Consider the following 111,191-nt stretch of genomic DNA (forward strand, 5'->3'; position numbering starts at 1 on the left):
GGGCCACACCCCCGGCTCGTCGGTGCTGCGGGTCGCCTCCGGCGGGGAGCGGGCGGTGTTCGTGGGCGACATGCTGCACTCGCCGGTGCAGATCGAGATGCCGAGGTGCAGCTCCTGCCTCTGCGCGGACCCGGTGGGGGCGGCGGAGACCCGGGTGCGGGTGTTCGGGCGGGCCGCCGAGGAGCGGGAGTTGGTGATCCCGGCGCACTTCGGTGGGGCGGGGGCCTTTGAGGTGCGGCGGGAGGGGGAGGGGTTCGCGGTGGTGCGGTGGGGGGTGGGCTAGAGGGCTGGGGCTCGGCGGCGTGCTGCGTCTCCGGGTCCCTGTCGTAGGGTGTGGCGACCGACGAACCACCACATCACCGTACGAATCCGGAGCAGCAAGCGTGTCCCCGTCCGTGCCTCCCCCGACCCTCTCGGCCTCCTCGCCCTCCTCCTTCCAGCCCGTACTGGAACGCATCGCCGCCGAGATCGAGGCCACGCCGGGCCGGGGCCGTCCGGCCGACTACATCCCCGCGCTGGCCTCGGTCGATCCGCGGCGCTTCGGGATGGCGGTCGCGGAGCTCGACGGGACGGTGTACGGGGTCGGGGACTGGCAGCGGCCCTTCTCCACGCAGTCCATCACCAAGGTGTTCACGCTCGCCCTGGGCCTGGCGCTGGAGGGCGACGAGCTGTGGGAGCACGTGGGCCGGGAGCCGTCCGGCAACCCCTTCAACTCCCTTGTGCAGCTGGAGTACGAGCACGGGATCCCGCGTAATCCGTTCATCAACGCGGGCGCGCTGGTGGTCACGGACCGCCTCCAGACGCTGACGGGCGACGCGGCCGGGGCCCTGCGCGACTTCCTGCGCGCGGAGTCCGGCAACCCGGAGCTCACCTTCGACGACGAGGTGGCCGCCTCGGAGGCCGAGCACGGCGACCGCAACGCCGCCCTCGCGCACTTCATGGCGTCGTACGGCAACATCTCCAACCCGGTGCCGGAGCTCCTGGACCAGTACGTCCGCCAGTGCTCCGTCGAGGCGTCCTGCGCGGACCTCGCGCGGGCGGCCGGGTTCCTGGCCCGGCACGGCATAAGGGCCGACGGGTCGACCTTGCTCACGCGCAGCCAGGCCAAGCAGGTCAACGCCGTGATGCTGACCTGTGGCACGTACGACGCGGCGGGGAACTTCGCGTACCGGGTGGGACTGCCCGGGAAGAGTGGTGTCGGGGGCGGCATCGTCGTGGTCGTCCCGGGGCGGTGCACGTTGTGTGTGTGGAGTCCGGGGCTCGACGAGCGGGGGAACTCGGTGGCGGGGGTTGCGGCGCTGGACCGGTTTACGACGTTGACGGGGCTTTCGGTGTTCTGAGGGCCCTCACCTACGTGAGTGACGTGAGGAAGGTGGTCCAGGTGGTGGGGGTTACCTGGAGGGTGGGGGCGGTTTCGGGGGCCTGCTTGGAGTCGCGGATGTGGATGGTGGCGGGGGTGGACCTGGTCCAGGCGAGGGCTACTTCCAGGCATTCGCCTTGGGTGCCGCTGTAGTGGGACTTGGTCCAGTCGAGGGCGACCTCGATGCACTCGCCCTCCCCGACGCTGTAGCTGCTCTTGAACCAAGTCATTCCGTTGTTCATAGTTCGCATGCCACCTTCTCGATGAGTTGCGCGGAATCCTCAGGGTTGAGCGCTTGGGTGCGGAGAATCCCGTACTTGCCTTGCAGGTTGCCCAAGTCAGGCTGTTCGGTGACGAAGTAGCCACCTTTGTGCCCTTCGATGTAGGCCATCTGTCGCCGCTTGGCTGTCTCAAGCAGGATCATGGGTCCCATGAGGCTGGCGTGGGTCTGCCGGTCGTGTGCCATGACTTGGATCGTGACGTTCCGAAGCTTCCCGAACTCGATCATGTTGCGCAATTGCCCCTTGAGTACCGGATTCCCGCCCAGCGGGCGGGTCAGGGCGCTCTGCTCCACGATGAAGTTGAGAACAGCGATGGGCTTGCGGGCAAAGAGCTGCTGCCGTGCCAGCCGATCCACTACCCGCTTGTCGATCTCGTCGTCGTCCAACGGCGGGTAGACGGCGTTGAACACGGCTCGTGCGTAATCCTTGGTCTGTAGCAGCCCCGGCATTACGTGATCCTGGTAGGAGTGAATGGACAGCGCCATCTTCTCGTGCTCCAGATAGTCCTCTGTCCACAGTTGGAGCCCGCCCTTCTCGAACTCCTTCTCTGCAAGCAGCAGTAGTGCACCTTGTGCACCAAGAACTTGGTCAGCGATCTCGACCAATTTCCCCTTGGGGGCACGTTCCCCCCGCTCCACCATCGCCACCTGCGACTTGGAGTAACCGACGTGCGCGCCCAGCGCCTCCTGTGTCATCCCGGCCCGCTCGCGGTAGAACCGCAACAGCGCTCCGAACGACTCCGACCCTCGTTCACCGGAGTGCACAACTGCCTCCCCAAGTGCACAGCCCTGCACGGCTCTTGCGTGGCCCTGGTCACAGTATGTGAGCGCCCGAAACCATTTGCTTCATGAACCGGAAAACTCCACCCGCCCCCGTCCATCCCTGGATCCCGGCCACTGGCCACACGCTCCGCCACGTCGGCGTGTACTTCGACGTGGTCCGCATCGGCGGCGTACTCGGCGAGCAAGTCGCCTACGAACTGATGGAGTTCACGGACTTCCAGGCAGGCCCGATCATTCGTGAGGGGACGGGCGGCCGGAACATGTACTTCGTCCTGGCGGTGGGGGAGGCCGGCCATCACGTATGGCGGGGCGGGGCCCGACCGCTGGGCCGGGACGCGTGCGGGGTCGCCTTCGTCGGCGTACCCGCCCTGGAGGGCAATACGTGGCCGCTCGACTGGCGATCGCTGCCGAGCGCTGAAGTCCCTTACGTGGAAGGGGATTTGCTGCATCAAATGGTGGAGAGGGTGTTGACTACGGTACGGTGACCGCGCAATCACGCTCCGTGTTCCGGTTGTGAGTTCCGGTTCCGGCGGGGCGCGGTCCTCGGAGGTGCTGACAACACCGCCCGAGGACCTTCACCACCGAGTGGATCTGGAGTCCATCGGGATGCTTCGGCATGCTATCGCGCCCACGCGGCGCTTCACGAAGGCTTCGCACGACGTCGTACGGCATCAGCGCCTGAACAGCGACGCGAAGGTCCTCCTCCTGTACGTGCAGGGGCTCCCGGGCGCGGACGCGTCGGCCAGGTCGTTGAGCGAGCACGCACTGCGGCTCGGGCTCAAGGGGCGTGCCTACCAGCGGGCCAAGCAACTCCTCGCCGAGAACGGCTACTTGTGGGAGTGGCGGTCGCAGGGGGAGCGGGGGCGCTGGGTCACGGAGCAGTTGCTCGCGAACGTCACCCTGACGGGGGAGGAGGCGGGGCGGGCCCGAGGTGGCCGGGACGAGGCGGCGCCTCCGGGTGAGCGGCTTCCGAGTGAGCGGCCTCCGGCGGTCGGTGGGCCGAGTGGGCGGCACGCCGGTGGCTCTTACCCAGAAGAAGAACAGGAGAAGAACCTTCCCCACCCCCCACCCGAAGAGGCCGGCGAACCTGCGGAGTCCGACGAGTCCGACGAGCCCGACGAGCCTGCCGACGTCGAAGTCGCCGAAGCTGAACGGGTGTTGCTGTCGCTGCGGCAGGAGAGCCGGGACTTGCTGCTCGGCGTACGAGAGGTGCGGGCCCTCGCCGACGTCGCGGCGGAGTGGCTGCGGCGCGGGGTGTCGGCGGGGGAGCTGCGGCGGGCGCTCACGGTTGGGCTGCCGGTGGGCGGCGTGCGGTCGGCGGTGGGGTTCGTGCGGCATCGGCTGGTGCAGAAGTTGCCGGGGGAGGGGCCAGCTGCTGTTCCGGGATTGGCAGTTGGGGCACTGGTGACGTGTGAGGGGCCCGGGGAGGAGCACGTGTTCCGACGGGTGGGGGAGGAGCGGGTGTGTGGGCGGTGCCGGGTGGGGAGGGCGGCTGAGGCGTCCGCATCTGCCGCTGCGGGGAGAGGGATTTCGTGGCGGGAACGGGTTGCGGGGGTGGCTGTGGGGTGAGAAGCCGGGGTGGGTCAGCTCCGGTGGGTCTCGCTCAACCAGAAGTCCGTACCGGGATGTGAGGAGCGGACCCCTTCGGTGAAGGTGGACGGGGTCACCGTCCACGGTCCGCCCCCCCGAGCCCCTGGCTCAGACCCGCTTCGCGCAGGTCAGCGGGACCTGGCCACCCCGCACGATGAACCAGTCGTGACCGGTCCTGCCGCACTTGTTGTACGACTGGGAGTAGCCGTTGGCGATGAGGCAGGACCTGAGCTTGTCGCCCTTGCGGACGTAGCGGGTGACCGGGTCGTCGGAGTCGGCCACGGTGTCGCCGTTGTCCGGCATGCGCACGGCGACCTTCTTGCCCGTGATCTTGATGGTCGTACAGGCGGCGGCCTTCTTCGGCGCGACCGCCTGCGCGGAGCCCGCCGTGGCGAGCCCGGTGCCGAGGACGGCGAGGCCGAACAGACCGGCCGTGGCGCACCGGAGAGTACGAGAACGCTTCACGTGTAGCCCTTTAGCCCTTCGTGGGGGAGGCGCCCGCCGGGTGGCGGACGGACGTGATCACGGTAGCCTCACGGGATTTCCGTCCAGGGGGAGGGGCGCCTGGTCGGCAGAGGGCTTCCGCTCCGTCGGATCACTCAACCAGCCCGACAGGAAAGAGAATTGAGAGCCGATCCCTGTCAACGGTCCGTGGCACGCGGGTGCGCCGTCCCAGTGGCCCTCGGGCGCGGGCGGTGCGGCTCGGTCGCCGCGGCCCGGCGTCACCCGGCGTTCCGCGGATCCGGTGCCGGACCGTAGTCCGCGTCGTGGTCCCGCGTTAGCGCCGCCAGCAGGTCCGGGTCGGAGTGGACCTCCGCCGTGTGCTGCCAGGCGATGAGGAGTTGGGCCACCGACGCACTGTTGGCGACGGAGTCCGCTGCGCGCATCGTGTCGACCAGTTCGACGGCGAAGGCGTGGACGTCTGCCTCCGGCAGGAAGCGGACCCAAGGGAACGCCTCCGGGAGGATGTCCAGGAGGAGCTCCATGCTGCCCGGCTCCCGGCGCGCCATCGCCACCAGCATGCGCGTCGCCGCCGACACCACCGTCTGGTCCTGTTCGGCCCGGGCCGCTGTGGTGAGGACCAGGTCCTCGCCGTCTCTGCGGTGCAGCACCAGGCGTGGGGAGTCCTTCAGCCTGGCGAGGGTCTGCTTGTTCTTGTTCACCAGCTCGGAGAAGTTCACGGCGGCCGCGTTGGCTGCGGCGTTCGCGTCCATGGCCGTCGCCGCGTTCTCAGCACTCATGACTTTGAAAGTACTTCGAAGGTCGAGTCACTGCCATCCCCCGTAAGGGGGGACGAGCAGAAAGGGTGGGCTACGCGCCGTACAGGCCGCCCAGCGCCCACGCCTCCCACATCGCCCCCGCGAACGCCCCGGCCAGCTTGCGTTCGCCGCTCTCGTTCGGGTGCGTGCCGTCGTAGGTGTCCGCGTGGATGTCGTACGACGGTGGCGGCGAGGCGAGCAGCAGGGGGGAGCGGCCCGCGTCCAGGTCCGCGACCGCCTTCGCCAGGAGCACGTTGAAGTGGGTCACCTCCGCCGCGAAGGGGGAGTCCGACTCCGCGCGGATGTTGGGGATGACCGGGAGGATCACCATCCGCACCTGTGGGTTCGCCGCCCGGGCCGACTCCACGAAGGCGCGGACGTTCGCCGCCGTCTGCTCCGCGTTCGTGTAGAAGCCGAGGTCGATCAGGCCCAGGGAGATCAGGAGGACGTCCGCGCGGGTGTCGCGCACCACGTTTCCGACGGCCGGGGCCATGTGCAGCCAGCCCTCTCCCCAGCCCGCCAAGTGGTGGCGGGGAAAGTCGGGTTGAGGGTCCGCGTAGTCGTGTGAGGTCGCCGTGCCCGCGCCCTTGTCGTACAGGGTCTTCCGTGGGCCCACGATCTCGAAGGGGGCGTCGAGTGTCGCGTGCAGGTGGTGCCACATCCAGTAGCGCCAGGTGTGTTCCCCGGCGCTTCCGATCGTCATCGAGTCGCCGACGAACATGAACCTGAGCATCCGCTTATCTTGGCGGATCATGCCGTCCGGTGGGGTGTGAGGCTGCGCACGCCCGGCGGATGGCAACCTTGGGCTCATGCGTTCGCCTCTGCCCCTGTTTGCCGGTGTCGGCGTCAGTGCCGCCCTGGTCGTCGCTCTGACCGCTCCCGTCGCCGCCGCCGATGACGGGGACGGTCATGACGGGTTCACCATCAAGGACCCCCGGATCGTGGAGTCCAGTGGGCTCGCCGCCTCCCGCGCGCACCCCGGCGTCTACTGGACCCACAACGACCAGGACAAGTGCGCCTGCCTGTACGCCGTCGACTCGAAGAGCGGTGAGACCGTCGCCACCGTCACCATGACGGGGGTCGGCAAGCCGCGGGATGTCGAGGCCATCTCCATCGGGCCGGACGGGAACCTGTACGTGGGGGACATCGGGGACAACCTCGGCGGCAAGTGGTCGTACGTCTGGGTCTACAAGCTGCCCGAGCCCAAGCAGCTCAAGGACCAGAGCGTCCGTGCCCAGCAGTACGTGGTGAAGTACGCGGACGGGGCCCGGGATGCCGAGGCGTTGATGGTTCATCCCAAGACCGGGCGTATTTACATTGCCGACAAGAAGGAGGACGAGGTCGGGGGGCTCTATGAAGGGCCCGAGCCCCAGCAGATGTCCACGAAGCACACGAATGTCTTCAAGCGCGTCGCCGACATCGACCAGTGGGTCACCGACGGGGCCTTCTCGCCCGACGGCAAGCACCTCGCCCTGCGCGGGTACTTCGGGGGCGAGCTGTTCTCCTGGAAGGACAGCGGAGGGAAGGTGTCCGTCAAGGAGCAGCAGCGGCTCAGCGTGCCCCTGCAGCGGCAGGGGGAGTCGATGACCTACACCCCGGACGGGACCACCCTCATGTACGGGTCCGAGGGGGCCGGGAGCGAGGTCGAGCCCGTGGAGGCGCCCGGCGGGAGCGGATCCGACTCGCCCTCGGGGAGCGGGGGTTCGGGCTTCGGCAGTGATGGCGGGGGCGGGTTCGGCGGAGACGTGAAGGTGGGGGCCCTTGCCCTGGCCGCCGTGCTCGCCGTCCTCTACGGGCTCCGGCGGTCGCGGCGGCGCAAGAGCAGCTGATGCCGGGCGGGTGGTCCGGTCACTCGTCCCGCAGCCGTACCTCGTAGTGCAGTGTCTTGTCCCGCTTCAGCCTGTGTGCGAGCGGGACCAGCACGCGGTGCGTCACCGGGTACTGGTGGCCGATCACCTCGCGCGCGTGTTTGTCCTCCTCGCTGCCCTGGTCGAGGAGGCGGGCGCGCGCCCTGATCGTCGGGCCGGTGGGGGCGCCGCGCACCGTGGAGGGGGCGAGTTCGACCTCCGGGTTGTTGCGCAGGCGCTTGGCCTTCCAGGCCGTGCCGTAGGTGCGGAAGTACGCGTGGTCGCCCTCGACCGCGACGTTCACGGGGGTGCCGACGCCGGTGCCGTCCTTCTTGTGCGTCGTGAGCAGCGCCGCGTACGGCTTCATGAGAGGGGCGAGCTCAGGGCTCGGGCTCGGGCTCGTCTTCCTGCGTCCAGTCATATGTCCATGGATGCACTCTTCCGCCCGGCTGTCACCTCTTGGCGCGCTGCGCCACCAGCGCGTCCAGGCCGTCCAGGATCCGCTGCAGGCCGAACGCGAAGTGGTCGAAGTCGGGGCTGAACGTGTCCTCGGAGAGGCCGGCGACCGTGGGGTAGTCGCCGCTCTGCATCGCCTTCTCCAGGAACGGCTGCTGGGCCGTCCAGAACGCCTCGTCCGTCAGGCCCGTGGTCCGCTGCGCCTCGATCTCCTGCGCCTGGGAGCGGGCCGCCCCGGTCACGTACGCCTCGACCATCACCATCACGCCGATCAGTTCGGGCCCGTCCAGGCCCATCGGCTCGATGCGGGAGACGACCTTCTCCAGGTTCCCGACCGCGCTCGGCCCGAGCACCGGGCGGGCCTGGTTGACCTGGAGCAGCCAGGGGTGCGCGCGGTACTGGGCGAGGGTCTCGTGGGCGTACGCCTCGACGGCGTCGCGCCAGGTGCCGGTGAAGGGTTCCGGGTCCTCGGTGGGGCGCTGCACACGGTCGAGCATCAGGGCGAGCAGCTCGGCCTTGCCGGGGACGTAGCGGTACAGCGACATCGTGCCGGTGCCGAGCTCCTGGGAGAGGCGGCGCATCGAGACCGCGGCGAGGCCCTCGGCGTCCGCGAGCGCCACGGCCGCCGTGGTGATCCGGTCCAGGGTCAGGGCCGGCTTCGGGCCGCGGGTGGGGCGCTCGCCGCCGCCCCAGAGCAGTTCCATGCTGCGCGTGACGTCGCCGCTGCTGTCGCTCCCGCTGGTCTCCGTGGTGCTCATGGACGCCAGCCTAAGCCCATTGCCAAAAACTGGGTACGGTGTACTCTCAATTGAGTACGACGTACCCAGTTATCGGATCGAGGGGTGACCGAGGCGGATGAACGACGAGCGATACGCCGTGTGGGCCGAGGGGCTGCGCAAGCGGTACGGGGAGAAGGCCGCCCTCGACGGGTTCGACCTGGCCGTCGGGTCCGGCACCGTGCACGGGCTGCTGGGGCCGAACGGCGCGGGCAAGACCACCGCCGTGCGCATCCTCGCCACGCTCGTGCGGCTCGACGGCGGCCGTGCCGTCGTCGCGGGCGCCGACGTGGCCGCCGAGCCGGGCGCGGTGCGCCGCCGCATCGGCCTGACCGGGCAGTACGCGGCCGTCGACGAGGTGCTCACCGGGCGGCAGAACCTGGAGATGTTCGGGCGCCTCTTCCATCTGGGCGGGGCGCGGGCCGCGCGTCGGGCCGGGGAGCTGCTGGAGCAGTTCGGGCTCGTCGACGCCGGTGACCGGGGCGTGAGCACGTACAGCGGGGGCATGCGGCGCAGGCTCGACCTCGCCGCCTCCATGATCCTCGCGCCCGCCGTCCTCTTCCTGGACGAGCCGACCACCGGGCTCGACCCCCGCAGCCGCCTCGAAGTCTGGGACAGCGTGCGGGAGTTGGTGGCGGGCGGCACGACCGTCCTGCTCACCACCCAGTACCTGGAGGAGGCCGACCGGCTCGCCTCCCGGATCACCGTCATCGACCGAGGGCGCGCCATCGCCGACGACACCCCTGACGGGCTCAAGTCCACGGTGGGCAGCAGTCAGTTGGAGGTCGTCGTGGGTGCCCAGGGCGATCTGCCCGCCGCCGTCAAGGCCGTCGCACGCGTCACCGAGGAGGAGCCGCGGACCCTGGACGGGGAGCGCCGCGTGCAGGCCCCGGTGACCGACCCGGTCGGCGCGCTCACGGAGGTCGCCCGCACGCTTCAGGACGAGGGGGTGGCCGTCGAGGACATCGGGCTGCGCAGGCCCAGTCTCGATGACGTGTTCCTGAGCCTCACCGGGCACCGCACGGAGGTTGCCGCATGAGCGCTGTCGGCACAGCGGGTCCCGTGCGCGGGCGGCTCTTCTGGGCCGTCGCCGACGCCCTCAACGTCACCCGGCGCCACCTCACCCACTACCAGCGCCAGCCCGTCGCCATCGCCTGGCAGCTGGGCTTCCCGATCATCAGCGTGCTGCTGTACGGGTTCGTGTTCGGCGAGGCCATGAAGGTGCCGGGTGACGGAGTCGGCGGCGGTGACTACAAGCAGTTCCTGATGCCGGGCATGTTCGTGATGACCATGGCCTTCGGCTTCATGAACACCGCCGTGGCCGTCGCGACCGACGCCCACAAGGGCGTCATCGACCGGTTCCGCTCCATGCCCATGGCGCCCTCCGCCGTCGCGTCCGGGCGCGGGCTCGCCGACCTCGTCGTGGCCTGCGCCGAACTCACCATCCTGGTGGGCACCGCGCTCGCCATCGGCTGGCGCTCCAGCGCGGGCGTCCTCGACACGCTCGCCGCGTTCGGACTGCTGCTGCTCCTGCGGTTCAGCCTGATCTGGGTCGGGGTCTTCCTCGGCCTGCTGGTGCCGAACCCGGAGGCCGCGGGCAGCCTCTACGCGGTCGCCTTCCCGCTCACGATGATCTCCAGCGTCTTCGTGGCGCCGTCCCTGATGCCGGACTGGCTGGCCCCGATCGCCGCCTGGAACCCGGTCTCGTCGACGGGCACGGCCACCCGCGAGCTGTTCGGCAACCCCGGTGCGGGCGGGGCGAGTTGGGTGGAGCAGCATGCCGTGCTCATGGCGGTGGTGTGGCCGGTGGTGGTGACGGCGGTGTTCCTGCCGCTGGCGGTCCGCAGGTTCCAGGGGCTGAGCAGGTAGACCTGGTAGGGCCGTCCGGCCTTGTTGTAGGGCGGACGGGCCGGACCGCTCGGCCCGTTGTGGGGCGATCGGGCCGGGTGCGAGACTCCCGGCTGCCGACCGGAGGGCTCCTCCGGACCGGAGGACTCCTCCTCGGCCTTCCGTGAGAAACCGGAGAAGCTTCATGTCCTTACGACGCAGCTTGTTCGCGCTCTTCACCGCGGTGCCGGCGATGCTGGCCCTCACCGTGACCAGCACACCCGCCCACGCCGCCGGCTTTACCCGTATCAACATCTGGAACTCGACCCACTGCCTCGACAACGCCACCGAGAACTACTCGAAGCTCCAGATGTGGTCGTGCGGCAGCGGTTCCGAGCAGAAGTGGCTCGAAGGGTTCAACACCCAGACCGGCCTGTTCACCTTCACCAACCAGCGCACCGGACGGTGCATCACCGCTCCGGCCTCGGGGACGGGGACCGCCACCGTGCAGTTCTGCAACGCGGCCGACCCCGCCCAGCAGTGGCGCGTCTACTTCGCCGACAACCCCAACGGGCCGCCGTCGGGCTGGTACGACGTCTGGCAGAACGCGTCGAGCGGGTACTGCCTGTCCACGCCCAGCGTGGGCAACGGCACCCTCGTGCGGACCATTTCCTGCGACTCCTCCGTCTTGTACGAGAGGTGGCATACGCAGTAGGGCCGTACGGAGAGACGGAGAGGGGGCGCCCACAAGCCGCTGTGGGCGCCCCCTCTCCGTACGGCTGACTGCTAGAGGTTCTCGATCACGTAGTCGATGCACTTCGTGAGCGCCTCGACGTCCGCCGGGTCGATCGCCGGGAACATCGCCACGCGCAGCTGGTTGCGGCCCAGCTTGCGGTACGGCTCGGTGTCCACGATGCCGTTGGCGCGCAGCGCCTTGGCGACCGCGGCCGCGTCGATGTCGTCGCTGAAGTCGACGGTGCCGATGACCTGCGAGCGCTTGGCCGGGTCGGACACGAACGGCGACGCGTGCTTGGAGTCCTCGGCCCAGGTGTACAGGCGCGTCGAGGAGTCCTTCGTGCGGGACGTCGTGAAGTCGAGGCCGCCCTGGCTGTTCATCCACTCCAGCTGCTCGCCGAGGAGGAAGAGCGTGGCGAGGGCCGGGGTGTTGTACGTCTGGTTCTTGCGGGAGTTGTCGATCGCCGTGGGCAGCGAGAAGAACTCCGGGACGTGGCGGCCGGACGCGTGGATCCGCTCGGCGCGCTCGATCGCGGCCGGAGAGAAGATCCCGATCCACAGGCCGCCGTCGGAGGCGAAGGACTTCTGCGGGGCGAAGTAGTACACGTCCGTTTCGGCGACGTCGACCGGCAGGCCGCCCGCGCCGGACGTGGCGTCCACCAGGACGAGGGACCCGGCGTCCGCGCCCTGGACGCGCTTGATCGGCGCCGCGACGCCCGTCGAGGTCTCGTTGTGCGTGAAGGCGTAGACGTCGACGCCGGCCTCGGCCTGCGGCTCCGGGTGCGTGCCCGGGTCCGAGCTGATGACGGTGGGTTCCGCGAGCCACGGCGCCAGCTTGGCGGCCTTCGCGAACTTGGAGGAGAACTCGCCGAACGTGAGGTGCTGCGACTTGTTCTCGATCAGGCCGTGCGTCGCGATGTCCCAGAACGCGGTCGAGCCGCCGTTGCCGAGGATCACCTCGTAGCCCTCGGGGAGCTGGAACAGGTCGCGTACGCCGTCACGGACCTTGCCCACGAGGTTCTTGACCGGGGCCTGGCGGTGGGACGTGCCCAGGAGGGAGGCGCCGGTGGCGGCCAGGGCGTCCAGCGCCTCGGTCCGCACCTTGGAGGGGCCCGCGCCGAAACGGCCGTCGGCGGGCTTGATGTCAGCGGGAATACGGATCTCAGCCACGGGACGCAGCGTAGCTGCTGCCGGAGCGGTTCTGTGTGGGGGTTCCATTCGGCGAGACGGTCTCACCTGGGCGCCCTTTTACAGACCGCCGCTTCGCGGCGGATTTTTCCCACCCATCCACCCGTTCCCCTGCGACGCACCGAGACCTAAAGCGCATCCTGGACCCATGACTCATGGGCTGGAGCGCGCCCTGCGGGGCGCCGGTATTCGGGGAGACGTTGAGTTCGGCGTGGGAGACCGGGCTCTCTACACCATGGACGCGTCCAACTACCGCAGAGTGCCCCTGGGGATCGTCGCCCCGAAGGACGCCGGGGACGTGGAGGCCGTGCTCGGGGTGTGCCGGGAGCAGGGAGTGCCCGTCGTGGCGCGCGGGGCCGGGACCTCCATCGCGGGGCAGGCCACCGGGACCGGCGTGGTCCTCGACTTCACCCGGTACATGAACCGGATCCTCGGGATCGACCCCGAATCCCGTACCGCCGCCGTCCAGCCCGGCGTCATTCTCGATCAACTGCGGGGCGCCGCCGCGGAGTTCGGGCTCACCTTCGGGCCCGATCCGTCCACGCACAGCCGCTGCACCCTCGGCGGGATGATCGGCAACAACTCCTGCGGCTCGCACTCCGTGGCCTGGGGGACCACCGCCGACAATGTGCGGGAGATCGAGATCCGGACCGCTGCCGGTGAGGCGGTGCGGCTCGGGCAGGGGTGGGACGGGCTGCCGGACGGGCGGTTGCGGGACGGACTGCGCGCCCTCGTGGACGAGCGGCTCGCGCTGCTGCGGACCGGGTTTCCCGAGCTGCCCCGGCGCATCTCCGGGTACGCGCTGGACGCCTTGCTGCCGGAGAACGGTGTTGATCTCGCTCGCGCCTTCTGCGGCTCGGAAGGGACGCTCGGCGTGCTCACCGAAGCCGTTGTCGGGCTCGTCGAGGCGCCCCGCGCGCGGGCCCTCGCCGTCCTCGGGTACGCCGACGAGAGCGCGGCGGCCCAGGCGGCCGCGGGGCTGCTTCCGCACGGGCCGCTCACGGTCGAAGGCATGGCCGCCGATCTCGTGAAGGGCGCGCGGGATCTGCCCGAGGGCGGGGCCTGGCTCTTCGTGGAGGTCGGGGGCGGGGACCCGGGGGAGGCGCGGGCGCGGGCCGAGGCGATCGTGCGGGCCGCCGACGCCGTGGACACCGTCGTCGTCACCGACCCGGCGGGGCAGCGCGCCCTGTGGCGGGTGCGCGAGGACGCGAGCGGGACCGCGACGCGCATGCCCGACGGGAGCGAGGCGTGGCCCGGCTGGGAGGACTGCGCCGTGCCGCCCGCCGAACTCGGCGCGTATCTGCGGGACTTCCGGGTGCTGTTGCGGGAGCACGGGCTGCGCGGCACCCCGTACGGGCACTTCGGGGACGGCTGCATCCATGTGCGGATCGACTTCGACCTGATGAGCCGGGAGGGCGTCGCGCGCTTTCGGCGGTTCTCCGAGGAGCTCGCCGACGTCGTCGTCGCGCACGGCGGCTCCCTCTCCGGTGAGCACGGGGACGGGCAGGCGCGGGCCGAGCTGCTGCCGAAGATGTACGGGGCGGAGATGGTGCGGCTCTTCGAGCAGGTCAAGGGGGTGTGGGACCCGGGTGACCTGCTCAACCCGGGGATGCTGGTGCGGCCCGCGCGCCTCGACGAGAACCTGCGCTTCGCGGTCCTGCCGCGCGAACCCGTTCCCGTCGCCTTCGGCTATCCGCATGACGGCGGGGACTTCGGGGCGGCCGTGCGGCGGTGCGTCGGGGTCGCCAAGTGCCGCAGCGACGCCGTCAGTTCCGGGAGCGGCTCCGTCATGTGTCCGTCCTTCCGGGCCACCGGCGCCGAGGAGCACTCCACGCGCGGGCGGGCCCGGCTGCTGCACGAGATGCTGGCCGGGGACGTGATCACGGACGGCTGGCGGTCGGAGGAGGTCCGGGGCGCCCTCGACCTGTGCCTGTCCTGCAAGGGGTGCAAGTCCGACTGTCCCGTGGGCGTCGACATGGCCACGTACAAGGCGGAGTTCCTGCACCACCACTACGAGGGGCGGCGCAGGCCCGCCGCGCACTACGCGATGGGCTGGCTGCCGCTGTGGCTGCGTCTCGCCTCCCGGACCCGCACCGCCCGGCTCGCCAACTCCCTCGCCCGGGTGGGGGTGTTGGCGCGGCTCGCCAAGCGGGCCGGGGGGATCGCGCGGGAGCGCAACATTCCGTGGATCGCGCCCGAGACCTTCCGGGAGTGGTTCGCGGGGCGGGAGCGGGAGAGGGCGCGCAAGTGGCGGGAACAGGACCAGGGTGCGGCGGTGGGAACCACCGTGGTCGTCTGGCCCGACACCTTCACCGACCACCTCGCGCCCTCCGTCGGGCAGGCCGCCGTGCGGGTCCTGGAGGCGGCGGGGCTGCGGCCCGTCGTGCCGCCGGGGGACGTCTGCTGCGGACTGACGTACGTCTCCACGGGCCAGCTCGACCGGGCCCGCGCCGTCCTGCGCCGCACCCTCGACCGGCTGGCCCCGCTCCTCGACTCGGATGCGCCCCTCGTCGTCCTGGAGCCGAGCTGCGGGGCCGCCCTCAAGTCCGATCTCGTCGAGCTGCTCGGCGCCGACGACCCGCGCGCCCATCAACTCGCGGCCCGGGTAAGGACGTTCGCGCAGACCCTGGAGGAGTACGCCCCCGACTGGCGGCCCCCGGCGGTGGGGCGGCCCGCCGTCGGCCAGACCCACTGCCACCAGCACGCGGTGCTGGGGGACGGGGCCGAGCGGCGGCTGCGTGAACGGGCCGGGATCGACGGGGAGTTGAGCGGCGGGTGCTGCGGGCTCGCGGGCAACTTCGGCTTCGAGGAAGGGCACTACGAGGTCTCGGTGGCCTGTGCGGAGGAGCAGCTGCTGCCCTCGGTGCGGGCGGCCGCCGACGGTGACGCCGTCGTCCTGGCGGACGGGTTCTCGTGCCGGACCCAGCTGGAACAGCTCGGCGGGGTGCGGGGGCGGCACCTCGCGGAGGTTATTGCCGAGCGGCTCGACGGGGGCGAGTCGTAAGCTCCAAAAAGGGTTAACAATCCTGTCGGGGTCCAGTACCTTGGATCGGTAAGTACAGGATCGTAGACCATGACGGCGCGGAAGGCTCAGAAGTGAACGTCTCGGGTATGGAGCAGGCCGGACCGGCCTCGGTCGAGGCCCCTGCCGTCGTGCAGCCCGACGTCGCGGGGCCGGTCGCCGCGGCGGGCGGGGGTCCTGCCCGCCGGGGCTCCCTCGGCCCCGTCGGCCTCGTCCTCGCGGGCTGCGTCTCCGTCCAGTTCGGCGGCGCCCTCGCGGTGAGCCTGATGCCGCGCGCCGGGGCCGTCGGCGTGGTCACGCTGCGGCTGGTGGTCGCGGCGGTCGTGCTGCTCGTGGTCTGCCGGCCGAAGCTGCGCGGGCACTCCCGCGCGGACTGGGGCACCGTCGTCGCCTTCGGCGTCGTCATGGGCGGGATGAACCTGATCTTCTACCAGGCCGCCGCCCGCATCCCGCTCGGCGTCGCCGTCACCCTGGAGGTCCTCGGCCCGCTCGCGCTCTCCGTGATCGCCTCCCGCCGCGCGGTCAACGCGCTGTGGGCCGGGCTCGCGCTCGGCGGAGTCTTCCTGCTCGGCGGGGGTGGCGGGGGCTTCGGCGACCTCGACATGGTGGGGGTCGCGTGCGCGCTCGGAGCGGGTGCGCTGTGGGCCGCGTACATCGTCTTCAGCGCCCGTACGGGACGGCGGTTCCCGCAGGCGGACGGGCTCGCGCTCGCCATGGCCGTGGCCGCCGTCCTCTGTCTGCCGCTCGGTATCGCCGAGGCGGGCGCCAAGCTGGCCGTGCCGTCCACCATCGGGCTCGGTGCGGCGGTCGCGGTGCTCTCCTCCGTCCTCCCGTACACCCTCGAACTCCTCGCGCTGCGACGCCTTCCCGCCTCCACCTTCGCGATCATGATGAGTCTGGAACCGGCCATCGCGGCACTCGCCGGCTTCCTGGTCCTCAGCCAGTCCCTCTCCCTCGTCGAGGCCCTCGCGATCGCGCTGGTCATCGCGGCGAGCATGGGGGCGGTGCGGACGCAGGTGGGGCGCGGGGCGCCCTAGGTCCTGTCCGGCGGATCTGGCCGCGGTCGCGGGCTGTGGCACGCACATCTGCGGCGTTGTCGTCGCTCGCCAACGCTCCGCGTTGACTCCCTTCTCCGCCTTGCAGCTGCACGCACCACAGCCCGCTCACCGGCGACGCAAGGGCCAGCTCGAAATCCTGCGGCCTGATCCGCCGGACAGGACCTAGCCGCTGTCCGAAAAATAATCCAAGCACGCTTGATTGTTTCTGTGAGCGCTGCCATGCTCCCCGGCATACCGCCGTGCCCCGAGGGGAGCGCTCCGTGTCCGACGTCCTGCCCGTCTTCGGTGATCTGTGCGACGAGAGCGAGGAACTCGACCAGCTTGTAGGGGAGTTGGCCGAGGAAGGGTGGGCGCGCGCGACGCCCGCCGAGGGGTGGACGGTCGCCCATCAGATCGCCCACCTCGCGTGGACCGACCGGGCCGCCCGGTACGCCCTCACTGACACCGACGCCTTCAAGGGCGAGGTCGAGAAGGCGCTCGCCCACCCCGATTCCTTCGTCGACGACGGAGCCGACGCGTTCGCGCGACTCGGGCCCGCCGCGCTGCTCGAGCAGTGGCGGACCGGGCGCGAGGAGCTGGGACGGGCGCTGCGCGAGGCACCCGCCGGGACGCGCTTCCCCTGGTTCGGGCCGCCCATGTCCGCCGCGTCCATGGCGACCGGACGGCTCATGGAGACCTGGGCGCACGGCCAGGACGTGGCGGACGCGCTCGGGGTCGAGCGCCGGCCCACCGACCGGCTCCGGCATGTGGCGCGGATCGCCGTACGGGCCCGGAACTTCGCCTTCGAGCTGCGGGGGCTCGAAGCTCCCGACGCCGACTTCCGCATCGAACTCACGGCCCCTTCCGGTGAGTTGTGGACCTTCGGGCCCGGCGACGCGGCCCAGCGGGTGACCGGGCCCGCGCTCGACTTCTGTCTGCTCGCCACTCAGCGGGCGCACCGCGACGACCTGGCGGTACGGGCCGAAGGCCCCGACGCCGACCGGTGGCTGGACATCGCGCAGGCGTTCGCGGGGCCCCCGGGGGCCGGGCGGCCCGCCCGGGGCGAGGGCGCCGCCCGGTGACCGGCTCCCCGACCGGCGCGGTCCTCCGCATCGGCAACGCCTCCGGCTTCTACGGCGACCGCTTCGACGCCATGCGCGAGATGCTGACCGGCGGCCCCCTCGACGTCCTCACCGGCGACTACCTCGCCGAGCTCACCATGCTGATCCTCGGGCGGGACCGGCTGCGCGACCCCTCGCTCGGGTACGCCAAGACCTTTCTGCGGCAGCTGGAGGAGTGCCTCGGGCTCGCCCAGGAACGCGGGGTGCGCATCGTCGCCAACGCGGGCGGCCTCCACCCCGCTGGACTGGCCGACGCCGTAAGGGAGTTGGCGGGGCGGCTCGGCCTCGACGTGCGGGTCGCGCACGTCGAGGGCGGGGACCTCGGCGCCCGCTTCCCCGGCGCGCTCACCGCGCACGCCTACCTCGGGGGCGAGGGCATCGCCGCCTGTCTGCGGGCCGGGGCGGACGTCGTGGTGACCGGGCGCGTCACCGACGCCGCGCTCGTGACCGGGCCCGCGTCCTGGCACTTCGGCTGGGCGCCCGACGACCTCGACCGGCTCGCGGGCGCCGTCGTCGCCGGGCACATCCTGGAGTGCGGCACCCAGGCCACCGGCGGCAACTACGCCCACTTCACCGGCCACGACGTGCGCCGCCCCGGCTTCCCCCTCGCCGAGATCCAGGACGACGGCTCCTGCGTCGTCACCAAGCACGACGGCACCGGCGGCCTCGTCGACATCGGCACCGTCACCGCGCAGCTCCTCTACGAGACGCAGGGGCCCCGCTACGCCGGTCCGGACGTCACCGCCCGCCTCGACACCGTGGTCCTCACCCAGGAGGGCCCCGACCGCGTACGGGTCTCCGGAGTGCGCGGCGAGGCCCCGCCCGCGACCCTCAAGGTCGGCCTCAACCGCATCGGCGGCCACCGCAACGAGGTCGTGTTCGTCCTCACCGGGCTCGACATCGACGCCAAGGCCGCGCTGGTGCGCGAGCAGATCGAGGACGCCCTCGACCGGGCCAAGTCCCGCCCGAGGGAGGTGCGTTGGGAGCTCGCACGCACCGACCGGGCCGACGCCCCCACGGAGGAGACCGCCAGCGCGCTGCTCCGCCTGGTCGTCCGCGACCCCGACCCGGACGCGGTGGGCCGCACCCTCAGCGGCGCCGCCATCGAGCTGGCCCTCGCCTCCTACCCGGGCTTCCACGTGACGGCGCCGCCGGGGAAGGGCGCGCCGTACGGGGTCTTCGAGGCCGCGTATGTGGAGCGGGAGGGCGTGGAGCACGTGGCGGTGCTGCCGGACGGGGAGCGGGTCGTGATCCCGGACGGCACCCCCGTCCTCGTACGGGATGAAGAAGACACCCTCGTACGGGATGAGGCACCCGAACCGGTGGAGCTGCCCCGCGAGTTGGCGCCAGGGCCCACCCGCCGCGCCCCGCTCGGCCGCGTCGCCGGAGCCCGCAGCGGTGACAAGGGCGGGGACGCCAACATCGGCGTGTGGGTCGGCTCCGACGAGGCGTGGCGCTGGCTCGCGCACGCGCTGACCGTCGAGCGGTTCCGTGAACTCCTGCCGGAGACCGCCGACTTGCCCGTCGAGCGGCACGTCCTGCCCAACCTCCGCGCCCTCAACTTCGTCGTGACGGGCCTGCTGGGCGAGGGCGTCGCGGCGCAGGCGCGGTTCGATCCGCAGGCGAAGGGGGTGGGGGAGTGGCTGCGCTCCCGCCACCTGGACATACCGGAGGTACTGCTGTGACCGTGCTCGCGTCCGCCCTCGACCCCGCCGACCCCGACTACACCGCCCACCGCGAGGCCATGCTCGCCAAGCTCGCCGAGCTGGCCGCCGAGCAGGACAAGGCGCTGGCGGGCGGGGGCGAGAAGTACGTCCAACGGCACCGCAAGCGCGGGAAGTTGCTCGCCCGGGAGCGGATCGAGCTGCTGCTCGACCCCGATACGCCGTTCCTGGAGCTGTCGCCGCTGGCCGCCTGGGGCAGCGACTACCCGGTGGGTGCCTCCATGGTCACCGGCATCGGGGTTGTCGAGGGCGTGGAGTGCCTGATCACCGCCAACGACCCGACCGTGCGCGGCGGGGCCAGCAACCCGTGGACGCTGAAGAAGGCGTTCCGCTCGCACGAGATCGGGCACGCCAACCGGCTGCCGTCGATCCACCTCGTGGAGTCCGGGGGCGCCGACCTGCCCTCGCAGAAGGAGATCTTCATCCCGGGCGGGGCGCTCTTCAAGCACCTCACGCAGTCCTCGGCCGCCGGGATCCCGACCGTCGCCGTGGTCTTCGGCAACTCCACCGCAGGCGGCGCGTACGTCCCGGGGATGTGCGACCACGTCATCATGGTCAAGGAGCGCGCCAAGGTCTTCCTCGGCGGTCCGCCGCTGGTGAAGATGGCCACCGGCGAGGAGAGCGACGACGAGTCGCTGGGCGGCGCCGAGATGCACGCCCGCACGTCCGGGCTCGCCGACCATCTGGCGGTTGACGAGCACGATGCGTTGCGGCAGGCCCGCCGCGTCGTCTCCCGCCTCAACTGGCGCAAGGCGTACGCCGATCCGGACCCGGCGGTCGTCGCCCCGCCCAAGTACGACGCCGACGAGCTCCTCGGCATCGTCCCGGGCGACCTGAAGATCCCCTTCGACCCGCGCGAGGTCGTCGCGCGCATCGTCGACGGCTCCGACTTCGACGAGTTCAAGCCGCTGTACGGGAGTTCGCTCGTCACGGGCTGGGCCGAGCTGCACGGCTACCCGATCGGCATCCTCGCCAACGCACAGGGCGTGCTGTTCAGCGAGGAGTCCCAGAAGGCCGCCCAGTTCATCCAGCTCGCCAATCAGCGGGACATTCCGCTGCTCTTCCTGCACAACACCACCGGCTACATGGTCGGCAAGGAGTACGAGCAGGGCGGCATCATCAAGCACGGCGCCATGATGATCAACGCGGTCTCGAACTCGCGGGTGCCGCACCTGTCCGTGCTCATGGGGGCCTCCTACGGGGCCGGGCACTACGGGATGTGCGGGCGGGCGTACGACCCGCGCTTCCTCTTCTCCTGGCCGAGTTCGAAGTCCGCCGTCATGGGGCCGCAGCAGCTCGCGGGCGTCCTGTCGATCGTCGCCCGCGCCTCCGCCGCCGCCAAGGGGCAGCCCTACGACGACGAGGCCGACGCGGGCCTTCGCGCCATGGTGGAGCAGCAGATCGAGGCCGAGTCCCTGCCGACGTTCCTGTCCGGGCGCCTCTACGACGACGGGGTCATCGACCCCCGAGACACCCGCACCGTCCTCGGCCTGTGCCTGTCCGCGATCCACACGGCCCCGTACGAGGGCGCCCGCGGCGGCTTCGGCGTCTTCCGCATGTGAGCCCCGCCCGACCTCCCATGACCACTTCGCTGAGGAACTCCCCATGATTGCTTCACTGTTGGTGGCCAACCGGGGCGAGATCGCCTGCCGCGTCTTCCGCACCTGCCGTGAGCTCGGCATCGCCACCGTCGCCGTGCACTCCGACGCCGACGCGGACGCGCTGCACGTGCGCGAGGCCGACACGGCGGTGCGGCTGCCCGGGGCGGCGCCCGCGGACACGTATCTGCGCGGCGAGCTGATCGTGAAGGCCGCCCAGGCCGCGGGCGCCGACGCGGTCCACCCCGGCTACGGCTTCCTCTCCGAGAACGCCGACTTCGCCCGGTCCGTCATCGACGCGGGCCTGACCTGGGTGGGTCCGCCGCCGGAGGCGATCGAGGCGATGGCGTCCAAGACGCGCGCCAAGGAGCTCATGGGCATCGCGCCCCTGGGGGAGGTGGGCGAGTCCGATCTGCCGGTGCTCGTGAAGGCGGCGGCGGGTGGCGGCGGGCGCGGCATGCGCGTCGTACGGGAACTCAAGCTCCTGGAGGAGGAGTTGGCGGCCGCGCGGGCCGAGGCCGCGAGTGCCTTCGGGGACGGGGAGGTCTTCGTCGAGCCGTACATCGAGGGCGGCCGCCACGTCGAGGTGCAGATCATGGCCGACGCGCACGGGACGGTGTGGGCGCTCGGCACCCGGGACTGCTCGCTGCAGCGCCGCCACCAGAAGGTGATCGAGGAGGCCCCTGCGCCGGGTCTGGCTCCTGAGCTTGCCGCCGAGCTCGACGAGTCGGCCGTACGGGCGGCCCGCGCCACCGGCTACCGGGGTGCGGGCACCGTGGAGTTCCTCGTCGCCGGCGGACGCGCGCACTTCCTGGAGATGAACACCCGGCTCCAGGTCGAACACCCCGTGACGGAGGCCGTGTTCGGGGTCGACCTGGTCGCGCTCCAGCTCCAGGTCGCCGAGGGCGAGCCGCTGCCCGCCGAGCGGCCCGAGCCCCGGGGGCACGCCGTGGAGGCCCGCCTGTACGCGGAGGACCCGGCCGCCGGGTGGGCGCCGCAGACCGGCACGCTGCACCGGCTCGCCGTCCCGGAAGGCGTGCGCCTCGACACCGGCTACGCGTCCGGCGACACCATCGGCGTCCACTACGACGCGATGCTCGCCAAGGTCGTCGCGCACGCCCCGACCCGCGCGGAGGCCGTCCGCAGACTCGCGGGCGCCCTGGAGCGGACCGTGGTGCACGGCCCCGTCACCAACCGCGACCTGCTCGTACGCTCGCTGCGGCACCCCGAGTTCACGGCGGGCGGCACCGACACCGGCTTCTACGACCGCAACCTGCCCGAGCTCACCGCCCGCGAGAGCGACCCCTGCGCGCCGCTGGCCGCCGCCCTCGCCGACGCCCACGGGCGCTCCCGCTTCGGCGGCTTCCGCAACCTGCCCTCGCAGGACCAGGTCAAGCGCTACCGCACCGAGCCCGACGGCACCGAGCACGAGGTCCGCTACCGGCACACCCGCGAGGGCCTGGCGGCCGACGGCGTCCGCGTGGTCAGCGCGACCCGCGAGCTCGTCGTGCTCGAAGTGGCAGGTGTGCAAAGGAAGTTCCCGGTCTCCGCGTACGGCGACGGCGACCGGGTGTACGTCGGGGGCGCGTCCGGGGGCGTGACCCTCACCGCCCTGCCCCGCTTCACCGACCCCAGCGAGCAGACCGCCCCCGGCTCCCTGCTCGCCCCCATGCCCGGCACCGTCGTCCGCGTCGCCGAGGGACTCACCGAAGGCTCCCCGGTCACCGCCGGGCAGCCGCTGCTCTGGCTGGAGGCCATGAAGATGGAGCACCGCGTCACCGCTCCCGCCTCCGGCACGCTCACCGCCCTGCACGCCGCCCCCGGCCGCCAGGTCGAGGTCGGCGCCCTGCTCGCCGTCGTAGATGTCGCGGATGCCGACGTCGCAGACGCTGTCACGGAGGAGAAGCCCGCATGAGCCCCGCCCTGAGCACCGTCCTCGAAACCGAGGAGCACCAGGCGCTGCGCGCCGCCGTCGCCGCCCTCGGCAAGCGCTACGGCCGCGACTACATGACCAGGGTCGTCCAGGCCGGGGCTCACCCCGACGAGCTGTGGGCGGAGGCGGCGAAGCTCGGCTACCTGGGCGTGAACCTGCCGGAGGAGTACGGCGGCGGGGGCGCGGGCATAGCCGAACTCTCCATCGTCCTGGAGGAGTTGGGGGCGGCGGGCAGCCCGCTGCTGATGATGGTCGTGTCGCCCGCGATCTGCGGGACGGTGATCTCCCGCTTCGGCACGGGCGAGCAGAAGCGGGAGTGGCTGCCGGGGCTGGCCGACGGCTCGCGCACGATGGCCTTCGGGATCACCGAGCCGGATGCCGGCTCCAACTCGCACCGCATCACCACCACCGCCCGCCGCGACGGCGCGGACTGGCTGCTGACCGGCCGCAAGGTCTTCGTGTCGGGCGTCGACATCGCGGACGCCACCCTGATCGTGGGCCGCACCGAGGACGCCCGCACCGGCAGCCTCAAGCCCTGCCTCTTCATCGTCCCGCGCGACGCGGAGGGCTTCCAGCGCAACCAGATCCCCATGGAACTCCAGGCCCCGGAGAAGCAGTTCGAGCTGGTGCTCGACGAGGTGCGTCTCCCGGCCTCGGCCCTGGTCGGCGACGAGGACGCGGGCCTGCTCCAGCTCTTCGCGGGCCTGAACCCCGAGCGCATCATGACGGCGGCGTTCTCGGTGGGCATGGGCCGGTACGCGGTGCAGCGCGCCGTCGAGTACGCGAAGGAGCGCACCGTCTGGAAGGCCCCCATCGGCGCCCACCAGGCGATCGCCCACCCCCTCGCCCAGGCCCACATCGACCTGGAGCTGGCCCGCCTGATGATGCACAAGGCGGCGCTCCTGTACGACGCCGGTGACGACATGGGCGCGGGGGAGGCGGCCAACATGGCGAAGCTGGCGGCGGCCGACGCCTGCGTGAAGGCCGTCGACCAGGCGGTGCACACGCTCGGCGGCAACGGCCTGACGAAGGAGTTCGGGCTCGCCTCGCTGATCGTGGCCTCGCGGGTGGCGCGGATCGCGCCGGTGAGCCGCGAGATGATCCTCAACTATGTCTCGCACCAGTCGCTGGGCCTGCCGAAGTCGTACTGAGCGAACGGTCAACGAAGGGGTGTGACATGCCAGTTGAGCTCTCGGGCCCCGACCGGGGCATCGCGACGCTGACGCTGTGCGCGCCGGAGCGCCGCAACGCGCTCTCGGCGGCGCTGGTGCGCAGGCTCGCGGACCTCCTCGGGGAGTGCGAGAAGGACGAGTCGGTGCGTGCGGTGGTGCTCACCCACACGGGCGGCACGTTCTGTGCGGGAGCGGACCTGAGGGAACCCCCGGACCCGGCGGCCTTCGTGGGGCTGCTGCGCGCCATCGTGGCGTCGGCGAAGCCGGTGGTGGCGCGGGTGTCGGGGCACGTCAGGGCGGGCGGCCTGGGCCTGGTCGGGGCGTGCGACATCGCGGTGGCGGGGCCCGGGGCGTCGTTCGCGCTCACGGAGGTGCGGATCGGGATGGCCCCCGCGGTGATCTCCATGCCGCTGCTGCCCCGCGTCGAGCCCCGCGCGCTGGACCGGTACGCCCTCACAGGGGAGCGGTTCGACGCGGTGGAGGCGGCGCGGACCGGCCTGGTCACGGCGGCGTCCGAGGACGTCGACGCGGCCCTTGAACCCGTGCTGGACGGTCTGCGCAGGTCCGCCCCGCGGGCCCTGGCCGAGACGAAGAAGCTGGTCACGGCTAAGGTTCTGGACGCATTCGACCACCATGCGGACGACCTCATCGCCCTCTCCGCCCGGCTCTTCGGCTCGGCGGAGGCCCAGGAGGGCATGACGGCGTTCCTCGAACGACGGGAGCCCCCATGGGTGCTGTGACCGCCGCCGACCGGGGCGCCGACCGGGGCCCGAAGCAGGACCGCAGCCGGGCCACGCGCCAGCGCCTGCTGGAGGCCGCGGTGGCGTGCCTGGCCGAGCACGGCTGGGCGGGGTCGACGGTGACGGTGGTGGCGGAGCGGGCGGGCGTCTCGCGGGGCGCGGCCCAGCACCACTTCCCCACGCGGGAGGACCTGTTCACGGCGGCGGTGGAGTACGTGGCCGAACAGCGGTCGGGCGCGCTGCGGGCGCTCCCGGCCCAGGACCGGGCCGCGGCGGTCGCGGGCCTGGTCGACCTGTTCACGGGCCCCCTGTTCCGGGCGGCCCTCCACCTGTGGGTGGCGGCGTCGAACGAACAGCAGCTCAGCGAGCGCGTACGGGAGTTGGAGACCCGGGTGGGCCGCGAGACGCACCGCATGGCGGTGGAGCTCCTCGGCGCGGACGAGTCGGTCCCCGGGGTCCGGGAGACCATTCAGGGCTTCCTGGACATGGCGCGGGGCCTCGGCCTCGCGAACCTCCTCACCGACGACGGGGCGCGGCGGGAGCGGGTGGTGGCGCAGTGGACGTCGATCCTCGACGGCGTTCTTGGCCGAAACCACCGTAATCCGTAGCGTTTACGGCGAGGGTTTACCCCGGCTCAACTCCTGGGTGGACGAAGTGACTTGTCCCCGCTGGCACTTTCTGAGGGCGCCGCGAAGGGCGGCGGCTTCAGCGGAGAACCGCGAAGATCCAGGGGGAAACACATGGCAGTCACCAAGGGCCGTGTCGCCGTCGCGACGGCAGGCGCGTTGCTGATGCTCGGCGCGGGCGTGGCCTCGGCCCAGGCGGGTCCCGCGGCCCCGGCCGCGTCGACCTTCGCCCGGCAGGCCGAGTCCGCGCACCTGACCAGTGCGCAGACCCGTGCGGTGCAGGCGAAGGTGGACGGCTACCTGAAGAAGACGGGCGGGACCCAGGTCGCGCTCAACAAGATCGACCTCAACGGCAAGGGGGAGATACTCGTCGCCCTGCCCGGGGAGCCCCGCCCGCGCAGCCTCGCGCCTGCGGGCACGAAGGGCGCGGCGGTCGACCACTGCCTCGACGGACCCGTCTACTCCGGCTATTTCTGCGCCTACGAGAAGGACTTCTACCAGGGCGACGAGACGCAGATGTACTACTGCCAGAGCTATCCCATGAACTACCGCAGGGGCGGCTCGTGGATCAACGACCAGACCCCCGGCCGCCGGGCACGGATGTACGGCCGCAACGGCAACCTCCTGTACACGACGCCCCCGCCCTACAGCTATGACAGGCAGGGCGACTGGTACCACGTCTTCACCGTACGGCCCTGCTAGCAAGCTCACGCCCCCGGTCCGCGAGGAGGACCGGGGGCGTCGCGCCGTACCCGCGTGGGTCAGCGGTCCGCGATGTCCGCGAACCCCTCGATGTCCTGCGGGTTCCGGGAGCCGGGGCCCACGTACCGCGCCGAGGGCCGCACCAGCCGCCCCGTGCGCTTCTGCTCAAGGATGTGCGCCGACCAGCCCGCGGTCCGCGCGCACGTGAACATCGACGTGAACATGTGCGCAGGCACCTCCGCGAAGTCGAGGACGATCGCCGCCCAGAACTCCACGTTGGTGGCGAGCACCCGGTCGGGGCGGCGTGCGTGCAGCTCGTCGAGGGCGGCCTTCTCCAGCGCCTCCGCCACCTCGAAGCGCGGCGCGCCCAGCTCCCGCGCCGTCCGCCGCAGCACCCGCGCCCGCGGGTCCTCCGCCCGGTACACCCGGTGCCCGAAGCCCATGAGCCGCTCGCCCTTGTCCAGGGCGCGCTTCACGTACGCCACCGCGTCCCCGGACCGCTCGATCTCCTCGATCATGCCGAGGACCCGGGACGGGGCGCCGCCGTGCAGCGGGCCGGACATCGCGCCCACCGCCCCGCTCAGCGCCGCCGCCACGTCCGCCCCCGTGGAGGCGATGACGCGGGCCGTGAACGTCGAGGCGTTCATGCCGTGTTCGGCGGCCGACGTCCAGTACGCGTCGACGGCCTGGACGTGTTTGGGGTCGGGCTCCCCGCGCCACCGCTTCATGAACCGCTCGACGACGGTCTCGGCCTTGTCGATCTCGCGCTGCGGCACCATCGGCAGGCCCTGGCCGCGCGCCGACTGGGCGACGTAGGACAGGGCCATGACGGCTGCGCGGGCCAGGTCGTCGCGGGCCTGCGCCTCGTCGATGTCCAGGAGCGGGCGCAGGCCCCACACGGGGGCGAGCATGGCCAGGGCCGACTGGACGTCGACGCGGATGTCGCCGGAGTGGACCGGGATCGGGAACGGTTCGGCGGGCGGCAGGCCGGGGTTGAAGGCGCCGTCGACGAGCAGGCCCCAGACGTTCCCGAAGGAGACGTGGCCCACCAGGTCCTCGATGTCGACGCCGCGATATCGGAGCGCACCGCCTTCCTTATCCGGTTCGGCGATCTCCGTCTCGAACGCGATGACTCCCTCAAGTCCGGGTACGAAGTCGGACATCAGGCGGCTCCTCATGATGTGTGCGACGGGGGCGGCTGTGGCAGCTGTGACCCTTGAGCTTTGACCATGTGTCAGCAGGGGGTGCTTCGCGGGCGGTTACGCGGTCTCGTCACTCTCGACTCGGGCGACTCGCGGTCCGTTCGCTCACCCCGGTGATGCCCCGCGCGGCTGGTGGTCACCCAACCGGAACGGAAGCTGGACGATATCTGCTGACGCCCGCGTTGGCGATGGTTCGCGGCACTCAGTGCCACATGTCACCTCTCCGAGGTGTTTCACACCCCGCCGACTGCCCGTGCGCATGCGGCAAGATGACGGCGTGACCGATCGCGCACCCGACTTCACCGTGCCCGCTGCCGACGTCGCCGCCATGCGCGAGCAGTACGCCGCCGAGGGCCTCGCCGAGGAGGATCTCCCCGGCGAGCCGATGACGCAGTTCACGCGCTGGTTCGAGGAGGCCGCGGCCGAGGCGGCGGGCCCGTCCGGGGCGCTGCGCGAGCCCAACGCGATGGTCGTCTCCACCGCCGACGCCGAGGGCCGCCCGAGCTCGCGCACGGTGCTCCTGAAGGGGTACGACCGCGAGGGCGCCGGCGGTTTCGTCTTCTACACCAACTACGAGTCCCGCAAGTCCCGCGAGCTCGCCGAGAATCCGTACGTCGCACTGCTCTTCCCGTGGCACCCGATGCAGCGCCAGGTCATCGTGACGGGCACGGCGGCCCGCATCGGCCGCGACGAGACGGTGCGCTACTTCCGCAGCCGCCCGCACGGCTCCCAGCTGGGTGCCTGGGCCAGCGCCCAGTCGACGGTCATCGCCTCCCGCGCCGAACTCGACGCCTCCTACGCCGAGTTGGCGGCCCGCTACCCCGAGGGCGAACAGGTCCCGGCGCCCCCGCACTGGGGCGGCTTCCGGGTGGTGCCGGAGACGGTGGAGTTCTGGCAGGGCAGGAGCAACCGGCTGCACGACCGCTTGCGGTACGTGCGGGAGGAGGGGGCGGCCGGGGGGACGGGCTGGCGGGTGGAGCGCCTGAGCCCGTGACTCGGGGACGTTCAGCCCGCGCCCGGGGGGATATTCAGCCCGTCCGGCGTTTGAGGACGAGCGCGAAGCGCGACAAGGGGGTCCGGGGGCAGAGCCCCCGGGAGGGCGCCCCACCCACAAGGGTGCGAGAACGGAGAGGGCGCCCCACTACCCCGTCAGGACCCCGTCCAGGAAAGGTTCGATCGCCGCGCGCCAGCCCTCCGGCTGGTCGTAGTGGACGAGGTGGCCGGCGTCCGCCACCTCCGCGTACTCGCCGCGGGGCAGCACCCGCACCATCTCCTGCGCCTCGGCCCGGCCCAGCTCACCGTCCAGGCCGCGGACGACGAGGGCGGGGCAGCGGACCTGGACGAGGTCGTCCCAGTGGGCGTCGTAGACCCAGGTCTCGCGGGACTTGAGCATGTGGTCGGGGTCGAAGACGGGGCGCCAGCCGTCCGCGCCCTCGGCCATGACCTCGGCGTAGAACGCGCCGCGCGAGGGGTTGGGGCGCTCCACCCAGGGGTCGTCCTCGCCGAACCACTTGCGGACGTCCGCGAGCGTCGCGAACGGCACCGGCCAGGCTTTGAACCAGTCCTCCCACTCCCGCTGGGACGCGGCGCCGAGAGCCGACGCGCGCATGTCGCAGATGATCACGCCCTGGACGAGGTCGGGGCGGCGGGCGGCGAGCTGCCAGGCGGTGAGGGCGCCCATGGAGTGGCCGATGAGGACGGCGGGGGCGAGGCCGAGCTGGACGAGGGCGGCCTCCGCGTCGTCCACGTACGCCTCACGGGTGTACGGGCCCTCGGGGGGCTTCTCGCTCTGGCCGTGGCCCCGCTGGTCGAGGGCGACCGCGCGGTGCCGCTCGGAGAGCCAGCGGGCGGTGCCCGCCCAGTGCGAGGCGCGGCCCATCAGGCCGTGCAATAAGAGCACGCCGCCCGGCGGGCCCTCCGCCTCCCGGGTCTTGGGAGGGTCCGCGAACTCCCAGGCAGCCAGGCGTACTCCGCCCGTGCCGGTCACGTCGATGCGCCGCACCATGGGTCCTGGCACCCCCCTTGAATCCGCTCGGGTTGATTCCGCCCCGGCTCCCCGGCCGGACCGGTCACGCACCCCCGCACGCTATCGAACTCTCTTTCGAAACAGCCTTTCCCGGCGCCAACACCCCTCGTTCGTGTGACTCCGCTCAAGGATTGACCGGCGCGGCCGAGGGGAGATCTTCAACGGGAGGCGGGCCGATCGGGGAAAACGGTCCGAGGGGAATGACCCTGAGAGCTCGGGGCTCCGGGTCAGCAAAGGGGAGGACAGGCCCCGGCGCCGCAAGGCGCCGGGGCCCTCTGCTTCTCCGGCACCCGGCACCGGCGTCCCGGCCCCGCGCACGCGCTCCCCGGGCGCATGCGGACGAGCCCCCGCGTATGCCGTGCGCGCCGCGTGTCCCGCACACCTCGCGCACTCCCCAGACGGGCACATCTCCCGCCCCCTCTCCGGCCCTGCGGCCAGACCCGGCGCCGACTCGGTCAAGAGCCCTCAGGTCATATGCCTCTCGCGACAGCCTCGCACGCGAAGCGTCCCGGCGCTGCGATTCCGCACACTGAATCTTGGCCGTTATGAAGCCGCCGGATCCGCGCAACTTCCCCTGCCGTCACGGCAGTTGACCGCGGGCGGGACTCGGTGTGCGCAGCGCGCGCCGGGGCGCCGTCAGCGCTTGGCGACGAAGACGTGCGACGCCACGTCCGACGCGAGCTCGGCGGCCTCGCCGCTGCTGCCCACGAGGACGCCGCCCGGCGACTCCGTCACGCTCACCACGGCCCCGGGCTGCACGCCCGCGCGCCGCAGCGTGTACATCAGCTGCGCGTCCGTCTGGATCGGCTCGCCGATGCGGCGCACCACGGCCGTCTTGCCCTCCGCGCCCGGGTCGAGATCGGCGAGGGACACCATGCCCTCGTCCAGGAACGGGTCCGCGCCGTCCTTCTCGCCCAGCTCCTCCAGGCCCGGGATCGGGTTGCCGTACGGCGACTCGGTGGGGTGGCGGAGCAGGTCGAGGACGCGGCGCTCGACCGCCTCGCTCATCACGTGCTCCCAGCGGCACGCCTCGGCGTGCACCTGCTCCCATTCGAGCCCGATCACATCGACCAGCAGGCACTCGGCGAGGCGGTGCTTGCGCATCACGCGGGTGGCGAGACGGCGGCCCTCCTCGGTGAGCTCCAGGTGACGGTCGCTGGCCACGGCCACCAGACCGTCGCGCTCCATGCGCGCGACCGTCTGGCTCACCGTGGGCCCGCTCTGGTCGAGCCGCTCGGCGATCCGGGCGCGCATGGGGACCACACCTTCCTCCTCGAGCTCGAGGATGGTGCGCAAATACATCTCAGTGGTGTCAATCAGCCCCGACATGGGTGCCCCTCAGAATTCGCTCGTGCGCTGGCCCTGCCCTCAATTCTGACGCATACCGCTGACAACCGGGTCGCGCCAGGGGCAAAAGCCGGTTCCGCCCTGGTGCGGGCGCCTCTGGCCGGGCCGTATTGACAGGGCACTGGTCCAGACCGCAACGTGATCCGCGGCACACACCGCGCCACACGACGTCCGTACCCGGGAAGGTTTCGCCGCCCATGAGCTCGACGAGCGAGAGCAAGCTGGCCGGTCAGTTCCTCGACGCCGCGATCGGTCTCCTCCGGCGGGTCCGGGACGAGGAGTCCGAGAGCGTCGCCGCGGCGGGCGAGCTGCTCGCCGACGCCGTGGAGTCCGGCGGGCGGCTCTTCGCCTTCGGCGCCGGGCACTCCTCGCTCGCCGCGCAGGACGTCGTCTACCGCGCGGGCGGCCTCGCCCTGATGAACCTCCTGGCCGTCCCCGGCGTCGTCGGCATCGACGTGATGCCCGCCACGCTCGGCTCCGCCCTGGAGCGGGTCGACGGGCTCGCGGGCGCCGTCCTGGACTCCAGCCCGGCCCGCCCCGGCGACGCCCTGGTGATCATCTCGCTCTCGGGGCGGAACTCGCTGCCGGTGGAGATGGCGATGAACGCCCGCGCCCTCGGCCTCAAGGTCATCGGCGTGACGTCGGTGGCGTACGCGGCGGAGACGAAGTCGCGGCACGTCTCCGGGACGTTCCTGAGGGACCACTGCGACGTGGTGATCGACTCGAAGATCGCAGTCGGCGACGCCGAGCTCTCCCTGGACACGGTGGACGCGCCCTTCGGCCCCGCGTCGAGCGTCGTCACCAACGCGCTGATGCAGGCCATGATGGCGGCCGCCGTCGAGCGCCTCGCCGCGCACGGCGTCCAGCCCCCGCTGCTGCGCTCCGGGAACGTCGACGGGGGCCACGAGTGGAACGGCCGCGTCTTCCAGGAGTACGCGGACCGGATCTTCTACCGCCACTGACGGGCCCGCCACCGCCCCTGGCGGATCCTCTACCGCCACTGAACCCGCACGGTGAGCCCGCCGCCCTCCCGGTTCGGCTCCGCCGCGACGGTCGCCCCGTGCGCCCGCGCGATCGCCGCCACGATCGACAGGCCGAGTCCGGCGCCCTCCCCGTGCGCGTGCGTGCGCTCGTGGAGACGGCGGAAGGGCTCGAAGAGGTGCGGGACCGTCTCGGCGGGGACGTCGGGGCCCGTGTTGCTCACCTCGACACCGGCCGCCGACGTGTGCACCCGGACCGTGCCGCCCTTCACGTTGTGCCGGACCCCGTTCGCCACCAGGTTGTGCAGGAGCCGGTCGAGCAGCACGCCGTCGCCCGCCACCGTCAGGGGCTCGGCCCGCACGGAGACCGTGACGTCGCGCTCGGCGGCCTCGTCGGCGAGGCCCTCCGCGACGGCGTGCGCCAGCTCGTCCAGGGCGATGGGCTCGCGCCGCTCCACGCCCTGCTCCGAGGTGGCGAGCAGCAGCAGCCCCTCGATGAGCCGCTCGCTCTCGTCGGCGACGGAGATGAGCTTCGTGCGGATGCGGTCGACCCTTCCCCAAGCACTCGAATCCGCTCGTGCAGGGGAGAACCCACTCGCGTCCAGCGCCCCGGCGAGGCCGATCTCCGCCGCCGCCCGCTGCACCGCCAGCGGGGTGCGCAGCTCGTGCGCCGCGTTGGCCGCGAACCGCTGCTGGGCGCCCACGAGTTGCTCTATCCGGTCGAGCATCTCGTCGAAGGTGTCGGCGAGCCGCTTCAGCTCGCCGGGCGGGGCGTCGAGGTCGATCCGCTCGTGCAGGTTCTCGCCGGAGAGGCGGCGCGCGGTGCCGGTGATCACGGCGACGGGGCGGAGCACCCGGCCCGCCATCCACCACGCGAGGGCGATGGACAGCACCGCGTACACGGTGAAGACGATCACGGAGACGGTCAGCAGCCGGCTCAGCGCGGCCTCCCCGGCGAGGTCGCTGACCCTGGCGATGGCGAGGCCCTCCCCGATGTCGTCCGCGCGGTAGGGCCCGGCCGACCCGGACGGGGCGGGCGAGGCGGGCGCGGCCGTCCGGATGGGGAGCATCGGGGTGCCGACCCACGGCGGATCCAGCTTGCGGGCGGGCACGGCCGTCGTCACCGCCGTGCTGATGGAGGAGTAGAGGCCCTGCTTGACCAGCAGGTACACCACGCCCGTCAGCAGCAGCCCGGCGAGCACCAGCAGCCCCCCGTACAGCGTGGTGAGCCGGGCCCGCTCGCTGCTCGCCCGGAAGCCGGCCGGCAGGCCCATCCGCAGCCCCGCCCTCACAGGGACGTCCCGGTGATCCGGTAGCCCGCGCCCGGCACGGTCTCCACCACCGGGGGCTCGCCCAGCTTGGCGCGGAGCTTGGAGAGGGTGACCCGGACCGCGTTGGTGCGGTAGCTGGTGTCCTCCTCCCAGACCTGTTCGATCAGGTCCTCGCCGCTGACCACGGCCCCGTCGGCCCGGAGCAGCGTCTCCAGGACCGCGAACTCCTTGCGGGAGAGCGACAGGTGGCGGCCGTCGCGGCTGGCCTGGCGGCGGGCCGTGTCCAGGGTGAGCCCGGCCCGCTCGATGACCGGGGGCAGCGCGGGCCGGGCGCGGCGGCCGAGGGCGAGGACGCGGGCGAGCAGCTCGTCGTAGGCGAAGGGCTTGGTCAGGTAGTCGTCGGCGCCGAGGCCGAGCCCGGCCACGCGGTCGCGGACCGTGCCGGAGGCCGTCAGCATCAGGACGCGGGTGAGGAGCCGCATGTGGACGATGCGGCGGCACACCTCGTCGCCGTGCACGCCCGGCAGGTCCCGGTCGAGGACCACGACGTCGTAGTCGCCGAGCTGGAGTTTGCGCAGCGCGGTGAGGCCGTCGGCGGCGACGTCGACGGCGAGCGCGTCGCGGCGCAGCCCGTCGGCGATCATCTCGGCCAGGAACTCCTCGTCCTCCACCAGCAGTACGCGCATGCGGCCAGGTGTACCCGAAGGGGACCTTTCGCCGATGTAAGCGCCTCCGTTGAAGGAAACGAAACCCCGCTTCCCGTGAGCCTGAGCGCGGCACAGAGCCCACTCATGCCGACTCACAGCCCACGCACCGCCCACTTCCGAGGGGAAGCACATGAGGACTCGTACGCGTTCGTCGGTCATCGCATCGGGGGTCGCCGCCCTCGCCCTGTTCACCGCGGCCTGCTCGGGCGGCGGATCCGGCTCCGACGACTCGGCGGCGGGCGGCAAGGACGGCGGCAAGGGGAACGCCGCCGACGCCGCCTTCAAGGAGCGCGAGTGCCTGCGCAAGGAGGGCCTCGACGTCAAGGAGCCGAAGCCCGGCGAGTCCATGGCGGGCATCGCCATCGGCGGCAATCTCAGCAAGGAGAAGATGCAGGCCGCGATGAAGAAGTGCACCGGCAAGAGCGGCGGTGCGGCCGGCGGCGAGATCCCGCAGGCCGAGAAGGACAAGATGCTCAAGTACGCGCAGTGCATGCGCAAGAACGGCTACAACATGCCCGACCCGGAGTTCGAGGGCGGCGGCATGAAGGCCATGCCCGTCCCGAAGGGCGCCGAGCAGAAGAAGATGGAGAAGGCCGCCGCCGCGTGCAAGGACATCGTCGCGTGAAGCGCCGTACCGCCATCGGCTCGGCCGTCGTCGCGCTCCTGGCGATCGCCGGGGGCGGCCTCGCGGTCAGCGGATTCGCCGACGCGGGCGGCGGCAAGGGCTCCTCCGACCGCCGTGACGCGGGCCTGCCGCCCGCCACCGCCGACGTCGAGCGCGGCGACCTCAGCAGCGCCTCGCAGGCCGACGGCACCCTCGGCTACAACAAGGAGCGCAAGGTCAACGCGGGCGGCGCGGGCATCCTCACCTGGTCCGCCGGGTCCGGCGACACCATCAGCCGCGACGGGCGCCTCTACGAGGTCAACGGCGTCCCGGTGCGCCTGATGTACGGCACCGAGCCCATGTACCGCAGCCTCAAGCCCGGCGACAAGGGCAAGGACGTGCGGCAGCTGGAGGAGAACCTGAGCGCGCTCGGATACGGGTCCGGGCTCGCCGTCGACGACACGTACACGGACGGGACGGCGGCCGCCGTGAAGCGGTGGCAGAAGGCCCACGACCGCAAGCAGACCGGCCGGGTCGGGCCCGAGCAGATCGCCTTCTCGCCGGGCTCCGTGCGCGTGAAGTCCGCCGACTCGGCGGTCGGCGACCAGGTGGCGCCGGGAAAGCCCGTGCTGTCCACGACGGGCTCCGAGCGCGTCGTGCGGTTCTCGCTGGAGGTCGCGGACGCGAAGCTGGCGAAGGCCGGCACGAAGGTGACGGTGGATCTGCCGGACGGCTCCACCGCCGAGGGCCGCGTCTCCTCCGTGGGGAGGACCGCGAAGCCCGGGGGCGACGACCCGTCCGACAAGACGCCCAAGATCCCGCTGACGGTCACCTTCGACGACCCGGGCAAGGTCGACGGCTTCGACCAGTCCCCGGTCACCGTCAACCTCACCGGCGAGACGAAGGAGAACGTCCTGTCCGTCCCCGTCAACGCGCTCCTCGCGCTGCCCGGCGGCGGCTACGGGGTCCAGGTCGTCGAGCACGGCAAGGCCCGCCAGGTCGAGGTGAGGCTCGGCATGTTCGGGCAGGGGCGCGTCGAGGTGAGCGGGGGCGGCCTGCGCGCGGGCATGAAGGTCGGGGTGCCCAAGGTATGAGCGCCGTACGGGAGTTGATATGAGCGCCGTAGTGGAACTGACCGGCGTCACCAAGGAGTACCCGGGCGGGGTCGCGGCGCTGCGCGGCGTGGACCTCACCGTCGACGAGGGCGAACTCCTCGCCCTCGTCGGCCCGTCCGGCTCCGGCAAGTCGACGCTCCTGCACATCGTGGGCACCCTCGACCGGCCCACGGCGGGACACGTGGCCATCGCGGGCCACGACGTGGCGGCCCTGTCCGACCGCAGCCTGTCCGCGCTGCGCTCGCGCCACATCGGCTTCGTCTTCCAGGCGTTCCACCTGGTGCCTGGCGTCAGCGCGCGGGAGAACGTCGCCGAGGGCCTGCTCTACTCGGGCCTGTCCCGGGCCCGGCGCCGCCAGGCCGCCGCCGAGGCCCTGGACCGCGTCGGCCTCGCCGACCGCATGCACCACCGCCCGCACGAGCTGTCCGGCGGCCAGAAGCAGCGCGTGGCGATCGCCCGCGCCGTCGTCGGCGAACCCGACCTGCTCCTCGCCGACGAGCCCACGGGCGCCCTCGACTCGGCGTCCGGCGACGCGGTCATGCAGCTCCTGCACGACCTCAACGCGGACGGCGCGACCATCGCCGTCATCACCCACGACACGGAGATCGCGGGCCGGCTGCCGCGCCAAGTGCGCATCAGGGACGGCGAGATCGTCACGGACACGCGGACCCCGCCCCCCACCGACCCCCGTACGCCCGAGGAGGTGGCCGCCCGATGAGGCTCCGCCCCCCGCGCCTGACCCCCCGGGACGTCCTCCACGTGGGCTCGTCGGGCCTGCGCACCCGCCCCCTGCGGGTGGCCCTGTCGGCGCTCGGCATCGCCATCGGCATCGCGACGATGATCGCGGTGGTCGGCATCTCGTCCTCGTCCAAGGCTCAACTCCTCGAAGAGCTCGACGAGTTGGGGACGAACATGCTGGTGGCCAAGCCCGGTGAGCCGATGTTCTCGGGCGAGAAGGTGAAGCTGCCCAAGGACGCGACGGGCCGCGCCTCCCGCATCGAGGGCGTGGAGCACGTGGGCAGCACCGGGGACATCGACAAGGCCGTGCGCCGCAGCGAGAAGATCCCCGAGGAGGAGACGGGCGGCCTCGCCGTCAAGGCCGCGACGGAGGGCCTGCTCGCCACCCTGCGCGGCTCGGTGGACCGGGGCACCTGGCTCAACAAGGCCACGGGCCGCTACCCGTCCGTGGTCCTCGGCCATGTCGCGGCCCAGCGACTCGGCATCACCTCGCCCGGACAGCAGGTGTGGATCGGCGACCGCTACTTCACGGTCATCGGCATCCTCGACCCGCTGCCCCTGGCCCCCGAGATCGAACGCTCGGCCCTGGTCGGCTGGGACGCCGCGCGGAGCACCCTGGGCTTCGACGGCCACCCCACGTCCGTGTACGAGCGCTCCACGGACGCGACCGTCTCCGGCGTACGGAAGCTCCTCGCGCCCTCGATCGACCCGGAGAACCCGCGCAACGTCCAGGTCACCGACCCTTCGGCGGCGCTCCAGGCGAAGGCGGCGACGGAGGGCGCGTTCTCCACGCTGCTGCTCGGACTCGGCGGGATCGCGCTGCTCGTGGGCGGCGTCGGCGTGGCCAACACCATGATCATCTCGGTGTTGGAGCGCCGCCACGAGATCGGCCTGCGCCGCTCGCTGGGCGCCACGCGCGGCCAGATCCGCATCCAGTTCGTGACGGAGTCCCTGCTGCTCTCGGGCCTCGGCGGCCTGGCGGGCATCGCGCTCGGCGCGGCGGCGACGGCGGCGTACGCGAGCTCGGGCGGCCTGCCGTGGGTGGTGCCGCTGTGGGCGGTGAGCGGGGGCTTCGGGGCGACGCTGGTGATCGGGACGGTGGCGGGCCTGTACCCGGCGATCCGGGCGGCCCGCCTGTCGCCGACGCTGGCGCTGCAGGCGGCGTGAACGGGCGGGGGTGCGCCGGTCACTCTGTGGGGGGTGTACCGGTCGCCCCCGCCTCTCAACCCCCTTGTTCCTCCTGCCCCTTCAGCAACTCGGCCAGGTCCAGCGCGGCAGCGACCCGCGCGCCCACGCTCTCCGCGTACGCCGCGTCCGCACGGTCGAAGGGCGAGCGGCTGGCCGTGCGCAGGAACGTCACGACACCGATGGTCCGCCCCCGGCTCCGCAGGGCGGAACAGAGCGCGTGCGCCGTGTCGTCCGGCCAGTGCCGGGCGCGGGCCCACTCCCGGGCCCGCTCCGGCGCCGCCGCCCCCGCACCGGCCCGCACCGAACCGGCCCGCTCGGCGGCCTGCGGCGCCGGGTGCCCCTCCAGATAGCGGACCGGTATGCCGGTGCGGCCCACGGAGTGGCAGGGCCCGGACGCACCGCCGGTGGGCGTCTCGGCGGCGCGGGCCAGCCGCAGAGGCCCCGGCCCCCCGGCCGCCCCGCCGACCACCACGTCGAGCAGGGCGTGGTCGGCGAACCCGGCCAGGGCGAAGTCCAGTTGGACGGTCGCCGCCTCCGCCGGGTCCTCGCACTCGGCGGCCGCCCGCGCGGCCCGATGCAACTGCTGGGAGCGGAACCGCAGTTGGGCGGCCTCCTGCTCGGTCTGCTTGGCCTCCGTGATGTCCTGGAAGAGCCAGCCGACGCCCAGCGGCACCGGTTCCTCCGCGAGCGGCGAGGCGAGCCGCACGAAGCCGCTGCGCCAGCACTTGCGCTCGAACTCGGGGGCGCCGCCCTCGGTGTCCCCGGAGGCGCGCACCGACACCCACATCTCCGCGGGCGCGGGCGGCGCACCCTCCGCGAGGACGTGCGCGAGGACGCTCTCCAGCTCCTCCACGCCCTGCCCGAGGAGCTCGCCCAGCGGGCGGCCCAGCAAGGCCGTCCGGCCCATGCCGAGGGCGCGGGCCGCCGACTCGTTGGCCACCGCGGGGCGCAGGTCCGCGTCGACGAGGACCACGCCCCACGACGCCGTCTCGAAGAGGGCCTCGCTCAGCGCGATGGACCGCTCCAGGTCGATCTGGGCGTGCACCTCGCTGAACGCGCAGTACACCCCGGCGGGCTTGTCGTCGTCGCCGCGCACCGCCGCCGACTGGGTGCGCACCAGGACCCGGCCGCCGTCCTTGGTCAGCAGCGCGAACTCGTGGACCTGCCGCCCCGGGGCGTGCATCGCGGACAGGAGCCGCTCCTCGACCTCGGCCGCGTCGGCGCTGCGCACCGCCCACCCGGCGAAGCCCCTGCGCCCGACAGCCTCGGCGGCGGACCAGCCGAGTATCCGCTCCGCCTCGCGGTTCCAGTGGGTCACCACACCGTCGGCGTCGAAGGCGCACAGCGCCGCGTCCATCCCGTCGAGCAGCGCCGCCAGCAGCTTGGCCCCACCCGGTTCCGGCTCTTCAGGCCCCAACTCGTCCGTGGTTCCGCTCTGTCGGGAAGCACTCACCCGGCACCCCCTCGCCTGGACCGCACTCCAGATCATTGAACTCGAACGTGAGCAAGGCCACAGGGTGTTCCCGGAAGTTGGGGCAATTCATTGCCCGGCCGGTCCCGGCCCACCGTGTCCTCAAGGTCTCCAAAAATAGGTTGTGCGTCTCCTGGGGCGGTTCTTAGGGTGCTGCGTACACGAGAAGGGAGGTGGTTCGGCAGATGTATGGAAACCGGACGCGTGAGGTGACTGCGGGCTAGCGGCCCGACGTCGCATCTCGAATTCGGCGCCGGACCAGCACGTGTGTTGTGCGTGCAGCCGGCCCTATTCCCAGCAGTCACCCGACCCGCGAGCCGCCGGTACGTCCGGCCGGCTTCCCGCAGAGTCCTCGCGACTCCGGCGGGAACCACGGCTCGCGGGTCGCCTGCGTTCCCCGACCCTTTACGGGTACGGGCCTCAGCCCTTGCTGACCGCCGCCAGGATCTCCGGCAGCCGCCCCGCCACCCGCGGCGCCGCGAGCCGCAGCCCGCCCGCCGTCACCGCCGCCCCATAGGCCGCGCCCAGCGGCAGCAGCACCCACGTCCACGACTGCGCCCCCGACGCGTGCAGCCAGATCGTGAAGGCGAGGACGGGCGCGCACAGCACGGACGCCGCGACCATGCCGCCGAAGATGGACATCCAGGCGAGCCCTGCCTGCCCCGGCGCCACGTTCTTGTAGCCGTCCTGCGGGATCGAGTACGGGAACCGCGCCGAGGACCAGGCGCCCGTCGCCAGCATCGCGCCGAGCAGCGCGAAGGAGAGCCCGAGGACCTCGGGCAGCGCCGCCCAGTCGCCGAGCAGCGCCGTGGTGAGGACGGTGACCAGAGTCGCGTACGGCAGGGTGATCACCAGCAGCGCGAGGGCGCGGCCGCGCAGTTCGACGTATGCGTCGCGCGTCGACCCGATCGTCATCGCGACCATCCAGAACGCCGAGGTGTCCTGCCCGAACTGGTTGTACATCTGGATGCCGAGCATCCCCGCCGCGAAGCAGGCGAAGTAGATCGAGCCGGTGTCCTGGAGGGCGTTGAAGAGCGGCACGATGAGGCCGATGGCGAGCGAAGTGACCCAGGCGGCCTTGGTCTTGGGGTCCCGCCACACATAGCGCAGGGTGCGCTCCATCACGGTGCCGGTGCGCCCGGAGGGCAGCAGACCGCGGCCGCGCCCGGTGCGCCGCGCCTTCTCCTTGGCGGGTTCGGCGGCGGCGAGCGTGGAGCTGTCGGGGGACGTCATCAGGCGGTCGAGGCTGCGCCGCCAGACCGTGAGCAGGGCGAACAGCGCGGCCACCGCGAGGGCGAGCCGGGCGAGCCCGGCGGCGTACGCGCCCTCGCTCACCGCCCGCACCGCCCCGAGCGCCGACGCGGGCGGGATCCAGCCGAGGACGTCGGCCGCCGGATCGAGCTTGGCCAGGCCGCCGTCGGTCGAACCGAGCTTCTGCGCCCCGAAGTTCACGACCTGCGCGCCGACGGCGATGACGAGGCCGCTGAGCACCGCGAGGTCGCGGCCCTTGCGGCTGGTGAGCAGCCGGATGTTGGCGGTCGCGACGGCGCGGGCGAGCGCCACGCAGATGAGGACGGCCAGCGGCACCGCCACCACGGAGACCACGGCGGCCGCGGACCCGTGCGCCACCGAGATCACCCCGCCGAGCGCCATGCAGAGCGTGAACAGCGGCCCGATCCCGACGAGCGACGCGGCGAGCAGCGCCCGCACCAGGGAGCGGGGGCGCAGCGGGAGCATCACCAGGCGCGTCGGGTCGAGGGTCTCGTCGCCGCCGGGGAAGAACAGCGGCATGACCGCCCAGCCGAGCGCGAGGACCGCGACGAGGAAGACGGCGACGGTGCCCGCGTGCGCGCTGCCGCGCAGCGCGATGAGCCCGAGGAGCTGCGCCGCCGCGAAGAGCAGCACGAGCACGACGGAGGCGATGTAGGCGGCCCGCCGCCCCGACGACTGCCGCAGGCCGTTGCGCAGGAGCGACAGCTTCAGCCGTACGAAGACGCCGGTCACCCCCGGAGCGGCGGAAGGGGAGGGGGCGGAGGCCGCGGGGGTGACGGGTGCGGTGCTCAACGCGGGCCCCCGCCCAGCCAGTCCAGGTCCGAGCCCGCGTCCCGGCCGCCCGCGCCCACGAGTTCGAGGAACGCCTCCTGCAGCGAGGGCGCGTCCCCGCGGACCTCCGCCAGCGTGCCGTGCGCGCGGATGCGGCCCGCCGCCATCACGGCGACCCAGTCGCACAGCGACTCCACGAGCTCCATCACGTGCGAGGAGAAGACGACGGTGGCGCCGGAGCCCGTGAACCGTTCGAGGACGCCGCGGATGGTCTGTGCGGAGACCGGGTCGACGCCCTCGAACGGCTCGTCCAGGAAGAGGACTTCGGGGTTGTGCAGCAGGGCGGCGGCGAGCCCGATCTTCTTGCGCATGCCCGTCGAGTAGTCGACGACGAGCTTGTGCTGCGCGCCCGCGAGGTCAAGGACGTCCAGGAGCTGGGTGGCGCGCTTGTCGACCTCGTCGCCGGGCAGGCCGCGCAGCCTGCCCGTATAGGCGAGGAGTTCACGCCCGGAGAGCCGCTCGAAGAGCCGCAGCCCCTCCGGCAGCACCCCGATGCGCGACTTGACGTCGACGGTCTCCTCGGGGGCCCGCCAGACGTCGCGCCCGACGACCTCGACCGTGCCCTGGTCGGGCCGGAGCAGGCCCGTGACCATGGACAGGGTGGTGGTCTTGCCCGCGCCGTTGGGGCCGACGAGCCCGATGAACTTGCCCGCGGGCAGGGCCAGATCGATCCCGGCGACGGCGATCTGCTGCCCGAACCGCTTCCAGAGTCCCTGCACGCGGACGGCGGGCACGACGGCGCCCTGGTCCGCTGTTGTTGTCTCGCTCACAAGGCGAGGCTAACCGCCGCCCCGCCCCGACCGGCGCTAGCGGCGGCGGCCCTCGCGCCCGCAGGCGTACGACAGCGGCGAGATGATCTCCTCCGCGTCGGGCAGCCAGCGGTTGGCGGCCGTCGGCCGGCAGGCCCACTGGACGGCGCCGGAGGCGCCGAAGCGGGTGGGCGGCGCCGCGACGTACGCGCCCTCGCCGAGAGCGATCAGGTCCAGCGCGGCGGGCGGCCAGCCGAGCTTGCGGACGAGGTCGGGGACCTTCACCGTCGCCCCGGGGAGCACGAAGAACTGCATGCGCCGGTCCGGGGTGCAGGTGACCGGACCGAGCGTCAGCTCCATCCGCTCCATGCGGGCGAGAGCCAGGAATCCCGCGGTCTCGGGCACGTCAATGGCGTCGAAGGTGCGCCCCGTGGGCAGCAGGATCGACGCCTTGGGCTGCTTCGACCACAGCCGCCGTGCGACGGTCGCGCTGCCGGTCGCCTGGGTCGCCCAGTCCTCGCGCGCGGGGTGGGCGCCGGGACGCGCGCACGCGGTGTCACCGCACGAGCACCGTTCGGCGCCTTCGACGGAGTCGAGCCAGGTGCCGGGGAACACGTCCCAGTGGCGCTCTTCCGCGTATCGCACGGCCGTGTCCAGCAAGGATTCTCCGCGCTGCTTCGGGATCTGCGCGGCTGACGTGACTCCGATGGTCTCTTCCACGAAGTTCTCAACTCCCCTCACCACAGAGGGTTACGGGCTCACGCGCGCGCGGGGGAGGAGCATCGTTTACCCACCTGGGGCGCATGGGTGCATGGGTGGGGGCGCAGACGGGGATCGGCTGCCGGGGGCGGGTAGCCACGTTCAGGGCGAACGGATGACTCGCTTAAGTTCACTTAGGGGTAATTCGCCCGCATCTTCCGTTTGTCCCCAGGGCATTGATCATCGAGGGACGGGCTCCTCGGCCCGGACCGCTCACGATGGTCCACGGTGCACACAGGGGGTACGCCATGGCCGCCAGGCCACTCGTAGCTCGACAGCCCAACGAACGACTGCAGGCACTGATCCAGGAAGCGGGCTGCTCGAACGCGGGCCTCGCCCGCAGGGTCAACATGTGCGGCGCGGAGCACGGACTCGATCTGCGGTACGACAAGACATCGGTGGCCCGCTGGCTGCGCGGACAGCAGCCGCGCGGGCGGGCGCCCGGCATCATCGCGGAGGCGCTCGGCCGCAAGCTGGGCCGCACCGTCACCATCGACGAGATCGGCATGGCGAACGGCAAGAACCTCGCCTCCGGTGTCGGCCTCCAGTTCTCGCCGACGGTCCTCGGCGCCATCGAGCAGGTCTGCGAGCTGTGGCGCAGCGACGTGGGCCGCAGGGACTTCCTCTCCGGCTCCTCCGTGGCGGCGTCCGCGCTCGTCGAGCCGAGCCGCGACTGGCTGATCTCCTCGCCGGACTCGCAGGTCGGCCGGATGGCGGGCCCGCGCGTCGGGCTCTCGGACGTGTCGGCGGTGCGCGCCATGACGGAGGCCCTGACGCAGCTGGACCACCAGTACGGCAGCGGGCACGTCCGCCCGGTGGTCGTGCACTACCTGAACTCGGTGGTGTCGGGGCTGCTCTCCGGCTCGTACCGGGAGGCGGTGGGGCGTGAACTGTTCGCGGCGGTCGCGCGGTTGACGGAGCTCGCCGGCTACATGGCCGTCGACACCGGGCAGCCGGGCCTCGCCCAGCGCTACTACATCCAGGCGCTGCGGCTCGCGCAGGCCGCCGGGGACCGGGGATACGGCGGGTATGTGCTGGCCGCGTCCATGAGCCACCTCGCCGCGCAGCTCGGCAACCCCCGGGAGATCGCACAGCTTGCCCGGGCCGCGCAGGAGGGGGCGCGGGGGCGCGTCACCCCGCGCGCGGAGTCCATGTTCTACGCGGCGGAGGCGCGCGGCCACGCCCTGCTCGGGGACGCGCGGTCGGCGCACGCCGTGTCAGGACGGGCCATCGAGGCGATGGACCGGGCGGCCGGGCAGACCCGCTCCGGCGACGACCCGGTCTGGATCCGCCACTTCGACCACGCCTACCTCGCGGACGAACTGGCGCACTGCCACCGCGACTTGGGCCAGGCCGACGCGGCGGCGCGCACCGCGCAGGAGTCCCTGGACGGGCACCCGGAGACCCGGGCGCGGCGGCGGGCGATCGGCATGGTCCTGCTGGCCACCGCGCAGGTGCAGCGGCGCGAGGTGGAGCAGGCGTGCCACACGGGCCTCAAGGCCGTCGAGCTCCTCGGCACGCTCCGCTCGAACCGGGGCGCGGAGTACCTGGAGGACTTCCGGGACCGCCTGGAGCCCTATCGGGACGAGCCGGTGGTGCGGGAGTTCGGAGCGCGCCTGGAGGTCCAGGCGGCGTGATGTACGTCTCGTGGGCGCGGCCTCGGGGGCCGCGCCCGGGAGGTGCGTGTACGAGGGGTGACCGGAGCCGGACCGCGCGTTGAACAGGACGTGTGCGCCCACGTGATGGAGCGAACGGACGTAATCAGCGTTCCCGCGCGCGCAATTGTTACTGCCTTCTTCGCCGTCCGGTCACCGGCTCGAGCTGCGTGGCCGAGCGCCACGGGGACCCGGTAGCGTGACCCGACGATTCCGAAGGTCCCCCATACGTAGGAGTCCCGGTGACGCAGCAGAGCGGACAGGGCGCTGCTTCCTCCGATCCGCAGCAGCCCGCGGCTCGGCCAGCGCACGAGGGCGTGATCCTGCCCGCGGACGGCGGCGAACCGCTGCTGCCCGGCACCGCGGGCCAGGCCGCCCCGGCGGGCGGCAGCCCCTGGGGCGAGCCGTGGGGCCCGCAGTCGGCACAGGCCGGGGGACTTCCGCCGCAGGACCTGCCGGGGGCCGGGCAGGCGTGGGGAGCGCCGCCCGCGCCGGACGCGCACCAGCCGGACCCGTACCAGGGGCAGCACCAGTACCAGTACCAGTCCCCCGAGCAAGGGCAGGGGCAGCCGCTGCCGCCGGAGGGCCAGAGTTACGGGCAGGGGCAGGCGCTGCCGCCGGAGGGTGCGCCGGGCCAGTTCCCGGGCCAGGGCCAGTTCCCGGGCCAGGGCCAGGGCCAGGTCCCCGGCCAGGGGCAGTACCAGGACCACGGGCAGTACCAGGGTCAGAGTCAGGGTCTGGGCCAGAGCCAGGGGCAGTACGGGACGCAGGGCCAGCCGCTCCCGCAGCCCGCCGAGCACGGCCATGGCCAGCAGCTCCCGCAGCAGTTCCCGCCCGCCGCGCACCCGGCCCAGGACGCGGGGCAGCTCCCGCCCGCCGTACAGCCGCAGCAGCTTCCCCCGGCCGCTCCCGCGCGCGGCGCGCACCGGGCGCCCGCCGCGCCCGCCGCCCCGGACTCCGCCGCGGAAGCCACCCAGCTCATACCCCCCACGCCCGCCGCGGGAGCCGCGCCCGCTCCCGGCGCCGACGAGGGCGCCACCCAGTACATACCGCCGGTCGCACCCGGCGCCCTGCCCCCCGAGGCACCCGCGTCCCCGTCCGCCTCCGGACCCGCCGCCGACGCCACCCAGTTCCTCGGCCGCGCCATGCCGCACGCGCAGCAGCCCGCGCCGCCCGTCCCCGGCGGGCCGGACAGCGAGGCCACCCAGTACATCGCCCCCGTGCCCGCGGAGCCCACCTCCGCCCCGTACGGGATCAGGCCCGGCGCCCCCGGCGACCGCAAGCCGCCGGCCGAGTTCGACAGCCTCTTCCGTACGGAGCCGGGCCCCGGCGACGAGGGCGGCGCGGCCTCCACGCAGCAGATGCCGCGCTTCGACCCGGCGATGGCGGCCGCGCCCTCCGTGGCGCCGCAGCCCGAGCCGGGCGGGCACGGGGCCGGGTCCGGCGGGCCCCGCCGCCGAACCGGCTCCAAACTCCCCCTGTTCGCGGCCCTCGGCGTCGGCATCGCCGTGCTCGGCATCGGCGCGGGCGCCCTGCTCAGCAGCGGCGGGGGCGACGACGACAAGGGCGACGACGGCGAGCCCGTGTCGGCCACGGCCCCCGAGAGCGGGGAGCCGTCCAAGGCCCCCGACCCGGCCAAGGCGCAGGCCGTCGCGCTCGACAAGCTCCTCGCGGACAGCAACAACAGCCGGGACGCGGTGATCGGCGCCGTGCGCGACGTGGGCCAGTGCAAGAACCTCGGCCAGGCGGCGAGCGACCTGCGCGGCGCCGCCAAGCAGCGCGGCGACCTGGTGACCCGCCTCTCCGGGCTCACCATCGACAAGCTGCCGAACAACGCGCAGTTGAAGGCGTCCCTCAACAACGCCTGGAAGGCGTCCGCTTCGGCCGACAACCACTACGCCGCGTGGGCCGACCAGGTCGCCGGCAAGAAGAAGGCGCTCTGCAAGAAGGGCGTCGCTCGCCACACCCCGCAGTACAACGCGGGCACGGCGGCCTCGGGCCGGGCGACCGCGCAGAAGCAGGCCGCCGCCGACCGCTGGAACCCGCTCGCCAAGAAGTACGGCCTGACGGTCCGCGACAAGTCGCAGCTGTAGCGGGCGGGTCGGCCTGCGGGGCGGCGCGCCCTGGAGCTATACCGAGCTACACCGAGCTACACCGAGCTACACCGAGCTACACCGAGCTACACCGAGCTACACCCGCTCCAGGGTCTTCGCCATGTTCACGAAGCCGCGCCGCACCGGCACCAGGCGTCCCTCCCGCACCACTTGGAAGGTGACGTCGGGGTTGATCAGGCGCGGATAGCCGCCGACGGCGATCGTGTCCTCGAAGCGCCAGCTCAGGGTGGGCGTGAGGCCGCCCGTGCTGACGCGCAGACCGTGGTCGAAGGCGCGGCGCAGCGTGCGCGCCGACACCTCGCCGCCGTCGAGCGACTCCACGGCCTGCTTCAGGACGGTGTAGGCGATCCATGTCGTCTGCACGCCCGCGTCCGTCGGGTCGATGCGGTTGTCGCCGAACGCCTGCTCGCGGACGGCCGAGCGCATCTGGTCCCAGCGCGGATCGCTCGCCGCCGGGTACCAGCCGGTGACGTAGGCGCCTTCGTACGGGCTGTCGCTGCCGCCCGTGCGGTCGATGAGGGACTGGTCGAGGCTGCCGAGCACGGAGGAGATGCGCGGCTTCGCGTACAGGTCCTCGGTGCGCCGGAACGAGTCGTAGAAGGTGTCGGTGCGGTCGCCGAGCGCCGCGGTGACACAGCCGCCGGAGCCCGCGTGCTTCAGCGCCTGCTCGGCCTGGAACGTGAAGTCGGTGCCGTCCTCGGGCGCCCTGATGTCCCGGGCCTTGCCCCGGCGGCCCTCGGCGAGGCCGGAGTCGAGGAGCTTGGGCAGGTCGTCGCCCGCGATGGTGTCGGGGCGGACCAGTGAGACGCGTGCACAACTGCGGGCCAGCTGGCGGCCGTTGCCCGCGAGCAGCGCCGCCTGGCCGCCGTTGACGGGGTAGGACAGGGCGCTGGTGAACTCCTCGTCCGTGATGCCGTAGCCGCCGATGTACGGGATGCCCGCGACCTCCAGCGGGGAGAGCGCCGAGCCCGCGTACTGGCTGTAGGAGCCGACGACCGCGGCGACCTTCTCGTCGACGGCCCTGCGGGCGCAGTCCGCCGCGGCCACCGAGTCGTTCTCGTCGTTGCAGGTGATGACCTTGAGTTCATGGCCGTCGAGGCCGCCGTGGGCGTTGGCCCAGCGCGCGAACGCCTGCGCCATCGCGGGGACGCCCGGCTTGTTGGTGGCCTTCGTCTTGTCCGGCGCCCAGGTCATGACCGTGATGGGGCTCTTGGCGCCGCCGGTTCCGGGGATCACGCCGCAGCCGGATATCAGGGACGCGCACACCGCCGCTGCACAGGCCGAGAGAGCCGCGGTCTTGAAGGGGTGACGGGGGAGGGCTGTGCGTCGCGAGACGGGCATGTGCACGCACGATTCCGGACGGGGCCCAATCTTTGAGTGACTCGTGTTCAACGGGCAGTGACAAGAAGGTGAAGGGAAGGGGCCGATTCGGCTGCGGCTCGGGGGAACGTACGATCGATGACCGTGCAACAAGGTTCGGAGAAGTCTTCCCGTCGCGGCCGTCGCTCCACCACCATGGGCGGCATGCCAACGAACGACATGCCGTGGTGGCGCTGGCGCACCAATGTGCGCTCGGCGCTGCACATGCTCTCCGACCCGCGCTTCCAGCAGGAGTGCTGGCTCGCGGGCCGCGAGGAGTACGGGGATGTGACCGACGCCGTGTACCGCCTCGTCGAGGACACCTGGCTGGACAACTGGTCGGCGGACAAGTACGTGGGGACGATCTTCCGCGACCCGCAGGAGGCGGCGCTCGTCGACGCCGCGGTGCTCCGGGTGCTGCGGATCATGCACGAGGTGGGCCCGGACGCGGCCGTCTCCGCGTATCTGGACCACCCGGGCTGGCCGGAGGCCGTGCACGCGGCGCGGGACGCGCACGTGCACCTGGCGGTGAGCGACGGGGAGGACCCGGACCAGCCGCCGCGGACGCTGGAGGTGCTGCGCATCCTGACGCGCTCGGCTTCCTGACGGGTTCGGCTTGCTTACGGGGTTCGGCTTCCTGAGGCGGTCGGTCCCCTGACCGCAGGGCGAGACGGGGACAACGGGCCCCGCGGGCTGTGCGACCCTTATTTCCATGAGCGAGAAGCCCGTGTCCCCGTCCGACGCTGACCAGTACGTCCTCACCCTCTCCTGCCCCGACAAGCAGGGCATCGTGCACGCCGTGTCGAGTTACCTCTTCATGACCGGCTGCAACATCGAGGACAGCCAGCAGTTCGGCGACCACGACACCGGTCTCTTCTTCATGCGGGTGCACTTCTCGGCCGAGGCCCCGGTGACCGTGGAGAAGCTGCGTGCGAGCTTCGCCGCCGTCGGCGACTCCTTCCACATGGACTGGCAGCTGCACCGGGCCGACGGGAAGATGCGCATCGCGCTGCTCGTCTCGAAGTTCGGCCACTGCCTGAACGACCTGCTGTTCCGCTCGCGCATCGGCGCGCTGCCGGTGGAGATCGCGGCGGTCGTCTCGAACCACACGGACTTCGCCGAGCTGGCCGCGTCGTACGACGTCCCGTTCCACCACATCCCGGTCACCAAGGACACCAAGGCGATGGCCGAGGCCCAGCTCCTGGAGCTGGTCCGCGAGCAGAACGTGGAACTGGTCGTCCTCGCCCGCTACATGCAGGTCCTCTCGGACGACCTGTGCAAGCAGCTCAGCGGCCGCATCATCAACATCCACCACTCGTTCCTGCCGAGCTTCAAGGGCGCGAAGCCGTACCACCAGGCGCACGCGCGCGGCGTGAAGCTGATCGGTGCCACGGCGCACTATGTGACCGCCGACCTCGACGAGGGCCCGATCATCGAGCAGGAGGTCGAGCGAGTCGGCCACGACGTCACGCCGGACCAGCTGGTGGCGATCGGCCGCGACGTCGAGTGCCGGGCGCTGGCGCGCGCGGTGAAGTGGCACGCGGAGCACCGGATTCTGCTGAACGGCACCCGGACGGTGGTGTTCGGCTAGGGGCTGCCGGGCCCGAGGGGGGCGCCCCGCCAGGGGCGCGGGGGACTGCGCGAGCGACCACGACGCATCCGCACCCGGCGACGAGGCAAGGCGCGGCAGCCCGGATGCCGCGCCTACATCCGGCTCAACGACGCGGCAGCGAACAGCACGTCCCGGATGGCCTCCCGGTCACCCACCTGCCCGGTCGCCGCCTCCTGAGGCGATACGTGGCCCGCGGCCAGCTTGCAGAACTCCACGCCGTCCAGGGCGACATGGGCCACCTCCTCCTCCGGTGACGGCACCGCCCCGGGGGAGTCGAGGGGGATGAGCCACTCGCCCCCGCCCGCCCCCTCGACCTCCAGGCGCAGGCTGCGCCCGGGCGCCCCCGCCGCGACCAGCTCGCGCGAGGGTGCCGCGAGCCCCGCGCGGCGCCGGCCCGCGAGGGTGTCGGGGAGCAGCCGCGCGGCCAGGTCGATCATCACGTGGAGGTGGCGCGGGGAGGGCGGCTCGTACGGGTAGTCGACGGCGTCCGCGATGTCGCCCGCGTGGATCCAGCACTCGAAGGCGCGGTCCACCATCGAGTCCCGCAGCGGCAGTTCGGCGCCGTGCGTCCCGTACGGCACGGTCAGGCGGCCCGAGCCCCCGCCCGCGAACGACACCGTGCGGATCAGCTCGTGGGTCTGCTCCCGCCAGGGCCCGCGCACCGCGCGCGTGGGCGGGTAGCCGGACGAGGACGCGGCCCGCCAGTAAGCCTCCGTGCGCTCCGCGGGGCCGCCGCCGCCCGAGGCGTGGGCCAGCGGGTCGGTCAGGCCGAGGGCGAGGCCGACCAGGCCGTCGACGGCGAGGAGGTGCGCGATGACCCCGGCGACCGTCGTCTTCCGGGAGACCGGGCCTTCCCCCTCGAACCATCTCAGCCGGACCGGCGCGTGCCACTCCGCGTCTCCGATGTCCTGGAGCAGGGCGTCGAGCCGGGCCGTCTCCGCGTCGTACGGGGCGGCCCACTCGGGCACCGGGATGCGGGGCGGGCGGCGCCCGAGGCAGCTCTCCAGGACGCGGCCCCGAAGACCCGGGTCGAGGTCGAGGCTCTCCTCGGGGTGCAGCAGGCCCACGGCGTCCCGCAGCCGCAGCGCCTCCTCCGCGCAGGGCCCGCACCCGCCCAGGTGCTCCTCCACGGCGGCGGCCTCCTCCGCGGAGCAGGCGGACAGCGCCCAGGCGCCGAGCAGGGATTTGAGGACCGGGTGGTCGAGGACGAGCGGGGTGGGCGGCAGGGGCCGGCCGGTGTCCTCTATGGAGGTGCGGGGAGCCGGTATGCGCGGGGCGGACTCGTCGTCGCCGGCCGCCCCGAAGCCGCCGTCGCCGCCACCGCCGTGGCCGTCCCCGTCGCCGTGACCGGCGTCACCGTGACCGTCGTCACCGCGCCCGCCGGCTCCGGTGCCGCCCGGCTCCTCGTACGGATCCGGCCGGTCGGCCCCGTCGGCCCGGCTCACAGCGCCCTCCCGTACCCCGGGGTGGTGTCGGGGCTCTCGGCCTGGCCGGTGTCGTGGGCCGTGGACAGGAGCTGGAGGCCGAGGCGGAGCCTGCGCCGGGCCTCGTCCTCGGTGACGCCGAGGTCGAGGGCGGCCTGGCGGTAGTCGCGCCGCTGGAAGTAGGCGAGCTCCAGGGCGGCCCGCAAGGGGGCGGGCATCGCGGTGACGATGTAGTCGGCGCGGGCGGCCGCGGAGGCGCGGCGGACCTTGCGCTCCAGCTCCTCCGTGCTGCCCCCGCCGCCGCGGGCGAGCGCCGCGGACTCGGTCTGGCGCAGCCGCTTCACGGCGAGCTGGTGGGCGAGCGTGGCGATCCAGGAGCGGAGGGGGCCCTGCTTGGGGTCGTACGCCTCCGGGTTCTCCCAGACGTGGGTGAAGACCTCGCGGGTGATGCGGTCGGCGCCCTGCTCCTCGCCGAGCACCCGGTGGGCCAGGCCGTGGACGAGCGAGGCGAACTTGTCGTAGAGCTCCCCGAGCGCCGCGGCCTCTCCGTGTGCGAGGCGCTGCTGCATCCGGCGGTCCCAGCGACGCGGCGCGTCCTTCGGCATGCGGCCCCCCTCTCTGCGCTCGCCGTGCCCTCACCGTTCTCTCGAATGTAGTCGCCATCACTGACAACGGGCCCTGGTTTACGGCAATGCACGCGTTCTGGAGGCGGCTCGTGGGCCCGGGATGATAGGGGGCGCACGGTACACAGCACACTGGTGTTTCATAGAACTTCACAGATGTGAGCATCGCGGGGCGTCGAACGGCGCGGCGTTTCGCGGGTCGGCGGCGGGGCAGCCGCGCAGTGGAAGCGTAAGGACGGCTTCCGGATCAGCGAGCGGGAGGCATGGCGTGACGCTCAAGGTGACGGTGGGCGAGCAGGACGGATGGTCCGTCCTGCGGGTGTCGGGCGAGATGGACCTGGTGACCTCCCCCCGGGTGCGTCAGCGCGTCCACGACGCCGTCGCCGACGGCCGCCGCAGCCTCGTCCTCGACCTGTCCGAAGTGCTCTTCTGCGACTCCAGCGGCGTCGGCGTCCTCATCGCGACCCGTCGCCTCATCCGCTCCTGCCGGGGCCGGCTGCGCCTGATCCTGCCCGCGCAGGGCGCCGTCGACGGCTCCCACGTCAACCGCGTCCTCGCGGCCCTGGGCGTGCGCCGCCTCTTCGAGGTCTACCCGGACGTGGCGGCGGCGCTGGACGAGGGCGCGGCCCCGCTGTCGGCGTGACGGGGTGTCTTCTCCGGCATAACCGGGCGTCCTCCTCGACGACTTGGCGCACACCGTGTCCCAGCCCTGACACAATCCCCGTTTTCGCGGCTGCGGCCGCCTGCGGCGACGTACGCTCCTTGCAGACAAAGTGCCAGCTGAGACAGGTCGGCTCGCACGGACCCAACCGCGGAAGTGAGGCGGCCCGAACACCATGGACAGTGCCGAGTACGAGCGAAAGATCGCAGCCCGTTTCGCCACCTTCGACCAGGACGGCAACGGCTACATCGACCGTGAGGACTTCAGCGCGGCGGCCAAAGCGGTACTCGCCGAGTTCGGCACCAAGGCGCGCTCCGAGCAAGGGCAGGCCCTCTACATCGGTGCCGAGGCCTTCTGGCAGGGCATGGCGGGCATCGCCGACCGCGACGGGGACCAGCGCATCACCCGCGAGGAGTTCGTCGGCGGCGCCGTGAAGCGGCTGCGCGACAACCCCGAGCGGTTCGCCGAGATCGCGCGCCCCTTCCTCGACGCCGTGATCGCGGTCGCCGACGCGGACGCGGACGGCGCGGCCAGCCCGCAGGAGGCCGCCCGCGCCCTCAAGGCCCTCGGCGTGCAGGCCGAGGTGGCCGACGCCGTCGCCGCGGGCCTGGACTCGGACGGGGACGGCCGGATCCTGGAGCCGGAGTTCGTGGCCGCGTTCGCCGCGTACTTCACGGTCCCCGAGTAGACCCGCCCGCCCGCGCCGGGGCCTGTCCGCCGGACAGGCCCCGCGCCCCCTACGCCGAATACCGCTCGCGCAGCTTGTACTTGAGCACCTTGCGCAGCGTCTCGTTGCGCGGCAGCGCGTCCGCCACCTCCAGCTGCTCCGGCAGCTTGTACGTGGACAGGCCCTGCCCGCGCAGGTAGTCCGTGACGGCGCCGAGGGTCAACTCCCCCGCGCCGTCACGCAGTTCGACGACGGCGCAGACGCGTTCGCCGCGCTCCGGGTCGGGCAGGCCGATGACCGCCGCGTCGCCCACCGCGGGGTGCTGGTGCAGCAGGTCCTCGATCTCCTTGGCGGAGATGTTCTCGCCCTTGCGGATGATGATGTCCTTGGCCCGGCCGGTCAGGACCAGATGGCCCGTCTCCTTGAGGTGCCCGAGGTCGCCGGTGATCAGGAAGCCGTCCGCGTCGAACACTTCGGCGCTCTGCACGGGGTCGAGATAGCCCTGGCAGACCGCCTCCCCGCGCAGCCGCACCTCGCCGTCCACGTCGAAGGGGAGCTGCTTGCCGTCCGCGTCCGTGATGCGGATCTCCATGGCTGCCGGGGGCCTGCCCTCGGTCGTCGCCAGGTTCTCCGGGGTGTCGTCGGGGGCGCCCATCGTGATCATGGGGACCTCGGACATGCCGTAGCCGTGGGTGAGTTGGACGCCCATCTCGCGTACGACGGCGTGGTAGACCTCGGGCGGCTTCGGGGCGCCGCCGCCCGCGAGGAGGCGGAGGGAGGGGATGACCTTCTCGCCCTCCGGGAGCTTGCGCTGCTCCGCGAGGAACATGGAGTAGAACGCCGTCGAGCCGCCCGCGACCGTGACCCCGTGGCGCCGGTAGCCGTCGAGCGCCGCGGGCAGCGCGAACTGCTCGAACATGACGGCGGGGAACCCGTACAGGAGGAGCATCACGGTGTAGTCGGGGCCCGCTATGTGGGCGAAGGGGAAGGCCATCGAGCCGACGTCGGACGGTTCCAGGTGCAGCGCGTGGGCGAGGCAGGAGCCGCCCGCGATCAGCGAACGGTCCGTGTGCAGCACGCCCTTGGGGTCGGACGTCGTCCCCGAGGTCCAGTAGATCCAGCGCACCGCCGTGCCGTCGGCGGGCGGGGGCGGCAGGACGGCCGGGTCGCCCTCCGGCAGCGAGTCGTACGCCTCGAAGACGCCGCGCGCGCCGAGGCGGTGCGCCATCTCCGTATGGTCGAAGCCGCGCCAGGTGCCCGGCGTCGCGAAGAACTCCGCCTTCGACTCCCGTAGCGCGAAGCCGACTTCGCGGTCCCGGTAGAAGGGGATGACCGGCGACTGGACCGCGCCGATGCGGGCGAGCGCGAAGGACAGGACGGCCGTCTCGATGCGTGTGGGCAGCTGCCAGGCGACCACCGTGCCGGGGCGCACGCCCCTGTCGTGGAGCCCTGCGGCGACCCGCTCGCAGCGGTCGCGCAGGCCGCCGAAGGTGAGCGTGCGGTCGTCCGCGGGGTCCGCGGCGGCCTGGATCAGGACGGGGGCGTCGGGGGTGAGTGCGGCCCGGCGCTCGATGAGCTCCCAGAGGGTGCGCGACGCACCCAGCGCGTGTGCGGTGTCGTTCACTGCGCCCCCTTCGCGTAAGCATCCGCGTTAGCTGACGGTCTGTCAGGTCGTGCCGAGAGAGTAGAGCTCCGCGCCTTGTCGGTCCAGGGGTGCGGGGCTAGCCTGCGTTCTGACGGGTCGTCAGAAGGGTGCGCATGGACCTCACATACACGGAAGAGGAAGAGGAGTTCAGGGCGCGCCTGCGCGAGTGGCTCGGCAAGGCGCTCCCCGGGCTCCCGCCCAAGCCGTCCCCCGCCGACTGGCCTGGCCGCCGCGCCTACGACCTGGGCTGGCAGCGCATGCTGTACGACGCCGGATACGCGGGCCTGCACTGGCCCGTCGACGCGGGCGGCCGGGGCGCGACACCGACGCAGCACCTCATCTACCTGGAGGAGACCGAACGCGCGGGCGCCCCCTACGTAGGCGCCAACTTCGTCGGACTGCTGCACGCCGGCCCGACCATCGCCTCCGAAGGCACCGCCGAACAGCGGGCGCGCTGGCTGCCGCCCGTGCTGCGCGGCGACGAGGTGTGGTGCCAGGGCTTCAGCGAACCGGACGCCGGCAGCGACCTCGCGTCGCTGCGCACGCGCGCGTGGCGGGACGGCGACGACTACGTGGTGAGCGGGTCCAAGATCTGGACCTCGCACGCCGAAGTGGCCGACTGGTGCGAGCTGTTGGTGCGCACGACACCGGTGAGCGAGACCACGCCCAAGCACAAGGGCATCACCTGGCTCGGCATGCCCATGGACGCCCCCGGCATCACGGTCCGCCCGCTGCGCACGCTCGCGGGCTCCACCGAGTTCGCGGAGGTCTTCCTCGACGAGGTGCGCGTGCCCGTCGCGAACCGCGTCGGCGCCGAGAACGACGGCTGGCGCGTGACGATGGTGACGCTGTCGTACGAGCGCGGCACGGCCTTCGTCGGCGAGGTCGTGGCCTGCCGCCGCGTCCTCGGTGAACTCGCCCGCGAGGCACGGCGCAACGGCCGCTGGGACGACCCGGTGCTGCGCCGCCGCCTCGGCCGCCTCAGCGCCGAGTTCGCCGCCCTGTGGCGGCTCACGCAGTGGAACGTGAGCGAGGCGCAGCGCACCGGAGGCGTCCCCGGCATCGGCGGCTCGGTCTTCAAGCTGCGCTACTCGCACGCCCGCCAGGAGCTGTACGAGGCGGCGGGCGAGGTCCTCGGCGCGGCCGGGCTCGACCTGGACCACGAGTGGGTCCTCGACCGGCTCTCCTCGCTCTCGTACACCATCGCCGCAGGGACCTCGCAGATCCAGCAGAACATCGTGGCCGAGCGCATCCTCGGCCTGCCGAAGGGGCGGTGAGGAGCCGCGTGGACTTCCAACTCACGCAGGACCAGCGGGACTTGAAGGCGGGTGTGCGCAACCTCCTGGAGGGCCGGTTCGGCCGCGAGGCGCTGCGGGCCGCCGTGGACACCACCGAGGCCCCCGCCCTGGACCGGGAGCTGTGGCGGGAGCTCGCGGACGCCGGGTTCTTCGCGCTGCGGCTCCCGGAGGCCGAGGGGGGCGTGGGGCTCGGGCTCCCGGAGGCGGTGCTCGCCTTCGAGGAGGCGGGCCGGGTCCTGCTGCCGGGACCTCTGGTGGCCACGCACCTCGCGGCGGGCGCCGTCGAGGGAGCGGCCACCGGCGACACGGTGGTGACCGCCGTCGAGGGCACGCTGGTGCCGTGGCTGGAGGCCGCCGATGTCGTACGGGGGGACGCAGGCGCCGCCACCGCCATCCGCTCCCTCGACCCGCTGACCCCCCTGCACCGGGTGCCGGAGCAGCAGGAGCGGCCGTCGCCCGAAGCCGCCCTGCTCACCGCCGCCGAACAGCTCGGCAGCGCGAGCCGCACCCAGGAGCTCGCGGTCCAATACGCCAAGGAGCGGGCGCAGTTCGGGCAGCCCATCGGCGGTTTCCAGGCGGTCAAGCACCTGTGCGCGCAGATGCTGGTGCGCGCCGAGGTGGCCCGCGCGGCCGTGTACGCGGCGGCCGTGACCGGGGACGCCCTGGAGGCGTCGGCCGCGAAGCTGCTCGCCGACGAGGCCGCGGTCCGCAATGCCCGCGACTGCCTCCAGGTGCACGGCGGCATGGGCTTCACATGGGAGGCGGACGTCCACCTCCACCTGAAGCGGGCCTGGGTCCGCGCCGAGCTGGGACGCACGGCCCGGGACGCGGAGGAGGAGCTGGCCGCGGCCCTGTGAACGCCGTGTCGTAGGGTCCCTGTCCATGTCACTCGGCCCCGACCTCGCGCCCTCGACGGGGCCCACCGTGGGCGGGCGTGCACTCGGCGTCGTCATGCTCCTGGTGACGCTGACCGTCTGCGGCCTCGGCGTGGCCAAGGCCGCGACCGCCGCCGGGTACGTGGGCACGCGCGGCACCATCGAGGTCGAGGAGTGCCGGCAGTCCTCGGGCGGCCGGGGCCACTCGGACACCCGCTGGTGCCGCGGCACCTTCCACGCAGCCGACAGCGGCGCGCGTGACGTGGACGCGCAGGTGAAGTCCCGTGACGCGCGGCCCGAGGACTCCGTCGACGTCAGCCGCAGCGGCAGCGAGTACGTCGAGGTCGGCCACGGGCACAGCTGGGGCTTCCTGGTCATGGCCTTCCTCGGGCTGCTGCTCGCGGCGCCCGCGTTCGCCGTCGCGGTGAGCGGCATCAGCCCGCGCCCGGCCGCACACGGCGCGGAGGCGATCCGCGCCGCGCTGAGCGGCACCTGGGCGGCCCGGGTCGTGAAGTGGACCGCGCTGACCTCGGTGGCCGGAATGGCGGTTTTCGGCTACCTTGCCTGGCTGTTCTGAGTGACGGTCGGTGGCGCGGGATGTGCGGACCGTGGCCGACTTGTGGAGTCGGTGAATTCGGTGAAGGCTACTGAGCGTCGATATCGGGTTGTGTCCTACGCGTGACTCGTCACGGCATGGAGTCGGCGCCCCGCTCGGGTACCTTGTGTGGGATGCGAGTGGTTCTGAGGCCGAGCCATGCCGGTGTTGCCCCTGAGGCGGCTCCGGACCCGGCAGTGCGCGTCATTCGCAGCGCAGGACAGGGCCTCGCGCCCGCCTGTTCGACCCCCTGCGGCGCGCGTCGCACAGTATGCCGCACGCGTACTCCTTCGCGCTGGAATATGCCCGAAGCGCTTGTTGGGGTGACTGAACGTCAACCATGCTGTCTCCCAAGGGGATCACGTTCCGTGACCCCGTGGAGTCGCGAGGCGATGTGTCCGCCGGTTCGGATGGTGTGAGCGGTGCAGGTGCTTCAAGTTCAGCTGGAGGTCAGGCCCGACCCCGCGGAGGTGGGTCGGGCCCGTAGATGGGCCCGTTCGCGGCTGGCCGTCTCGGGAATAGAGGCCGACGAGCCACTGGCGGAGACGCTGATCCTCCTGATCTCCGAGCTGGTCACCAACGCCGTTGTGCACACGGGCTGTCCGGCGGTGCTGCGCATGCGGCTGCCGGGCGTCCCGGAGGACTCCACGGGCACCGTGCGGGTCGAGGTCGCCGACACCAGCGCCCGGCCGCCCAGCCCCCGGCACGCGGACGACGAGGAGACCAACGGCCGCGGCCTGGAGCTGGTCGACGGCCTGGCGGACCGCTGGGGCTGGCAGCCCGAGGGCACCGGCAAGAGCATCTGGTGCGAGGTGGACCGGTGCGAGCCGGGCGCCGCCGCGATGGCGTTCGGCGGCGTGACGTACGAGGACGTCGCGTACGAGACCGTCTGACGGTTCCGGCGGCGTTGTCGGCCCCGTACGGGAGTTCTTCCCGTTTTGCCGTCCCCGCGCCGCGCATGCGCCCTGTCTGTGCCTCGATGCGCGGCCATGTGCGAGCCCCGCTGAATCGGACAAACAAGGGCGAACCCCCGGACGGGTGTTGACGTACCGTGTCCGATTGATCACGCTTGTGTGCAGCGATTCGCCGCGAGGGGATGTCGAGGGTGCTCGGTGACGGAGGTCCTTGGCGAGTGTGGATCGCCATTCGGCGTCAGCCTCTCTCTCCGGGGTCGGACAGAGGGGCAGGGCCTGTCGCCGGAGTCGGATGGCGGCGTGCGCGGCAGCGTGCTCGGGGCGGACGCCGGTGTGCCGCCACCCGAACTCCCTTCCAGGCAGGGCCTCCAGGACGTGCGGAGCCGCTAGAACACCGCCACCGGAGCCACCATCGTCCCCGTCCCGCCGACGAACGGCTCGGGCATCGCGGAGAGCAGGAAGTCGTGGCGGCCGATTTCCCCACAGGCTGTGGACAACTTTTCCAGATCCCAGTTCTGGCCCTGCAGCATCCCCATCTCGACCAGGTCGAGCGCGTGCACCGGCAGCCACAGGTTCTCGATCTCCGGCGGGAAGATCTCGAAGGTCAGGGTGTCGTTGGCGACGGCGGCGACGTCGCGCGCGTGGAACCACTCGGGCGTCCGCACGGACAGGCCGGGTGACGGGAAGCCGTACCCGTGCTTGTCGCCCGCCAGATAGACCTGCACCTGCCCCGTGCGGACCAGCACGATGTCGCCCGCGCGCACGCTCACTCGGCCGAACTCCGCCGCCTCGTCCAGGTCTTCGGGCGTGACCGCGTGGTCGCCGGGCAGCCGGTCGAGGCCCTTCGCGCGGGCCACGTCCAGCAGGACGCCGCGCGAGACGATGTGCGGGGCCTTGTCGATGCCGCTGAACTCGGCGCCCCGGTGGGCCGTGATGGTGTCGGCGGGGCGGCCGTTGTAGAGCTTGCCCGAGTGCGAGACATGGGTGAGCGCGTCCCAGTGGGTGGCCGCCTGGAGGCCCATGGTCACGGCGTCGTCGCTGGTGGCGACCGTGCCGGGGCCGAAGATCTCCTGGTTGATCTGGACCATGGTGTGCAGGGGGTTGATCCGGCCGGGGATCAGCCCGGACTGCACGCCGTCCTCCTTGAGGGGCAGCGCGAGCGGGACGCGGCGCCCGGTGCGCACGGTGGCCGCGGCCTCCCGTACGACCTCGTCGGTGATCAGGTTCAGGGTGCCGATCTCGTCGTCCGCCCCCCAACGCCCCCAGTTGTTCACGCGTTTGGCGATGTCGTGGAACTCGGGCGGTAGTGGCATATGAGTCCTCCCCGAGGGCTTGTCTTCGAGTATCTGACGGGTCATAGAATCTAACGGTCCGTCAGAAACCGCGGGAAGGGGCCGGACGTGGGGAACTTCTTGGCAGGCAAGGTCGTCGCCGTGACCGGTGCCGGTCGTGGCATCGGAAGGGCGGTGGCACTCGCCGCCGCCGCCGAGGGGGCGAAGGTCGTCGTGAACGACTACGGGGTCTCGATGGAGGGTGCCGAGCCCACCAGCGAGGTCGCCGAGGCCGTCGTCAAGGAGATCGAGGCGGCCGGTGGAGAGGCCGTCGCGGTCGCCGACGACATCTCCACGATGGCGGGCGGCCAGCGGGTCGTCGACACCGCGCTCGCGCAGTTCGGGCGCATCGACGGCGTCGTCTGCGTGGCCGGGATCCTGCGCGAGCGGATGCTGTTCAACATGTCCGAGGCGGAGTGGGACCCGGTCCTCGCGACGCACCTGAAGGGCACCTTCACCCTCTTCAGGGCCGCCTCCGCCGTCATGCGCAAGCAGGGCTCGGGCACCCTCATCGGCTTCACCAGCGGCAACCACCAGGGCTCCGTCGCGCAGGCCAACTACAGCGCCGCCAAGGGCGGGATCATCTCCCTGGTGCGCAGCGCCGCGCTCGGCCTCCACAAGTACGGGGTGACCGCCAACGCCGTCGCGCCCGTCGCCCGCACCCGCATGTCCGCCAACGTCCCGATGGAGCTCAAGGAGATCGGGGAGCCGGAGGACGTCGCGGCGCTCGTCACCTATCTGCTCAGCGACCGCGCCCGCGAGGAGAAGATCACCGGGCAGGTCTACACGATCGCCGGACCCAAGATCGCGGTGTGGGCGCAGCCGCGCGAGCTGCGCGCCGGATACGCGGACGGCTCCTGGACGCCCGAGAAGATCGCCGACTTCCTGCCCGGGACGGTGGGCACCGACCCGATGCCGATGCTGGCCCAGCTGGAGGCCATGGCGAAGGCGGCGGCCAACAAAGAACGACCGAACGCGTAGGCCCGGCCGTGGAGTTCAGCTTCGGAGCCGACGACGAGGCGTTCCGTACGCGCGCGCGTGCCTGGCTCGAAGAGCATCTGACGGACGAGTTCGCCGCCGTGCGCGGGCGCGGCGGTCCCGGCAGCGAGCACGAGGGCGGGGCCGGACGGCGCGCCTGGGAGCGGGAGTTGGGGCGCGGCGGCTGGATCGGCATCGGCTGGGACGCCCCCGAGGGCGCCTACGGCAACCGGCGGGCCACGCTCACCCAGCAGGTCGTCTGGGCCGAGGAGTACGCGCGCGTGCGGGCACCCGGCCGCTACGGTCACATCGGCGAGAACCTCCTGGCCCCCACCCTGCTCGCCCACGGCAGCGAGGAGCAGAAGGCCGAGTTCCTGCCGCCCATCGCGCGCGGGGACGCCCTGTGGTGCCAGGGCTACAGCGAGCCGGGCGCCGGCTCCGACCTCGCGGGGCTGCGCACGGCGGCGGTGCGGGACGGAGACACGTACCGGATCAGCGGCCAGAAGGTGTGGACGTCGCTCGCGCACGAGGCGGACTGGTGCTTCGTGCTCGCCCGCACCGAGGCGGGCTCGCGCGGCCACAAGGGGCTGTCCTTCCTGCTGGTGCCGATGGACCAGCCGGGCCGCATCGAGGTGCGCCCCATCCGGCAGTTGACGGGCACGAGCGAGTTCAACGAGGTCTTCTTCGACGGTGCACGCGCGCGTGCCGCTCATGTCGTGGGGGGCGACGGCAACGGCTGGCGCGTCGCGATGGGCCTGCTCGGCTTCGAGCGGGGCGTGTCCACGCTCGTGCAGCAGATCGGCTTCGCCGAGGAGCTGGCGGGCGTCGTGCGGGAGGCGGTCGGCTCGGGCGCGGCGGAGGACCCGGTGCTGCGCGACCGGCTGGTGCGGCAGTGGGCCGAGCTGCGCGTGATGCGCTGGAACGCCCTGCGCACGCTGGGTGGTTCGGGCGCCGGTGACGGCGGCGCGCCGAGCGTCGCCAAGCTGCTGTGGGGCGGCTGGCACCAGCGCCTGGGCGAGCTGGCGATGGCGGTACGGGGGGCGGGCGCGACGGTCGGCCCCGCGGACTGGTCCGCCGAGACCCCGTACGAACTCGACGCCCTGCAACGGCTCTTCCTGTTCACCCGGGCCGACACGATCTACGGCGGCTCGGACGAGATTCAGCGGAACATCATCGCCGAGCGGGTGCTCGGCCTACCGAGGGAGCCGAGATGAGGGGTGGCTGCGCATGAGGGGCGTGGTGTTCGACGGGAAGCAGGCGGAGGTCGTCGACGACCTGGAGATACGCGACCCGGGTCCCGGCGAGGTCCTCGTCGCCATCGCGGCGGCCGGGCTCTGCCACAGCGACCTCTCGGTGATCGACGGGACGATTCCGTTCCCGCCGCCCGTGGTGCTCGGGCACGAGGGCGCCGGGGTCGTGGAGGCGGTCGGCTCCGGGGTGACGCATGTGGCGGCCGGGGACCATGTGGCACTGTCCACGATCGCCAACTGCGGGGCGTGCGCGGAGTGCAGCAAGGGCCGCCCCACCATGTGCCGCAAGGCCATCGGCATGCCCGACCAGCCGTTCACACGGGGCGGGAAGCCGGTCTACCAGTTCGCGGCGAACTCGGCGTTCGCGGAGCGGACGGTGGTGAAGGCCGTGCAGGCGGTGAAGATCTCCCCGGACATCCCGCTGACGTCCGCCGCGCTCATCGGCTGCGGCGTCGTCACGGGCGTGGGCGCCGCGCTCAACCGCGCGCGGGTGGGCCGCGGCGACTCCGTGGTCGTCATCGGCACCGGCGGCATCGGCCTCAACGTCCTTCAGGGCGCCCGGATCGCGGGCGCCTCGACGATCGTCGCGGTCGACGCCAACCCCGACAAGGAGGCGGCCGCCCGCCAGTTCGGCGCCACGCACTTCCTCACCTCCACGGAGGGCGTACGGGAGATCCTGCCGACCGGCGCCGACCACGCCTTCGAGTGCGTGGGCCGCACCGAGCTGATCCGGCAGGCCGTCGACCTCCTCGACCGGCACGGCCAGGCGGTCCTGCTCGGCATGACGCCCCCGAAGGCGGAGGCGAGCTTCGTGCCCGCCGAGATGTTCCTCGACAAGTCCATCCTCGGCTGCCGGTACGGGAGTTCGCGCCCCCAGCACGACTTCGCGCTGTACGCGCGGCTCTACCAGGAGGGGCGGCTGCTCCTGGACGAGCTGGTCACCAAGACGTACGCGGTGGAGGAGTTCGGGGCGGCCGTCGACGACCTGCACGCGGGGAAGGTGGCGCGGGGCGTGCTGACGTTCTGAGGCCCGGCTCTTCTCGGGAGGCGGGGCCTGTGGAAAACCGGTGGGGCTTGTCAGTGGGCTCGCCTAACGTCGCCCCATGAGCTACCGCGACGTCGCCTCCAAGCCCGTGTTCGTCTGGGCCGCCGTGTCCGTGGGCGCGCGGATGCCGGTCGCGATGGCGCCGCTCGCCCTCGTCTTCCTCGTCCGCGAGCGCCCCGGCGGCTACAGCCTGGGCGCGATGCTCGCCGCGGCGTATGTGATCGGCGAGATCGTCGGCGCCCCGCTGCTCGGCCTGCGCATGCGCGCCGAGCGGGCCCGGCGGCCGCTCGCCGTGGGCCTCGCCCTCGGGGCGCTCTGCTTCGGGGCGCTCGGCGCCCTGCCGCACGCGCACCCGGTGGCCCTCGCGGCGCTCGCCTTCGGCGCGGGCGCCGCTCCCGCCGCCGCGCCGGGCGCCCTGCGGGCCCTGCTGACCAGCGTCGTGCCGGACCGGGCGGTCGCCCAGGCGCTGTCCACGGAGTCGATGCTGACCTTCGCGATCTGGGCCGTCGCACCGGCCGCCGCGACGGGGCTCGCGCTCGGTGCCGCGCCGAACCTCCCGCTGCTGCTCGCCGCCGCCCTGATGGCCGCCTCGGTGGCGGGCCTGTGGCTGCTGCCCGCGGGGTGGACGGCCGACGCGGCGGACCGGGGCGGCGAGTCCATGGTGCGGCTGCTGCTGCGCGCCTGGCCGGTGTTCGTGACGGGCGCGGCCAGCCTCTCCATGCTGGCCCTCGCCGAGCTGGTCCTGCCCGCGCTCCTGGAGCAGCGCGGCATCGAGGTGGGCTGGGCGGGCCCGCTGCTCGCCGGGCTCGCGATCGGCTCCGGGGTGGGCTCGTTCGTGTACGGGCTGCGCGGCTGGCCGGGCCGTCTGCGCACGCAGAGCCTGGTCATGATGCTCACGGTCTCCGGCTGCGTGGCCCTGGTGTCGGTGCTCCCCTCGGCGGTCCTGATGGCGGCCGTGCTCGCCGTCGCCGGCTTCTTCCAGGCCGGGGCGATGCTCACGCGCAACCTGATGCTCCGCGAGATCCTCCCGCCCAGCGCCCTCGCCGCGGGCTACTCGGTGATGTACGCGGCAGTGGGCGCGGGTTACGCCGCGAGCGGCTCCCTCGCGGGCGCCCTGCTGAATGCGGTCGCACCTTCCACGGCGATTCTCGCGGGGGTCGGTCTCAGCCTGGTTCTGACGGTGGTGGGGGCGGTGGCGGAGGTGCGACCGGTCCCCAAATGCGCCCCATATGGGGATCGCGTATTGCACAAAAGTGCAAGTTGAAACTTCAAATCTTCGTCAACTCCCGTGAACTCTCCCTTGCCTGGGCCGAGTTGCCCTAATGTCTCCGTCGGCACCACATCACGGGAGGAATAAGTGAAGACAATTCTGCGGGGCATCGGCGTCGGATCGGTCGCGCTCGCCTGCCTGTTCGCGGGCAGCGGCGGGGCCCAGGCGGCCACGGGGCACGGGAAGTCGTACCACGGCTGCCGGAACTACGTGAAAGTCTGGCGCAGCCACGGCAAGGTGTATGCCCAGGGGTGGCAGAAGTGCAGCAAGAGGCGGAGTGTGCAGCGCCCGGAGGCGGGTCTTTCCGCCTATAAGAACGGCAAGTTCAAGGACGTCTCGCCGGACAAGGGCCTGGGCGGCTGCCACAACAAGAAGGTCTGCAAGTCCCCGAAGGTCAAGCTGAAAGTCCACAAGGGATACAAGTACAGGGCGCTGAATGCCGGTACCGCCTCGATCGGAATTCCTGACGAGGGCGACTACTTCTGGCCGAAGCGTACGCAGGCCGTGAAGTGGTACACGGCCCGGTAAATGTCTTTCGAATGAGGCAGGTTCTCCACCATGGGGAGAGCCTGCCTTATGGCCTTATGGCCTTATGGCATTCCTCATGGCTTTCCTCAGGCGCCGACGGAGCGGAACGTCCTCCGGTACGCGGTCGGCGTGACCCCCAGCGCCGCCTGCAAGTGCTGCCGCATCGACTGGGCCGTCCCGAAGCCCGCGTCCCGCGCCACCTGGTCGACCGACAGGTCGCTGGACTCCAGCAGGTGCCGGGCCCGCTCCACGCGCTGCTGGGTGAGCCACTGGCCGGGGCTGATGCCGACCTCCTCGCGGAAGCGCCGCGTGAAGGTGCGCACCGACATGGACTCCTGCTCGGCCATGTCCCGCAGCTGGAGCGGCTCGTGGAGGCGGCCGAGCGCCCACGCGCGCGCGGTCGTCGTGGTGGCCAGCTGCGGCTCCGGGACCGGCCGCTGGACGTACTGGGCCTGGCCGCCGTCGCGGTGCGGCGGCACGACGGTCACCCGGGCCACCTCGTTGGCGACGGCGGTGCCGTGGTCCCGGCGTACGACATGCAGGCACAGGTCGACTCCGGAGGCCACGCCGGCCGAGGTCAGCACGTCGCCGTCGTCGATGAACAGGACGTCCGCGTCGACCCGGACGCTCGGGAAGAGCCGCTGGAAGTGCTCGGCGGAGTGCCAGTGCGTGGTCGCGGGGCGGCCGTCCAGATAGCCCGCGGCGGCCAGGACGTAGCCGCCGGTGCAGATGGAGAGCAGCCGGGTGCCCGGCCTGATCAGGGCCAGGGCGGCGGCCAGTTCGGGTGTCAGGCGGCCCTCTTCGTAGACCGGTCCCAGTTCGTACGAGGCGGGGACGATCACCGTGTCCGCGGTGGCCAGGGCCTGTGGTCCGTGCTCGACGACGATCGCGAAGTCGGCGTCGGTGCGGACCGGGCCGGGTGGCCGGATCGAGCACGTCACCACTTCGTAGAGGCGCCGCCCCGCGGCGTCCCGGGCGCGGCCGAAGATCCTTTGGGGAATGCCCAGTTCAAAGGGGATGACGCCGTCCAGGGCGAGGACGACGACACGGTGTCGGCGCGGCGGTGTCACGGTCGAGGGCATGGCCCGATCCTAGCGAATGCTGGCCCTCGGGCCACTCGATGGGCGCGGTCCCCGGCCGGATCCTGTATGTCGTGACCCAGACAACAAGGACCGAGACAGCAGGTGGGCCCCCGGAGGCCGAGAACTCCCCGAGCGGCCTCCCGCGCGCGGGGCGCCCTTCCCGGCGTGTGCACCGCGCCTGGTTCGTCGCCGCCGTCACCTTCGTGACGATCATCGGCGCCGCCGCCTTCCGCTCGCTCCCGGGTCTGCTCATCGACCCGCTGCACCAGGAGTTCCACTGGTCACGCGGCACGGTCGGGCTCGCGGTCTCCATCAACCTCGCGCTGTACGGGCTCACCGCGCCGTTCGCCGCCGCGCTCATGGACCGGTTCGGCATCCGCAGGGTCGTCGCGATCGCCCTCATGGTGATCGGCCTCGGCTCGCTCCTGACCGTATGGATGACGGCCGTCTGGCAACTGCTGCTCTACTGGGGCCTGCTGGTCGGCCTCGGCTCCGGCTCGATGGCGCTCGCCTTCGCCGCGACCGTCACCAACCGCTGGTTCACCGAGCGGCGCGGCCTCGTCACCGGCATCCTCACCGCCGCGTCCGCCTCCGGCCAGCTGATCTTCCTGCCGCTGCTCTCCTGGATCGTCGACAGGTACGAATGGCGGCCCGCCGCCGTGACCGTCGCCCTCGCCGCGTTCGCGGTCGTCCCCTTCGTATGGCTGCTGCTGCGCGACCACCCCGCGGACGTGGACCTGAAGCCCTACGGCGCGAAGGAGTTCGTACCGAAGCCGCCGCCCGTCACCGGCGCCGCGCGCCGCGCCGTCACGGTCCTCTTCCAGGCCGCCCGCACCGGCCCCTTCTGGCTCCTCGCCGGGACCTTCGCGATCTGTGGCGCCTCCACCAACGGCCTGGTGCAGACCCACTTCGTGCCCGCCGCCCACGACCACCACATGCCGGTCACCGCGGCCGCGTCCCTCCTTGCCGTCATCGGCGTCTTCGACGTCATCGGCACGATCGCCTCCGGCTGGTTCACCGACCGCTTCGACGCACGCAGGCTGCTCGCCGTCTACTACGCGCTGCGCGGGGTGTCGCTGATCTTCCTGCCGCTGCTGCTGCAGGCCACCGTCCACCCGCCGATGGTCTTCTTCATCGTCTTCTACGGCCTCGACTGGGTGGCCACCGTCCCGCCGACCCTCGCCCTGTGCCGCGAGCAGTACGGCGACGACAGCGCCATCGTCTTCGGCTGGGTGCTCGCCTCGCACCAGCTGGGCGCGGCCCTCGTGGCCTTCCTCGGCGGTGTCGCGCGCGACGCCCTCGGCTCGTACGACGTGGTCTGGTGGGCCTCCGGGGCGCTGTGCGCGGCGGCGGCGCTGATGGCGCTCGTCATCCGGCGCCGCACGCCGGAGGGCACCCTCAACCCTGCGTGAACCGCCCGAACGTGCCCTTGTGGAAGAGCAGCGGCGAGCCGCTCTCCTCGGCGCCGAGCGCGTCCACCCGGCCGACCACGATCAGATGGTCGCCGCCGGTGTGCACGGCGTGGATGGTGCAGTCGATCCACGCCGGGGCGCCGGTGAGCCGGGGCGAGCCGGAGACCGGGGACGGGCCGTGCTCGACCCCGGCGAACTTGTCCGCGCCGCTGACCGCGAAGCCCCGGCACAGCTCGCCCTGGTCGGCCCCGAGGACGTTCACGCAGAAGACGCCGGCGCGGGCGATCCGCGGCCAGGTCGTCGACGTGCGCGCGACCATGAAGGAGACCAGCGGCGGGTCGAGCGAGAGCGAGGCGAAGGACTGGCAGGCGAAGCCCGCGGGCCCCTGCGCGCCGTCCGTCGCGGGCGCCGTGATGACGGTGACGCCGGTCGCGAAGTTGCCGAGCACGCGCCGGAATTCGCCCGGGTCGAGCGGCGCCCGCTCGTCGTCGCGGACCGCGCGCAGCTCCGGGCGCGGCAGAGCTTCCACCGGAGCGGCCGCTGTGGGGGCCCCGACCGACCTGAGGTATCGGACGACGGTGGCCGCCATCCCTGCGTGTCCCATCACAGGAGCCATTGAAGCTGACGGTGCGTCAGATTGGAAGGGCCGGACGGCCCTTCGGCCAAGCCTTGAGAACCCCTTTGCCCGACCTGGTCCTGGGCGTCAACGCCCCTTGTACGAGGGCGACCTGCGCTCCACGAAGCTCGCCACGCCCTCCTGCGCGTCCGCCGTCGTCATGTTGATCTCCTGGGCCGCGGCCTCCGCCGCGAAGGCCGCGGCCCGGTCCCCGTCGAGCGAGGCGTTGACCAGCTGCTTGGTCATCGCGATGGCCCGCGTCGGCCCGGCCGCGAGCCGCTCCGCCCACTCCCGCGCGGTCTTCTCCAGCTCCTCCGCCGGTACGACGCGGTTGACGAGCCCGAGCCGCTCGGCGTCCACCGCGGGCAGGGAGTCCCCGAAGAACATCAGCTCCTTGGCGCGCTGCGGCCCGACGAGCCGGGGCAGCAGATAGGCCCCGCCCCCGTCCGGCACCAGCCCGCGGCGCACGAACACCTCGATGAACTTGGCCTGTTCGGCGGCGATGACGAGATCGCAGGCGAACGCGAGGTGCGCGCCGATCCCGGCGGCCGTGCCGTTGACGGCGGCGATCACCGGCTTCTCGCAGTCCAGGATCGACGCGATGAAGCGCTGGGCGCCGCGCTTGATGGTGCGGGCGACGTCCCCGGGCACACGCTCACCGCCGGTGGCCCCTTGGCTGGGGGTTCCGCGCAGATCGGCCCCCGCGCAGAAGCCCTTGCCGGTCGCGGTGATCACGACGGCGCGCACGCCGGGGTCGGCGGAGGCGTCGGCGAGCAGCGCCATGATGCGTTCCCGCTGGTCCCAGGTGAGGGCGTTCATGGCCTCGGGCCGGTTCAGGGTGATCCATGAGACGCCGTTGTCAGTGGCGTGCTGTACCAATGATTCAGCGGAATCCTCAGGGGGGTTCGCGCGATCCTTTGGTGCTTCGGGGGAGGTCGTCATGGGGGAGTGGCTCCGTTTCGTGCGAGAGCGGGTGCGGCTGGAGATTCGAGGCCGGGCGGACCGGTGTGTACGAGGCCGGGTGAGGCGTCGGCCACCGGCAGGGCTACCGGCAGATGGCGAGCGCGTCGAGCGCCACGGCGCCCTGGCCGCGCGGCAGCACCATCAGCGGATTGATGTCCAACTCGCTGATCTCGTCACCGAGTTCGAGGGCCATCCGCTGCACCCGCAGCACGACCTCGACGAGCGCCTCGACGTCGGCCGGCGGCGCCCCGCGCACCCCGTCCAGCAGGGCCCGGCCGCGCAGCTCGCGCAGCATCGCCTTCGCCTGGTCCTCCCCGAAGGGCGGCACCCGCACGGCCGCGTCCCGCAGGACCTCGACGAGGACACCGCCGAGCCCCACCGTCACGGTCGGCCCGAACAGCTCGTCCTGGGTGACACCGACGACCATCTCGACGCCCTGCTCCACCATCTGGCAGACGAGGACGCCGTCGAGCGGAATCCCTTCGTAGCGCGCGATGTCGGTGAGGTCGCGGTAGGCGTCCCGCACCTGGCTCGCCGAGGTGAGCCCGACCTTGACGAGCCCCAGCTCGGTCTTGTGCGCGAGCTGCGGCCCGGACGCCTTCATCACCACGGGGTAGCCCACCAGGCCCGCCGCCCGCACGGCCGCCGCGGCGCTGGTCACCAACTGCTCCCGCGGCACCCTGATTCCGTACGCGCGCAGGAGCTGTTTCGCCGCGTGCTCGCTCAGCTGGCGGCCCGGGCGCAGCAGCGCCTGCGCCTTGCGGAAGGACGGCGAGGGGGAGCGGGGCGCCTCGTCGAAGGGGGAGCGGTAGCCGCTCGTGAAGCGGTGGTGGTCGAGATAGGCGCGCACCGCCGTGATGCAGTTGGCGAAGGTGCGGAAGGTCGCGACGCGCGAGGAGCCGAGCAGCGTGGAGCGGTAGGCGTCCTCGGTGCCGACCGGCGAGCCCCACACCACGCACACCAGCTTGTCCGTCTGCTCCGCCGCGTCCACCAGGTCCTGCGCGAGCTTGTCGCTCATGGGCGGAAAGGGCCCCGTGATGGGACAGATGAGCACGCCCACCTCAGGGTCGTCCAGGATCGCGTCGATGATCTTCCGCCCGCGCCAGTCGCCCACGGGGTGCCCACCGTTGTCGACGGGGTTGGCGACGTTCAGATACTCCGGTATCCACTGGTGCAGCTCGGCCTGCTTGGCGTCGGAGAGCGTGGGCAGCGACAGACCCGCCTCGCTCGCCAGGTCGGAGAAGTGCGCACCGGTCCCGCCGGAGATCGAATACACGACGACGCCGTCGGCCTGCGGCTTGCGCGCCCGCGCCAACAGGGCGGAGGTGTCCTGGAGTTCATCGAGCCCGTCGACACGGATCACACCGAACTGCCGCATCGCCGCGTCCACCACCGCGTCGGCGCCGGTCAGCTTGCCGGTGTGTGAGGCGGCCATGCGGGCCCCGGTCTCGGTGCGCCCCACCTTCACGGCGACGACGGGCACGCCGCGCCGGGCGGCCCGGTCGGCGGCGAGCAGGAAGGACCGCCCGTCCTTCAGCCCCTCCACGTAACAGGCGATGGCACCGACCTCGGGCTGCTCGGCGAAGTAGGAGATGAAGTCGGAGGTCTCCAGGTCGGCCTCGTTGCCGGTGGGCGCCCAGTGGGAGAGGCGCACGCCGAGTTCCTGCATGGTGAAGACGGGGCGCCCCTGATGTCCGGACTGTGTGATGAGGGCGATGGCGGGCCCTTCCAGGTCGTCACGGAACCGCTCGAAGGCGTTGAGGTTGGTGTTGGGCCCGAGCAGCCGCAGCCCGGAGCGCTCGACGGCGGCGGCGAGCCGGGCCTGGGCGACGGCGCCCTCGGCCCCGGTCTCGGCGAAGCCGGAGGCGAAGGCGACGGCGAACTTCACCTTCTCCTCGGCGAGTTCCTCGATGACGGGAAGCGGGTCGCCCACCAGCAGAACGGCCAGATCGACCTGCTCGGGCAGGTCACCGACGGAGGGGAAGCAGGGCAGACCGAAGACGGACTGACGGGTGGGGTGCACGGGGTGCAGCCGGGCGCCGACGCGTTCGGCCCAGGCGATGAGCTGCCGGGTGATCCCGGTGTTGGGCCGCCCCTCGGCGTCCGACGCGCCGACGACGGCGACGGACCCGGGCCGGAAGAAGCGGTCCAGATCGGGCACATCGGTGTACAGCGGCCGCCCGCTGACGTCGAGTTCGTCCGGGCCCGAGGCGCGCCCGTGGACGGTGGGTGCAGGGGTCTCGCCGCAGGCCACAACACGCGCGCGGCGGGGGTCGGTGGTGAAGGTGCCGTGAGTCGATCCAAGCATCGGTCCGCCCGCTCCTGTGTGACAGCAACTTAACTGACGCATAGTCAGATTACTGAACTGACGCTGCGTCAGGAATGGGGCTGCATGCAAAGAGTCGGGGCGGACGCGGTGACGACGTGTGGCGGGCGCGCCGAAGCGCACCCGCCACACCAGGGAACAGCAGGATCAGGGGCCCGCCAAGACCGCGTTTGCGACATCAGCCCTTCGACAGGGCCTGGGCGATCTTCGCCGCGTCCAGGGCGAGTTCGCGGAGCATGCCACTGATGGGATTGGAGAAGCCGGTGAAGTGGAGACCCGGGGTGGAAGCGGGGGTGCGGGCCCCGTGGGCGACGGGCAGCCCGCGTCCGTCCAGGACGCCGAGCCCGCCGACCAGGCCCTCCAGGCCCCGGCGGTACCCGGTCGCGGCGATGACGGCGTCCGGTTCGATGCGCGAGCCGTCCGCGAGGACCACCTTGCCGTCCTCGAAGGAGTCGACGGCGGCGACGGGTTCGACGCGGCCCGTGCGCACGGCGTCGAGGAGGCCGACGTCCTGCACGGGGATGGCGCCGTCGTTGGCCCGCGAGTACAGCCCGGTGTCGGGGCGCGGCAGTCCCTGCGCGGACAGGTCGGGCACGCTCATCTTGGCGAGCGGGACCGAGAGCCGGTCGACCAGCGAGACGGGCAGCCTGCGGCACAGGATGCCGGAGAGCTGCGCGGGCCAGCCGAGGGTGGAGCGGCGCACGATGTGCGGCACCGTGCGCACCGCGAGCCGCACGCGGGCGGCGCCGCCCTCGATGAGGTCGACGGCGATCTCGGCGCCGGTGTTGCCGACGCCGACGACGAGGACGTCCTTGCCCGCGTACGGGGCGGGGTTGCGGTAGCCGGCGGCGTGGAGCAGCTCGCCGGTGTAGGTGTCGCGGCCGGGCCAGGACGGGAGATGGGGGGTGTGGTTGTAGCCGGTGGCGACCACGACGGCGCGTCCGGTGAGTTCGCGACCGCCGGTGGCGTGGAGCAGCCAGCCGCTTCCGCTGTCGCTTCGGCTGCCGCCTCCGCTGCTCTCTGAGGTCCGCTCAAGTCGTGTGACCTCTACGCCCGTCACGATCTCCAGTTCGTGGAACTCGGCGTACTTCTCCAGGTAGCGGATGACGTTGTCCCGGGCGACCCAGCGTCCGAAGGAGCGGGGTATCGCGAGGCCGGGGAGGGCGGAGAGGCGGCGCGTGGTGTGCAGCCGGAGCCGGTCGTAGTGGCCGTGCCAGGAGGCGGCGACGCGGTCCGACTTCTCCAGGACGACGGCCCGCACGCCCCGCGCGCGGAGCGCGGCCGCGACGGAGAGGCCGCCGGGACCTCCGCCGATCACGTAGACGGGGCGGTCCTCTTGGAGCGGTCGTGGGGGAGCGGAGTCGGCCATGGACGGGAGAGTAGCCACCCTGGGGGTTGATGGGGGACGGTCAAGACCCGAACCGGTTGCGAATTGATCACGAGTGGCTTGGTTCTTGCGGGGGCTGGTCGGCTCGGGGCGGCTCTTGCGTTCCTGGGGTGGGTGCGTTGAACTGACGTTCCGTCAGATGCCTGCCCCTCCTTCATGATCGGACTTGCTGTGGCCCCTGCGACCTCTGCAACCCCTGCGACCTCTGCGGCGTCGCGTTTCGACCTGCCTGAGCCCGATGCCTTCACGCAGCCTTACTGGGATGCCGCCGCCGAGGGGCAATTGCTGGTGCGGCGGTGCGGTGCTGAGGGCTGCGGCCGGGCTCATCACTATCCCCGGGAGTTCTGCCCCTACTGCTGGAGCGGGGAGGGGAGTTGGGAGCGGGCGAGTGGGCGGGCGTCGCTGTACACGTGGTCCGTGGTGCACCGGAACGACCTGCCGCCCTTCGGGGGGCGTACGCCGTATGTGGCGGCCGTTGTCGACCTTGAGGAGGGGCCGCGGATGATGACGGAGGTTGTGGAGTGCGGGGAGGGGGAGTTGAGGGTCGGGATGGGGCTGGTGGTGCGGTTCAGGGAGCTGGCGGAGGGGGTTGCGGTACCGGTGTTCGCTCCCGCGCAGGGAGGGCGAGGGGCCTCTGGGGATACCGCTCTGCCGGTGCGCGCCCGCTAGGGCGAGGGCGGGGGCGGGGGCGGCGAGGGCTGCTCCGGGTCCAGGGAGACCGTCAGCGTGCAGCCGAGCGCGGTAGCGATGCGGTCGAGTACCTGAAGGGTCGGTGTGTCGCGGCCCGACTCGATGCGCGAGATGGCGGCCTGCCCGGTTCCCGACCGCGCCGCGAGTTCGGCCTGTGACAGGGAGGCCGCGCGGCGCCGTGCCCGTACGAGGGCGCCGATCCCGGTCACTGCTCGCCCTTCCTGTAGAGCGGCAAGGTGGACGTGTCGATCTTCCACTCGTTGACGGTGATCGTGTCCCCGAACTGGTAGCGCTGCCGGTTGTCGTACGCGGGCCTTCCCGTGCGCTGGGAGGGTGCCCAGTAGTGCACGGCCGTGCCGTCGCGGGGATCGACGATCACATAGTGGGGGATGCCCATGGCCGGGTAGTCGGCGAGTTTGCCCTCGTAGTCGTTGGACGCGTTGGAGCGCGAGACGATCTCGACGACCAGGTGGCAGTCGACGGCGGCGAGGGCGTCCGCGTCGGTGGGGCGCGCGTCAGCGTTGAACACGGCGAGGTCAGGCACGCGCAGCACGCCGAGTCCGGCGTCCTCCATGTCGGTTGCGACCATCAGCATCAGGTCGTCCGCGAGCTGTGGCTCCAGTCCCCGACGGATCTTGGCCCCGATGAGCTGGTGCTGGGCCTTGGGGCTCATCATCATCACGAGTCGGCCGTCTGTGATCTCGCCCCAGCCGATGCCGGGTGTGTGTCCGAGCTGGTCGCGGTACTCGCGAAGATGCCGGTAGACCTCTTGATCCGTGCGGGGGAGTCTGGTCATGCCCCCACCTTACATGATGGAATCATCATGAGCGGGTCCCGTCGAAGCAGGCAAAATCGGGTGACGTCGCCGTCCGCGCGCGAGGAGGATGGGGCATGGCCGATGCACCCGCCCCCACCTGGTTCCTCACCCACGACCTGGACCACTTCCTCCGCCGCGCCCGCCTCTTCCTCCACGCCGAACCCGCCCTCCACACCGCCCTGTTGAGCGTCACCGACACCCTCCGCGTCCGCGGCCTCCACGTGTACGGGGACGGAGACCCCCTCTTCGGATTCTGGGCCGACGCCGACGCCGACGCCGACGCCGACGCCGACGCCGACGCCGACGCCGACGCCGACGCCGACGCCGACGCCGACGCCGACGCCGCTGACTCTTCCGTTCGCGGGGCCTTTCTGCGGACGCCGCCCCACCACATCGCCCTCAGCCCTCTCGACGCACCCGCCGCCGACGCCCTCGCCGCCCGGCTCCACGCCGCGGGCCACACCCTCCCCGGAGTCATGGGCGACCGCGACACCGCCGACGCCTTCGCCGAAGCCTGGCAGCGGTACGCCGGGCCCGGGGCCCACGTCAGCCTCGACGTACGGCAGCGGCTGTACCGCCTCGGCGAGCTCACCCCACCCGAGCCCACTCCACCCGGCCACCCCCGCGTCGCGGGCGAGAGGGACCGGGAGCTGCTCATCCGCTGGCACCGGGAATTCGGCGCGGCCATCGGTGAGCGCGCCCACATGGAGGCCGGCGAGTGGGCGGACGCGCGTATCGCGTACGGCGGTGTCACCCTCTGGGAGAGCCAGGACGGGACCCCCCTCGCCATGGCGGGGAACACCCGCCGCACCGCCGGGCAGGTGCGCGTCGCCCCCGTCTACACCCCCGCCGAACTCCGCGGACGCGGCTACGCGGGGGCCGTCGTCGCCGAGGTGAGCCGGGCCGCCCGCGCCGACGGAGCCGAAGAGGTGCTGCTCTTCACGGACCTCGACAACCCCACCAGCAACGGGCTCTACCAGCGCATCGGCTACCGCCCCGTGCGGGACTTCGCGGTGTACTCGTTCTCGTCAGCGGCGTGAGTCACGGCCACAGCAGCTCAGTGAGCCAAGAACCCGACTGGGAGCGGTACTTGAGGCGTACGTGCCGCCGCCGCTCGTCCCCCTGGAAGAACTCGGCCTCCTCGGGGATCAGGGCGTACAGCGTCCACGTGGGGGCGTCCGCGTCCGGCTCCGCCTGGGCGCGTTCCCAGGAGCGCGTCGACGCGTCGGCCAACTCCTGGAGCCCGCCCGCGATGACCTCGCTCTGGCGGCCGACCAGCGCCCCCGCCAGCGCCCCCGTCGAGCGCGCGTGCAGGTCGGCCAGGGCATCGGCGTGCGGGGCCGTCGTCACCCGGCCCCGGATCCGGATCTGGCGGCCCTGTGCGGGCCAGTAGAAGTGGAGGGCGGCCTGCGGGAGGGCGGCCAGCTGCCGCCCCTTCGCGCTGGTCGTGTGCGTCGCGAAGTGCCAGCCGTCGGCGTCGGCGTCGTGGAGCATCACCGTACGGACGTCGGGGCGGCCGTTCTCGCCGACGGTCGCCAGGGCCATCGTGTGCGGCTCGGGCTGGCCCGCTGCGACCGCCTCCGCGAACCATGAGTGGAAGAGGGGGAGCGGTTCTTGCGGCGCGGCTTCCGGGTCGAAGGCGGGGAGTTCGATGTCCCAGACCTTCTGGGTGCGGAGCAGTTCGAGGAACGCGGCGTGGTCGGTGGTCATGCACCGATTGTGCGGGAGGGCCGCACCCAGAGACCCGGGTGCGGCCCTCCCGCAGAGTCGAGCGCGCGTCAGCCCACGTCAGCCCACATCAGCCCGCGTCAGCGCGCGTCAGCCCACGTCAGCGCACGACGACCTTCCCCGTCCTCGCCACCCACGTGACCGTCCCGCCCTCGAACCGCTGCGAGAAGTCCTTGTTCTTCGCGCGGACCGGCGCCCCGGTCGGACAGCCCAGCTTCCCCTTCTCGGCCTTGGCCCGCGCCCACGCCTTGCCCAGCGAGCCGCCCGCCGCCTTGAGCTTGCAGGTGAAGTCGGCCGTGACCGTCTGCCCGCCGTCCGGCAGTGTCACCGCGACCCCGTTGCCCTTCGCCGCCTGCTTGGCCCGGCCGACGAGCCAGGAGCGCAGCTTCCAGTACTTGGAGGGCGCGGCCGTGAGCGTCACGCGCGTGCCCCTCGTGTACGGGGGCGCGGGCCTGGCCGACACCTTGCCCGCCTTGGCGGAGGGCACGATGCGCGTGGCCAGCGGCGCGACGGAGGACGTGCGGTAGGCGGCGACGACGGGCGCGGTCTGCCGCAGCACCCCCGCCGCGTTCGAGTCGGAGCCGGTGCCGAGCTGCAGCTTCTGCAACTCGGCGGCGGACACCTTCGGGTTCGAGTACGTGCCCGCGTACTTGCACAGGCCGTCCGCCGACCCGAACTTCTCCTCGCACGTGATGCGGTACGCCATGGTCGTGAACCACTTGCCGTCCGGCGTGATCCAGCCCTGCGAGCCCTTGTACGGCGGCTTGAGCGCCTGGCGTACGACGTCGACGGGCACGTTGTTGGCCCGGGCCGCCTGCTGGAGCTGCTTCTCGAACGTGATCGGGTCGTGGTACAGCGCCAGGTTGTGGCCCAGCTCGTGTGCGAAGCCCGGGTCGCGGCCGGTGGCGGTGAAGACGTCGATGGTGCTGTAGGCCCACTTGTCCGTCGTGCTCGACACCTTGGTATTCGGGAGGCTGCCCTGCCCGGCCGTGTACTCCCCGCTCGACTTCGGCACGTTGGTCCAGAAGGAGACCAGGTCGGCGTTGTACTGGTCGCGGACCTTGTGCGCCAGCTTGCCGAGCTCGCCGGTTCCGTCCTCCATGGCCCGCTGCCCGGCGCTCGGGTCCTCGCTGCCCTTGTAGCCCTTGATCTCGAAGGAGTGGACGATGCGGACCTCGGCGTTCACGTCCGCCTTCTTGAACGCACGGTTCATCTGGAGCTCGGCGGCCTTGATCCGGTCCTCGATCTTCTGGGGGGTCCAGCGGAAGGCGGTGCCCCAGTTCGCGAGCTCCTCGGAGTTGGTGCCGTCCAGGAGGCCCTTCTTCGCCAGCGGTGTGTAGCCGACGACGACGTCGATGACGGCCTTCTTGCCGTCCTTGTCACCCTTCTCGGCCTGCGCCCGCTCCGAAGGGTCCTGCTTCTCCCCGGCCTTCTCCCGCGCCTCCTCCTTCGCCTTCTTCTTCGCGGCCTCCGCGATGTTCGGCGGCAGCTGGAGGGGCGGCACGGCGGGGGCCGGAAGCTTCGACGGGTCGAAGTCGATGGCCTCGGTGCGCTGGTTGTTGTCCGGGGCGGAGCCGAAGAGGTACTCGCGGTCCTCCGACTCCACCGTGCCGGTCAGGTCGTCGTCGGCGGTCGAGTCCGTGCAGGCTCCGTCGACCGCGATGAACACGAACGACGTCGGGTCCCCGGCCCGCTCGCCCAGCCAGTACAGGCTGTCCACGCCCTCGTCGTCCACGCTCAACTGGACCTCGCCCCGGACCGGGACCTTGGCCTGGTACGTCTCCGTCAGCTCCGGGAGCTTCTTGAAGTCCATGACGAGCGTGCGGGCGTCGGCCCTGGGGTCCCCGTCCGGCTCCAGGTCGCAGAAGCTCGCGAAGTCCCGCGCGTTGAGGTGGGCGTATCCGGCGCCCATCAGGCCGGGCGGGAGGGGCTTGTCCGCGGCGGTGCCGGTGGCGGCGGCGGACGTGGTCAGCACCGGCAGGACCGTCGCCGCGAGGACGGTGGCGGCGGTCAGGGCGGTGCGTCTGAGGTGGCGCACGAGGTGGCTCCTTGGGGGAGGGGGTGGTCGGACCGGCGGTCGATCCGAGGTCCAGGAAGTCACCCGGAGGCGGACCCGAGGGGATACGGCGGGCCGCGCCCCCTTGGAATCACCCCGTTGCCGGGTCCGCGACCGACCGATCAGCAGACACCCCGGTCACCCTGCTCACCCCGCCCACCCCGCTCACCTGGTTCGCCGGGATCCCCGCGTACTGGTCGCGCACGGCTGACCCGACGCAGGTGGCCCCGGCGGCCAGTCAGATCCCGCCCAGCACCAGACGGGTCCAGGCGGTGGAGGACCGCTTGGACCCGTGCCTCGTACCTCGTATCCCGTACCCCGTACCAGGGTCACGTCGAAGTGCGCGCCCGCCAGGTGTAGTTGGCGCTATGCCGCGCCGTCTTCCCCCTCGGAGGCGTCCCCTTCGAAGATCTGCGTCGCGTGTGACGCTGTCAGCGCTTGCCGGAACCATCGGTCCAGTACGGCGGGGTCCGCACAGCCCTCGATCCGCTGACGGGTGCCGCTTCCGGGGAACATCGTTCCGATCGCCATCAGCTCTCTCCAGTCATTCCGGGCCCGGCCCTCGGGGAGCCCGACTTCCAATAGCTGCCAGTAGTAGGCGGCGGTATCCGTTGGCGGGCCGCCTCTTTCGGGTCGGTGATCGCGGGGGTGCTGTCGGGGCCGAGGACCCGTGGTGTGAGGGTGAGTGTCGTCCAGTCGTCGATGCCGCACAGAAACGGGCCTCGGGCCGGTCAGGACATCGACCGTAGCGTCCGATGGCATCCGCGCAACGTCACCTGGGGAGGCGGGCGTTCACCGCCCCAGCACCACCGTCCCCGAAGAACAGAACCACCCACCCGTCCCCGAGGCCACCGCCACCTCCGGCAGGCTCCCGTCCCCCCGCCGCACCTGCCCCTCGCCCGCTTCCCCGCGCAGCTGCCGCACCGCCTCCACGATTAGGAACAGCCCGCGCATTCCGGGGTGTTGGGCGGACAGCCCGCCCCCGTCCGTATTGGTGGGCAGCTCCCCGTCCCTCAACAGCCGTCCCTTCTCCACGAAAGCGCCCCCCTCTCCCTTCTCGCAGAACCCGAGATCCTCCAGCGTCACCAGCGTCATGTACGTGAACGCGTCGTAGATCTCCGCCACATCCACGTCGGCCGGCCGCACCCCCGCCCGCTCGAACGCGAGGCGGCCGCTGACCGCCGCCGGGGACACCGTGAAGTCGTCCCACTCGGACATCGTCGTGTGCGAGACGTGCTCGCCGCTGCCCAGGACCCATACGGGAGTGGAGGCGCAGTCGGCCACCAGTTCCTCCGCCACCAGCAGCACCGCGCAGCCCCCGTCCGACCGTATGCAGCAGTGGAGTTTCGTGAAGGGGTCCGCGATCATCGGGCCGCTCAGCACCTCCTCCACCGTGATGGGGTCCCGGAACATCGCCTCCGGGTTCGTCGCCGCGTTGGCCCGCGCCTGTACGGCCACCGAGGCCAGCTGCTCCAGCGTCGTGCCGTACTCGTGCATGTGGCGGCGGGCCGCCATGGCGTACTTGGAGATCAGCGAGTGCCCGTAGGGGACCTCGAACTGCAAGGGGCCGCGTGCGCCGAACGACAGGTTCGAGGTGCGGCGCTTCGCCTTGATGTCGGCGCGGGCCGTCGACCCGTAGACGAGGAGGACGGCATTGGCGCGGCCCGCCGCGATCGCGTCCGCCGCGTGCGCCGCCATCACCTCCCACGTGGAGCCGCCCACCGAAGTGGAGTCCACCCAGCGGGGTTTGAGGCCCAGGTACTCGGCGACCTCGACCGGTGCGAGGGTGCCGAGACCGGCGGAGGCGATGCCGTCGATGACCTCGCGGCCGAGCCCGGAGTCCGCGAGGGCGCGGCGGGCGGCCTGGGCGTGCAGGGCGTAGGGGGTGGCCTCGTCGACGCGGCCGCAGTCGGAGAGGGCGATGCCGGCGACGGCGATCTTGCGGCCTCCGCTTCCGACTCCGGCGCCGATTCCAGTTCCAGGGCGGGTGGCAGCAGTTGGCATGAATCTGACGGTACATCAGATACTCCTCCGCCAGGGAGGGGAAGGTCGCGTCGCGGCTCTGTGCATATGGCCGCCGCGGATCTAGCATGACGGCCCGTCAGATTCTGGGTCCGGCTCGTCGGACCCCGGGAGGGAGCCCGCCGATGGACGCCGCCTTCAGTGCGGAGCAGGACGAGATCCGCCGCACCCTTCGCGAACTCATCACCAAGCGCAGCGGCCCCGACGAGGTCAAGGCCGCGGTGCGCACGCCCAGGGGGTACGACAGCGCCCTCTGGTCCGCCCTCGCGGAGCAGCTCGGGCTGCCCGGACTCGCGGTCCCCGAGGCGTACGAGGGCGTGGGCTGCACCGCCGCCGAACTGGCCCTGGCCGCCGAGGAACTGGGGCGTGAGCTCGCTCCTTCCCCGCTCTTCGCCACCGCCGTCCTCGCGGCGCCGCTCGTCCTCTCCCTCGGCACGGAGGAGCAGAAGGCCGCGCAGCTGCCCCGCATCGCCTCCGGCGCGCTGACCGCCGCGCTCGCCGTCCCCGGCGCGGGGCTCGCCACGGCCCTCGGGCTCGTCGGCGACAACGCGGGGGACTGGGCGGGCGGCGGGCGCGCGGGCGGGGTGCAGGCGCGGCTCGTGGACGGCGGGTGGCGGCTGTACGGGGAGGCCGATCAGGTCCTCGACGGGCACAGCGCGGACCTGCTGGTCGTGGCGGCCCACGCGGGCGGCTTCGCGCGCTCGCGGACGCTGCTGTTCCTCGTACGGGCGGAAGCGGGCGGGATGTCCCGCACCCGGCAGACGTCCCTGGACGAGACACGGGCCCAGGCGCGCGTCGAACTCCGGGACGTGGAAGCCGAGTTGCTCGGCGACGAGGGCGCCGATGCGCTGGGTGCGCTCACGGCCGTCGGTGACGTGGCGGCGACGGTCGTCGCGGCGGAGGCCCTCGGCGCGGCCGACCGAGTGCTGGAGCGGACGGTCGAATACGTGCGCCAGCGCGAGCAGTTCGGCCGGGCGATCGGCTCCTTCCAGGCGGTCAAGCACCGCCTCGCGGATGTGTATGTGCAGGTCCAGGCGGCCCGCTCGGCGGCGTACTACGCGGCGTGGGCGGCCGGGGCGGAGGCCGCGGGCTTCGGCGGCGACGGCGCGGAGCGGGTCGGCGGGCTCGCCCTCGCCCAGGCCCTGGAGTCGCTGCGCACGGCGGCGTCGGAGGCGGTCCAGCTGCACGGCGGCATCGGCTTCACCTGGGAGCACGAGGCGCACCTGTACTTCAAGCGGGCGTCGAGCGACGAGCTCCTGTTCGGGCCGGTGCACCGGCTGCGGGGGCGGGGTGCGGAGCGGGCGGGGCTGTTCGCGGGGGCGGAGGCGGCCGCTTCTGTGGGGAAGGCGGCCACCTCCGCGGGAAAGGCGGCCACCTCCGTGGGGGAGGTGGCGGTCTGATGCCGCCCGGCGTCCGCCTGATGCAGAAGGTGTCGTCCACGCGCGCCTTCGCACACATCGCCCCGCACTTCGTCCCCGCGATGGACCGCGCCGTCCACCGCCTCACCCGCGGCAAGGTGCTACTCAGCGCACAGATGCTGCCCGGGGTGATCCTCACGGCGCGCGGCGCGAAGAGCGGCCTGGAACGCCGTACGCCGCTGGCCTGCATGCCCGAGGAGGAGAAGGGGAGTTGGGTGCTGATCGGCTCCAACTTCGGGCGGCCCGGCCACCCGGCCTGGACCGCCAACCTGCTTGCCCACCCGGAGGTCACGGTCAACTGGAAGGGGGAGGACATCCCCGTACGGGCGCGGCTGCTGAAGGGAGAGGAGCGCGCGGAGACGTGGGGGCGCGCGCTGAAGTTCTGGCCGCCGTACGCGACGTATCAGGCCAGGGTGGAGCGGGAAATACGGCTGTTCAGGCTGGAGCGGCGGTAAGGGCCGCCGGGACCGGGGCCGGATGCCGCAGCGGCGGGCCACTGCCCGAGCAGTGACCCGCCGCCGCGGTGACAGGACTTGAAGGGGCGCCCTACTTCGTGGGCTTCTTGCCCGTCACGCCCAGGTGCACCAACAGCGCCAGATTCGGCTTGAGTTCGGCCTGCTTGACGCCCCAGGACTGGAAGCCCCGCTGGTGCGAGGCGACCGCCGCGAGCATCGCGACGAGGGAGCCGGCCATCGCCGCCGGGCTCACGTCCTTGTCGACCTTGCCCTTGGACTGAAGCTCCTTGACCGCTTCCGCAAGGGAGTTGTTGACCGAGTTGAGGATCTTCATCCGGATTTTGTAGAAGCGCTTGTCGCCCTCGGCGGCGCCGAGGTCCACGACCCGGAGGATCGCGTCGTTCTTCCGCCAGAAGTCGAGGAAGCCGTCCACCAGCTCCTGCGAGGTCTGCCAGCCCGCCTTGCCGACCCAGGGGCGGCCGTCAAGGAGCTGCGTCAACTCGGCGCCCTCCGTGGCCATTTGCTCCGCGATCTCCAGGACGGCGCCCTCCACGTCCGGGAAGTACTGATAGAAGGTCGCGGGTGAAGTCCCCGCCTTCCGGGCGACGTCGATGACTTTCACGTCCCGGTAGGGCGAGGAGCTGAGCATCTCACTGAGGCAGTCGAGCAGCTTCTGACGCGTCGCCTGACCACGCCGACCGGCCACGCGGCCGTCGACGGTACGTACCTGTCCTGTCATGCCGTCAGCTTACCGAGGGGTGATCGGAGCGCGATCTGGCCGGTGCAAATGGGGTGGGTGGGGCCGGGACGGGCGGTCCTGGGCGTTCGTCGGACGCAGGAGAGGCCATAAGTCCCACTTTGTGCCGAGACCTACCGATACTGGCCCCGGTTCGCAACCATGGCCCGGGACAGGAAGAATCAGGGTGCGTGCCGCCCTAGCGGCTCGGTGGTGAGACGCTGCACGGGGCTGCATTCTTCGGCGGCCGCGTACGGGGAGGTGGCAAGGCAAGTGGTGGATCAGCTGACGCAGCACGATCCGAGGCGGATCGGCCCGTTCGAGGTGCTCGGCCGGCTCGGCGCCGGCGGCATGGGGCTCGTCTACCTCGCGCGTTCCGCGTCCGGGCGCCGGGTGGCGATCAAGACGGTCCGGACCGAGCTCGCCGAGGACCAGCTGTTCCGCGTGCGCTTCACGCGCGAGGTGGAGGCCGCACGGGCCGTGTCCGGCTTCTACACGGCCGCGGTCGTGGACGCCGACCCGCGCGCCGCCGTGCCGTGGCTCGCCACCGCGTACGTGCCCGCGCCCTCCCTCGAAGAGATAGTGAATGAACACGGTCCGCTGCCCACCCAGGCGGTGCGCTGGCTGGCGGCGGGCGTGGCCGAGGCCCTGGAGTCCATCCACGGCGCGGGCCTGGTCCACCGCGACCTGAAGCCGTCGAACGTCCTGGTGGTGGAGGACGGGCCGCGCGTCATCGACTTCGGCATCGCGTCCGGCGTCTCCAACACCCGCCTGACCATGACGAACGTGGCCGTGGGCACGCCCGCGTACATGTCGCCCGAGCAGGCCAAGGACTCCCGCAGCGTCACGGGCGCCTCCGACGTCTTCTCCCTCGGCTCGACCCTCGTCTTCGCCGCCACCGGACACGCCCCCTTCCACGGCGCCAACCCCGTCGAGACCGTCTTCATGCTGCTGCGCGAGGGCCCCGATCTCGAAGGGCTCCCGGACGAGCTGCGCCCCCTCATCGAGTCCTGCATGCAGATGGAGGCCGCGCTCCGCCCCAGCCCCGCCGACCTCCAGGCCCAGCTCGCCCCGCACCTCTTCGCCTCCGACAGCGACGACAGCGGGACCGCGTCCGCGTGGCTGCCGGAGCGGGCGGTCGCGCTGATCGAGGCGCGCAGGGGCGGACGCCCGCCCGCGCGCGTGAACGCGGGGGCCGGCGGCCGGGGCAGCGGCGGCGGCCGCGGGGCGGTGGCGTCGGCGGTGTCGGCACCCCCGTCCGCCGCCCCGTCCTCCGCCTCTGCGTCCTCTCCTCCGTCGTCCGTCCCCCCGCTGGGGGCCCATGGGCGGCTGCCTGCCACGGCCGCCCCGCCGCCGCAGCCCGTCGCACCGCCCGTGGGCGCTCCGGCGCCCGACAGCGGTCCGGTGCGGCTCGCGGGCGCGAAGGTGCCGATCGGCCCGGGGCCGCGCGTCGCCGACGCCCGCGCCGTCGCGGCGGGGGCCGCCCCCGCCGACCCGGGGCTCGCGGCGTCCTGGTCCCGCGCGAAGGCGGGCGCCCCCGTGAACGGCGCCCCCGCCACCGGGGTGCCCGCCCCCGCCGCCGCCCCCGACCAGGGGCAGGGCGCGGGCTGGCGGCCCTGGCGGTTCCGGATGTCCAACGACGTCTGGGGCACCCCCGCGGTCGCCGGGAACCTCGTCTACGTCACGTCCTTCGAGGTCCACGCCCTGGACGTGGCCACGGGCCGGCGCAGCTTCAAGACCCGCGACGTCGCCTGGTCGATGTCGGTCGCCGACGGCCGTATCCACGCCTCCGACGGACCCACCCTGTACGCGCTCGACGGCTCCGACGGCTCCGACCTGTGGCGCCTCAACACGGACGCGTGGGTGTACTCCCTCCAGACCGACCGCGGCACCGTCGTCACCGGGACGCGCGGCGGCGGCGTCCAGGCGTGGGAGGCCGCGAACGGCGAGAAGCTCTGGGAGATCACCGGAGCCCAGACCGACTTCGAGACCCCCGAGTCCGGCCCCGTCATCCACGACGGCACGGTCTACGTCTGGAAGGACGCCCGGCTGCGCGCGCTTGAGGCCCGTACCGGCGAGGAGCGCTGGTCGTACCCGATAGGGGACGCGGCCTCCTGCGGCGGGGTGCCGGTGCGGCTCACGCAGGCGCAGGACGGATACGTGTACGTGGCCGCGGGCACGCGCGTCCTCGGCATCGACGTCGCGAGCGGTCACGTCCGCTGGCACTTCGAGGCCCCGGCGGTCTTCCTGTGCCCGCCCGCGTTCGCCCCCGGGCCCGCGGTGACGGGCGGCGGGGTCTACCTCGCCGACTACCTCGGCACGGTGTACGCGCTGGACGCGACGGACGGCCGCGACCGCTGGCGGATCGCCACGGAGTCGCGGGCCTCCATCGAGCCGGTGCTGGTCGCCGACGGCCACGTCCACGTGGGCAGCGGCAAGGGCCTCTACACCCTCGACGCGGTCACCGGGACGCCGAAGTGGCGCTTCCAGGCGGGCGGCGAGGTGGTCGGGGCGCCGGTCGTGGCCGACCGCCGGATCCACTTCGGGGCGACGGACCACCTGCTGTACACGCTGAAGGCGGACGACGGGCGGCTGCGGTGGAAGCTGGCCACGGGGGGCGAGATCACGGGGGCCCCGGTGGTGCGGGACGGTGTGGTGTACGCCTGTAGCAAGGACCGGTGCGTGTACGCGCTGGACGCGGAGCGGGGGACGGGGACGGCGGGCCGGGCGTAGCCGTTGCTCCGCGGCCCTGGGGCGCCCGAGACAGCCCGTCCGGCGATTGAGGACGAGGCCGTTCAGGCCGATCGGGGGTCTAGGGGCGAAGCCCCAGGAAGGGCGCCGCAGAGCGGGGTCTAGGGGCGTAGCCCCCAGTTTCGGGAAGGGGCGGGACCGGGGCTCATGCCGTTGGGGGCCGCTGCCAGGCCGGGCGCTCCGGGTCGTCGAGGGTCGGCATCGTCGCCGTGGGTGCCGGACCGTTCGAGTCCGGCCCCGTCCAGTCCGGGGCACCCGGCTCCGGAGGAGCCGTCGCCGCGGGGCGCCAGCCCCTCGACCGGCCCCGCATCACCACCGCCGCCACCAGAATCACCACGCCCCCACCAAACGCGTTCGCCACCCCCTGCCCCAGCCCCGACCCGTCCCCCGCGACAGCGATGCTCCCCTCCGCCTGCCCCTCACGCACCATCCACAGCACCGTGAAGCCGAGAACGATCACACCCGCCACCGCCACCACCACACGCGACCGCAGCACCACCCCCACCAGCGTCACCAGCGCCGCGAACGCGAAGGGGAGGAACAGGGAGCCGAACAGCTCGGCTCTCGCGTCCGTGATGCCGCCGCCGGAGAACAGCTCGTCGAGGCGGAAGTAGCGTCCGTGACGGCCGTCGTACCAGGCACGGAAGGGGCTCCAGACGGCGGCCGTCGCTCCGAGGAGAGCGAGGGCCGACCCGATGACATTGCGCACCATGTCCGGCCTCCTCTCGGACCTCTCAGTGATCGACGCTACGCCGGGAGCCCGGCCCCCGCCATGTGACGGCATCGGCCGCCGCACGCACCCCACGGCCCCCGGTCAGCGGATACGGAAGTCCGGGCGCCGCCCCGTGAACAGCTCCGCCTGCCGCTCCGGCGGGAGGTTGCCGAGCGTGATCAGGTGCGGCGCGTGCGCCAGGGCCTGCGCGCGGGCCGCCTCCTTCGCCGACCAGACCGCCCGCACCGTGCCCTGCACCGCCTCCGTCGGGTACGAGGCGATCGTCTCGGCGCAGCGCACCGCCGCCGCGAGCGCCCCGCCCGCCTCCGTGAGCTCGGAGACGAGACCGATCTCGTACGCCCGGCGCGCGCCGAGCCGCTCGGCCGTCCCCATCAGGGACATCCGCGCGACCTCGCCGAACGGCATGCGCTGCGCCATGTTGATCGCCTCGTACGCGCTGACCATGCCGTAGGTGGTGTGCGGGTCGAAGAAGGAGGCGCGCTCGGAGTCGGCGACGATGAACTCCGCCTCGCCGAGCAGGTAGAAGGCGCCGCCGCATGCCATGCCGCCCACGGCGGCGACGACCGGCTTCCACAGGTCGTTGGCCTTGGGGCCGATGGTGAGGAGGGGGTCGTCGATCGTGTACGGGGAGGGGGGCTGGGGGACTTCGGCGGAGCGGTCGATGCCCGTGCAGAAGGCCCGGTCGCCGGCGCCGGTGATGACAGCCGCCCGTACCGTGTCGTCGTGTCGGAACTCCCGCCAGGCGGTGGCCAGTTGGTCTGCCGTGTCCAGGTCGATCGCGTTGTGGCGGTCGGGGCGGTCGAGGGTGAGGACCGCGACGCCGGTCTCCTTGTCGGTGCGGACGCGCAGGCTCATGTGCGCTCCAGGACCCAGCGCGGCAGCGTGACCCCGTCGACCTCGGTGAAGACGACCTGGACGCGCGCGCCGATCCGCAGCCGTTCGGGGTCGACGGAGTTGAGCGGGGCGTCGGCCGAGGTCACGAGGTTGCCGACGAGGCGGATGCGGGGGGCCTCGGCGAGTTCGACGACGATCGCGTTGTAGGGGGCCTGCTCGGCGTAGGCGGGCAGGAGGGGCGGGTGCGGGCGCACGTACGACCAGATGCGGCCGCGGCCGCTCATCTTCCGCCACTCGCTGTCGAAGGACTGGCAGTGCGGGCAGCAGGGCCGCGGCGGGAAGCGCAGCTCGCCGCAGCCGGAGTTCGCGCACGCCTGGACGCGGAGCTCGCCCCGGGCCGCGTACTCCCAGAAGGGGGCGCCGTCGTCGTCGATGACAGGTGACAGGTATCCGCTTTCAGATGTTGTCATCTGTAACCCTCAACTCCTCAGGAGAATGGCGGAGGTGGGCACTCCCTCGCCCGCCGTGACCAGGCAGGTGGAGGCGTCCGGGACCTGGGCGGTGGAGCTGCCGCGCAGCTGCTTCACGCCCTCGTTGATGAGGTTGAAGCCGTGCACGTACGCCTCGCTGAGGCCGCCGCCCCCGGTGTTGATCGGCAGCCGCCCGCCGCTCTCCAGGGCGCCTCCTTCCGTGAAGGCGCCGCCCTCGCCGCGCCCGCAGAAGCCGTAGCCCTCCAGGGAGAGCGGGATGAGGGGGGTGAAGGCGTCGTAGATCTGGGCGACGTCGACGTCCTGCGGGCCGAAGTCGGCCTGTTTCCACAGGTGTCGGGCGGCGGTCCAGGCGGGTCCGGACAGCGGGTCGTCGTTCCAGTAGTTGACCATGCCGTGGTGCTGTGCGGGCAGGCCCTGGGCGACGGAGTGGATGTACGCGGGCTTCTGGCGGCAGTCGCGGGCGCGCTCGGCCGAGACGATGACGCAGGCCAACGCCCCGTCCGTCTCCAGGCAGTTGTCGAAGAGGCAGAGCGGCTCGCTGATCATCCGCGAGGTCATATACATGTCGCGGGTCAGCGGCCTTTCGTACATCATGGCGGCCGGATTCTGGTTGGCCCGGTTGCGGCAGGCCAGGGCGACGTTGAAGAGGTGGTCGCGGGTGGCCCCGTACTCGTGCATGTAGCGCCGCGTGAGCATCCCGATCTCGTCGGCGGGCCGCAGGAGGCCGAAGGGGCGGGTCCACTGCCCGGGGGTGGGCAGCTGAACTGCCGTGTTCTTCCAGGGCCTTGGCCCGCTGCCCCGCTTCCGCGAGCGCCAGGCGACGCCGACGCTCGCCTGTCCGGTGGCGATGGCGGCGGCGAGGTGTCCGACGGTCGCGCACGACCCGCCGCCCCCGTACCCCACCTTGCTGAAGAAGGTGACGTCCCCGGCGCCGATGGCCTTGGCGACCTCGACCTCGTCGGTCTCCTCCATGGTGTACGAGGCGAAGGCGTCGATCTCGGAGGCCGCGATGCCGGCGTCGTCGAGCGCGGCGGTGATGGCGCGGCAGGCCAACGTCTTCTCATTCTCGGGCAGTTGCTTCGCGAAGGCGGTCTGCCCGATTCCGACTATCGCTGTAGCGTCCTTGAGTGAAGCCACGGGCACCTCCGCGGGAGCGTACCGACTGCTGACAGCGCGTCAGGCTACAGCTAATCTGACGGATAGTCAGCTACTGGGTGGAGGGGGCTTGCGATGCGCGGCGACCTGGAGTGGGGCAGCATCCCGGGACTGGTCCGGGCTGCGGCCGAACGGTACGGCGAGCGGGAGGCGGTCGTCGAGGGCCGGACCCGGATCACGTACGCGGAGTTGGGCGAGCGCGTGGACCGGGCGGCGGCCGCCTGTCTCGCGAACGGCGTGGAGGCGGGCGACCGGGTGGCGGTCTGGGCCCCCAACACCCTCGACTGGATCGTCTCGGCGCTCGGCGCGGTGACGGCGGGCGCGGTCCTCGTCCCCCTGAACACCCGCTTCAAGGGCGCCGAGGCGGCGTACGTCCTCGAACGCAGCCGGGCCAAGCTGCTGTTCGTGACCGGCACGTTCCTGGGGACGTCGTACGTGGCGTCCCTGCGCCGGGCGGCGGCGGAGGGTTCCGGGGCCGGACCGCTCCCCGGCCTCCCGCACCTGGACCAGGTGGTGGTCCTCTCCGACGACGCCCCGGAGAACTTCCGTACGTGGAAGGACTTCCTGGCGAGCGGCGACGGCGTGAGCGCGGAGTCGGTCCGCGCACGGGCGGACGCGGTGGCCGCGGACTCCCCCTCCGACATCATCTTCACCTCGGGCACGACGGGCCGCCCCAAGGGTGCGGTCATCACGCACGCGCAGACGCTGCGCTGCTACGACGTGTGGAGCGAGCTCGCGGGCCTGCGCGAGGGCGACCGCTATCTGATCGTGAACCCGTTCTTCCACACCTTCGGCTACAAGGCGGGCGTGATCGCGTGCCTGACGCGGGGCGCGACGATGATCCCGCAGCCGGTGTTCAACGTGGAGACGGTCCTCGCGAACGTGGCGAAGGAGCGCATCTCGGTGCTCCCGGGCCCCCCGACGCTCCACCAGTCACTCCTGGACCACCCGGCGCGCGGAAACTACGACCTGTCGGCGCTCCGCCTCGTGGTGACGGGCGCGGCGGTGGTCCCGCTGCGCCTGGTGGAACGGCTGCGGGGCGAGCTGGGCGTGGGCACGGTCCTGACCGCGTACGGCCTCTCCGAGACGAGCGGCATCGTCACGATGTGCCGCCGGGGCGATGCGGCGGAGGTCATCTCGGCGACGTCGGGCCGGGCGATCCCCGACACGGAGGTCCGGGTGGTCGGCCCGGAGAACGAGGAACTGGCGCCCGGGGAGCCGGGCGAGGTCCTGGTCCGCGGCTACAACGTCATGAGCGGCTACTTCGAGGACCCCCAGGAGACGGCGAAGGTGATCACGGGGGAGGGCTGGCTGCGGACGGGGGACGTCGGAGTCCTCGACACCGAGGGCAACTTGAGGATCACCGACCGCATCAAGGACATGTTCATCGTCGGCGGCTTCAACGCGTACCCCGCGGAGATAGAGCAACTCCTCGGCCTGCACCCGGAGGTGGCGGACGTCGCGGTGATCGGCGTCCCGGACGGCCGCCTCGGGGAGGTCGGCAAGGCGTACGTGGTGCGGCGGTCGGGGGCCGGTGGGTCGACGCTGACCGCGGACGACCTGATCGCGTGGTCGCGGCGGGAGATGGCGAACTACAAGGTGCCGCGGGAGGTGGAGTTCGTGGCGGAGCTGCCGCGGAACGCGAGCGGGAAGGTGGTGAAGGGGGAGCTGCGAGCCGCTGCACGGTAGAGCACCCTTGCGCTGACCTCAGCTCTCGGCCCCGGCCCCGGCCCCGGCCTCGGCCTTCGCCTCGGCGGCGATGATGGCGGCGCGCTCGGCCTCGCCGCACTCCACGCAGAACTCGTTGCCCTCCGGGTCGGCGAGGAGGACCCAGCCACGCCCGTTGGGCTTGCGGTGGTCGGCGACGAGCGTGGCGCCGAGGGCGACGATCCGCTCGGCCTCCTCGTCACGGGTGCGGTCCTGCGGCTGGAGGTCGACGTGCAGCCGGTTCTTGAGGGTCTTGGACTCCGGCACGGTGACGAAGAGCAGCGTCACGTTGTCGGACTCGACCAGGGCCTCGGGGTCCCCGGGGAAGTCGTCGTCGGCGAGCTTGCCGCCGAGTACTTCGGCCCAGAAGGTGGCCTGGCGGTAGGGGTCGTGGGAGTCGAAGGTGAGGTGGCGCACGAGAGAGGTCATGGGCGGCACTATCTGGCAGGGCGGCCGGTGCTGTCCACGGGGTTTCGGGGCCGGTGGGCCCGGGGGCCCGGGGCCCGATCGCGGCCGGGTGGGCACGGGTGTGCGAAGCGGGGGAGGGGCGGGTGTCAGGATGAGCGGATGCACCAGCGCACCGCCCAGCCCCGCGTCCTCTTCGTCACGGACCTCTCCTACCAGGCCAGAGGCCGCCGGTACTGCGACGAGGACATCTATCTGACCGCCCGCCTCCGCGAGGACTTCGACGTGGCGCTGTGCCACCCGCTGGACGCGGCGGCCCTCATGGAGACGGGCGCCTTCGACACGGTGATGGTCCGCAACAGCGGCCCGGTCCTCAACTACCAGGAGCAGTGGGACGACTTCAGGGAGCGGGCCGGGCGCGTCGGGGCGCGGGTCCACAACGAACTCACCGGGCGGGCCGACATGGTGGGCAAGCGGTATCTGCTGGAGCTGACGGCGGCCGGGTACCCGGTGATACCCACGGTGGACGCGCTCCGGGACGTCGACCGGCTCCCGGTCGTGGACTCCTATGTGGTGAAGCCGAAGCTGGGGGCGGACTCGATAGGTCTTGAGTTCATGACGCGGGAGCGCCTGGCGAAGCTCTCGTACGCGACGGGGCTCCTGATCCAGCCGCGCGTCGACTTCACGTACGAGGTCTCCTTCTACTTCGTGGACCGCACCTTCCAGTACGCGCTCCACGCCCCCGACACCGGCCGCCGCTGGGACCTGGAGCCCTACGCCCCCACCCCCGCCGACCTGGCCTTCGCCCAGCGCTTCGTCGACTGGAACACCATCGACCACGGCATCCAGCGCGTCGACGCGTGCCGCACGCGGGAGGGGGAGCTGCTGCTGGTGGAGCTGGAGGACCTGAATCCGTATCTGTCGCTCGAGGTGCTGGAGGACGGGGTGCGGGAGGCGTTCGTGGGGGCGGTGAAGGAGTCGCTGCGGCGTCAGCTGAGGGTATGATGACTGGTATGGCAACCAAGAAGTACACGGTCACGCTGCCCGAGGAACTCGCGGAGGAGATCCGCGAGGAGGTGGGCCCCGGTGCTTTCAGCGCGTATGTCACGCGGGCCATAGAGCGGCAGCGGGAGCGGGATCGGCTGGGGGAGCTGGTCGCGCACCATGAGGCCGAGCACGGCGAGGTGACCGAGGCCGAGCTGGCCCAAGCGGAGGCCGAGCGGCGCGAGAACGAGCGGTGGTTCGCCGAGCAGGAGCGGGCCGAGCAGAAGGGCGCGGGCTCCACGGCGGCCGGCTCGGACCACACGGTGGCGGCGTGACGGCCGCGGCGCTTTCCTACGTGCTGGATTGTGAAGGGCTCTCGCGGGCGGCGCTGGGAGAGCGTGTCATGACGGCCCGGCTGAAGGACGCGCATCGGACGGGCATCCGTGTGGTGACCAGCTCCATGACGCTCATCGAGGCGTACCACGACAAGATCCGGCGCCCGGCCTGGGAATGGGCGATGTCCCGCATCGTCGTGGAACCGGTGACGCGGGACGTGGCGGACGCGGCGGTGACGCTGCTGGCGGGCACGGGCCCGCACGGCCACAAGTACGCGATCGACGCGGCGCTGGCGGTGATCGCGGGGCGGCAGGGCGGGAACGTGGTCCTGTACACCTCGGACGTGGACGACATGGCCAAGCTGTGCGGCGTGGGGGTCCTCGTCCGGGGGTTGTGAGGGGCCGGGTCAGCCTCGCGGAGGGTTGGGCGTGTGGCTGTCGCCCGGCGGGAGCGGGGTGTGGCTGTCCTGGGTCGTGACCGGGATGTGGCTCTCGGCGAGGGCGGGGCTCGCTGCGGCTCCCGCTGCGGCGGCCGCCAGGGCCAGGGTGATGAGAACCTTCTTGGCGCGCGTCATGCCAACCCCCATGGATTCGAACTACCGTTGCTTTGACAGTAGTTGTGTGGTGCCCATTGTTCGCTGGGGCTAGTGATTCCGGTCAGTGAATGGCCGGAACCTGCCATGGGCATGCGTCGGCCGCGGCGGCTTCCCCTCCGCGCCGCCGCGGCCGATCGATCCCCCGTCGGGATGTGACGTCCGGGTCAGTCCTTCGGCGGGGCGGGCGTGTGGCCCTCGCCCTGCGTGGTCACGCCGCCGTCCTTGGCGGGCGGAGCAGGCGTGTGGCCCTCCTTGGGAGCCGCGGCGTCCTTCGGCGGGGCGGGCGTGTGGCCCTCGCCCTTGATGGAAATGCCGGTGTTCTTCTTCTCGGTCTCGCTCATGTGACAACTCCTGTGGAATTGACGGGGCCGGTATCGAATACGCCCGCTCGGCAACTCCCCCGGGGGCTGCCGAACGGGCGTTTGGGCCGCTCACTGTATCCGTAGGGCCCACGCGACCCGTCTGCCCCCCGACGCGACGGATCGACCCCATGAGAGTGGCAGCCACTCATAAACGTTCGATGAACGCCGCTCCGCACGAGGTCAGGCCGCGGCCACCGGCTTGAGGAGAGCCCGAATCTGGGCTGCTTCCGGGGCGCCCGATTCGTCATGGATCGCGAGGGCCTCACGCCAGCACGCCTGGGCGCGGTCGAGTTGCCCGAGGGCGTCGAGCGACTTCCCCAGGAGCGTCAGCACGTTCGCCCGCATCCATTCACCGCCGACGAATCCCGTGGCGAGCGCCTGCTCGGCGTGCTTGGCCGCCTGTGCCGGGCGGTGGTCCGAGAGGTAGACCTGGGCGATGCGGTAGTGCGTCGTGCCCTGCCACAGCCGCTGCCGGTTCTCGTCGAATATCCGCAATGCGTCGGTCAGTTGGTCCAGGGCCTCGGTGTGCCGTCCGGCGCTGCTGAGCGCGAGGCCGAGGGCGTACTTCGCATTGGCCAGGCGGAAGGTGACGCCCAGGTCGCTGTAGATGTCCATGCCCTGGTGGGCCAGGTCGATCGACTTGGCCGTGCGGCCCATCGCGAGGAGCGCCCGCGAGAGGTTGCAGAGGGCACTCGCCTCACTGTGACGGTTGCCGTCGGCGCGGAAGACGCTGATCGCCTTGAGGAGATGGGTCTCGCTCACGTCGGGCTGGTTGATGCAGTTGTTGATGATGCCCTGCTCGTTGAGGGCATTTCCTGCGGTCCATGGATCACCGGAGCGCACGGCGAGCTCCGTGGCGTGCTCCAGTTCGGTGGCGGCGTCGTCAAAGCTGCCGACCTTGTTGAGCACTTGGGCCAGGCTGACCCGTGCCCGCCCTTCAGCAAGGGCGTCCCCCGCGGCGGCAGCCGCGTCCCGTACCGCTCGGGTGGCCACCTCGTACCGGTGCGAACTGGCCCCCGACTCGGCCAGATCCTTCGCCGCCAGCAGCAGGTCCACCGCCCGCCGCAACATCCCCGGCTCCAGGGACTGCTGGACACACGCCAGGATGCTGGCGGCCTCCGAGTGCAGCCAGTCGAAGGCGGTGGTGCCGTCGCTGAAGTCCAGGCCGACCCGCTCGGTCACCTCCAGGTGATCCACCGTCCGATCCCCCGGCCGCTCGATCGCATAGACCCGCGCCGCCGAGGCCAGGTAGAAGTCCAGCAGCCTCGACATCGCCGCCTCCCTCTCACTGGGCGGCTGCTCGTCCCGCTCCGCGCACGCACGCGCGTAGAGCCGGACCAAGTCGTGGTAGCGGTACCTGCCCGGTGCCGCCGACTCGATCAGGGACGTGTCGACCAGGGCCTCCAGGAGGTCCTCCGTCTCGTCGAGCGGGAGGTCGAGGACCGCCGCGGCGGCGGCCAGGGAGAGGTCCGGGCCGTCCGCCAGGCCAAGGAGGCGGAACGCCCGCGCCTGCGCCGGCTCCAGCTGGCCGTAGCCCAGCTCGAACGTCGCCTTCACCGCGAGGTCGCCCGCCTGGAGCTCGTCCAGGCGGCGGCGCTCGTCGGCCAGCTTGGCGGCGAGCGTCGAGACCGTCCACGTGCGGCGGGCCGCGAGGCGTGAGGCCGCGATGCGGATCGCGAGGGGGAGGAAGCCGCAGGCCGCCACCACGTCGAGGGCCGCCTCCCGCTCCGAGGCCACCCGCTCCTCCCCGACGATCCGGGTGAAGAGCTGGAGCGCCTCCTCCGGGGACATCACGTCCAGGTCCACCAGGTGCGCCCCTGCCAGGTCCACCATCCGGACCCGGGACGTCACCAGGGCCGCGCAGCCCTCCATGCCGGGCAGCAGCGGGCGGACCTGTGCCGCGTCGCGGGCGTTGTCCAGGAGGACCAGGACCCTGCGGCCGTCCAGGACCGAGCGGTACAGCGCCGCCCGCTCCTCCAGCGTGTCCGGGATCGCGGAGTCGGCCGTGCCCAGGGCCCGCAGGAAAGCCCCGAGCACCGTTTCCGGTTCCGCGGCGCGCGGGCCCGCGCCCTGCAGGTCCACGTACAGCTGGCCGTCGGGGAAGTGCGTGCGCGCCACGTGGGCCACGTGCACCGCGAGCGTCGTCTTGCCCACGCCGCCGATGCCCGCGAGGGCGGAGACCGCCATCACCCGGCCCTCGGCGGTGGACAGGATCTCGCTCAGTTCCTCCACGAAGGAGGCGCGGCCCGTGAAGTCCGGGACCGTGGCGGGGAGTTGGGCGGGGCGGACCAGGACCGCGGAGGGTTCCGACGCGCCTGCTGCGGGCTCCGACAGGCCCGGGTCCGCCTGGAGGATCCGCTGCTGGAGCTCGGACAGGCCGGGGCGCGGGTCCACGCCGAGCTCGTCCGCGAGCAGGCGGCGCGTGTCCGCGTAGACCGCCAGTGCCTCCGCCTGGCGGCCGCTGCGGTACAGCGCCAGCATGAGCAGTTCGCGCAGGCGCTCGCGGAGGGGGTGGGCCGCCGTGAGGGCGGTGAGTTCCGAGACCGCCTCCGCGTGGCAGCCCTGTTCCAGGTCCATGTCCAGGCGGGACTCGATGAGTTGGAGGCGCCACTCCTCCAGGCGCGTGCGCTGGGTCTCCGCGTAGGGTCCTGGGACGCTCGCGAGGGGTTCGCCGTCCCACAGGTCGAGCGCCTCGTTCACCAGGCTGCGGGCCTTGCACAGGTCGCCGATGCCGCGGGCCTTCTCCGCCGAGGTCCAGAGCTCCTCGGCCTCCGCGAGGTCGAGGGCGCCGTCGGGGACGCGGATCGCGTAGCCGCCCGACTCGCTCACCAGGACGTCGCGGGGGAGCACCTTGCGCAGCCGGGACGCGTACGTCCGGACCGCCGCCAGGGCCTGGGACGGGGGTTCGTCGCCCCACAGGGCGTCGATCAGCTCCGCCGCCGTCGCCGTGCGGCCCTCGCGCAGGAGGAGCGCCGCGAGCAGGGCGCGCTGCTGGGGGGAGCCCGTGGAGAGCGGCTCCTCGCCGTGCCAGGCGCGCACCGGTCCGAGCACGCTGAAGCGCGGTGCCTGCTCCTCGGGGGCGCCGTGCGCCTCCCCAGGGGCCGGACGCCGCTGCTCCGGTACTCGCGGTACTCCGTCCATCGCTCCCCCTGCCGGGTAACCCACGTGGGTCGCGGGCCTGCCCTGCCCGCTCTTCGTGCACCCGCCAGTTTGCCTTGTTCATGGCGGATACGTCAGCCGTGCGAGACGGCTCTCACAGGGTCCTCGCACGAGAAAGGCGGGAATTCAAGGGACTGGCGGGGAGTGGTCGGTCGGCCGGGGCGCGGCCGGCCGGACGGCGAGGAGGAGCTGACGGATAGCTGACGGGGCGTCAGATCGGCGCTACGGTGGGCCGTATGGAGACTCAGGAGAGCCGGCAGGGGGCCCGGCAGGCGGACCAGCAGACCTTCCCCCTCATCATTTCCGTCGACGACCACACCGTGGAGCCCCGCAACGTCTGGCGGGACCGCCTCCCGGCGAAGTACCAGGACATCGGGCCGCGCATCGTGCGCGCCCCCCTGAAGGAAATGTCCTTCTTGGGCGGGAGGTTCGCCCCCGTCATGGGGGCGAAAGGGGACGACGGGCCCATAGGGGACTGGTGGATCTATGAAGATCTGCACCGGCCGCTCACCCGGCTCGACACGGCCGTCGGCTACGACCGCGACGAGATCAAGCTCGAAGTGATCACGTACGAGCAGATGCGGGAGGGGTCCTTCGACGTGCCCTCGCGCCTCGCCGACATGGATGTCAACCACGTCCAGTCCGCGCTCTGCTTCCCCACCTTCCCCCGCTTCTGCGGGCAGACCTTCACCGAGGCCAAGGACCGCGAGCTCGCGCTGCTCAGCGTGCAGGCGTACAACGACTGGATGGTGGAGGAATGGTGTGGGCCCGACGCCCACGGCCGCCTCATACCGCTCACCCTCATCCCGCTGTGGGACGCGGAGCTGGCCGCCAGGGAAGTGCGCAGGAACGCCGCGCGCGGTGTGCGGGCCGTCGCCTTCTCGGAGATTCCGCCGCACCTGGGGCTGCCGTCCATCCACACCGACTACTGGGACCCGTTCCTCGCCGCCTGCGACGAGACCGGCACCGTCGTCGCCATGCACATCGGCTCCAGCAGCAAGATGCCGAGCACGTCCCCCGACGCGCCGCCCGCCGTCGGGTCCACCATCACCTTCGCCAACTGCTGCTTCTCGATGGTGGACTGGCTGATGAGCGGGAAGTTCGAGCGCTTCCCCCGCCTCAAGATCATGTACGCCGAGGGGCAGATCGGGTGGATCCCGTACATCCTGGAGCGCGCGGACGTGGTGTGGGAGGAGAACCGGGGCTGGGGCGGCGTCGCCGACAAGGTGCACCGGCCGCCGTCGGAGCTCTTCACGGAGCATGTGTACGGCTGCTTCTTCGATGACGCCTTCGGGCTGAAGAACCTGGACGCCATCGGGGTCGGGAACGTCCTGTACGAGACCGACTACCCGCACTCCGACTCCACCTGGCCGAAGTCGCGCGAGGTCGGCGAGGCGCAGATGGGACACCTCTCCCCGGACGTCGTCGACCGCATCGTGCGGCGCAACGCCATCGAGCTGCTCGGGCTCGACGACAACGGTCTCTGGCCGGGGGCCGGCAAGCGGTAGCCGGGCAGTAGTCGCCTCACACCCCTTGCCTGACGGTGCGTCAGCTACGACGATGAACCCCGTCGTCGGATATGACGCATCGTCAGATTCCTGATCCAGGTGAGGGGTTGAGTGGCCCATGGCACGGATATGGCCCGCGGGCCGGCTGGTCTACGGCATGCAGCTGCCGATCCAGTCGCAGAGCGCCATGTACGCGGAGAAGTGGGAGAAGGAGGCGAGTGTCGAGGACCTCGCCGAGATCGCCCGCACCGCCGACCGGAGCGGCTTCGCCTACATCGCCGGCTGTGATCACGTCGCCATCCCGCGCCGTCTCGCCGACGCCATGAGCACCATCTGGTACGACCCCGTGGCCACCCTCTCCTTCCTCGCCGGGATCACCGAGAACGTGCGGCTCATGAGCCACGTCGCCGTCGTCGGGCTCCGCCACCCGCTGGTCAGCGCCAAGGCGTACGCGACCGTGGACCGGCTCAGCGGCGGGCGGCTGATCCTCGGGGTGGGCGCGGGGCACGTACGGGAGGAGTTCGACGCGGTCGGGGCCGACTTCGCGCGGCGCGGGCCGGTCCTGAACGAGACGATCGACGCGCTGAAGGCCGCCCTCGGCGCCGATGAATTCCCGGTCCATCATGGGGAGTTCTTCGACTTCGAAGGGCTCGGGCAGCAGCCCCGGCCCGTGCAGGACCAGGTGCCGATCTGGGTCGGCGGCTCCTCGCCCGCCGCCGTGCGGCGCGCCGCCACCCGCGCCGACGGCTGGCTGCCGCAGGGCGACCCGCGGGACAAGCTCCCCGCGCAGATCGCCGAGGTGAAGCGGCTGCGGGAGGAGGCGGGGATCGCGGAGCCGATCACCGTGGGCGCCATCACCGAGCCCCTGTACCTGGGCGAGCCCGACTGGCACGTGGGGCGGCGCACGCTCAGCGGGAAGCCGGACGCGCTCGCCGAGTCGCTGCGCGCGTACGGCGCGATGGGCGTGGACCAGATCCAGGTGCGGTTCCGCAGCCGGAGCCGGGCCGAACTGACCGACCAGATGGCGGCGTTCGCCGCCGATGTCGCTCCGCACCTCAACTGACCCGGTACCGCACCCCGACAACTGATCCAGTACCGCACCTCAACCAATCCAGTACTGAGGAGATCCGAGATGGGCAAGCTGGACGGGCGCGTCGTCGTCATCACCGGTGCGGCGCGCGGGCAGGGCGAGCAGGAGGCGCGGCTCTTCGTGAAGGAGGGGGCCAGGGTCGTCATCGCGGACGTCCTCGACGACCAGGGCGAGGCCCTCGCCAAGGAGATCGGGAACGCCACGTACGTCCATCTCGACGTGGGCCGCGAGGAGGACTGGCGCGCCGCCGTCGAGGTCGCCAAGAACGCGTACGGGAAGATCGACGGGCTGGTCAACAACGCGGGCATCCTGCGCTTCAACGAGCTCACGGCCACCCCCCTCGACGAGTTCCAGCAGATCGTCCAGGTCAACCAGGTCGGGGTGTTCCTCGGGATCAAGACCGTGGCGCCCGAGATCGAGGCGGCCGGCGGCGGCTCGATCGTGAACACCGCCTCGTACGCGGGCGTGACCGGCATGGCCTACGTCGGGGCCTACGGCGCCACCAAGCACGCCATCGTCGGCCTCACGCGCACCGCCGCCCTGGAGCTCGCCCCGAAGAAGATCCGGGTCAACGCGGTCTGTCCGGGCGCCATCGACACCGCCATGAGCAACCCCGCCCAGCTCGACCCGAACGCGAACACCGAGGAGTCGGCCGAGGCCCTCGCCGCGCTCTACGGCAAGCTCGTGCCGATCGGGCGGGTCGGACGGCCCGAGGAGGTGGCGCGGCTCGCGCTGTTCCTGACGTGCGAGGAGGACTCCTCGTACATCACGGGGCAGCCGTTCGTGATCGACGGCGGGTGGCTGGCGGGGGTCAGCATCCTGTGAGGCCCGTCGCCCCGGTGACCGTATCTGACGGTGCATCAACTATTGACGCTCCACCCGTGCGGTGAAACAGTCGGCACATCGAATCTGACGGTTCGTCAGAAACTTGTCAGGAACTCACGAGGACGGTGAACCGCCTTGGAATTCGGGCTCTTTGTACAGGGATACGTGGGCAAGCGGGCCGAGACCGACCCGCTCGCCGAGCACAAGGCGCTGATGGAGGAGACCGAGTACGTCATCGAGGCCGACAAGGCGGGCTTCAAGTACGCGTGGGCCTCCGAGCACCACTTCCTGGAGGAGTACTCGCACCTCTCCGCCAATGACGTCTTCCTCGGCTACCTCGCCCACGCCACCGAGCGCATCCACCTGGGCTCCGGCATCTTCAACCCGCTCGCCCAGGTCAACCACCCGGTGAAGGTCGCCGAGAAGGTCGCCATGCTCGACCACCTCAGCGAGGGGCGGTTCGAGTTCGGCAGCGGGCGCGGGGCGGGTTCGCACGAGATCCTCGGCTTCATCCCTGGTGTGACCGACATGAACTACACCAAGGAGATCTGGGAAGAGACCATCGCCGAGTTCCCGAAGATGTGGCTCCAGGAGGAGTACGTCGGGTTCCAGGGCAAGCACTGGCAGCTGCCGCCGCGCAAGGTCTTCCCCAAGCCGTACGGGAAGTCGCACCCCGCCATGTGGTACGCGGCCGGGTCCCCCTCCTCGTACGCGATGGCCGCCAAGAAGGGGCTCGGCGTCCTCGGCTTCAGCGTGCAGAAGGTCTCCGACATGGAGTGGGTCCTGGAGCAGTACAAGTCCGCCATCCCGGATGCGGAGCCGGTCGGGGACTTCGTCAACGACAACGTCATGGTGACGTCGACGGCCATCTGCGCGGAGACGCACGAGAAGGCCGTGCAGATCGCCGTGAACGGCGGCCTCAACTACCTCCAGTCGCTGGTCTTCCGCTACCACGACACCTTCCCGCGCCCCGAGGGCATCCCCGAGTGGCCGGAGGTGCTGCCCGAGTACACCGAGGAGATCATCGAGCTGCTCATCGCCGAGGAGCTGATGATCTGCGGTGACCCGGACGAGGTGCTGCGGCAGTGCAAGCGGTGGGAGCAGGCGGGGGCGGACCAGCTGTCGTTCGGGCTGCCGATCGGGATCTCGCCCGAGGACACCAAGAACACGATCAAGCTGATCGGTGAGCACGTGATTCCCAAGATCGACACGGACCCGGTTCACCGGACGACCCGGATGCGGCAGGCGTCGGGTTCGTAACCCCCAGCCACCCCGGCCTCCCCTCCCGGACGGAGGCCGGGGTTCCGCCATGAGGTCAGGCAGTCGGACCGGGAGCAGGCACAGCGGGACCAGACAGGCACAGCGGGATCAGACAGGGACAGTGGGAAAGGACCTCGTCATGCTCGACCACCTCATCCAAGGCGCGACCGTCGTCGACGGGACCGGTGCCCCCGCCGTCGTCGCCGATGTCGGCATACGCGACGGCCGCATCGCCGTGATCGCCGAACCCGGCACCGTGGCCGAGGAGTTCAGGTCCGGCGAGGACGCCTCCGGCAAGGTTCTCGCGCCCGGGTTCGTCGATCCGCACACGCACTACGACGCCCAGCTCTTCTGGGACCCGTACGCGACGCCCTCCCTCAACCACGGGGTGACCACCGTCGCGGGCGGCAACTGCGGGTTCACGCTGGCGCCGCTGAACCCGGAGCGGCCCGGCGACGCCGACTACACGCGGCGCATGATGTCCAAGGTCGAAGGCATGTCGCTGGTGGCCCTGGAGGAGGGGGCGCCCTGGAACTGGAACTCCTTCGGGGAGTACCTGGACGCCCTGGAGGGGCGCGTCGCCGTCAACGCCGGGTTCATGGTGGGGCATTGCGCGCTGCGGCGGTACGTGATGGGCGCCGACGCCGTGGGCGGGCAGCCCAGCGAGGCGCAGCTGGCGGAGATGCTCGCGCTCTTCCACCAGGCGATGGAGGCGGGCGCCTGGGGGCTCTCCACCACGCAGTCGTCGTCGCACTCGGACGGGGACGGGCAGCCCGTCGCCTCGCGGCACGCGGGGCCCGCGGAGCTGATCGCGCTGTCCAAGGCCGTCGCCGAGCACGAGGGGACCCAGCTGGAGGCCATCGTCGCCGGGTGCCTCGACCAGTTCAGCGACGAAGAGATCGAGCTGTTCGTCGAGATGAGCGCCGCCGCCGGGCGGCCGCTCAACTGGAACGTGCTGACGATCGACGCCGCCGTACCGGAGCGGGTGCCCCGGCAGCTGGTGGCGAGCGAGCGGGCCCGGAAGGCGGGCGGGCGGATCGTCGCGCTCACCATGCCGATCCTCACTCCGATGAACATGTCCCTCGGGACCTTCTGCGCGCTCAACCTCATCCCCGGGTGGGGGGAGATCCTCGGCCTTCCCGTGCCGGAGCGGATCGCCAAGTTGCGTGACCCCGAGGTGCGTTCGGAGATGCTGCGGCGCGCCACGAGCAAGGAGGCGGGGGTCTTCCGGCGGCTCACGCACTTCGGCCGGTACGTCATCGGGGACACGTACTCGGAGGCGAACGAAGGGCTCACGGGGCGGGTCGTGCGCGACATCGCCGAGGAGCGGGGGCAGGAGCCCTTCGAGTGCCTCGTGGAGATCTGTGCCAACGACGAACTGCGGACCGTCCTGTGGCCCATGCCGACCGACAACGACCCGGACTCGTGGGCGCTGCGGGCCGAGACCTGGCGGCACGAGGACGTCATGCTCGGCGGCTCGGACGCGGGCGCGCACCTGGACCGGATGTGCGGGGCCCCGTACACGACCCGGTTCATCGGCGACTGTCTGCGCGGCCGCAAGCTGGCCTCGCTGGAGGAGGCCGTGAAGATGCTGACCGACGACCCCGCGCAGCTCTTCGGACTGCGCGAGCGCGGACGGATCGCCGAGGGCTACCACGCGGACCTGGTGCTCTTCGACCCGGAGAAGATCGACGCAGGGAAGGCCACCCTCGTCCACGACCTGCCGGGCGACAGCCCGCGCCTGGACTCCAAGGCGATCGGCGTGAACGCCGTGTGGGTCAACGGGGTCGAGGCGATACGCGAGGACGTCGTGACCGGGGCGACGCCCGGGACGATCCTGCGCTCCGGACGCGACACCAGGACGGTGAGCACCAAGTGACGAACGGTCAGAAGCCTGTGACGGAAAGGCTGTTCATCGGAGGCGAGTGGGTCGAGCCCGACGGCGGCCACTACGAGGTGATCAACCCCGCGACCGAGGGCGTCGTGGGGCTCGCCCCGGAGGCCAGCCGCGCGCAGGTGCACGCGGCGGCCGGGGCGGCGCGCGACGCCTTCGACGCGTGGTCGGGCACCTCTCCCGAGGAGCGGGCCGGGGTGCTCGACCGGGCCGCCGAGATCATGCGCCGGGACGTGGCGGCGCACGCGGAGCTGGCGCGGGCCGAGACCGGTGCGACCACGGGCACGGCGCGCGGCATGCAGGTCGCGGTGGCCGTGGCCCGCTTCAAGCGGTACGCCAAGGGTGCGCTTGAGCCGGTGGAGGAGGGGCTTCCGCCGCAGATCAGCGAGGCCGGGCCGATGGGCAGGGCGGGCGTCGTCGGTGCCCTGGCCGTGCGCCAGCCGGTGGGCGTCGTCACCTGCATCACTTCCTACAACAACCCGTGGGCCAACCCGGCCGGCAAGGTCGCGCCCGCCCTCGCCATGGGCAACACCGTCGTGGTGAAGCCCGCGCCGCAGGACCCGCTGTCGGTGTTCCGGATGGCGGCCGCCCTGGAGGAGGCGGGGGTGCCCCGCGGCGTGGTGAACGTGGTCTCGGGCACGGGGGTCGAGGTCGGGGAGGCCGCCGTCGACTCCCCGGACGTCGACATGGTCAGCTTCACCGGGTCGACGTCGGTGGGGCAGCGCATCGGCGAGGTGTGCGGGCGCCACATGAAGCGGCAGCTGATGGAGCTGGGCGGCAAGGGCGCCGCCCTCGTCTTCGAGGACGCGGACCTGGACTCGGCGGTCTCGGGGATCGGCACGACCTTCGCCTTCTACAGCGGCCAGATCTGCACCGCGCCCACCCGCGTCATCGCCCACCGGTCCGTGTACGACCAGCTGATCGAGAAGCTCACGGGCTATCTGGGCTTCATGAAGGTGGGGGACCCGGCGGTGAAGGGCACCGTCGTCGGTCCGGTGATCTCGGCGGCGCACCGGGACCGCGTCGAGTCGTACGTGGAACTGGGCAGGAAGGAGGGCGCGCGGGTCGTCGCGGGCGGCGAGCGTCCCGCCGGGCCCGGCCTCGACAAGGGCTTCTACGTCGCGCCGACGCTCCTCGCCGACTGCACCAACGACATGCGGGTGGTGCGCGAGGAGATCTTCGGTCCCGTGGTCGTGGTGGTGCCCTTCGACGACGAGGAGGAGGGCGTCGCGCTCGCCAACGACTCGGAGTACGGGCTCATCGACTACGTGTGGTCGGGCGACGTGGCGCGGGCGTTCCGGGTGGCGCGGCGGCTGCGGGCGGGCGGCGTCGGGGTCAACACGATCGGCCGGAACATGGAGGCGCCGTTCGGCGGCTTCAAGAAGAGCGGGGTGGGCCGGGACGTGGGCTCGTACGCGCTGCACGCGTACAGCGAGACGCAGGCGATCGTCTGGTGACCCCCCGCCGCCACCACCGCGGCGGGACCCGGCCTGTGGCAGCGGCCCGGCGGTGCGGGCCCGCCGGTGCGGGCCCGCCGGACCGTCAACTCCCCAGGAAGATCGGGTTCGTGAGCGCCGCGAAGGGCCCCGGAAGTCCCGTCACCACGGGCGCGTGGCGCACCTCCGCCCGTACGTACGCCGCGTACGAAGCCGTCGTCCGCCACTCGGCGGTGCCCGTGCCGGACTCCGGGAGCGCGGGGCTCGTGAAGAGCGTGCCCTGGTCCGTCACGATGTGCAGCGTGCAGCCGGGGGCGCCCTGCACGTCCAGGCGCACCGTGACCGGGTCGTCGCGGCCGACGTCGAGGCGGCCGCCGATGCCCGCCTGCCTGCCCTTGCCGCCGGACGCGGTGAACGTCAGCTCCACCGACTTGGACTCCGCGACGTACGAGCGGCCCGCCTTGATGCCCTCCTGGATCGCCTCACGGGTCAAGTCGTCGGCGAGGACCACCGTTTGGGGGCCGCCGACGCGGTCCGGGTCGCGGTGCGCGTCGCTGTTGCCCATCCCGGGGAGCCACTCGCGGCGGCCCGCGCGCACGCCCGCCACCAGGGTGTTGTCCCAGTCCGCGAGGGTGATCTCGTCGTCGGGGGTGTAGACGCCGTTCCAGATCTCCACCGCGTCCGCCTCGTTGAAGCCGAACTTCCAGTTGCAGCCGACGCAGGTGGCGTGCGGGTGCGCGGGCACGACGAGGCCGCCCGCGCGGCGGATCTCCCGGGCGTAGTGGCCGAAGCGGTTGTCGCGGGCCCGGTAGCGCCAGTCGATGAAGGTGCCGGGCTCGATGCCGAGCGCCACCACGTGGCCGTTGCGCGTGGTGATCTCCTCGCCGAGCATGATCAGCAGGTCGTCGCCCGCCTGGTCGGCCCAATGGGCGTGCGCCGAGTGCGTGTTGTGCTCCGACGTGTTGATGAAGTCGAGGCCCGCCGCGCGCGCCAGGGCGGCGATCTCGGCGGGGGTGCGGCGGCCGTCCGAGTACCAGGAGTGCAGATGGCAGTCGCCCCGGTACCAGGCCCGTCCCCGGCCCTTCGCCCGCTCCGGCGGGTACGACGGCTCGGGGGTGGAGCCGGGCTCCCCGTACGTGAGGGTGATGGTCACCGTGTACGGCAGGCCCTGGGGCGCGACCGTGTACGGGCCGAGCGCGATGTTCCAGGTGCCGGGGCGGATGCGGCCCGGGAGGTAGCCGGGCGTCGCCTCGTCGGCGCGGAGGAAGAACTCCGTGCGCGCCCCGCCCGACCAGCCGCGGAAGCCCTTGCCGCCGAGCGCCGTGCCGCGCTCGTCGAAGACGCCGATGTCCAGGGCGTTCCCGGGCGTCCCGGCGGGGACCGTCGGCTTCTCGTACGTGTACGCGACGTGCAGCTCACGCACGCCCGCGGGGACCTCCACCGGGAGGTACACGAAGTCCGGGGACCCCGGCGGGAGGGTGCCGCGCACCGTCTTCGTCTCCTGCTGCCCCGACGCCGGGGCGCGCCGTTCGGCGCCGCTCGCGAAGCTCACACTGCCCAACGTAAGCGCGGCGGCGGCGCCCGTCACGAACAGAGTGCGTCTTCCGATGTCGTGGTGTCCGTCTTCGCACATGCTGCGGCTCCCCAGGGTCGCTGAGTGACATGGGTGGTGCGGGCAACCCTGGTATTCAGCCGTGAACTCCCCTGTAAGGGAAGGGGGCCAGGAGCTTTCCGTCGCCCGTGGTCAGTTGCGGCGCCGCATCCTGCGCACCATGTAGACGATGAGCACGATCACGGCAAGCACGAACAGGGCCGTGATGAGCCCGCCCACGAAGCCGCCCTTGGGCTTCTTCTTTTTCTTCGGCTTGTACGGCTTGGACCTGGCAGGCTCTTCCTTCAGCGTCACCTTGACCGTGGTGACCTGCACCTGGCTGTCGAGCGGCGCCGGTGTCGCCGTCGACGCGGCAGCCGCCCTCGAAGGCGCCGCGCCCGCCGTGGCCGGTGCCGCGCCGCACAGCAGCGCACCGACCAGCACCCCCACCGCCATCCACCGCATCCGCATGGGAAAGCTCCCTCCGGCCCGCACGCTCAGGCTCACAGCTCACCACCATGGACTAACACGCTCCGCTCGTATAGGAGTTGGCGATGCTCATCTCCGCCACGCTCTACCTCACGGATGAGACCGTCGCCCCTGCCCCGCTCGCCCGCGAGCTGGAGCGGCGCGGCTACGCGGGGCTCTATCTGCCCGAGCACACCCACATCCCCGTCCCGCGCGAGACCCCCTATCCCGGCGGCGAGCTGCCGCCCGAGTGCGCCCGGATGCTGAGCCCCTTCGTCGCGCTCGCCCAGGCCGCCGCCGTCACCGGGCGGATCGCGCTCGGCACCAACATCGCGCTGATCGCCCAGCACGACCCCGTCGACCTCGCCAAGCAGCTCGCGACCCTCGACCACCTCTCCGGCGGCCGCGTCACCCTCGGCATCGGCTACGGCTGGAACCGCGAGGAGGCCGCCGACCACGGCGTGCACTGGCCGCGGCGGCGCGCCCTGGTGCGGGACCGGATGGCCGTGATGCGGGCGCTGTGGGCGGACCGGCCCACCGCGTACGAAGGGGAGTTCGCGAGCGTACGGGCGAGTGAGGTGCATCCGAAGCCGCTGCGGAAGCCCCGGACCCGCCGCGAGGGACCGCTGTTCGGTCCGCGCACCCTCATCGGCGGGGCGGCCGGGCCGAAGCTGTTCGCGCACATCGCGGAGTACGCGGACGGCTGGATGCCCATCGGCGGCGCCGGACTCGGCGAGACCCTGCCCGCCCTGCGCACCGCCTGGGCCGCGGCGGGCCGCGACCCGGCCGACCTGTATGTGGCCCTGACCGCCGTCACCCCTGACCACGGCAAGCTCGCGCACTACGCGGAGCTCGGCGTGGACGAGGTGATCGTGCAGCTGCCCGCGGCCGGGGAGCGCGAGGTCCTCGCCACGCTCGACGCGTTCGACACATACCTGTGAGACGCGTTCGCCACGTACCTGTGAGACGCGTTCGCCACGTACCCGTGAAAGGGCCATGCATGGGCAGCGGAAGTACCTGTACGACTCAAACGTTGTCGCTCGTATGCTCAATGACATGACCAACAGCGAGCCGACCCCGCGCCCCGGCCAGCAGGAACGACCGACCGCCAATGCCATGCGGCGGGCGCTCAGGCGCGCCAGGGACGGGGTCGCGCTCGACGTCACCGAGGCCGCCGTGCTGCTGCAGGCGCGCGGGGCCGATCTGGACGACCTGACCGCGTCGGCGGCGCGGGTGCGGGACGCGGGCCTGGAGGCCGCGGGCCGGCCCGGCGTCATCACGTATTCGAAGAGTGTCTTCATCCCGCTGACCCGGCTGTGCCGCGACAAGTGCCACTACTGCACCTTCGCGACAGTCCCTGGCAAGCTGCGCCGGGCCGGGCACGGGATGTTCATGTCCCCCGACGAGGTCCTGGACATCGCCCGGCGCGGGGCCGAACTGGGCTGCAAGGAAGCCCTGATCACCCTCGGCGACAAGCCGGAGGAGCGCTGGCCGGAGGCGCGCGAGTGGCTGGAGGCCGAGGGCTACGACGACACCATCGCCTATGTCCGGGCCATCTCCATCCGGATCCTTGAGGAGACGGGGCTGCTTCCGCACCTGAACCCGGGCGTCATGACGTGGACGGACTTCCAGCGCCTCAAGCCGGTCGCCCCGTCCATGGGCATGATGCTGGAGACGACGGCCGAGCGGCTGTGGTCGGAGCCGGGGCAGCCGCACTACGGCTCCCCGGACAAGGAACCGGCCGTCCGGCTGCGGGTGTTGGAGGACGCGGGCCGCTCGTCGGTGCCCTTCACCAGCGGGCTGCTGATCGGCATCGGTGAGACCTTCGAGGAGCGCGCGGAGTCGCTGTTCGCGCTGCGCCGGGTGGCCCGCTCCTACCACGGCATCCAGGAGCTGATCATCCAGAACTTCCGCGCCAAGCCGGACACGGCGATGCGCGGCATGCCGGACGCCGAGCTGGACGACCTGGTCGCCACGGTCGCCGTCGCCCGCCACATCATGGGCCCGGCCGGCAACCTCCAGGCCCCGCCGAACCTGGTCGACGGCGAGTACGCCCGCCTCATCGGCGCGGGCATCGACGACTGGGGCGGCGTCTCGCCGGTCACCATCGACCACGTCAACCCCGAAAAGCCCTGGCCCAAGCTGGCGGAGCTGACCGAGAAGTCGGCGGCCGCCGGGTTCGAGCTGCGTGAACGGCTGTGCGTGTACCCGGAGTTCGTGACCCGGGGCGAGCCGTGGCTGGATCCGCGCCTGCTGCCGCACGTGCGGGCGCTGGCCGACCCGGACACGGGCCTGGCGGTGCCGGACGCGGTGGTCGAGGGCCACCCCTGGCAGGAGCCCGACGAGGGCTACGTCGCCTCCTCCGGCCGCACCGATCTGCACCGCACCATCGACACCGAGGGCCGCACCTCCGACCGGCGCGACGACTTCGACGAGGTGTACGGCGACTGGGAGGCCCTGCGCGAGCAGGCCGCCCCCGGCATGGTGCCCTCGCGCATCGACGGCGACGTCCGCGCGGCCCTGGCCACCGCGGCCGACGACCCGACGAAGCTCACCGACGACGAGGCGCTGGCCCTGCTGCACGCGGACGGCCCGGCCCTGGACGCGCTGTGCTCCGTCGCGGACGACCTGCGCAAGACCGTGGTCGGCGACGAGGTCACCTACATCGTCACGCGCAACATCAACTTCACCAACGTCTGCTACACCGGCTGCCGCTTCTGCGCCTTCGCCCAGCGCCGCACCGACGCCGACGCCTACACCCTCTCCCTGGACCAGGTCGCCGACCGCGCCCAGCAGGCGTGGGAGGTCGGCGCGAGTGAGGTGTGCATGCAGGGCGGCATCCACCCGGACCTGCCGGGCAGCGCCTACTTCGACATCGCGCGCGCCGTCAAGGAGCGCGTGCCGGGCATGCACGTGCACGCCTTCTCCCCGATGGAGGTCGTCAACGGCGCGACCAGGACCGGGCTTTCGATACGGGAATGGCTCAGCGCCGCCAAGGAGGCGGGCCTGGACTCCATCCCCGGCACGGCCGCCGAGATCCTCGACGACGAGGTCCGCTGGATCCTCACCAAGGGCAAGCTGCCGACGGCCACCTGGATCGAGGTGGTGCAGACCGCGCACGAGCTCGGCATCCGCTCGTCCTCGACGATGATGTACGGGCACGTGGACCAGCCCCGCCACTGGCTGGGCCACTTCCGCACGCTGGCCTCGGTCCAGCAGGCGGCGCTCGACAAGGGCGTCGAGGGGTTCACGGAGTTCGTGACGCTCCCGTTCATCCACACCAACGCGCCGGTCTACCTGGCGGGCATCGCCCGTCCCGGCCCCACGACCCGCGACAACCGGGCGGTCACCGCGATGGCGCGGCTGCTGCTGCACCCCTACATCCCCAACATCCAGACCAGCTGGGTGAAGCTGGGCACCGAGGGCGCCGCCGAGATGCTCCGCTCGGGCGCGAACGACCTGGGCGGCACGCTGATGGAGGAGACCATCTCCCGCATGGCGGGCTCCAGTTACGGCTCCTACCGCTCGATCAAGGACCTCGTGGCGATCGCGGACGCGGCGGGCCGCCCGGCCCGGCCGCGCACCACGCTGTACGGGGAGGTCCCCGAGGAGCGGGTGCGGGCCGCGGCGGCGTCGGACGGGCACCTGCCGGAGCTGCTGCCCGTACTGGACTGACGGGGCGGGGTCAGAATCCCCGCTGAGGGCCCTCGGAGTTGGTCATCGCGTAGCCGGAGGTGACCATGTCCACGGTGCCCTTGGCGGGGATGAACGCCTCCGCCTGGTGCAGGTAGTTGTTGACGAAGGTCAGCTCGTCCTTCTTGCTGCCGATGAAGACGGCCATCTGCTCGGACGGCGTGATCCGGGCGTTCGGGTCGGTGGCGTGCATGTACTCGTGCACGACCGCGTTGAAGAACGTGACGGTGCCGCCGTCCTTCGTCTTCAGCGCGTAGACCTTCGTGTTCTTGTTCTTGCCCGCCTTGTACTCGGCGGAGCCGCCCGGGTTGAGCATCTTGTTCTGGTCCAGCGGGAACTTCGTCATCCACTTCGTGGTCTGCGAGGCCCCGACCTTGTCGCCCAGCTTGCTGTTGGAGTCGTACATGGAGACCAGCGCGTCGTCCATCTGGTCCGGGGCGAGCACACCCGTCTTCTTGGCGGTGTCGGTCACCGGCTCGACGAAGCCGCCCGCGTCCTTGGTGAACGCGGGTGTCTTCGGGTCCTTCTTGTAGGTCCAGCCGCTCCACACGGCCTTCCACGGGCCGCCGTTCTCCCGGTCGAAGACGAGGGTGCCCTGCGCGCCGGCGTCGCTGGTGACCTTCCCCTTGGCGTTCGCTTGCCGCATGTGGAGGGCGAACCAGGTGGCGCCGGAGGCGCGGGAGGGGATGAGGTAGTCGCGGTCCACGTAGAAGAAGGGCTTCTTGGCCTCGGCCTTCCGCTTGGCGGAGGACTTCTTGTCCGTCTTGTAGACGGCCTTGCTCTGCTCGAAGAGCCCGTCGCCCTCCACGGTGGAGAGCAGCCCGGCGTCGGCCTTCGCGTTCGCCTGGTTGTTGACCTTCACATAGTTGTCGACGATCTTCTTCGCCTCGGCCTCGGTGACGACGCCCTTGGGCGCCTTGTCGGCGGCGGGCTTGCCGTCGGCGCCGGACGTGCCGCCGTCGCCGGAGTCCGACGAGCAGCCGGTGAGGGCGAGGGAGAGCGCCGTTCCCGCCGAGAGGAAGAGGGCTATGCGCTTGCTGTGCCGCGTGAGCATGGAGGTCCCCGTACGGTCGATGGGTCGGAAGCGGAAGCTGACGTGCCGAGTCGACACGTTAGCTTCCGCACACGGACCCTTCGCGGCGGGGGGCTCAGCCGCCCCGGGGAACCGGCTGCCTCAGTTGCCCAGGAAGTAGCCGAACTGCGCGTCCTTCTCCGGCGCCCCGAGAGCCTTCGGGCCGAACGAGTCGATGCCCGTCGTGGAGAGCCCGCCGCTCGCGCCGCGCAGCACCCAGGCCGCGCCCGAGTCCGCGAACGTCCCGTCCTCCGAGGGCACGCCGACGGTCAGGTCCGCCTTCTTGTCGCCGTTGACGTCGCGCAGCAGGGTCGTGCGGCCGAACTGGTCGTCCTTCTCGGACGAGCCCGGCACCCCCTCCGTGGTCTGCGTGAACGCCTGTGAACCCGTGCCCGTCACACCGGTCTTCGCGCCCTTGAGGAGGACGACGCTGCCCGCGTTCGAGACGTTCCTGGTGCCTTCCTTGAGGTCCTCGCCCGGGATCCCGACCGCGATGTCGGCGTACCCGTCGCCGTTCACGTCGCCCGCGCTCACCGAGGCGCCGAACTGGTCGCCCTCCTCGCCGACGCCGGGCACCCCGGCCGTGTCCTGCGTGATCTTCTTGGCGTGCGCGGAGTCGGGCCCGGACGCGCTGCCGTACTCGATGCGGATGGTGCCCTTGTCGCTCTCGTTGTCGTCGTTGCTGGTGCCGTTGTCGCGGGCGACCAGGTCGCCGTAGCCGTCGCCGTTGAGGTCCGCGATGGCGCCGCCCAGGGTGGAGGCGATCGGCTTGGAGGTGTGGGCGAGGCCGGTCTCCCCGCCCTTCCAGAACTGGCTCTTGTACGCCATCTCCTCGAAGCCGTGGCTGGTGACCAGGTCGTCGACGCCGTCCCCGGTCATGTCGCCCGCGATGAGGTCGCCGGGCCCGAAGGTCTGCCCGGTCACGATGGAGTCCTGCCGCGCGGGCTTCCCGGACCGCTCGAACGGCCCGTACGAGATGGTCATGCCCGCGTCGTCGTTGTTCGGGTCGTCGTCCTCGGGGAGCCCGGAGACCGCGAGGTCCACGTGCCCGTCGCCGTCGAAGTCCCCGGCGGAGCCGCCGACCAGGTCGGGCAGCGCGTTGCTGCCGCCCGCGCCGAGACCGTCCTTGGACCCCCACAGGACGACGTCCGGGGACGGCCCGATGCCGTTGACGACGAGGTCCGTGTACGAGTCCCCGTCGAGGTCGGCGGCGCTCGTGCGCCACCCGAACTCGTAGTCGCTGCTGTTCCCGGC

102 protein-coding genes (2 of these 102 cut by a window edge) are annotated in these 111,191 nt (G+C 72.0%); 57 read left to right on the forward strand and 45 right to left on the reverse strand.

All coding sequences use genetic code 11. The features are described from left to right. Together ACQB60_RS11790 and ACQB60_RS11795 are read left to right on the forward strand one after the other, a co-directional pair. Positions 1-283 carry the end of an MBL fold metallo-hydrolase gene (locus ACQB60_RS11790; RefSeq protein WP_496925852.1) on the forward strand. The gene continues 626 nt to the left of window position 1, outside the view, so only the last 283 of its 909 coding nucleotides appear in the window; the start codon falls outside the window, past its left edge; the stop codon is at positions 281-283. A gap of 112 nt (positions 284-395) precedes the next feature. Then, positions 396-1,340 (forward strand): glutaminase, encoded by a 945-nt coding sequence (locus ACQB60_RS11795; RefSeq protein ID WP_496925853.1) that lies wholly within the window; start codon positions 396-398, stop codon positions 1,338-1,340. Between the two features lie 10 nt (positions 1,341-1,350). Here the strand turns inward: ACQB60_RS11795 and ACQB60_RS11800 are convergent, their stop codons facing one another. Then, positions 1,351-1,590 (reverse strand): DUF397 domain-containing protein, encoded by a 240-nt coding sequence (locus ACQB60_RS11800; RefSeq protein ID WP_496925854.1) that lies wholly within the window; start codon positions 1,588-1,590, stop codon positions 1,351-1,353. Positions 1,591-1,598: 8 nt separating this feature from the next. Beyond that, positions 1,599-2,363: a helix-turn-helix domain-containing protein gene (locus tag ACQB60_RS11805; RefSeq protein ID WP_496925855.1), complete on the reverse strand. Its 765-nt coding sequence runs from the start codon at positions 2,361-2,363 to the stop codon at positions 1,599-1,601. A 125-nt stretch (positions 2,364-2,488) separates the two neighbouring features. On the opposite strand from ACQB60_RS11805, the gene ACQB60_RS11810 reads away from it, so the two are divergent. Next, entirely contained in the window at positions 2,489-2,908 is a 420-nt protein-coding gene (locus ACQB60_RS11810) for a hypothetical protein (RefSeq protein ID WP_496925856.1), read from the forward strand. A gap of 121 nt (positions 2,909-3,029) precedes the next feature. Then, on the forward strand, positions 3,030-3,992 hold the full coding sequence (locus ACQB60_RS11815) for a hypothetical protein (RefSeq protein WP_496925857.1): 963 nt from the start codon (positions 3,030-3,032) through the stop codon (positions 3,990-3,992). 129 nt (positions 3,993-4,121) lie between these two features. Here ACQB60_RS11815 and ACQB60_RS11820 read toward each other — a convergent pair whose 3' ends face one another. From ACQB60_RS11820 to ACQB60_RS11830, 3 genes are all read right to left on the reverse strand, one after another. Continuing rightward, entirely contained in the window at positions 4,122-4,478 is a 357-nt protein-coding gene (locus ACQB60_RS11820) for a hypothetical protein (protein ID WP_384835897.1), read from the reverse strand. A 257-nt stretch (positions 4,479-4,735) separates the two neighbouring features. Beyond that, the gene (locus ACQB60_RS11825; RefSeq protein WP_496925858.1) at positions 4,736-5,254 is read right to left on the reverse strand and encodes a hypothetical protein; all 519 of its coding nucleotides are present in this window, start codon (positions 5,252-5,254) and stop codon (positions 4,736-4,738) included. A 70-nt stretch (positions 5,255-5,324) separates the two neighbouring features. Then, positions 5,325-6,005 (reverse strand): GDSL-type esterase/lipase family protein, encoded by a 681-nt coding sequence (locus ACQB60_RS11830; protein ID WP_496925859.1) that lies wholly within the window; start codon positions 6,003-6,005, stop codon positions 5,325-5,327. A 76-nt stretch (positions 6,006-6,081) separates the two neighbouring features. On the opposite strand from ACQB60_RS11830, the gene ACQB60_RS11835 reads away from it, so the two are divergent. Beyond that, the gene (locus ACQB60_RS11835; RefSeq protein WP_496925860.1) at positions 6,082-7,101 is read left to right on the forward strand and encodes a TolB-like translocation protein; all 1,020 of its coding nucleotides are present in this window, start codon (positions 6,082-6,084) and stop codon (positions 7,099-7,101) included. Positions 7,102-7,120: 19 nt separating this feature from the next. Here the strand turns inward: ACQB60_RS11835 and ACQB60_RS11840 are convergent, their stop codons facing one another. Both ACQB60_RS11840 and ACQB60_RS11845 read right to left on the reverse strand, forming a co-directional pair. Then, positions 7,121-7,540 (reverse strand): PPOX class F420-dependent oxidoreductase, encoded by a 420-nt coding sequence (locus ACQB60_RS11840; protein ID WP_496925861.1) that lies wholly within the window; start codon positions 7,538-7,540, stop codon positions 7,121-7,123. 31 nt (positions 7,541-7,571) lie between these two features. Beyond that, positions 7,572-8,333 carry a TetR/AcrR family transcriptional regulator gene (locus tag ACQB60_RS11845; protein WP_496925862.1) on the reverse strand — a complete coding sequence of 254 codons (762 nt, stop codon included), beginning with the start codon at positions 8,331-8,333 and terminating at the stop codon, positions 7,572-7,574. A gap of 97 nt (positions 8,334-8,430) precedes the next feature. On the opposite strand from ACQB60_RS11845, the gene ACQB60_RS11850 reads away from it, so the two are divergent. The 3 genes from ACQB60_RS11850 to ACQB60_RS11860 all read left to right on the forward strand — a co-directional run bounded on the left by ACQB60_RS11850 (position 8,431) and on the right by ACQB60_RS11860 (position 10,893). Continuing rightward, positions 8,431-9,390 (forward strand): ATP-binding cassette domain-containing protein, encoded by a 960-nt coding sequence (locus tag ACQB60_RS11850; protein ID WP_496925863.1) that lies wholly within the window; start codon positions 8,431-8,433, stop codon positions 9,388-9,390. Then, positions 9,387-10,220: an ABC transporter permease gene (locus tag ACQB60_RS11855; protein WP_496925864.1), complete on the forward strand. Its 834-nt coding sequence runs from the start codon at positions 9,387-9,389 to the stop codon at positions 10,218-10,220. The genes ACQB60_RS11850 and ACQB60_RS11855 overlap by 4 nt, the downstream gene beginning before the upstream one ends. 163 nt (positions 10,221-10,383) lie before the next feature. Next, the gene (locus ACQB60_RS11860) at positions 10,384-10,893 is read left to right on the forward strand and encodes an RICIN domain-containing protein (protein ID WP_496925865.1); all 510 of its coding nucleotides are present in this window, start codon (positions 10,384-10,386) and stop codon (positions 10,891-10,893) included. Between the two features lie 71 nt (positions 10,894-10,964). Here ACQB60_RS11860 and serC read toward each other — a convergent pair whose 3' ends face one another. After that, positions 10,965-12,083 (reverse strand): phosphoserine transaminase, encoded by a 1,119-nt coding sequence (gene serC, locus ACQB60_RS11865; protein WP_496925866.1) that lies wholly within the window; start codon positions 12,081-12,083, stop codon positions 10,965-10,967. Between the two features lie 166 nt (positions 12,084-12,249). Between serC and ACQB60_RS11870 the strand changes: the two genes are divergently transcribed. From ACQB60_RS11870 to ACQB60_RS11915, 10 genes are all read left to right on the forward strand, one after another. Continuing rightward, positions 12,250-15,105 (forward strand): FAD-binding and (Fe-S)-binding domain-containing protein, encoded by a 2,856-nt coding sequence (locus ACQB60_RS11870; RefSeq protein ID WP_496925867.1) that lies wholly within the window; start codon positions 12,250-12,252, stop codon positions 15,103-15,105. A gap of 107 nt (positions 15,106-15,212) precedes the next feature. Continuing rightward, entirely contained in the window at positions 15,213-16,160 is a 948-nt protein-coding gene (locus ACQB60_RS11875; RefSeq protein WP_496925868.1) for an EamA family transporter, read from the forward strand. 281 nt (positions 16,161-16,441) lie between these two features. Beyond that, a complete protein-coding gene (locus ACQB60_RS11880; protein ID WP_496925869.1) occupies positions 16,442-17,242 on the forward strand; it encodes a TIGR03084 family metal-binding protein in 801 nt (266 codons plus the stop codon). Further along, positions 17,239-18,966 carry an acyclic terpene utilization AtuA family protein gene (locus ACQB60_RS11885; protein WP_496925870.1) on the forward strand — a complete coding sequence of 576 codons (1,728 nt, stop codon included), beginning with the start codon at positions 17,239-17,241 and terminating at the stop codon, positions 18,964-18,966. Before ACQB60_RS11880 ends, ACQB60_RS11885 begins: the two co-directional genes overlap by 4 nt. Further along, entirely contained in the window at positions 18,963-20,567 is a 1,605-nt protein-coding gene (locus ACQB60_RS11890) for an acyl-CoA carboxylase subunit beta (RefSeq protein ID WP_496925871.1), read from the forward strand. The genes ACQB60_RS11885 and ACQB60_RS11890 overlap by 4 nt, the downstream gene beginning before the upstream one ends. A gap of 43 nt (positions 20,568-20,610) precedes the next feature. Next, on the forward strand, positions 20,611-22,518 hold the full coding sequence (locus ACQB60_RS11895; RefSeq protein ID WP_496925872.1) for an acetyl/propionyl/methylcrotonyl-CoA carboxylase subunit alpha: 1,908 nt from the start codon (positions 20,611-20,613) through the stop codon (positions 22,516-22,518). Next, a complete protein-coding gene (locus tag ACQB60_RS11900; protein ID WP_496925873.1) occupies positions 22,515-23,687 on the forward strand; it encodes an acyl-CoA dehydrogenase family protein in 1,173 nt (390 codons plus the stop codon). The genes ACQB60_RS11895 and ACQB60_RS11900 overlap by 4 nt, the downstream gene beginning before the upstream one ends. Before the next feature lie 26 nt (positions 23,688-23,713). Next, positions 23,714-24,448, forward strand: a complete 735-nt coding sequence (locus tag ACQB60_RS11905) for an enoyl-CoA hydratase family protein (protein ID WP_496925874.1) — start codon at positions 23,714-23,716, stop codon at positions 24,446-24,448. After that, on the forward strand, positions 24,436-25,056 hold the full coding sequence (locus ACQB60_RS11910; RefSeq protein ID WP_496925875.1) for a TetR/AcrR family transcriptional regulator: 621 nt from the start codon (positions 24,436-24,438) through the stop codon (positions 25,054-25,056). Before ACQB60_RS11905 ends, ACQB60_RS11910 begins: the two co-directional genes overlap by 13 nt. A 132-nt stretch (positions 25,057-25,188) precedes the next feature. Further along, entirely contained in the window at positions 25,189-25,776 is a 588-nt protein-coding gene (locus ACQB60_RS11915; protein WP_496925876.1) for a peptidase inhibitor family I36 protein, read from the forward strand. A 59-nt stretch (positions 25,777-25,835) separates the two neighbouring features. Here ACQB60_RS11915 and ACQB60_RS11920 read toward each other — a convergent pair whose 3' ends face one another. After that, positions 25,836-26,939 (reverse strand): citrate synthase 2, encoded by a 1,104-nt coding sequence (locus tag ACQB60_RS11920; protein ID WP_496925877.1) that lies wholly within the window; start codon positions 26,937-26,939, stop codon positions 25,836-25,838. Positions 26,940-27,237: 298 nt separating this feature from the next. On the opposite strand from ACQB60_RS11920, the gene pdxH reads away from it, so the two are divergent. Continuing rightward, complete coding sequence (gene pdxH, locus ACQB60_RS11925) at positions 27,238-27,972, forward strand: pyridoxamine 5'-phosphate oxidase (RefSeq protein ID WP_496925878.1); 735 nt, start codon at positions 27,238-27,240, stop codon at positions 27,970-27,972. 147 nt (positions 27,973-28,119) lie between these two features. On the opposite strand, the gene ACQB60_RS11930 is transcribed toward pdxH, so the two are convergent. Together ACQB60_RS11930 and ACQB60_RS11935 are read right to left on the reverse strand one after the other, a co-directional pair. Continuing rightward, entirely contained in the window at positions 28,120-28,983 is an 864-nt protein-coding gene (locus ACQB60_RS11930) for an alpha/beta fold hydrolase (protein WP_384835841.1), read from the reverse strand. A gap of 657 nt (positions 28,984-29,640) precedes the next feature. Next, positions 29,641-30,333, reverse strand: coding sequence for an iron-dependent transcriptional repressor DtxR (locus ACQB60_RS11935; protein WP_384835838.1), 693 nt, complete (start codon positions 30,331-30,333; stop codon positions 29,641-29,643). A gap of 215 nt (positions 30,334-30,548) precedes the next feature. Here ACQB60_RS11935 and ACQB60_RS11940 point away from each other — a divergent pair, with 215 nt between their 5' ends. Then, a complete protein-coding gene (locus tag ACQB60_RS11940; protein ID WP_496925879.1) occupies positions 30,549-31,313 on the forward strand; it encodes an SIS domain-containing protein in 765 nt (254 codons plus the stop codon). A 29-nt stretch (positions 31,314-31,342) separates the two neighbouring features. Here ACQB60_RS11940 and ACQB60_RS11945 read toward each other — a convergent pair whose 3' ends face one another. Both ACQB60_RS11945 and ACQB60_RS11950 read right to left on the reverse strand, forming a co-directional pair. Continuing rightward, on the reverse strand, positions 31,343-32,605 hold the full coding sequence (locus ACQB60_RS11945; protein WP_496925880.1) for a sensor histidine kinase: 1,263 nt from the start codon (positions 32,603-32,605) through the stop codon (positions 31,343-31,345). A gap of 14 nt (positions 32,606-32,619) precedes the next feature. Continuing rightward, positions 32,620-33,288 (reverse strand): response regulator transcription factor, encoded by a 669-nt coding sequence (locus ACQB60_RS11950; RefSeq protein WP_496925881.1) that lies wholly within the window; start codon positions 33,286-33,288, stop codon positions 32,620-32,622. Between the two features lie 151 nt (positions 33,289-33,439). Between ACQB60_RS11950 and ACQB60_RS11955 the strand changes: the two genes are divergently transcribed. From ACQB60_RS11955 to ACQB60_RS11970, 4 genes are read left to right on the forward strand one after another with little or no spacing between them, the layout of a single operon-like run. Next, positions 33,440-33,934: a hypothetical protein gene (locus ACQB60_RS11955; RefSeq protein WP_496925882.1), complete on the forward strand. Its 495-nt coding sequence runs from the start codon at positions 33,440-33,442 to the stop codon at positions 33,932-33,934. Beyond that, on the forward strand, positions 33,931-35,007 hold the full coding sequence (locus ACQB60_RS11960) for an efflux RND transporter periplasmic adaptor subunit (RefSeq protein WP_496925883.1): 1,077 nt from the start codon (positions 33,931-33,933) through the stop codon (positions 35,005-35,007). Before ACQB60_RS11955 ends, ACQB60_RS11960 begins: the two co-directional genes overlap by 4 nt. A gap of 19 nt (positions 35,008-35,026) precedes the next feature. After that, positions 35,027-35,746: an ABC transporter ATP-binding protein gene (locus tag ACQB60_RS11965; protein ID WP_496925884.1), complete on the forward strand. Its 720-nt coding sequence runs from the start codon at positions 35,027-35,029 to the stop codon at positions 35,744-35,746. After that, the gene (locus tag ACQB60_RS11970; RefSeq protein WP_496925885.1) at positions 35,743-36,933 is read left to right on the forward strand and encodes an ABC transporter permease; all 1,191 of its coding nucleotides are present in this window, start codon (positions 35,743-35,745) and stop codon (positions 36,931-36,933) included. Before ACQB60_RS11965 ends, ACQB60_RS11970 begins: the two co-directional genes overlap by 4 nt. 55 nt (positions 36,934-36,988) lie before the next feature. Here ACQB60_RS11970 and ACQB60_RS11975 read toward each other — a convergent pair whose 3' ends face one another. The 4 genes from ACQB60_RS11975 to ACQB60_RS11990 form a co-directional block, all read right to left on the reverse strand. Beyond that, positions 36,989-38,407: a PAS domain-containing protein gene (locus tag ACQB60_RS11975; protein WP_496925886.1), complete on the reverse strand. Its 1,419-nt coding sequence runs from the start codon at positions 38,405-38,407 to the stop codon at positions 36,989-36,991. Between the two features lie 438 nt (positions 38,408-38,845). Continuing rightward, on the reverse strand, positions 38,846-40,489 hold the full coding sequence (locus ACQB60_RS11980) for a transporter (protein ID WP_496925887.1): 1,644 nt from the start codon (positions 40,487-40,489) through the stop codon (positions 38,846-38,848). After that, on the reverse strand, positions 40,486-41,298 hold the full coding sequence (locus tag ACQB60_RS11985; protein WP_496925888.1) for an ABC transporter ATP-binding protein: 813 nt from the start codon (positions 41,296-41,298) through the stop codon (positions 40,486-40,488). Before ACQB60_RS11985 ends, ACQB60_RS11980 begins: the two co-directional genes overlap by 4 nt. 36 nt (positions 41,299-41,334) lie before the next feature. After that, complete coding sequence (locus ACQB60_RS11990) at positions 41,335-41,997, reverse strand: bifunctional DNA primase/polymerase (protein WP_496925889.1); 663 nt, start codon at positions 41,995-41,997, stop codon at positions 41,335-41,337. Positions 41,998-42,284: 287 nt separating this feature from the next. On the opposite strand from ACQB60_RS11990, the gene ACQB60_RS11995 reads away from it, so the two are divergent. Then, complete coding sequence (locus ACQB60_RS11995; RefSeq protein WP_384835805.1) at positions 42,285-43,673, forward strand: NsdA family TPR-like regulatory protein; 1,389 nt, start codon at positions 42,285-42,287, stop codon at positions 43,671-43,673. A gap of 260 nt (positions 43,674-43,933) precedes the next feature. Further along, complete coding sequence (locus ACQB60_RS12000) at positions 43,934-45,784, forward strand: hypothetical protein (RefSeq protein ID WP_496925890.1); 1,851 nt, start codon at positions 43,934-43,936, stop codon at positions 45,782-45,784. A 96-nt stretch (positions 45,785-45,880) separates the two neighbouring features. Here ACQB60_RS12000 and ACQB60_RS12005 read toward each other — a convergent pair whose 3' ends face one another. After that, positions 45,881-47,146 carry an ABC transporter substrate-binding protein gene (locus tag ACQB60_RS12005; protein WP_496925891.1) on the reverse strand — a complete coding sequence of 422 codons (1,266 nt, stop codon included), beginning with the start codon at positions 47,144-47,146 and terminating at the stop codon, positions 45,881-45,883. Between the two features lie 117 nt (positions 47,147-47,263). Between ACQB60_RS12005 and ACQB60_RS12010 the strand changes: the two genes are divergently transcribed. Further along, positions 47,264-47,770, forward strand: coding sequence for an SCO4402 family protein (locus ACQB60_RS12010; RefSeq protein WP_496925892.1), 507 nt, complete (start codon positions 47,264-47,266; stop codon positions 47,768-47,770). Between the two features lie 106 nt (positions 47,771-47,876). Next, entirely contained in the window at positions 47,877-48,755 is an 879-nt protein-coding gene (gene purU / locus ACQB60_RS12015) for a formyltetrahydrofolate deformylase (protein WP_496925893.1), read from the forward strand. 113 nt (positions 48,756-48,868) lie between these two features. Here the strand turns inward: purU and ACQB60_RS12020 are convergent, their stop codons facing one another. Together ACQB60_RS12020 and ACQB60_RS12025 are read right to left on the reverse strand one after the other, a co-directional pair. Further along, positions 48,869-50,221, reverse strand: coding sequence for a zf-HC2 domain-containing protein (locus tag ACQB60_RS12020; RefSeq protein WP_496925894.1), 1,353 nt, complete (start codon positions 50,219-50,221; stop codon positions 48,869-48,871). Further along, on the reverse strand, positions 50,218-50,805 hold the full coding sequence (locus ACQB60_RS12025; RefSeq protein WP_496925895.1) for a sigma-70 family RNA polymerase sigma factor: 588 nt from the start codon (positions 50,803-50,805) through the stop codon (positions 50,218-50,220). The genes ACQB60_RS12020 and ACQB60_RS12025 overlap by 4 nt, the downstream gene beginning before the upstream one ends. 286 nt (positions 50,806-51,091) lie before the next feature. Between ACQB60_RS12025 and ACQB60_RS12030 the strand changes: the two genes are divergently transcribed. Beyond that, the gene (locus ACQB60_RS12030) at positions 51,092-51,466 is read left to right on the forward strand and encodes an STAS domain-containing protein (RefSeq protein ID WP_496925896.1); all 375 of its coding nucleotides are present in this window, start codon (positions 51,092-51,094) and stop codon (positions 51,464-51,466) included. A 193-nt stretch (positions 51,467-51,659) separates the two neighbouring features. Further along, positions 51,660-52,172, forward strand: coding sequence for an EF-hand domain-containing protein (locus ACQB60_RS12035; RefSeq protein ID WP_496925897.1), 513 nt, complete (start codon positions 51,660-51,662; stop codon positions 52,170-52,172). 49 nt (positions 52,173-52,221) lie between these two features. Here the strand turns inward: ACQB60_RS12035 and ACQB60_RS12040 are convergent, their stop codons facing one another. Continuing rightward, entirely contained in the window at positions 52,222-53,775 is a 1,554-nt protein-coding gene (locus ACQB60_RS12040) for a class I adenylate-forming enzyme family protein (protein ID WP_496925898.1), read from the reverse strand. A gap of 134 nt (positions 53,776-53,909) precedes the next feature. Between ACQB60_RS12040 and ACQB60_RS12045 the strand changes: the two genes are divergently transcribed. The 4 genes from ACQB60_RS12045 (at position 53,910) to ACQB60_RS12060 (ending at position 57,457) form a co-directional block, all read left to right on the forward strand. Beyond that, a complete protein-coding gene (locus ACQB60_RS12045; protein ID WP_496925899.1) occupies positions 53,910-55,073 on the forward strand; it encodes an acyl-CoA dehydrogenase in 1,164 nt (387 codons plus the stop codon). An 8-nt stretch (positions 55,074-55,081) separates the two neighbouring features. Next, positions 55,082-55,951 (forward strand): acyl-CoA dehydrogenase family protein, encoded by an 870-nt coding sequence (locus ACQB60_RS12050; protein ID WP_496925900.1) that lies wholly within the window; start codon positions 55,082-55,084, stop codon positions 55,949-55,951. 25 nt (positions 55,952-55,976) lie between these two features. Beyond that, positions 55,977-56,546: a hypothetical protein gene (locus ACQB60_RS12055; protein WP_496925901.1), complete on the forward strand. Its 570-nt coding sequence runs from the start codon at positions 55,977-55,979 to the stop codon at positions 56,544-56,546. A gap of 440 nt (positions 56,547-56,986) precedes the next feature. Then, positions 56,987-57,457: an ATP-binding protein gene (locus tag ACQB60_RS12060; RefSeq protein ID WP_496925902.1), complete on the forward strand. Its 471-nt coding sequence runs from the start codon at positions 56,987-56,989 to the stop codon at positions 57,455-57,457. Positions 57,458-57,864: 407 nt separating this feature from the next. Here ACQB60_RS12060 and ACQB60_RS12065 read toward each other — a convergent pair whose 3' ends face one another. After that, the gene (locus tag ACQB60_RS12065; protein WP_496925903.1) at positions 57,865-58,791 is read right to left on the reverse strand and encodes a cyclase family protein; all 927 of its coding nucleotides are present in this window, start codon (positions 58,789-58,791) and stop codon (positions 57,865-57,867) included. 87 nt (positions 58,792-58,878) lie between these two features. On the opposite strand from ACQB60_RS12065, the gene ACQB60_RS12070 reads away from it, so the two are divergent. The 5 genes from ACQB60_RS12070 (at position 58,879) to ACQB60_RS12090 (ending at position 63,880) form a co-directional block, all read left to right on the forward strand. Beyond that, a complete protein-coding gene (locus ACQB60_RS12070; protein ID WP_496925904.1) occupies positions 58,879-59,790 on the forward strand; it encodes an SDR family NAD(P)-dependent oxidoreductase in 912 nt (303 codons plus the stop codon). 8 nt (positions 59,791-59,798) lie between these two features. After that, positions 59,799-61,001: an acyl-CoA dehydrogenase family protein gene (locus ACQB60_RS12075; RefSeq protein WP_496925905.1), complete on the forward strand. Its 1,203-nt coding sequence runs from the start codon at positions 59,799-59,801 to the stop codon at positions 60,999-61,001. Between the two features lie 13 nt (positions 61,002-61,014). Next, entirely contained in the window at positions 61,015-62,064 is a 1,050-nt protein-coding gene (locus ACQB60_RS12080) for a Zn-dependent alcohol dehydrogenase (RefSeq protein ID WP_496925906.1), read from the forward strand. 76 nt (positions 62,065-62,140) lie between these two features. Further along, positions 62,141-63,346, forward strand: a complete 1,206-nt coding sequence (locus tag ACQB60_RS12085) for an MFS transporter (protein ID WP_496925907.1) — start codon at positions 62,141-62,143, stop codon at positions 63,344-63,346. A 93-nt stretch (positions 63,347-63,439) separates the two neighbouring features. Further along, positions 63,440-63,880 carry a hypothetical protein gene (locus ACQB60_RS12090; RefSeq protein ID WP_496925908.1) on the forward strand — a complete coding sequence of 147 codons (441 nt, stop codon included), beginning with the start codon at positions 63,440-63,442 and terminating at the stop codon, positions 63,878-63,880. A gap of 86 nt (positions 63,881-63,966) precedes the next feature. On the opposite strand, the gene ACQB60_RS12095 is transcribed toward ACQB60_RS12090, so the two are convergent. Continuing rightward, positions 63,967-64,962 (reverse strand): GlxA family transcriptional regulator, encoded by a 996-nt coding sequence (locus ACQB60_RS12095; protein ID WP_496925909.1) that lies wholly within the window; start codon positions 64,960-64,962, stop codon positions 63,967-63,969. Between the two features lie 71 nt (positions 64,963-65,033). Between ACQB60_RS12095 and ACQB60_RS12100 the strand changes: the two genes are divergently transcribed. Further along, positions 65,034-66,374 (forward strand): MFS transporter, encoded by a 1,341-nt coding sequence (locus ACQB60_RS12100; RefSeq protein WP_496925910.1) that lies wholly within the window; start codon positions 65,034-65,036, stop codon positions 66,372-66,374. On the opposite strand, the gene ACQB60_RS12105 is transcribed toward ACQB60_RS12100, so the two are convergent. The 4 genes from ACQB60_RS12105 to ACQB60_RS12120 all read right to left on the reverse strand — a co-directional run bounded on the left by ACQB60_RS12105 (position 66,361) and on the right by ACQB60_RS12120 (position 71,648). Then, positions 66,361-66,990: a flavin reductase family protein gene (locus ACQB60_RS12105; RefSeq protein ID WP_496925911.1), complete on the reverse strand. Its 630-nt coding sequence runs from the start codon at positions 66,988-66,990 to the stop codon at positions 66,361-66,363. The genes ACQB60_RS12100 and ACQB60_RS12105 overlap by 14 nt on opposite strands. A gap of 87 nt (positions 66,991-67,077) precedes the next feature. Continuing rightward, complete coding sequence (locus ACQB60_RS12110) at positions 67,078-67,932, reverse strand: enoyl-CoA hydratase/isomerase family protein (RefSeq protein ID WP_496925912.1); 855 nt, start codon at positions 67,930-67,932, stop codon at positions 67,078-67,080. Positions 67,933-68,035: 103 nt separating this feature from the next. Further along, positions 68,036-70,261, reverse strand: coding sequence for an acetate--CoA ligase family protein (locus ACQB60_RS12115; protein ID WP_496925913.1), 2,226 nt, complete (start codon positions 70,259-70,261; stop codon positions 68,036-68,038). A 196-nt stretch (positions 70,262-70,457) separates the two neighbouring features. Further along, positions 70,458-71,648 (reverse strand): flavin-containing monooxygenase, encoded by a 1,191-nt coding sequence (locus tag ACQB60_RS12120; RefSeq protein WP_496925914.1) that lies wholly within the window; start codon positions 71,646-71,648, stop codon positions 70,458-70,460. A gap of 174 nt (positions 71,649-71,822) precedes the next feature. On the opposite strand from ACQB60_RS12120, the gene ACQB60_RS12125 reads away from it, so the two are divergent. Further along, positions 71,823-72,335 (forward strand): Zn-ribbon domain-containing OB-fold protein, encoded by a 513-nt coding sequence (locus tag ACQB60_RS12125; RefSeq protein ID WP_496925915.1) that lies wholly within the window; start codon positions 71,823-71,825, stop codon positions 72,333-72,335. On the opposite strand, the gene ACQB60_RS12130 is transcribed toward ACQB60_RS12125, so the two are convergent. Together ACQB60_RS12130 and ACQB60_RS12135 are read right to left on the reverse strand one after the other, a co-directional pair. Next, on the reverse strand, positions 72,332-72,565 hold the full coding sequence (locus tag ACQB60_RS12130; RefSeq protein ID WP_496925916.1) for a helix-turn-helix domain-containing protein: 234 nt from the start codon (positions 72,563-72,565) through the stop codon (positions 72,332-72,334). The two genes, ACQB60_RS12125 and ACQB60_RS12130, sit on opposite strands and share 4 nt — an antisense overlap. Continuing rightward, positions 72,562-73,152, reverse strand: coding sequence for a Uma2 family endonuclease (locus tag ACQB60_RS12135; protein WP_496925917.1), 591 nt, complete (start codon positions 73,150-73,152; stop codon positions 72,562-72,564). Before ACQB60_RS12135 ends, ACQB60_RS12130 begins: the two co-directional genes overlap by 4 nt. Positions 73,153-73,247: 95 nt before the next feature. On the opposite strand from ACQB60_RS12135, the gene ACQB60_RS12140 reads away from it, so the two are divergent. Then, entirely contained in the window at positions 73,248-74,213 is a 966-nt protein-coding gene (locus tag ACQB60_RS12140; RefSeq protein WP_496925918.1) for a GNAT family N-acetyltransferase, read from the forward strand. Between the two features lies 1 nt (position 74,214). On the opposite strand, the gene ACQB60_RS12145 is transcribed toward ACQB60_RS12140, so the two are convergent. The 3 genes from ACQB60_RS12145 to ACQB60_RS12155 form a co-directional block, all read right to left on the reverse strand. Next, a complete protein-coding gene (locus tag ACQB60_RS12145) occupies positions 74,215-74,883 on the reverse strand; it encodes a pyridoxine/pyridoxamine 5'-phosphate oxidase (RefSeq protein ID WP_496925919.1) in 669 nt (222 codons plus the stop codon). 118 nt (positions 74,884-75,001) lie between these two features. Beyond that, positions 75,002-76,939: a zinc-dependent metalloprotease family protein gene (locus tag ACQB60_RS12150; protein WP_496925920.1), complete on the reverse strand. Its 1,938-nt coding sequence runs from the start codon at positions 76,937-76,939 to the stop codon at positions 75,002-75,004. A gap of 810 nt (positions 76,940-77,749) precedes the next feature. Beyond that, positions 77,750-78,961, reverse strand: a complete 1,212-nt coding sequence (locus ACQB60_RS12155; protein ID WP_496925921.1) for a thiolase C-terminal domain-containing protein — start codon at positions 78,959-78,961, stop codon at positions 77,750-77,752. Between the two features lie 143 nt (positions 78,962-79,104). Between ACQB60_RS12155 and ACQB60_RS12160 the strand changes: the two genes are divergently transcribed. Beyond that, complete coding sequence (locus ACQB60_RS12160; RefSeq protein ID WP_496925922.1) at positions 79,105-80,379, forward strand: acyl-CoA dehydrogenase family protein; 1,275 nt, start codon at positions 79,105-79,107, stop codon at positions 80,377-80,379. Continuing rightward, the gene (locus ACQB60_RS12165) at positions 80,379-80,852 is read left to right on the forward strand and encodes a nitroreductase/quinone reductase family protein (protein ID WP_496925923.1); all 474 of its coding nucleotides are present in this window, start codon (positions 80,379-80,381) and stop codon (positions 80,850-80,852) included. The genes ACQB60_RS12160 and ACQB60_RS12165 overlap by 1 nt, the downstream gene beginning before the upstream one ends. 91 nt (positions 80,853-80,943) lie before the next feature. On the opposite strand, the gene ACQB60_RS12170 is transcribed toward ACQB60_RS12165, so the two are convergent. Beyond that, positions 80,944-81,591 (reverse strand): TetR family transcriptional regulator, encoded by a 648-nt coding sequence (locus tag ACQB60_RS12170; protein WP_496925924.1) that lies wholly within the window; start codon positions 81,589-81,591, stop codon positions 80,944-80,946. Between the two features lie 270 nt (positions 81,592-81,861). Here ACQB60_RS12170 and afsK point away from each other — a divergent pair, with 270 nt between their 5' ends. Beyond that, on the forward strand, positions 81,862-84,321 hold the full coding sequence (gene afsK, locus ACQB60_RS12175; RefSeq protein ID WP_496925925.1) for a protein serine/threonine kinase AfsK: 2,460 nt from the start codon (positions 81,862-81,864) through the stop codon (positions 84,319-84,321). Positions 84,322-84,484: 163 nt separating this feature from the next. On the opposite strand, the gene ACQB60_RS12180 is transcribed toward afsK, so the two are convergent. The 4 genes from ACQB60_RS12180 to ACQB60_RS12195 all read right to left on the reverse strand — a co-directional run bounded on the left by ACQB60_RS12180 (position 84,485) and on the right by ACQB60_RS12195 (position 87,534). Further along, on the reverse strand, positions 84,485-85,051 hold the full coding sequence (locus tag ACQB60_RS12180; protein ID WP_496925926.1) for a hypothetical protein: 567 nt from the start codon (positions 85,049-85,051) through the stop codon (positions 84,485-84,487). A 102-nt stretch (positions 85,052-85,153) separates the two neighbouring features. Then, positions 85,154-85,927, reverse strand: a complete 774-nt coding sequence (locus ACQB60_RS12185; RefSeq protein ID WP_496925927.1) for an enoyl-CoA hydratase/isomerase family protein — start codon at positions 85,925-85,927, stop codon at positions 85,154-85,156. Beyond that, positions 85,924-86,376: a Zn-ribbon domain-containing OB-fold protein gene (locus ACQB60_RS12190; RefSeq protein ID WP_496925928.1), complete on the reverse strand. Its 453-nt coding sequence runs from the start codon at positions 86,374-86,376 to the stop codon at positions 85,924-85,926. Before ACQB60_RS12190 ends, ACQB60_RS12185 begins: the two co-directional genes overlap by 4 nt. A gap of 9 nt (positions 86,377-86,385) precedes the next feature. After that, positions 86,386-87,534 (reverse strand): lipid-transfer protein, encoded by a 1,149-nt coding sequence (locus ACQB60_RS12195; protein WP_496925929.1) that lies wholly within the window; start codon positions 87,532-87,534, stop codon positions 86,386-86,388. A 93-nt stretch (positions 87,535-87,627) separates the two neighbouring features. Here ACQB60_RS12195 and ACQB60_RS12200 point away from each other — a divergent pair, with 93 nt between their 5' ends. Further along, on the forward strand, positions 87,628-89,241 hold the full coding sequence (locus ACQB60_RS12200; protein ID WP_496925930.1) for a FadD3 family acyl-CoA ligase: 1,614 nt from the start codon (positions 87,628-87,630) through the stop codon (positions 89,239-89,241). Between the two features lie 18 nt (positions 89,242-89,259). Here the strand turns inward: ACQB60_RS12200 and ACQB60_RS12205 are convergent, their stop codons facing one another. After that, on the reverse strand, positions 89,260-89,688 hold the full coding sequence (locus tag ACQB60_RS12205) for a VOC family protein (RefSeq protein WP_496925931.1): 429 nt from the start codon (positions 89,686-89,688) through the stop codon (positions 89,260-89,262). Between the two features lie 138 nt (positions 89,689-89,826). Between ACQB60_RS12205 and ACQB60_RS12210 the strand changes: the two genes are divergently transcribed. From ACQB60_RS12210 to ACQB60_RS12220, 3 genes are all read left to right on the forward strand, one after another. Beyond that, the gene (locus ACQB60_RS12210) at positions 89,827-90,669 is read left to right on the forward strand and encodes a hypothetical protein (RefSeq protein ID WP_496925932.1); all 843 of its coding nucleotides are present in this window, start codon (positions 89,827-89,829) and stop codon (positions 90,667-90,669) included. A gap of 8 nt (positions 90,670-90,677) precedes the next feature. Continuing rightward, positions 90,678-90,983, forward strand: a complete 306-nt coding sequence (locus ACQB60_RS12215) for a hypothetical protein (protein WP_496925933.1) — start codon at positions 90,678-90,680, stop codon at positions 90,981-90,983. A 68-nt stretch (positions 90,984-91,051) separates the two neighbouring features. Further along, on the forward strand, positions 91,052-91,381 hold the full coding sequence (locus tag ACQB60_RS12220) for a hypothetical protein (RefSeq protein ID WP_496925934.1): 330 nt from the start codon (positions 91,052-91,054) through the stop codon (positions 91,379-91,381). Between the two features lie 9 nt (positions 91,382-91,390). Here the strand turns inward: ACQB60_RS12220 and ACQB60_RS12225 are convergent, their stop codons facing one another. From ACQB60_RS12225 to afsR, 3 genes are all read right to left on the reverse strand, one after another. Beyond that, positions 91,391-91,558 (reverse strand): hypothetical protein, encoded by a 168-nt coding sequence (locus tag ACQB60_RS12225; protein ID WP_496925935.1) that lies wholly within the window; start codon positions 91,556-91,558, stop codon positions 91,391-91,393. A 185-nt stretch (positions 91,559-91,743) separates the two neighbouring features. Next, a complete protein-coding gene (locus ACQB60_RS12230) occupies positions 91,744-91,920 on the reverse strand; it encodes a sigma-like protein (RefSeq protein WP_496925936.1) in 177 nt (58 codons plus the stop codon). A 201-nt stretch (positions 91,921-92,121) separates the two neighbouring features. Beyond that, a complete protein-coding gene (gene afsR, locus ACQB60_RS12235; protein ID WP_496925937.1) occupies positions 92,122-95,082 on the reverse strand; it encodes an SARP-family global regulator AfsR in 2,961 nt (986 codons plus the stop codon). Positions 95,083-95,336: 254 nt separating this feature from the next. Between afsR and ACQB60_RS12240 the strand changes: the two genes are divergently transcribed. From ACQB60_RS12240 to ACQB60_RS12265, 6 genes are all read left to right on the forward strand, one after another. Next, positions 95,337-96,608 carry an amidohydrolase family protein gene (locus ACQB60_RS12240; protein ID WP_496925938.1) on the forward strand — a complete coding sequence of 424 codons (1,272 nt, stop codon included), beginning with the start codon at positions 95,337-95,339 and terminating at the stop codon, positions 96,606-96,608. Positions 96,609-96,726: 118 nt separating this feature from the next. Beyond that, positions 96,727-97,671 (forward strand): TIGR03619 family F420-dependent LLM class oxidoreductase, encoded by a 945-nt coding sequence (locus ACQB60_RS12245; RefSeq protein WP_496925939.1) that lies wholly within the window; start codon positions 96,727-96,729, stop codon positions 97,669-97,671. 69 nt (positions 97,672-97,740) lie between these two features. Next, entirely contained in the window at positions 97,741-98,523 is a 783-nt protein-coding gene (locus ACQB60_RS12250) for an SDR family NAD(P)-dependent oxidoreductase (protein WP_496925940.1), read from the forward strand. Between the two features lie 135 nt (positions 98,524-98,658). Then, entirely contained in the window at positions 98,659-99,783 is a 1,125-nt protein-coding gene (locus ACQB60_RS12255) for an LLM class flavin-dependent oxidoreductase (RefSeq protein WP_496925941.1), read from the forward strand. A gap of 139 nt (positions 99,784-99,922) precedes the next feature. After that, on the forward strand, positions 99,923-101,662 hold the full coding sequence (locus tag ACQB60_RS12260) for an N-acyl-D-amino-acid deacylase family protein (protein WP_496925942.1): 1,740 nt from the start codon (positions 99,923-99,925) through the stop codon (positions 101,660-101,662). Positions 101,663-101,679: 17 nt separating this feature from the next. Then, positions 101,680-103,134 (forward strand): aldehyde dehydrogenase family protein, encoded by a 1,455-nt coding sequence (locus ACQB60_RS12265; RefSeq protein ID WP_496925943.1) that lies wholly within the window; start codon positions 101,680-101,682, stop codon positions 103,132-103,134. Positions 103,135-103,219: 85 nt separating this feature from the next. Here ACQB60_RS12265 and ACQB60_RS12270 read toward each other — a convergent pair whose 3' ends face one another. Together ACQB60_RS12270 and ACQB60_RS12275 are read right to left on the reverse strand one after the other, a co-directional pair. Further along, positions 103,220-104,746: a CehA/McbA family metallohydrolase gene (locus ACQB60_RS12270; RefSeq protein ID WP_496925944.1), complete on the reverse strand. Its 1,527-nt coding sequence runs from the start codon at positions 104,744-104,746 to the stop codon at positions 103,220-103,222. 111 nt (positions 104,747-104,857) lie between these two features. Then, positions 104,858-105,175, reverse strand: a complete 318-nt coding sequence (locus ACQB60_RS12275; RefSeq protein ID WP_496925945.1) for a hypothetical protein — start codon at positions 105,173-105,175, stop codon at positions 104,858-104,860. 83 nt (positions 105,176-105,258) lie between these two features. On the opposite strand from ACQB60_RS12275, the gene ACQB60_RS12280 reads away from it, so the two are divergent. Continuing rightward, positions 105,259-106,113 carry an LLM class F420-dependent oxidoreductase gene (locus ACQB60_RS12280; protein ID WP_496925946.1) on the forward strand — a complete coding sequence of 285 codons (855 nt, stop codon included), beginning with the start codon at positions 105,259-105,261 and terminating at the stop codon, positions 106,111-106,113. 175 nt (positions 106,114-106,288) lie between these two features. Next, positions 106,289-108,847, forward strand: coding sequence for a bifunctional FO biosynthesis protein CofGH (locus ACQB60_RS12285; RefSeq protein ID WP_496926170.1), 2,559 nt, complete (start codon positions 106,289-106,291; stop codon positions 108,845-108,847). Positions 108,848-108,857: 10 nt separating this feature from the next. Here ACQB60_RS12285 and ACQB60_RS12290 read toward each other — a convergent pair whose 3' ends face one another. Both ACQB60_RS12290 and ACQB60_RS12295 read right to left on the reverse strand, forming a co-directional pair. Then, complete coding sequence (locus tag ACQB60_RS12290; RefSeq protein ID WP_496925947.1) at positions 108,858-109,919, reverse strand: DUF8094 domain-containing protein; 1,062 nt, start codon at positions 109,917-109,919, stop codon at positions 108,858-108,860. A 120-nt stretch (positions 109,920-110,039) separates the two neighbouring features. Beyond that, positions 110,040-111,191, reverse strand: partial view of a hypothetical protein gene (locus tag ACQB60_RS12295; protein WP_496925948.1) — the 3' portion only. 279 nt of this gene lie beyond the right edge of the window; only the last 1,152 of its 1,431 coding nucleotides appear in the window; its start codon lies beyond the right edge, outside the window; the stop codon is at positions 110,040-110,042.

The sequence above is a fragment of the Streptomyces odontotermitis genome, assembly GCF_050510915.1.
In the GTDB taxonomy this organism is placed as follows: Bacteria; Actinomycetota; Actinomycetes; order Streptomycetales; family Streptomycetaceae; genus Streptomyces.

What these genes read in the sequence shown, in the direction of transcription:
- ACQB60_RS11800 (WP_496925854.1), bottom strand. Translation starts at nt 1,590, where the DNA reads ATGACTTGGTTCAAGAGCAGCTACAGCGTCGGGGAGGGCGAGTGCATC.
- ACQB60_RS11810 (WP_496925856.1), top strand. Translation starts at nt 2,489, where the DNA reads ATGAACCGGAAAACTCCACCCGCCCCCGTCCATCCCTGGATCCCGGCC.
- ACQB60_RS11815 (WP_496925857.1), top strand. Translation starts at nt 3,030, where the DNA reads ATGCTTCGGCATGCTATCGCGCCCACGCGGCGCTTCACGAAGGCTTCG.
- ACQB60_RS11825 (WP_496925858.1), bottom strand. Translation starts at nt 5,254, where the DNA reads ATGAGTGCTGAGAACGCGGCGACGGCCATGGACGCGAACGCCGCAGCC.
- ACQB60_RS11830 (WP_496925859.1), bottom strand. Translation starts at nt 6,005, where the DNA reads ATGCTCAGGTTCATGTTCGTCGGCGACTCGATGACGATCGGAAGCGCC.
- ACQB60_RS11835 (WP_496925860.1), top strand. Translation starts at nt 6,082, where the DNA reads ATGCGTTCGCCTCTGCCCCTGTTTGCCGGTGTCGGCGTCAGTGCCGCC.
- ACQB60_RS11840 (WP_496925861.1), bottom strand. Translation starts at nt 7,540, where the DNA reads ATGACTGGACGCAGGAAGACGAGCCCGAGCCCGAGCCCTGAGCTCGCC.
- ACQB60_RS11845 (WP_496925862.1), bottom strand. Translation starts at nt 8,333, where the DNA reads ATGAGCACCACGGAGACCAGCGGGAGCGACAGCAGCGGCGACGTCACG.
- ACQB60_RS11850 (WP_496925863.1), top strand. Translation starts at nt 8,431, where the DNA reads ATGAACGACGAGCGATACGCCGTGTGGGCCGAGGGGCTGCGCAAGCGG.
- ACQB60_RS11855 (WP_496925864.1), top strand. Translation starts at nt 9,387, where the DNA reads ATGAGCGCTGTCGGCACAGCGGGTCCCGTGCGCGGGCGGCTCTTCTGG.
- ACQB60_RS11860 (WP_496925865.1), top strand. Translation starts at nt 10,384, where the DNA reads ATGTCCTTACGACGCAGCTTGTTCGCGCTCTTCACCGCGGTGCCGGCG.
- ACQB60_RS11870 (WP_496925867.1), top strand. Translation starts at nt 12,250, where the DNA reads ATGACTCATGGGCTGGAGCGCGCCCTGCGGGGCGCCGGTATTCGGGGA.
- ACQB60_RS11875 (WP_496925868.1), top strand. Translation starts at nt 15,213, where the DNA reads ATGGAGCAGGCCGGACCGGCCTCGGTCGAGGCCCCTGCCGTCGTGCAG.
- ACQB60_RS11895 (WP_496925872.1), top strand. Translation starts at nt 20,611, where the DNA reads ATGATTGCTTCACTGTTGGTGGCCAACCGGGGCGAGATCGCCTGCCGC.
- ACQB60_RS11900 (WP_496925873.1), top strand. Translation starts at nt 22,515, where the DNA reads ATGAGCCCCGCCCTGAGCACCGTCCTCGAAACCGAGGAGCACCAGGCG.
- ACQB60_RS11905 (WP_496925874.1), top strand. Translation starts at nt 23,714, where the DNA reads ATGCCAGTTGAGCTCTCGGGCCCCGACCGGGGCATCGCGACGCTGACG.
- ACQB60_RS11910 (WP_496925875.1), top strand. Translation starts at nt 24,436, where the DNA reads ATGGGTGCTGTGACCGCCGCCGACCGGGGCGCCGACCGGGGCCCGAAG.
- ACQB60_RS11915 (WP_496925876.1), top strand. Translation starts at nt 25,189, where the DNA reads ATGGCAGTCACCAAGGGCCGTGTCGCCGTCGCGACGGCAGGCGCGTTG.
- ACQB60_RS11920 (WP_496925877.1), bottom strand. Translation starts at nt 26,939, where the DNA reads ATGTCCGACTTCGTACCCGGACTTGAGGGAGTCATCGCGTTCGAGACG.
- pdxH (WP_496925878.1), top strand. Translation starts at nt 27,238, where the DNA reads ATGCGGCAAGATGACGGCGTGACCGATCGCGCACCCGACTTCACCGTG.
- ACQB60_RS11930 (WP_384835841.1), bottom strand. Translation starts at nt 28,983, where the DNA reads ATGGTGCGGCGCATCGACGTGACCGGCACGGGCGGAGTACGCCTGGCT.
- ACQB60_RS11935 (WP_384835838.1), bottom strand. Translation starts at nt 30,333, where the DNA reads ATGTCGGGGCTGATTGACACCACTGAGATGTATTTGCGCACCATCCTC.
- ACQB60_RS11940 (WP_496925879.1), top strand. Translation starts at nt 30,549, where the DNA reads ATGAGCTCGACGAGCGAGAGCAAGCTGGCCGGTCAGTTCCTCGACGCC.
- ACQB60_RS11945 (WP_496925880.1), bottom strand. Translation starts at nt 32,605, where the DNA reads ATGGGCCTGCCGGCCGGCTTCCGGGCGAGCAGCGAGCGGGCCCGGCTC.
- ACQB60_RS11950 (WP_496925881.1), bottom strand. Translation starts at nt 33,288, where the DNA reads ATGCGCGTACTGCTGGTGGAGGACGAGGAGTTCCTGGCCGAGATGATC.
- ACQB60_RS11955 (WP_496925882.1), top strand. Translation starts at nt 33,440, where the DNA reads ATGAGGACTCGTACGCGTTCGTCGGTCATCGCATCGGGGGTCGCCGCC.
- ACQB60_RS11965 (WP_496925884.1), top strand. Translation starts at nt 35,027, where the DNA reads ATGAGCGCCGTAGTGGAACTGACCGGCGTCACCAAGGAGTACCCGGGC.
- ACQB60_RS11970 (WP_496925885.1), top strand. Translation starts at nt 35,743, where the DNA reads ATGAGGCTCCGCCCCCCGCGCCTGACCCCCCGGGACGTCCTCCACGTG.
- ACQB60_RS11995 (WP_384835805.1), top strand. Translation starts at nt 42,285, where the DNA reads ATGGCCGCCAGGCCACTCGTAGCTCGACAGCCCAACGAACGACTGCAG.
- ACQB60_RS12005 (WP_496925891.1), bottom strand. Translation starts at nt 47,146, where the DNA reads ATGCCCGTCTCGCGACGCACAGCCCTCCCCCGTCACCCCTTCAAGACC.
- ACQB60_RS12010 (WP_496925892.1), top strand. Translation starts at nt 47,264, where the DNA reads ATGACCGTGCAACAAGGTTCGGAGAAGTCTTCCCGTCGCGGCCGTCGC.
- purU (WP_496925893.1), top strand. Translation starts at nt 47,877, where the DNA reads ATGAGCGAGAAGCCCGTGTCCCCGTCCGACGCTGACCAGTACGTCCTC.
- ACQB60_RS12025 (WP_496925895.1), bottom strand. Translation starts at nt 50,805, where the DNA reads ATGCCGAAGGACGCGCCGCGTCGCTGGGACCGCCGGATGCAGCAGCGC.
- ACQB60_RS12035 (WP_496925897.1), top strand. Translation starts at nt 51,660, where the DNA reads ATGGACAGTGCCGAGTACGAGCGAAAGATCGCAGCCCGTTTCGCCACC.
- ACQB60_RS12045 (WP_496925899.1), top strand. Translation starts at nt 53,910, where the DNA reads ATGGACCTCACATACACGGAAGAGGAAGAGGAGTTCAGGGCGCGCCTG.
- ACQB60_RS12055 (WP_496925901.1), top strand. Translation starts at nt 55,977, where the DNA reads ATGTCACTCGGCCCCGACCTCGCGCCCTCGACGGGGCCCACCGTGGGC.
- ACQB60_RS12065 (WP_496925903.1), bottom strand. Translation starts at nt 58,791, where the DNA reads ATGCCACTACCGCCCGAGTTCCACGACATCGCCAAACGCGTGAACAAC.
- ACQB60_RS12080 (WP_496925906.1), top strand. Translation starts at nt 61,015, where the DNA reads ATGAGGGGCGTGGTGTTCGACGGGAAGCAGGCGGAGGTCGTCGACGAC.
- ACQB60_RS12085 (WP_496925907.1), top strand. Translation starts at nt 62,141, where the DNA reads ATGAGCTACCGCGACGTCGCCTCCAAGCCCGTGTTCGTCTGGGCCGCC.
- ACQB60_RS12095 (WP_496925909.1), bottom strand. Translation starts at nt 64,962, where the DNA reads ATGCCCTCGACCGTGACACCGCCGCGCCGACACCGTGTCGTCGTCCTC.
- ACQB60_RS12105 (WP_496925911.1), bottom strand. Translation starts at nt 66,990, where the DNA reads ATGGCTCCTGTGATGGGACACGCAGGGATGGCGGCCACCGTCGTCCGA.
- ACQB60_RS12110 (WP_496925912.1), bottom strand. Translation starts at nt 67,932, where the DNA reads ATGACGACCTCCCCCGAAGCACCAAAGGATCGCGCGAACCCCCCTGAG.
- ACQB60_RS12115 (WP_496925913.1), bottom strand. Translation starts at nt 70,261, where the DNA reads ATGCTTGGATCGACTCACGGCACCTTCACCACCGACCCCCGCCGCGCG.
- ACQB60_RS12120 (WP_496925914.1), bottom strand. Translation starts at nt 71,648, where the DNA reads ATGGCCGACTCCGCTCCCCCACGACCGCTCCAAGAGGACCGCCCCGTC.
- ACQB60_RS12125 (WP_496925915.1), top strand. Translation starts at nt 71,823, where the DNA reads ATGATCGGACTTGCTGTGGCCCCTGCGACCTCTGCAACCCCTGCGACC.
- ACQB60_RS12135 (WP_496925917.1), bottom strand. Translation starts at nt 73,152, where the DNA reads ATGACCAGACTCCCCCGCACGGATCAAGAGGTCTACCGGCATCTTCGC.
- ACQB60_RS12140 (WP_496925918.1), top strand. Translation starts at nt 73,248, where the DNA reads ATGGCCGATGCACCCGCCCCCACCTGGTTCCTCACCCACGACCTGGAC.
- ACQB60_RS12145 (WP_496925919.1), bottom strand. Translation starts at nt 74,883, where the DNA reads ATGACCACCGACCACGCCGCGTTCCTCGAACTGCTCCGCACCCAGAAG.
- ACQB60_RS12155 (WP_496925921.1), bottom strand. Translation starts at nt 78,961, where the DNA reads ATGCCAACTGCTGCCACCCGCCCTGGAACTGGAATCGGCGCCGGAGTC.
- ACQB60_RS12160 (WP_496925922.1), top strand. Translation starts at nt 79,105, where the DNA reads ATGGACGCCGCCTTCAGTGCGGAGCAGGACGAGATCCGCCGCACCCTT.
- ACQB60_RS12165 (WP_496925923.1), top strand. Translation starts at nt 80,379, where the DNA reads ATGCCGCCCGGCGTCCGCCTGATGCAGAAGGTGTCGTCCACGCGCGCC.
- ACQB60_RS12170 (WP_496925924.1), bottom strand. Translation starts at nt 81,591, where the DNA reads ATGACAGGACAGGTACGTACCGTCGACGGCCGCGTGGCCGGTCGGCGT.
- ACQB60_RS12180 (WP_496925926.1), bottom strand. Translation starts at nt 85,051, where the DNA reads ATGGTGCGCAATGTCATCGGGTCGGCCCTCGCTCTCCTCGGAGCGACG.
- ACQB60_RS12185 (WP_496925927.1), bottom strand. Translation starts at nt 85,927, where the DNA reads ATGAGCCTGCGCGTCCGCACCGACAAGGAGACCGGCGTCGCGGTCCTC.
- ACQB60_RS12190 (WP_496925928.1), bottom strand. Translation starts at nt 86,376, where the DNA reads ATGACAACATCTGAAAGCGGATACCTGTCACCTGTCATCGACGACGAC.
- ACQB60_RS12200 (WP_496925930.1), top strand. Translation starts at nt 87,628, where the DNA reads ATGCGCGGCGACCTGGAGTGGGGCAGCATCCCGGGACTGGTCCGGGCT.
- ACQB60_RS12205 (WP_496925931.1), bottom strand. Translation starts at nt 89,688, where the DNA reads ATGACCTCTCTCGTGCGCCACCTCACCTTCGACTCCCACGACCCCTAC.
- ACQB60_RS12210 (WP_496925932.1), top strand. Translation starts at nt 89,827, where the DNA reads ATGCACCAGCGCACCGCCCAGCCCCGCGTCCTCTTCGTCACGGACCTC.
- ACQB60_RS12215 (WP_496925933.1), top strand. Translation starts at nt 90,678, where the DNA reads ATGGCAACCAAGAAGTACACGGTCACGCTGCCCGAGGAACTCGCGGAG.
- ACQB60_RS12220 (WP_496925934.1), top strand. Translation starts at nt 91,052, where the DNA reads ATGACGGCCCGGCTGAAGGACGCGCATCGGACGGGCATCCGTGTGGTG.
- ACQB60_RS12225 (WP_496925935.1), bottom strand. Translation starts at nt 91,558, where the DNA reads ATGACGCGCGCCAAGAAGGTTCTCATCACCCTGGCCCTGGCGGCCGCC.
- ACQB60_RS12230 (WP_496925936.1), bottom strand. Translation starts at nt 91,920, where the DNA reads ATGAGCGAGACCGAGAAGAAGAACACCGGCATTTCCATCAAGGGCGAG.
- afsR (WP_496925937.1), bottom strand. Translation starts at nt 95,082, where the DNA reads ATGGACGGAGTACCGCGAGTACCGGAGCAGCGGCGTCCGGCCCCTGGG.
- ACQB60_RS12240 (WP_496925938.1), top strand. Translation starts at nt 95,337, where the DNA reads ATGGAGACTCAGGAGAGCCGGCAGGGGGCCCGGCAGGCGGACCAGCAG.
- ACQB60_RS12245 (WP_496925939.1), top strand. Translation starts at nt 96,727, where the DNA reads ATGGCACGGATATGGCCCGCGGGCCGGCTGGTCTACGGCATGCAGCTG.
- ACQB60_RS12250 (WP_496925940.1), top strand. Translation starts at nt 97,741, where the DNA reads ATGGGCAAGCTGGACGGGCGCGTCGTCGTCATCACCGGTGCGGCGCGC.
- ACQB60_RS12260 (WP_496925942.1), top strand. Translation starts at nt 99,923, where the DNA reads ATGCTCGACCACCTCATCCAAGGCGCGACCGTCGTCGACGGGACCGGT.
- ACQB60_RS12270 (WP_496925944.1), bottom strand. Translation starts at nt 104,746, where the DNA reads ATGTGCGAAGACGGACACCACGACATCGGAAGACGCACTCTGTTCGTG.
- ACQB60_RS12275 (WP_496925945.1), bottom strand. Translation starts at nt 105,175, where the DNA reads ATGCGGATGCGGTGGATGGCGGTGGGGGTGCTGGTCGGTGCGCTGCTG.
- ACQB60_RS12280 (WP_496925946.1), top strand. Translation starts at nt 105,259, where the DNA reads ATGCTCATCTCCGCCACGCTCTACCTCACGGATGAGACCGTCGCCCCT.
- ACQB60_RS12285 (WP_496926170.1), top strand. Translation starts at nt 106,289, where the DNA reads ATGCGGCGGGCGCTCAGGCGCGCCAGGGACGGGGTCGCGCTCGACGTC.
- ACQB60_RS12290 (WP_496925947.1), bottom strand. Translation starts at nt 109,919, where the DNA reads ATGCTCACGCGGCACAGCAAGCGCATAGCCCTCTTCCTCTCGGCGGGA.